The sequence below is a fragment of the Pseudomonas orientalis genome (assembly GCF_001439815.1).
GTDB lineage: Bacteria > Pseudomonadota > Gammaproteobacteria > Pseudomonadales > Pseudomonadaceae > Aquipseudomonas > Aquipseudomonas orientalis.
Window position 1 is genome coordinate 339,591 of sequence record NZ_JYLM01000004.1, and the last position, 115,343, is coordinate 454,933.

Annotated in this window: 101 protein-coding genes, 1 pseudogene and 1 riboswitch (2 of these 103 cut by a window edge); of the genes and pseudogenes, 48 read left to right on the forward strand and 54 right to left on the reverse strand. The window is 61.6% G+C overall.

Annotated elements, in window-relative coordinates:
• The 5 genes from rhlE2 to ahcY all read right to left on the reverse strand — a co-directional run.
• Nucleotides 1–623: the beginning of an RNA helicase RhlE2 gene (rhlE2, locus tag TU82_RS12820; protein WP_057723548.1), read on the reverse strand. 1,252 nt of this gene lie to the left of the window's left edge; 623 of the gene's 1,875 nt are visible here — the first part of the coding sequence; it begins with the start codon at nt 621–623; the stop codon falls past the left edge of the window.
• Nucleotides 624–845: 222 nt separating this feature from the next.
• Nucleotides 846–1,649 carry a substrate-binding periplasmic protein gene (locus tag TU82_RS12825; RefSeq protein WP_057723549.1) on the reverse strand — a complete coding sequence of 268 codons (804 nt, stop codon included), beginning with the start codon at nt 1,647–1,649 and terminating at the stop codon, nt 846–848.
• Nucleotides 1,650–1,712: 63 nt separating this feature from the next.
• Complete coding sequence (locus TU82_RS12830; RefSeq protein ID WP_057723550.1) at nt 1,713–2,795, reverse strand: hypothetical protein; 1,083 nt, start codon at nt 2,793–2,795, stop codon at nt 1,713–1,715.
• A gap of 75 nt (nt 2,796–2,870) precedes the next feature.
• A complete protein-coding gene (gene metF / locus TU82_RS12835; protein ID WP_057723551.1) occupies nt 2,871–3,716 on the reverse strand; it encodes a methylenetetrahydrofolate reductase [NAD(P)H] in 846 nt (281 codons plus the stop codon).
• Between the two features lie 180 nt (nt 3,717–3,896).
• Complete coding sequence (gene ahcY, locus TU82_RS12840) at nt 3,897–5,306, reverse strand: adenosylhomocysteinase (protein WP_057723552.1); 1,410 nt, start codon at nt 5,304–5,306, stop codon at nt 3,897–3,899.
• A gap of 21 nt (nt 5,307–5,327) precedes the next feature.
• Nucleotides 5,328–5,433: riboswitch (S-adenosyl-L-homocysteine riboswitch) on the reverse strand.
• 197 nt (nt 5,434–5,630) lie between these two features.
• On the opposite strand from ahcY, the gene TU82_RS12845 reads away from it, so the two are divergent.
• The 3 genes from TU82_RS12845 (at nt 5,631) to TU82_RS12855 (ending at nt 9,026) form a co-directional block, all read left to right on the forward strand.
• Nucleotides 5,631–6,035: an acyl-CoA thioesterase gene (locus tag TU82_RS12845; protein ID WP_057702153.1), complete on the forward strand. Its 405-nt coding sequence runs from the start codon at nt 5,631–5,633 to the stop codon at nt 6,033–6,035.
• A 100-nt stretch (nt 6,036–6,135) separates the two neighbouring features.
• Nucleotides 6,136–8,067, forward strand: a complete 1,932-nt coding sequence (locus TU82_RS12850) for a patatin-like phospholipase family protein (protein ID WP_057723553.1) — start codon at nt 6,136–6,138, stop codon at nt 8,065–8,067.
• A gap of 71 nt (nt 8,068–8,138) precedes the next feature.
• Nucleotides 8,139–9,026, forward strand: a complete 888-nt coding sequence (locus TU82_RS12855) for a formate/nitrite transporter family protein (protein WP_057723554.1) — start codon at nt 8,139–8,141, stop codon at nt 9,024–9,026.
• On the opposite strand, the gene TU82_RS12860 is transcribed toward TU82_RS12855, so the two are convergent.
• A complete protein-coding gene (locus tag TU82_RS12860; protein ID WP_057723555.1) occupies nt 9,020–10,282 on the reverse strand; it encodes a cation:proton antiporter in 1,263 nt (420 codons plus the stop codon). The genes TU82_RS12855 and TU82_RS12860 overlap by 7 nt on opposite strands.
• 186 nt (nt 10,283–10,468) lie before the next feature.
• Here TU82_RS12860 and TU82_RS12865 point away from each other — a divergent pair, with 186 nt between their 5' ends.
• Nucleotides 10,469–10,855 (forward strand): MAPEG family protein, encoded by a 387-nt coding sequence (locus TU82_RS12865; protein WP_057723556.1) that lies wholly within the window; start codon nt 10,469–10,471, stop codon nt 10,853–10,855.
• A 125-nt stretch (nt 10,856–10,980) separates the two neighbouring features.
• Here the strand turns inward: TU82_RS12865 and mltA are convergent, their stop codons facing one another.
• Nucleotides 10,981–12,174 carry a murein transglycosylase A gene (mltA, locus tag TU82_RS12870; protein WP_057723557.1) on the reverse strand — a complete coding sequence of 398 codons (1,194 nt, stop codon included), beginning with the start codon at nt 12,172–12,174 and terminating at the stop codon, nt 10,981–10,983.
• A 127-nt stretch (nt 12,175–12,301) separates the two neighbouring features.
• Here mltA and TU82_RS12875 point away from each other — a divergent pair, with 127 nt between their 5' ends.
• Complete coding sequence (locus TU82_RS12875; protein ID WP_057723558.1) at nt 12,302–12,751, forward strand: c-type cytochrome; 450 nt, start codon at nt 12,302–12,304, stop codon at nt 12,749–12,751.
• 6 nt (nt 12,752–12,757) lie between these two features.
• Here the strand turns inward: TU82_RS12875 and TU82_RS12880 are convergent, their stop codons facing one another.
• From TU82_RS12880 to TU82_RS12895, 4 genes are all read right to left on the reverse strand, one after another.
• Entirely contained in the window at nt 12,758–13,153 is a 396-nt protein-coding gene (locus TU82_RS12880) for a DUF1090 domain-containing protein (protein ID WP_057723559.1), read from the reverse strand.
• A gap of 39 nt (nt 13,154–13,192) precedes the next feature.
• A complete protein-coding gene (gene ligB / locus TU82_RS12885; protein ID WP_057723560.1) occupies nt 13,193–14,854 on the reverse strand; it encodes an NAD-dependent DNA ligase LigB in 1,662 nt (553 codons plus the stop codon).
• A 273-nt stretch (nt 14,855–15,127) separates the two neighbouring features.
• Nucleotides 15,128–16,318 (reverse strand): methionine adenosyltransferase, encoded by a 1,191-nt coding sequence (metK, locus tag TU82_RS12890; RefSeq protein WP_057723561.1) that lies wholly within the window; start codon nt 16,316–16,318, stop codon nt 15,128–15,130.
• An 18-nt stretch (nt 16,319–16,336) separates the two neighbouring features.
• Entirely contained in the window at nt 16,337–17,332 is a 996-nt protein-coding gene (locus TU82_RS12895) for an ArsR/SmtB family transcription factor (protein ID WP_057723562.1), read from the reverse strand.
• Nucleotides 17,333–17,591: 259 nt separating this feature from the next.
• Between TU82_RS12895 and tkt the strand changes: the two genes are divergently transcribed.
• The 6 genes from tkt to fba all read left to right on the forward strand — a co-directional run bounded on the left by tkt (nt 17,592) and on the right by fba (nt 23,982).
• Nucleotides 17,592–19,589, forward strand: a complete 1,998-nt coding sequence (gene tkt, locus TU82_RS12900; RefSeq protein WP_057723563.1) for a transketolase — start codon at nt 17,592–17,594, stop codon at nt 19,587–19,589.
• A 169-nt stretch (nt 19,590–19,758) separates the two neighbouring features.
• Nucleotides 19,759–20,814 carry an erythrose-4-phosphate dehydrogenase gene (gene epd, locus TU82_RS12905; RefSeq protein ID WP_057723564.1) on the forward strand — a complete coding sequence of 352 codons (1,056 nt, stop codon included), beginning with the start codon at nt 19,759–19,761 and terminating at the stop codon, nt 20,812–20,814.
• A 17-nt stretch (nt 20,815–20,831) separates the two neighbouring features.
• The gene (locus TU82_RS12910; protein ID WP_057723565.1) at nt 20,832–21,995 is read left to right on the forward strand and encodes a phosphoglycerate kinase; all 1,164 of its coding nucleotides are present in this window, start codon (nt 20,832–20,834) and stop codon (nt 21,993–21,995) included.
• Nucleotides 21,996–22,026: 31 nt separating this feature from the next.
• Entirely contained in the window at nt 22,027–22,254 is a 228-nt protein-coding gene (locus tag TU82_RS12915) for a hypothetical protein (protein ID WP_057723566.1), read from the forward strand.
• A gap of 60 nt (nt 22,255–22,314) precedes the next feature.
• Complete coding sequence (locus tag TU82_RS12920) at nt 22,315–22,647, forward strand: MliC family protein (protein WP_057723567.1); 333 nt, start codon at nt 22,315–22,317, stop codon at nt 22,645–22,647.
• Between the two features lie 270 nt (nt 22,648–22,917).
• Complete coding sequence (gene fba / locus TU82_RS12925; RefSeq protein WP_003177554.1) at nt 22,918–23,982, forward strand: class II fructose-bisphosphate aldolase; 1,065 nt, start codon at nt 22,918–22,920, stop codon at nt 23,980–23,982.
• A gap of 59 nt (nt 23,983–24,041) precedes the next feature.
• Here the strand turns inward: fba and TU82_RS12930 are convergent, their stop codons facing one another.
• Entirely contained in the window at nt 24,042–24,335 is a 294-nt protein-coding gene (locus tag TU82_RS12930; protein WP_057723568.1) for a hypothetical protein, read from the reverse strand.
• 597 nt (nt 24,336–24,932) lie between these two features.
• On the opposite strand from TU82_RS12930, the gene TU82_RS12935 reads away from it, so the two are divergent.
• Complete coding sequence (locus tag TU82_RS12935; RefSeq protein WP_056782961.1) at nt 24,933–25,184, forward strand: helix-turn-helix transcriptional regulator; 252 nt, start codon at nt 24,933–24,935, stop codon at nt 25,182–25,184.
• Nucleotides 25,177–26,448 (forward strand): type II toxin-antitoxin system HipA family toxin, encoded by a 1,272-nt coding sequence (locus tag TU82_RS12940; protein WP_057723569.1) that lies wholly within the window; start codon nt 25,177–25,179, stop codon nt 26,446–26,448. The genes TU82_RS12935 and TU82_RS12940 overlap by 8 nt, the downstream gene beginning before the upstream one ends.
• 253 nt (nt 26,449–26,701) lie before the next feature.
• Here TU82_RS12940 and TU82_RS12945 read toward each other — a convergent pair whose 3' ends face one another.
• The gene (locus tag TU82_RS12945) at nt 26,702–27,367 is read right to left on the reverse strand and encodes a polysaccharide lyase family 7 protein (RefSeq protein WP_057723570.1); all 666 of its coding nucleotides are present in this window, start codon (nt 27,365–27,367) and stop codon (nt 26,702–26,704) included.
• Between the two features lie 313 nt (nt 27,368–27,680).
• Here TU82_RS12945 and TU82_RS12950 point away from each other — a divergent pair, with 313 nt between their 5' ends.
• Genes TU82_RS12950 through TU82_RS12960 form a run of 3 tightly spaced genes read left to right on the forward strand, consistent with a single transcriptional unit; the run spans nt 27,681 to nt 30,643 of the window.
• Nucleotides 27,681–29,786 carry a putative bifunctional diguanylate cyclase/phosphodiesterase gene (locus tag TU82_RS12950; protein ID WP_057723571.1) on the forward strand — a complete coding sequence of 702 codons (2,106 nt, stop codon included), beginning with the start codon at nt 27,681–27,683 and terminating at the stop codon, nt 29,784–29,786.
• Between the two features lie 42 nt (nt 29,787–29,828).
• The gene (locus TU82_RS12955; RefSeq protein ID WP_057723572.1) at nt 29,829–30,344 is read left to right on the forward strand and encodes a M48 metallopeptidase family protein; all 516 of its coding nucleotides are present in this window, start codon (nt 29,829–29,831) and stop codon (nt 30,342–30,344) included.
• Nucleotides 30,345–30,346: 2 nt separating this feature from the next.
• A complete protein-coding gene (locus TU82_RS12960; protein ID WP_057723573.1) occupies nt 30,347–30,643 on the forward strand; it encodes a winged helix-turn-helix domain-containing protein in 297 nt (98 codons plus the stop codon).
• Nucleotides 30,644–30,750: 107 nt separating this feature from the next.
• Here TU82_RS12960 and TU82_RS12965 read toward each other — a convergent pair whose 3' ends face one another.
• Nucleotides 30,751–31,203, reverse strand: coding sequence for a GNAT family N-acetyltransferase (locus TU82_RS12965; RefSeq protein WP_057723574.1), 453 nt, complete (start codon nt 31,201–31,203; stop codon nt 30,751–30,753).
• 199 nt (nt 31,204–31,402) lie between these two features.
• On the opposite strand from TU82_RS12965, the gene TU82_RS12970 reads away from it, so the two are divergent.
• On the forward strand, nt 31,403–32,140 hold the full coding sequence (locus tag TU82_RS12970; RefSeq protein ID WP_057723575.1) for a substrate-binding periplasmic protein: 738 nt from the start codon (nt 31,403–31,405) through the stop codon (nt 32,138–32,140).
• A 111-nt stretch (nt 32,141–32,251) separates the two neighbouring features.
• Here the strand turns inward: TU82_RS12970 and yccS are convergent, their stop codons facing one another.
• The 10 genes from yccS to betI all read right to left on the reverse strand — a co-directional run bounded on the left by yccS (nt 32,252) and on the right by betI (nt 47,007).
• The gene (gene yccS, locus TU82_RS12975) at nt 32,252–34,435 is read right to left on the reverse strand and encodes a YccS family putative transporter (protein ID WP_057723576.1); all 2,184 of its coding nucleotides are present in this window, start codon (nt 34,433–34,435) and stop codon (nt 32,252–32,254) included.
• 222 nt (nt 34,436–34,657) lie between these two features.
• Nucleotides 34,658–35,836, reverse strand: coding sequence for a BaiN/RdsA family NAD(P)/FAD-dependent oxidoreductase (locus TU82_RS12980; RefSeq protein WP_057723709.1), 1,179 nt, complete (start codon nt 35,834–35,836; stop codon nt 34,658–34,660).
• A gap of 159 nt (nt 35,837–35,995) precedes the next feature.
• Complete coding sequence (gene dbpA / locus TU82_RS12985; protein WP_231982804.1) at nt 35,996–37,333, reverse strand: ATP-dependent RNA helicase DbpA; 1,338 nt, start codon at nt 37,331–37,333, stop codon at nt 35,996–35,998.
• 130 nt (nt 37,334–37,463) lie between these two features.
• Nucleotides 37,464–38,891, reverse strand: a complete 1,428-nt coding sequence (gene mdtD / locus TU82_RS12990; RefSeq protein ID WP_057723577.1) for a multidrug transporter subunit MdtD — start codon at nt 38,889–38,891, stop codon at nt 37,464–37,466.
• 36 nt (nt 38,892–38,927) lie between these two features.
• Nucleotides 38,928–39,818 carry an alpha/beta fold hydrolase gene (locus TU82_RS12995; protein ID WP_057723578.1) on the reverse strand — a complete coding sequence of 297 codons (891 nt, stop codon included), beginning with the start codon at nt 39,816–39,818 and terminating at the stop codon, nt 38,928–38,930.
• A 255-nt stretch (nt 39,819–40,073) separates the two neighbouring features.
• A complete protein-coding gene (locus TU82_RS13000; RefSeq protein WP_057723579.1) occupies nt 40,074–41,390 on the reverse strand; it encodes a TldD/PmbA family protein in 1,317 nt (438 codons plus the stop codon).
• Nucleotides 41,390–42,832, reverse strand: a complete 1,443-nt coding sequence (locus TU82_RS13005) for a TldD/PmbA family protein (RefSeq protein WP_057723580.1) — start codon at nt 42,830–42,832, stop codon at nt 41,390–41,392. The genes TU82_RS13000 and TU82_RS13005 overlap by 1 nt, the downstream gene beginning before the upstream one ends.
• 195 nt (nt 42,833–43,027) lie before the next feature.
• A complete protein-coding gene (betA, locus tag TU82_RS13010) occupies nt 43,028–44,722 on the reverse strand; it encodes a choline dehydrogenase (protein WP_057723581.1) in 1,695 nt (564 codons plus the stop codon).
• 159 nt (nt 44,723–44,881) lie between these two features.
• Entirely contained in the window at nt 44,882–46,354 is a 1,473-nt protein-coding gene (betB, locus tag TU82_RS13015; protein WP_057723582.1) for a betaine-aldehyde dehydrogenase, read from the reverse strand.
• Between the two features lie 50 nt (nt 46,355–46,404).
• Nucleotides 46,405–47,007, reverse strand: coding sequence for a transcriptional regulator BetI (gene betI, locus TU82_RS13020; RefSeq protein ID WP_057723583.1), 603 nt, complete (start codon nt 47,005–47,007; stop codon nt 46,405–46,407).
• A gap of 390 nt (nt 47,008–47,397) precedes the next feature.
• Between betI and TU82_RS13025 the strand changes: the two genes are divergently transcribed.
• The gene (locus TU82_RS13025) at nt 47,398–49,332 is read left to right on the forward strand and encodes a BCCT family transporter (RefSeq protein WP_231982802.1); all 1,935 of its coding nucleotides are present in this window, start codon (nt 47,398–47,400) and stop codon (nt 49,330–49,332) included.
• A 178-nt stretch (nt 49,333–49,510) separates the two neighbouring features.
• Here the strand turns inward: TU82_RS13025 and choV are convergent, their stop codons facing one another.
• The 3 genes from choV to TU82_RS13040 form a co-directional block, all read right to left on the reverse strand.
• Nucleotides 49,511–50,689 carry a choline ABC transporter ATP-binding protein gene (choV, locus tag TU82_RS13030; RefSeq protein ID WP_057723585.1) on the reverse strand — a complete coding sequence of 393 codons (1,179 nt, stop codon included), beginning with the start codon at nt 50,687–50,689 and terminating at the stop codon, nt 49,511–49,513.
• Entirely contained in the window at nt 50,686–51,531 is an 846-nt protein-coding gene (gene choW, locus TU82_RS13035; protein ID WP_057723586.1) for a choline ABC transporter permease subunit, read from the reverse strand. The genes choV and choW overlap by 4 nt, the downstream gene beginning before the upstream one ends.
• Nucleotides 51,532–51,600: 69 nt before the next feature.
• Entirely contained in the window at nt 51,601–52,548 is a 948-nt protein-coding gene (locus TU82_RS13040; RefSeq protein WP_057723587.1) for a choline ABC transporter substrate-binding protein, read from the reverse strand.
• Nucleotides 52,549–52,964: 416 nt separating this feature from the next.
• Between TU82_RS13040 and TU82_RS13045 the strand changes: the two genes are divergently transcribed.
• Both TU82_RS13045 and gbdR read left to right on the forward strand, forming a co-directional pair.
• Nucleotides 52,965–54,341 (forward strand): L-serine ammonia-lyase, encoded by a 1,377-nt coding sequence (locus TU82_RS13045; RefSeq protein ID WP_057723588.1) that lies wholly within the window; start codon nt 52,965–52,967, stop codon nt 54,339–54,341.
• Nucleotides 54,342–54,832: 491 nt separating this feature from the next.
• A complete protein-coding gene (gene gbdR, locus TU82_RS13050; RefSeq protein WP_057723589.1) occupies nt 54,833–55,936 on the forward strand; it encodes a choline metabolism transcriptional regulator GbdR in 1,104 nt (367 codons plus the stop codon).
• 126 nt (nt 55,937–56,062) lie between these two features.
• Here the strand turns inward: gbdR and TU82_RS13055 are convergent, their stop codons facing one another.
• The 5 genes from TU82_RS13055 to TU82_RS13075 form a co-directional block, all read right to left on the reverse strand.
• Nucleotides 56,063–56,326, reverse strand: a complete 264-nt coding sequence (locus TU82_RS13055; RefSeq protein ID WP_057723590.1) for a hypothetical protein — start codon at nt 56,324–56,326, stop codon at nt 56,063–56,065.
• A gap of 225 nt (nt 56,327–56,551) precedes the next feature.
• Nucleotides 56,552–57,043 carry a thioesterase family protein gene (locus TU82_RS13060; protein ID WP_057723591.1) on the reverse strand — a complete coding sequence of 164 codons (492 nt, stop codon included), beginning with the start codon at nt 57,041–57,043 and terminating at the stop codon, nt 56,552–56,554.
• A 140-nt stretch (nt 57,044–57,183) separates the two neighbouring features.
• Nucleotides 57,184–58,149 carry an L-carnitine dehydrogenase gene (locus tag TU82_RS13065; protein ID WP_057723592.1) on the reverse strand — a complete coding sequence of 322 codons (966 nt, stop codon included), beginning with the start codon at nt 58,147–58,149 and terminating at the stop codon, nt 57,184–57,186.
• A gap of 124 nt (nt 58,150–58,273) precedes the next feature.
• Nucleotides 58,274–59,161, reverse strand: a complete 888-nt coding sequence (gene cdhC, locus TU82_RS13070; RefSeq protein ID WP_057723593.1) for a 3-dehydrocarnitine:acetyl-CoA trimethylamine transferase CdhC — start codon at nt 59,159–59,161, stop codon at nt 58,274–58,276.
• A 73-nt stretch (nt 59,162–59,234) separates the two neighbouring features.
• A complete protein-coding gene (locus tag TU82_RS13075; RefSeq protein ID WP_057723594.1) occupies nt 59,235–60,179 on the reverse strand; it encodes a choline ABC transporter substrate-binding protein in 945 nt (314 codons plus the stop codon).
• 193 nt (nt 60,180–60,372) lie between these two features.
• On the opposite strand from TU82_RS13075, the gene TU82_RS13080 reads away from it, so the two are divergent.
• Nucleotides 60,373–61,317, forward strand: coding sequence for a GlxA family transcriptional regulator (locus tag TU82_RS13080; RefSeq protein WP_057723710.1), 945 nt, complete (start codon nt 60,373–60,375; stop codon nt 61,315–61,317).
• Between the two features lie 191 nt (nt 61,318–61,508).
• Here TU82_RS13080 and TU82_RS13085 read toward each other — a convergent pair whose 3' ends face one another.
• Nucleotides 61,509–61,925 (reverse strand): DUF3010 family protein, encoded by a 417-nt coding sequence (locus TU82_RS13085; protein ID WP_057723595.1) that lies wholly within the window; start codon nt 61,923–61,925, stop codon nt 61,509–61,511.
• 190 nt (nt 61,926–62,115) lie between these two features.
• On the opposite strand from TU82_RS13085, the gene TU82_RS13090 reads away from it, so the two are divergent.
• A complete protein-coding gene (locus TU82_RS13090) occupies nt 62,116–63,078 on the forward strand; it encodes a tyrosinase family protein (protein WP_057723596.1) in 963 nt (320 codons plus the stop codon).
• A 39-nt stretch (nt 63,079–63,117) separates the two neighbouring features.
• Here TU82_RS13090 and TU82_RS13095 read toward each other — a convergent pair whose 3' ends face one another.
• Nucleotides 63,118–63,519, reverse strand: a complete 402-nt coding sequence (locus TU82_RS13095) for a lysozyme inhibitor LprI family protein (RefSeq protein WP_057723597.1) — start codon at nt 63,517–63,519, stop codon at nt 63,118–63,120.
• A gap of 218 nt (nt 63,520–63,737) precedes the next feature.
• Between TU82_RS13095 and TU82_RS13100 the strand changes: the two genes are divergently transcribed.
• The 6 genes from TU82_RS13100 (at nt 63,738) to etfB (ending at nt 71,476) form a co-directional block, all read left to right on the forward strand.
• Nucleotides 63,738–64,715 carry a dipeptidase gene (locus tag TU82_RS13100; protein ID WP_015886257.1) on the forward strand — a complete coding sequence of 326 codons (978 nt, stop codon included), beginning with the start codon at nt 63,738–63,740 and terminating at the stop codon, nt 64,713–64,715.
• Between the two features lie 52 nt (nt 64,716–64,767).
• A complete protein-coding gene (locus TU82_RS13105) occupies nt 64,768–65,298 on the forward strand; it encodes a DUF5943 domain-containing protein (RefSeq protein ID WP_005792152.1) in 531 nt (176 codons plus the stop codon).
• Nucleotides 65,299–65,313: 15 nt separating this feature from the next.
• Entirely contained in the window at nt 65,314–67,374 is a 2,061-nt protein-coding gene (gene dgcA / locus TU82_RS13110; protein ID WP_057723598.1) for a dimethylglycine demethylation protein DgcA, read from the forward strand.
• Nucleotides 67,375–67,531: 157 nt separating this feature from the next.
• Entirely contained in the window at nt 67,532–69,478 is a 1,947-nt protein-coding gene (gene dgcB, locus TU82_RS13115) for a dimethylglycine demethylation protein DgcB (protein WP_057723599.1), read from the forward strand.
• Nucleotides 69,475–70,695 (forward strand): electron transfer flavoprotein subunit alpha, encoded by a 1,221-nt coding sequence (etfA, locus tag TU82_RS13120; RefSeq protein WP_057723600.1) that lies wholly within the window; start codon nt 69,475–69,477, stop codon nt 70,693–70,695. Before dgcB ends, etfA begins: the two co-directional genes overlap by 4 nt.
• A 10-nt stretch (nt 70,696–70,705) precedes the next feature.
• On the forward strand, nt 70,706–71,476 hold the full coding sequence (gene etfB, locus TU82_RS13125) for an electron transfer flavoprotein subunit beta (protein WP_057723601.1): 771 nt from the start codon (nt 70,706–70,708) through the stop codon (nt 71,474–71,476).
• 839 nt (nt 71,477–72,315) lie between these two features.
• Here etfB and gbcA read toward each other — a convergent pair.
• Nucleotides 72,316–73,611, reverse strand: a complete 1,296-nt coding sequence (gene gbcA, locus TU82_RS13130; RefSeq protein WP_053130970.1) for a glycine-betaine demethylase subunit GbcA — start codon at nt 73,609–73,611, stop codon at nt 72,316–72,318.
• A 282-nt stretch (nt 73,612–73,893) separates the two neighbouring features.
• Between gbcA and gbcB the strand changes: the two genes are divergently transcribed.
• Entirely contained in the window at nt 73,894–74,994 is a 1,101-nt protein-coding gene (gene gbcB / locus TU82_RS13135; protein WP_057723602.1) for a glycine-betaine demethylase subunit GbcB, read from the forward strand.
• A 45-nt stretch (nt 74,995–75,039) separates the two neighbouring features.
• Here gbcB and TU82_RS13140 read toward each other — a convergent pair whose 3' ends face one another.
• Nucleotides 75,040–75,243: a hypothetical protein gene (locus tag TU82_RS13140; RefSeq protein ID WP_057723603.1), complete on the reverse strand. Its 204-nt coding sequence runs from the start codon at nt 75,241–75,243 to the stop codon at nt 75,040–75,042.
• A gap of 187 nt (nt 75,244–75,430) precedes the next feature.
• Nucleotides 75,431–76,471: a threonine aldolase family protein gene (locus TU82_RS13145; RefSeq protein WP_057723604.1), complete on the reverse strand. Its 1,041-nt coding sequence runs from the start codon at nt 76,469–76,471 to the stop codon at nt 75,431–75,433.
• A gap of 90 nt (nt 76,472–76,561) precedes the next feature.
• Between TU82_RS13145 and TU82_RS13150 the strand changes: the two genes are divergently transcribed.
• The 8 genes from TU82_RS13150 (at nt 76,562) to fdhA (ending at nt 86,546) form a co-directional block, all read left to right on the forward strand.
• Nucleotides 76,562–77,290 (forward strand): TraX family protein, encoded by a 729-nt coding sequence (locus TU82_RS13150; RefSeq protein WP_057723605.1) that lies wholly within the window; start codon nt 76,562–76,564, stop codon nt 77,288–77,290.
• A 236-nt stretch (nt 77,291–77,526) separates the two neighbouring features.
• A complete protein-coding gene (glyA, locus tag TU82_RS13155) occupies nt 77,527–78,780 on the forward strand; it encodes a serine hydroxymethyltransferase (protein ID WP_057723606.1) in 1,254 nt (417 codons plus the stop codon).
• Nucleotides 78,781–78,802: 22 nt separating this feature from the next.
• Nucleotides 78,803–80,053, forward strand: coding sequence for a sarcosine oxidase subunit beta (locus TU82_RS13160; RefSeq protein WP_057723607.1), 1,251 nt, complete (start codon nt 78,803–78,805; stop codon nt 80,051–80,053).
• Between the two features lie 15 nt (nt 80,054–80,068).
• Entirely contained in the window at nt 80,069–80,371 is a 303-nt protein-coding gene (locus TU82_RS13165) for a sarcosine oxidase subunit delta (protein WP_057723608.1), read from the forward strand.
• The gene (locus tag TU82_RS13170; protein WP_057723609.1) at nt 80,368–83,385 is read left to right on the forward strand and encodes a sarcosine oxidase subunit alpha; all 3,018 of its coding nucleotides are present in this window, start codon (nt 80,368–80,370) and stop codon (nt 83,383–83,385) included. The genes TU82_RS13165 and TU82_RS13170 overlap by 4 nt, the downstream gene beginning before the upstream one ends.
• Nucleotides 83,386–83,509: 124 nt before the next feature.
• Entirely contained in the window at nt 83,510–84,142 is a 633-nt protein-coding gene (locus TU82_RS13175; protein WP_057723610.1) for a sarcosine oxidase subunit gamma, read from the forward strand.
• Nucleotides 84,143–84,300: 158 nt separating this feature from the next.
• Nucleotides 84,301–85,158 (forward strand): formyltetrahydrofolate deformylase, encoded by an 858-nt coding sequence (purU, locus tag TU82_RS13180; protein WP_005792124.1) that lies wholly within the window; start codon nt 84,301–84,303, stop codon nt 85,156–85,158.
• A gap of 188 nt (nt 85,159–85,346) precedes the next feature.
• Nucleotides 85,347–86,546, forward strand: a complete 1,200-nt coding sequence (fdhA, locus tag TU82_RS13185) for a formaldehyde dehydrogenase, glutathione-independent (protein ID WP_057723611.1) — start codon at nt 85,347–85,349, stop codon at nt 86,544–86,546.
• 158 nt (nt 86,547–86,704) lie between these two features.
• Here the strand turns inward: fdhA and TU82_RS13190 are convergent, their stop codons facing one another.
• A complete protein-coding gene (locus TU82_RS13190; protein ID WP_057723612.1) occupies nt 86,705–87,163 on the reverse strand; it encodes an anti-sigma factor domain-containing protein in 459 nt (152 codons plus the stop codon).
• A 124-nt stretch (nt 87,164–87,287) separates the two neighbouring features.
• Here TU82_RS13190 and TU82_RS13195 point away from each other — a divergent pair, with 124 nt between their 5' ends.
• Nucleotides 87,288–87,860 (forward strand): DUF2780 domain-containing protein, encoded by a 573-nt coding sequence (locus TU82_RS13195; RefSeq protein WP_057723613.1) that lies wholly within the window; start codon nt 87,288–87,290, stop codon nt 87,858–87,860.
• Here TU82_RS13195 and TU82_RS13200 read toward each other — a convergent pair.
• Complete coding sequence (locus TU82_RS13200) at nt 87,857–88,744, reverse strand: 1-acylglycerol-3-phosphate O-acyltransferase, YihG family (protein ID WP_057723614.1); 888 nt, start codon at nt 88,742–88,744, stop codon at nt 87,857–87,859. The two genes, TU82_RS13195 and TU82_RS13200, sit on opposite strands and share 4 nt — an antisense overlap.
• Before the next feature lie 171 nt (nt 88,745–88,915).
• On the opposite strand from TU82_RS13200, the gene rloA2 reads away from it, so the two are divergent.
• Genes rloA2 through creD form a run of 4 tightly spaced genes read left to right on the forward strand, consistent with a single transcriptional unit; the run spans nt 88,916 to nt 92,949 of the window.
• Complete coding sequence (gene rloA2, locus TU82_RS13205; RefSeq protein WP_082632012.1) at nt 88,916–89,431, forward strand: retropepsin-like aspartic peptidase RloA2; 516 nt, start codon at nt 88,916–88,918, stop codon at nt 89,429–89,431.
• 9 nt (nt 89,432–89,440) lie between these two features.
• The gene (gene creB, locus TU82_RS13210; RefSeq protein WP_057723616.1) at nt 89,441–90,109 is read left to right on the forward strand and encodes a two-component system response regulator CreB; all 669 of its coding nucleotides are present in this window, start codon (nt 89,441–89,443) and stop codon (nt 90,107–90,109) included.
• A complete protein-coding gene (gene creC, locus TU82_RS13215) occupies nt 90,109–91,548 on the forward strand; it encodes a two-component system sensor histidine kinase CreC (RefSeq protein ID WP_057723617.1) in 1,440 nt (479 codons plus the stop codon). The genes creB and creC overlap by 1 nt, the downstream gene beginning before the upstream one ends.
• A gap of 51 nt (nt 91,549–91,599) precedes the next feature.
• Nucleotides 91,600–92,949 (forward strand): cell envelope integrity protein CreD, encoded by a 1,350-nt coding sequence (gene creD, locus TU82_RS13220; RefSeq protein ID WP_057723618.1) that lies wholly within the window; start codon nt 91,600–91,602, stop codon nt 92,947–92,949.
• A 65-nt stretch (nt 92,950–93,014) separates the two neighbouring features.
• Here the strand turns inward: creD and TU82_RS29190 are convergent.
• The 9 genes and pseudogenes from TU82_RS29190 to TU82_RS13260 form a co-directional block, all read right to left on the reverse strand.
• Nucleotides 93,015–93,104 (reverse strand): annotated as a pseudogene (locus TU82_RS29190) (outer membrane lipoprotein carrier protein LolA); the annotation flags it as partial.
• 22 nt (nt 93,105–93,126) lie between these two features.
• The gene (locus TU82_RS13230) at nt 93,127–93,756 is read right to left on the reverse strand and encodes a glutathione S-transferase family protein (RefSeq protein ID WP_057723620.1); all 630 of its coding nucleotides are present in this window, start codon (nt 93,754–93,756) and stop codon (nt 93,127–93,129) included.
• 106 nt (nt 93,757–93,862) lie between these two features.
• Nucleotides 93,863–94,033 (reverse strand): hypothetical protein, encoded by a 171-nt coding sequence (locus tag TU82_RS28910; RefSeq protein ID WP_169794962.1) that lies wholly within the window; start codon nt 94,031–94,033, stop codon nt 93,863–93,865.
• Entirely contained in the window at nt 94,030–95,133 is a 1,104-nt protein-coding gene (locus TU82_RS13235; RefSeq protein ID WP_057723621.1) for a PepSY-associated TM helix domain-containing protein, read from the reverse strand. Before TU82_RS13235 ends, TU82_RS28910 begins: the two co-directional genes overlap by 4 nt.
• Nucleotides 95,134–95,195: 62 nt before the next feature.
• Nucleotides 95,196–97,625, reverse strand: coding sequence for a TonB-dependent siderophore receptor (locus TU82_RS13240; RefSeq protein WP_057723622.1), 2,430 nt, complete (start codon nt 97,623–97,625; stop codon nt 95,196–95,198).
• Nucleotides 97,626–97,832: 207 nt separating this feature from the next.
• On the reverse strand, nt 97,833–98,801 hold the full coding sequence (locus TU82_RS13245; RefSeq protein ID WP_057723623.1) for a FecR domain-containing protein: 969 nt from the start codon (nt 98,799–98,801) through the stop codon (nt 97,833–97,835).
• Nucleotides 98,798–99,316, reverse strand: a complete 519-nt coding sequence (locus tag TU82_RS13250; RefSeq protein WP_057723624.1) for an RNA polymerase sigma factor — start codon at nt 99,314–99,316, stop codon at nt 98,798–98,800. Before TU82_RS13250 ends, TU82_RS13245 begins: the two co-directional genes overlap by 4 nt.
• Before the next feature lie 94 nt (nt 99,317–99,410).
• The gene (locus TU82_RS13255; RefSeq protein WP_057723625.1) at nt 99,411–100,118 is read right to left on the reverse strand and encodes a 3'-5' exonuclease; all 708 of its coding nucleotides are present in this window, start codon (nt 100,116–100,118) and stop codon (nt 99,411–99,413) included.
• A complete protein-coding gene (locus tag TU82_RS13260; RefSeq protein WP_173667481.1) occupies nt 100,115–102,037 on the reverse strand; it encodes a putative nucleotidyltransferase substrate binding domain-containing protein in 1,923 nt (640 codons plus the stop codon). The genes TU82_RS13255 and TU82_RS13260 overlap by 4 nt, the downstream gene beginning before the upstream one ends.
• Before the next feature lie 244 nt (nt 102,038–102,281).
• Here TU82_RS13260 and TU82_RS13265 point away from each other — a divergent pair, with 244 nt between their 5' ends.
• Entirely contained in the window at nt 102,282–102,728 is a 447-nt protein-coding gene (locus tag TU82_RS13265; protein ID WP_057723627.1) for a response regulator, read from the forward strand.
• 177 nt (nt 102,729–102,905) lie between these two features.
• Here TU82_RS13265 and TU82_RS13270 read toward each other — a convergent pair whose 3' ends face one another.
• Nucleotides 102,906–105,083, reverse strand: a complete 2,178-nt coding sequence (locus TU82_RS13270; protein WP_057723628.1) for a malate synthase G — start codon at nt 105,081–105,083, stop codon at nt 102,906–102,908.
• 363 nt (nt 105,084–105,446) lie between these two features.
• Between TU82_RS13270 and TU82_RS13275 the strand changes: the two genes are divergently transcribed.
• On the forward strand, nt 105,447–105,959 hold the full coding sequence (locus tag TU82_RS13275; protein ID WP_057723629.1) for a glycine cleavage system transcriptional repressor: 513 nt from the start codon (nt 105,447–105,449) through the stop codon (nt 105,957–105,959).
• 222 nt (nt 105,960–106,181) lie between these two features.
• On the opposite strand, the gene rarD is transcribed toward TU82_RS13275, so the two are convergent.
• From rarD to TU82_RS13300, 5 genes are all read right to left on the reverse strand, one after another.
• Nucleotides 106,182–107,066: an EamA family transporter RarD gene (rarD, locus tag TU82_RS13280; protein WP_057723630.1), complete on the reverse strand. Its 885-nt coding sequence runs from the start codon at nt 107,064–107,066 to the stop codon at nt 106,182–106,184.
• A gap of 184 nt (nt 107,067–107,250) precedes the next feature.
• A complete protein-coding gene (locus tag TU82_RS13285; protein WP_057723631.1) occupies nt 107,251–108,225 on the reverse strand; it encodes a serine/threonine protein kinase in 975 nt (324 codons plus the stop codon).
• A gap of 183 nt (nt 108,226–108,408) precedes the next feature.
• A complete protein-coding gene (locus tag TU82_RS13290; RefSeq protein WP_057723632.1) occupies nt 108,409–110,307 on the reverse strand; it encodes a PhoX family protein in 1,899 nt (632 codons plus the stop codon).
• A 79-nt stretch (nt 110,308–110,386) separates the two neighbouring features.
• Nucleotides 110,387–111,151 carry a TOBE domain-containing protein gene (locus tag TU82_RS13295; protein WP_057723633.1) on the reverse strand — a complete coding sequence of 255 codons (765 nt, stop codon included), beginning with the start codon at nt 111,149–111,151 and terminating at the stop codon, nt 110,387–110,389.
• 57 nt (nt 111,152–111,208) lie between these two features.
• Entirely contained in the window at nt 111,209–111,946 is a 738-nt protein-coding gene (locus TU82_RS13300) for a ComFC family protein (RefSeq protein WP_057723634.1), read from the reverse strand.
• 92 nt (nt 111,947–112,038) lie between these two features.
• Here TU82_RS13300 and bioB point away from each other — a divergent pair, with 92 nt between their 5' ends.
• The 4 genes from bioB to bioC form a co-directional block, all read left to right on the forward strand.
• Nucleotides 112,039–113,094, forward strand: coding sequence for a biotin synthase BioB (gene bioB, locus TU82_RS13305; protein ID WP_057723635.1), 1,056 nt, complete (start codon nt 112,039–112,041; stop codon nt 113,092–113,094).
• Nucleotides 113,095–113,238: 144 nt separating this feature from the next.
• On the forward strand, nt 113,239–114,420 hold the full coding sequence (gene bioF / locus TU82_RS13310; RefSeq protein ID WP_057723636.1) for an 8-amino-7-oxononanoate synthase: 1,182 nt from the start codon (nt 113,239–113,241) through the stop codon (nt 114,418–114,420).
• Entirely contained in the window at nt 114,413–115,144 is a 732-nt protein-coding gene (locus TU82_RS13315; RefSeq protein WP_057723637.1) for an alpha/beta fold hydrolase, read from the forward strand. The genes bioF and TU82_RS13315 overlap by 8 nt, the downstream gene beginning before the upstream one ends.
• Nucleotides 115,137–115,343, forward strand: the start of a protein-coding gene (gene bioC, locus TU82_RS13320; protein WP_057723638.1) for a malonyl-ACP O-methyltransferase BioC. It continues 606 nt past the right edge of the window; 207 of the gene's 813 nt are visible here — the first part of the coding sequence; it begins with the start codon at nt 115,137–115,139; its stop codon lies beyond the right edge, outside the window. The genes TU82_RS13315 and bioC overlap by 8 nt, the downstream gene beginning before the upstream one ends.

Consider the following 115,343-nt stretch of genomic DNA (forward strand, 5'->3'; position numbering starts at 1 on the left):
TTGTGCAGCAACTTGCCGGCCAGGGCCGTGATGTCCTGGGAGAACGTTGCCGAGAACAGCAGGTTCTGACGCTTGGCCGGCAGGCGCGCGAGCACCTTTTTCACGTCATGGACAAAACCCATGTCGAGCATGCGGTCGGCTTCGTCCAGCACGAGGATTTCCACGTGGGACAAATCGACGCTGCCTTGGCCGCACAGGTCGAGCAAACGACCCGGGCACGCCACCAGCACATCGACACCACGGGACATGGCCTGAACCTGGGGGTTCATGCCGACGCCGCCGAAGATGCAGGCACTGACGAACTTCAGGTCGCGGGCATACAGCTTGAAGCTGTCGTGCACTTGCGCGGCGAGTTCGCGGGTGGGGGTCAGGACCAGTACGCGCGGTTGGCGCGGGCCGTGACGCTGGGATTTGTCCGGGTGACCGTTGGGGAACAACCGCTCCAGAATCGGGAGGGCGAAGCCACCGGTTTTACCGGTACCTGTCTGCGCCGCAACCATCAGGTCGCGACCTTGCAACACGGCGGGAATGGCCCGCTGTTGCACCGGAGTAGGCTCGGTATAGCCCGCTGCCTCGATGGCGCGGACTAAAGCCTCGGAGAGACCGAGGGAAGCAAAGGACATGAGTAATCCTGTTTTAGTTAGGGCTTGGCCCAAAGGGATAATCTTGCCGGGCGTGAATGGCGCTTAGGGGAGCGTAATCCCGTCCGGTCCTGCTGTGTCTGGCGGGCACTCCACCGGCTCGCGCGGGCTGCAAAGCTGCGCTGTAGCGGGGTTGGGTGCCTTTTTCAAGACCCGAGCGGCCGGGCGTAAGCCTGGCGGAAAGGCCGGAGTATAACAGAGCAATCACTGCGCGCTGCTTTCCTGCTGCTCAACGGTGTAATCGAACGCGTTGATCGGGGTCGTTTGTGCCTGGATACCGCCGTATTTGGCGCTCAACGCGGCGTAGGCCGGCTCTTGCTTGAAACGCCTGAGCTCGGCGGCAAAGCGCTGGACCAGCAGGTCCATGCCTGCGCCACGGCGTACGGCGAGAAACTGCGGCTGGCGGCTGACCACCACCGGCGCCTGGCTGACCTTGTCTTCCAGACCCAACGCCTTGATCACATGCTGGCCCACGCGTCGGTCAGTGACCACCATGTCGATGCGCCCCAGCATGAGCTTGCCGAAGTTGGCTTCATGGCTGGGGGCGGGTTCACGGGCGAAGGCATCGGACGCACTGAATGCTTCGCCATAGAGGTAGCCGGGCGAGACGCCCACGGTCAGGCCGCGCAGGTCGTCGAGGGTGTCGGCGGGGTGAGGACGTTCGTTGGCGTAGAACAGCACGAACTCGACTTGCGACAAGGGTTCGCTGGGGTAGAGCAGCAAGGTGTCGCGCTCGTGGCTGTGGAAAATATCCAGCGCGCCGTCGGCGTGGCCTTGGTCAAGCATGGCCAGGCAGCGCTTCCAGGGCAGGAACTGCCATTGCACATCCACACCGAGGCGCTGGAACACGATCACCGTGGTTTCATAGTCCAGGCCACGCATGTTGCCGTTGTCGTCGTAGACGTAGGGCGCCCATGGCTCGGTGACAATGCGCAGTTTCTCGCCCTGAGCGGCCAGGCTCAGGCAAGTCAATAGCGCAGCAATCAGCAACTTCAAAATGACAGGCATTGCCTGAGATTACGTCGCTCCCGGCATAAAGAGAAGCTCTGGCACGCGCTTTGGCGGGCGGCCTTATTTCGCTGGCGCGTCCATCAGGTGGGCGTGGATCGCGGCGCGCCGCTCGCCGAGAATCAGGCGCACCACCGGGTTGGCGAACCAGTGTTCGAGCTGGTGCGCGTCAATCGGACGCTTCTGGCGCTCCTCCTGGTTTTGTCGCGCCTTGTCCCACCAAACCGGGCCACAGGCCTGGTCGAACTCGTTTTCGTGTTCGTAGCAACCGTAGAGGATTTCGCGAATGAACTGCTGCTGGTGCCTGGGCAGCAGCAGGGTAATCAGCTTGTACAGCATGCGCTGCAAGCGCGGCGGGCGCGGCAGGTGGGCGGAAACCTGGCGCGTGTCGGCCAGGGCCAGCGCGCTGGTGGGCGCCGCGGCGTGCTTGGCGATCCAGGCCTTGACCTTGGCCCGGAACAGCTGCTTGCGACTCCAGTAATGGTGGATCAGGTCCGGGCACTCGCGCACGTTGACGGTGCGATAGGCCGCAATGGACAGGCAGAACTCTTCCAGGGTGTAGGCCCCCTGGGCGTGGGGAAACAGTTCATCCATCAACTCGATGGAGCGGTCGAGGATGTGCGCGTCCTGCTGGGTCAAGCCCATTACGCCGGAGTTGAGGGTCATCATGTCATCGTCGGCCACGCCCATGTCGAGCAGGCGCTGGTAAAGCGCGGTGTAGAGAATGCTTTCGTGGTTGTCGCCGTACTTGGTGTAGAAGGCGTTGCACAGCAGGGTGCCGGGCTGAACGCGCTCGAACAGGGCCGTGGGCGAATGCTGGAAGAACGTGTCGGTGTCGATCAGCAACGCCACCTCGGATTCTTCCAGTACCTGGCGCAGCACCACGTGTTTGGTGCGGAAATGATAACCGTGGGGTTCGCTCCAGCGTTTGCGGGTGGCCTCGTCCAGCGGGCGCACACGTACCGGCAGCAGGCGATAGGGTTCGGGATTGTCGCTGAATACCTGGATGTCCACGGCCGCATCGGGGTCGTCCTGCAGGAAGGCCAACGCGCTGGCGATGCTGAATACCGCTTCCTGGTGATAGGTCTCGGCGCCGAAGACCAGGTAGACCAACTGCGGACGGGAAGTGGAGGACACTGTATTCATGGCGTGCGGGATTCCGTGGGTCACGTAAAACGACAAAGGCCCTCGTCTGAGGGCCTTGGCACAACCGGGCAAGCCTTAGCGTGGCAGCTTGAGGTTGTTCCAGACGGCAAGGCTGGGTTCGGTCTGGTTCAGGGTATAGAAGTGCAACCCTGGCGCGCCACCTTGCAACAATTGTTCACACATCTCGGTGATGACCTGCTCGCCGAAGGCCTGGATGCTCTTGACGTCGTCGCCATAGGCTTCCAGTTGCTTGCGCACCCAGCGTGGGATCTCGGCACCGCAGGCATCGGAGAAACGCGCCAGCTTGCTGTAGTTGGTGATGGGCATGATGCCCGGCACGATCGGGATATTCACACCCATGGCCTGTACACGCTCGACGAAGTAGAAGTAGCTGTCGGCGTTGAAGAAGTACTGGGTGATCGCACTGTTGGCGCCGGCGTTGGCCTTGCGTACGAAATTCTTGAGATCGTCTTCAAAATTGCGTGCCTGGGGGTGCATCTCCGGATAAGCCGCCACTTCGATATGGAAGTGATCGCCGCTTTCTTCGCGGATGAAGCTCACCAGGTCGTTGGCGTAGCGCAGCTCACCGCTGGCCATGCCCATGCCGGACGGCAGGTCGCCACGCAGCGCCACGATGCGCTTGATGCCGGCGGCCTTGTATTGGGTCAGCAGGCCGCGCAGGTCGGCTTTGCTGTCGCCCACGCACGACAAGTGCGGAGCGGCGGGAACGTTGACTTCACTTTCCAGCTGCAGCACGGTGTTGATCGTGCGGTCACGGGTCGAACCGCCGGCGCCATAGGTGCAGGAGAAGAAGTCAGGGTTGTAGCTGGCCAGCACCTTGGCGGTGGCCATCAGTTTTTCATGCCCAGCATCGGTCTTGGTCGGGAAGAACTCGAAGCTGTAGCGACGGTCTTGGGACATGGTCATACCCTTTGAAACTCGGAATTGCGGAGTGTGTACACCGTCGATGTGGGAGGGGGCTTGCCCCCGATGGCGGAGTGTCAGTTAGCAAATATATCAACTGACCCACCGCCATCGGGGGCAAGCCCCCTCCCACATTTAAAGCCCGCTCCCCACAGGGGGGAGCAGGCAGCAGGTGTATCAGTAGCGGTAAGCGTGCGGCTTGAACGGACCTTCAACGGTCACGCCGATGTAGTCGGCCTGAGTCTTGGTCAGTTGGGTCACCACGCCGCCGAAGCCGCGGACCATTTCCAGGGCCACTTCTTCGTCGAGTTTCTTCGGCAGTACTTCCACGGTCAGGCGCTCGGCTTTCTGGGCGGGCGACAGGTCGGCGTACTTCTGCTGGAACAGGAAGATCTGCGCCAGCACCTGGTTGGCGAACGAGCCGTCCATGATGCGGCTTGGGTGGCCGGTCGCGTTACCCAGGTTAACCAGGCGGCCTTCGGCCAGCAGGATCAGGTAGTCGTCGTTCTGTGGATCGAACGCGCCGCTGCCGGTACGGTGAACCTTGTGTACCTGTGGTTTCACTTCTTCCCATGCCCAGTTCTTGCGCATGAACGCGGTGTCGATCTCGTTATCGAAGTGACCGATGTTGCAGACCACGGCGCGTTTCTTCAGGGCCTTGAGCATGTTCGCATCGCACACATTCACGTTACCGGTGGTGGTCACGATCAGGTCAATCTTGCCCAGCAGGGCCTTGTCGATGCTTGCTTCGGTGCCGTCGTTGATACCGTCGATGAACGGCGAAACCACTTCGAAACCGTCCATGCAGGCTTGCATCGCGCAGATCGGGTCAACTTCGGAAACCTTGACAATCATGCCTTCCTGGCGCAGGGACTGGGACGAACCCTTGCCCACGTCGCCGTAGCCGATCACCAGGGCTTGCTTGCCCGACAGCAGGTGGTCGGTGCCGCGCTTGATGGCATCGTTCAGGCTGTGACGGCAGCCGTACTTGTTGTCGTTCTTGCTCTTGGTCACCGAGTCGTTGACGTTGATGGCCGGGATTTTCAGCTCGCCCTTGGCCAGCATGTCCAGCAGGCGGTGCACGCCGGTGGTGGTTTCTTCGGTCACGCCGTGGACGCGGTCGAGGATCTGCGGGTATTTCTTGTGCAGCAGCTCGGTCAGGTCGCCGCCGTCGTCGAGGATCATGTTGGCATCCCATGGCGCGCCATCCTTGAGGATGGTTTGCTCCAGGCACCACTCGTACTCTTCTTCGGTTTCGCCTTTCCAGGCAAATACCGGGATACCGGCGGCTGCGATGGCGGCGGCGGCCTGGTCCTGAGTCGAGAAAATGTTGCACGACGACCAACGCACTTCGGCACCCAGGGCAACCAGGGTTTCGATCAGTACGGCGGTCTGGATGGTCATGTGGATGCAGCCGAGAATCTTCGCGCCCTTGAGCGGCTGCTCAGCGGCGTATTTGCGACGCAGGCCCATCAGGGCTGGCATTTCGGATTCGGCGATAAAGGTTTCGCGACGGCCCCAGGCAGCGAGGGACATATCGGCGACTTTGTAGTCGGTGAAATCTGCAGGCGTAATTACAGCGCTCATGAAGAGCCTCCATTCGTAGTGTGCGAATGGGCGCCGTTGTGCGTTTAGTATCCAGCTGCAAAACCAGGCCGGACAACGCCCCATCCGAGCCTGACAGGACTGGCCTGCTGCAGCGCCCCTCGGACAGGTGGCGGGAGAACGGTATCAACTGAAGATGACCGTTTTGAAACGGGGCGATTATAGCCGTGTATGCGGCACTTCCCAAGCCTTTCTGTCGGCGGCATGAAGATCGCTCATGGAGGTGATAGTCAACGGCTCATAGAGCTTGGCCCTGGGCTCTGCCATGATGTTGCCCATCATTTCGCAAGACGCTCTGGAGTGACCATGAATTTCCACACCCGCAAATGGGTAAAACCCGAAGACCTCAACCCCAACGGCACCCTGTTCGGCGGCAGCCTGCTGCGCTGGATCGACGAAGAAGCGGCTATTTACGCGATCGTGCAGTTGGGCAATCAGCGCGTGGTGACCAAGTACATTTCCGAAATCAACTTCGTCAGCGCCTCGCGTCAGGGCGACATCATCGAGCTGGGCATCACTGCCACCGAGTTCGGCCGTACCTCCATCACCCTGACCTGTGAAGTGCGCAACAAGATCACTCGCAAGAGCATCCTGACCGTAGAGAAAATGGTCTTCGTCAACCTCGGCGAAGATGGCCTGCCGGCGCCCCACGGCCGCACCGAAATCAAATACGTTAAGGATCAGTTCCAGGACGACAGTCTCAGCGAGTGACAACGTAGCGATGTGATTTGCTTTACCAAATCATTCCGTACGGATCATCGCGAGGCGCTTTCATCACTACTCAGGCTCACACCTTATGAAGAGCCTGTGTATGAAAGTGTTCAGTTCAAGTGTCCGGATTCCGCACTCATTGGATAAAGAGGGTCAGCCTGCGGCCACGTCCAGCGCGAAGATGCCTCTGTTGGAGGGGGGAGGCGAGCGCAACGTGGCGCTTCTGCGCGATGAGCTGGGGCGAGTGGAAGTGATTTTATCGGCTCCTCCCGCCACGAGCCTGGTGCTCAGTGGCGGCGGAGCCAAGGGCATCGCTTTTTCGGGAGTGGTGCAGGCCCTTGAGCAGGCCGGAAAGCTGCAAGGTATCCAATTGACCTGCGGCTCATCCGCCGGCGCGATTTCGGCGGCGTTGATCGCCAGTGGCATGGGGGCGGCAGCATTTGACAGGTTGTCCGATAGCATTGATCTGCCGAGCCTGCTCAATAGCAAGGATGCCGTGACGGCCTGGATGCAGGACGCCAGTACGACAGTTGGCAAACTCATCGGCCACTTGCCCGGCCCGGTGGGCAATGTTTCTCAGCTGTTGTTGACCTTGTTGTCACGCCTGCAAACTGAAGCCTTTCCTCTTGAAGAACTGATCCGCAACGAGTCGCGCCAGTCGCTGCTTGCGCATATCGCGCAAAGCCCCCGGGAAACCCGGCCCGCCGAGGTGATGAAGATTGCCGACACGTTGAGTGCCGGCGGCGCACCGACGTTTCGTGATCTTGAGGTGTTGAACCGGCACATTCCCGCGATCAAGCAACTGAGCATCACCGGCACCGGTATGTTTGCCGGCCGACCTCAGTTGGTGATGTTCAATGCCAGTTTGACCCCGCAGATGGACATCGCGCGGGCGGCGCATATTTCCGGTTCCTTGCCGGTGGTGTTCAAAAGCCCCGAGGAGCGAGGTCATGGCTTTCAGGTGTCGGGTGAAATCACCGCGTTCAAGGACGGTGGCTTGTTGCTCAATACCCCGGCGCTGGGTGTGGTGCAGAGATCATATCCTGATAGCCCCTTGAACAAGCCTGAAGCGTTGATCGTCAAGTTTGAGCCCAGCGCCAGCGAGATACCGGCGCGAAGTGGCAGCTTTCTCAGCAGCGTGGCTGATCGCATTACCGGTGTTGCGCATTCGGCCGCTGAAGCTTTCCAGGAGAGAAAGCTCGAAGCGTTTGCCGATCAAATCGTCACCTTGCCCCTCAAGACCGAACAAGGTGATTTTCGCGGCCTGATCAAAGGTACAGTCAACTTCACGATGCAGGACGGGCAAAAACAAGACTTGCAGGCCAGGGCGCGTCAGGCGGTGGAAGCGCATTTGGAGCGTCGCGCCACAGCACTTGAGCACCATGCGTTCCAGTCACTGCATGAGGCCGTGCTCGCCATGGATGATCGACTGCTTGCCAGCGTACAACCGGAGCTGCAAAACGATCCGGCCGCTGCGGATGTGCTTACGTTTAGAAACAACGCGCAGCAGGCGTTGCATGCCCTGGATGAGGCAATCACCGAAGCGAATAAGTCACAGGCCACACTGGCATTCACGCCCAGTATTTTTTCGGCCCTGCGTAACCTGGACGTCTTGGCCCAACGGCCTGAACAGATCGACTGGTTGGCGCGGCGCTTTAACGTCGCAAGCCAGCGCAATTTTCAGCAATTGTTGCAAGTGGTGGCCAGACAGATGGCCAGCGGTTCACCGCCGGTGTCCAAGGTCATCGGCAGCGCGGTCGTCGAGATGGGTGTGCGCGATATTGCGATGAAAGCGGATAACTTCACCCGGGAGGTGATCTACCCTTCATTGTTTCGGCCTGGTCAACCCGAGGCGAATGTCGAACTGCTCCATCGTACGGCGCAAGACTTGGCGTGGGCCGCCACGCCCACCGAGTTCAATCGTGTGCTCGATACCCTCGCTGACAATTACAAAGCACGTAATAAACCCTGGGATAAAGCGTCCAGTTCGACCACGGTGCAAATGACCAGGGCCTGGAGGATTCCGGTTTAGTTGCCTGGCCACTGAACAGCCACGATGGCCGCGTGTCGTAGCTACACGCCCCCCTTGGACTCCGGATAATCATGGCCACCGAAGAAGCAGGCAAAACCCCCAACCTGTCGCAGGAAGAACAGCAGGACGTAGACAAAAACCAGCCGCCCCGCGCGGCGGTGCTGCATGAAATCATTCGTACCCAGGGCGACCAGGAGCTGGAGCGCAGCGCCGCCGCGTTGTGGTGGTCTGCGCTGGCTGCCGGGCTGACCATGGGCTTGTCGCTGATGGCCATGGGACTGCTCAACTCGCGCCTGCCGGACGGCGAAGCGTTCAAGGTCATTGCCAGCTTTGGCTATTGCGCCGGTTTCCTCGCGGTAATCCTCGCGCGCCAGCAACTGTTCACCGAAAACACCCTTACCGCCGTGCTGCCGGTGATGAGCAAGCCGACCCTGGGCAATGCCGGTCGCCTGCTGCGACTGTGGACGGTGGTGCTGGTGGGCAACCTGTGTGGCACCCTGCTGGTGGCCTACGTGATGCTGCATCTGCCGATATTCGACAGCAAGACCGACATGGCCTTCCTCGAGATCGGGCGCAAGATCATGGAAAACGACGCCGGCCAGATGTTCGCCAAAGGCATTGTTTCCGGCTGGATGATCGCCACCATGGTGTGGATGATCCCGTCGATGGAAAGCGCCAAGATGTGGATCATCATCCTGATCACCTACCTGATGGCACTGGGCGATTTCACCCACATCGTGGTGGGCTCGGCGGAAGTCTCGTACCTGGTGTTTGCCGGCGAACTGTCGTGGCATGACTTCTGGCTGGTGTTTGCCGGCCCGACCCTGGCCGGCAATATCATCGGCGGCAGCTTTATCTTTGCGTTGATCAGCCATGCGCAGATTCGCAGCGAGGGCAGTTTGCCGGGCAAGAAGGCTGCGGATCCGAGGCATCCGCAGCAGGTCAGCAAAGATCAGTGACGTTCTTCGGCCGTGGCCTGGGGTTCACCCTGGGTCACGCGCTTGACCAGTTTGCCAATGCTCAGGCCCTGGAGCAGGATCGATGACAGCACCACGATATAGGTGATGCTCAGCAACAGGTCGCGTTCCGGGCCCAGTGGCAATGCCAGCGCCAGTGCCACCGAGACGCCGCCGCGCAACCCGCCCCAGGTGAGGATGCGGATAGTGCCGCGCGGTACCGTGCGCCAGCGCCGCAGCAGCAGGATCGCCGGGGCCACGGTCAGCAGGCGTGACAGCAGGATCGCCACCGCCAGCAAGCTGGCCGCCAATACGTGCAGCCAGTTGAACGGCAACAGCAGCAGTTCCATGCCGATCAATGCAAACAGCAGGGCGTTGAGCATGTCGTCGAGCAATTCCCAGAAACCGTCCAGATAGCGCCGGGTCATGTCGTTCATCGCCAGCTTGCGCCCCAGGTTACCGATGATCAGCCCGGCCACCACCATCGCAATCGGCGCGGAGACGTGCAGTTCGGTGGCCATCGCCGAGCCGCCGATCACCAGCGCAAGGGTCAGCATGACTTCGATCTGGTGCTGCTCGATGCTCTTGATCATCAGGTACACCAGGTAACCGATCAGCGCGCCGAACACCACGCCGCCAATCGCCTCATGGGCGAACAGCATTGCAGTGGCGCCAACGGTCGGTGTTTCACCCAACTGCGCGATACCCAGCAGGACGGTAAACACCACCACCGCCGTGCCGTCGTTGAACAGCGATTCGCCGACGATAGTGGTTTTCAGCGGTTTCGAAGCGTTGGCGGTACGCAGCACGCCCAATACCGCAATCGGATCGGTGGGCGAGATCAGCGCGCCAAACAGCAGGCAATACAGGAAGCTCACGTGCCAGCCGAACAGGGCGAAGATGTAGTACGCCAGGCTGCCGATCACCACGGTGGCAATCAGTACGCCAAACGTCGCCAACAGACCGATGGGCCAGCGGTAGCTGCGCAGGTCGCTCAAGTTGACGTGCAATGCGCCGGCGAACAGCAGGAACGAGAGCATCCAGTTCATCAGCAGATCGCCGAAGTCGATCTGGCCGATCAGTTGCTGGATGCGTTCTTCCAGGCCGGGATAGCCGATAAAACTGAGGCCTTGCAGGATCAGCGAGAACAGCAGCGCAGTGACCATCACGCCGATGGTCGGTGGCAGGCCGATAAAACGGAAGTTCACGTAGGTGAGCAGGGTGGTGAGGCAGATAAAGGCGGCAACAAGTTCAAGCATCCGGGGTCCTTGGGGCGGTAAATCAGAGGTGCACAGCGTGCGTCGAGACGTTGTTTAGTATAAACAGGTGCAATTACCTGAAAGAACCTTTCGGCCGGCCACGGCTCATACCTTGTGGTTGAGGGCTGATCGGCATGGGGTGATGAGGCTCTGACTGCCTTGATAAATCTAAAAAGGGAATGACTGATGACAGTGGCTTTCTGGTGTGTGTTGATCGCAATTTTTCTGCCGTACCTGTGTACCGGTGTGGCCAAGTTCAGTGGAGGCAAGTTCGGGCCGCGACATAACCACGACCCGCGCGCGTTTCTGGACACGGTCGAAGGCGTTGCCAAGCGTGCCCACAATGCGCAGCTCAACAGCTTTGAAGTCACCCCGGCCTTCGCGGCGGCGGTGATTATCGCCCACCTGGCCGGTACGGCCGAGCTGGTGACGATCAATGTGCTGGCGGTGCTGTTTATCACCAGCCGCCTGCTGTACATCATTTGCTACTTGGCGGACTGGGCGATGTTGCGCTCGCTCGTGTGGGTTGTGGGGATGGCGCTGATCGCGAGTTTCTTCTTCGTCTCGATCTGAAGCCTGACGCAGATCCCCTGTGGGAGGGGGCTTGCTCCCGATGACGGAGTGTCAGTCAACACTTAGGTGACTGGTCCACCGCTATCGGGGGCAAGCCCCCTCCCACATTTGGTCTTCAGTGTCTGTCAGGTTCCACTGGGTGCATCCGGTACCTGAGGAAGCGCAACACCCTTGGGCCACAGCATCCAGATCTGTCCCTGCTGCTTCATGTTCCCGGCCAACTCGCCTGCTGCTTCGCCCGTGCCCCAGAACAAATCTGCGCGCACTTCTCCGGTGATGGCGCCGCCGGTGTCCTGAGCTGCAACGGGCCGTGCAATCGGTGAGCCGTCGGGTTTTGTGGTCGACAGCCACAACAAACTCCCCAGTGGAATCACCTTGCGGTCCACCGCCACGCTGTATCCCGCCGTCAGCGGCACGTTCAGCGAGCCGCGCGGCCCTTCATTGCTGTCGGGGCGGGCGCTGAAGAACACATAGCTGGGGTTGCTCGCCAGCAGCTCGGGAATGCGCTGCGGGTGTGCCTTGGCCCAGGCGCTGATGGCGCCCATGCTCACGTCTTCTTTTTTCAGCTCGCCTTGCTCGATCAGCCAGCGACCGATAGGGCGATAGGGATAACCGTTCTGGTCGCCATAACCCACACGCAGTTGACGCCCGCCGGCCAGTTGAATACGCCCGGAGCCTTGGATCTGCAGGAACTGCAGGTCCATCGGATCGGTCAGCCAGGCTATCGGCTTGGCGGTCGAGCCCTGGTTGTTGATGGTGCTGGCATCGTCATACGGCTTGAGCACGCGACCCTCCAGGCGACCACGCAGGCGTTTGCCCTTGAGTTCCGGATAAATGCTTTCCAGATTGACGATAATCAGGTCATCCGGCACGCCGTACACCGGCACATGGGCGGTGGCGGTTTCGCTCAGGCTGCCGGGGTAGACGGGCTCGTAGTAGCCGGTGATCAGGCCGTTCGGTGTGTCGTCGGCCGAACGCAGGCCGAATACGTCCAGGCGCTCCTTGAGAAACCCGCGAACCGCCACGGCGTCGCCCGGTACGCCGGCTGCCGCCGCGCAGGTCGCTCCCCAGACCGGATCGGCCTTGAGGCGCTGGCAGGCGCTGCGCCAGGATTCGAAACCCGCCAGCAGGTCGCTGTCGGAAACGGACGGCAGTGCTTCCCACGGAGCGCTCACGTAAGTCGCGACAGCATGGGGTTTGGCAGCTTCTTCTTTGGCGGGCGCTTTGCCCGCATCCTGGCCCACGTCGCAGCCGGCCAGCAGCGCGATCATCGGCAGAGCCCACGCCAGGCGGCTCCAGGGTTTCAAATTGACATTCATGCACGTAATTCCTGAGGCGATTGCCCGGGCTTTATCGCGTCGGGCAACCCTTATTATTAATAGGGCTATTGGTCTTTGCGGACGAGGCGGGGATACTGGCTGCCGTTTTCCGTGACCCTGAGCCACCATGACTTTTAAACAGATGACGGTTGCAGTGCTGGCCTGCCTGGCCTTGTCCGCCTGCGGCGGTGTTGATCCCAGCTCGCCCTTGGGCCAGCGCAAGGCGATTTTCAAGCAGATGCTCAAGACCAGCGAAGACCTGGGCGGCATGTTGCGCGGGCGTGTCGCTTTCGACGGCGCCCGGTTCGCCGACGGCGCGGTCAAGCTGGACGCGTTGTCCCATCAACCCTGGCAGCACTTCCCGCAGGTGCGTGAAGCCGACCACACCAGTGCCAGGGACGAAGTGTGGCAAAAGCAGGCGCAATTCCAGCAACTGGCCCGCGACCTTGAGGCGGCCACCGGTGAATTGGTGACCGCAAGCCAAGTCCAGCCCTATAAGGCCGGTCGCCTTCAACCTGCGGTGCAGAAAGTCGAAGATGCCTGCAGCGCTTGCCATAAGCAGTTCCGGGACCACTGACCGGTTTTACTGGTCGAGTTCTTCCACCGCATCCTGCAACTCCTTGCGCGATTCGGCGAGCTTGTCCTTGCGCTTGTTGATCTTGTCCGCATCGCCTTTTTTCATGGCCTTGTCGAGGTCGGCCTGACGGCGGCTGACTTCGTGCTTGGCATCGAGCACCTTGTTTTCGCGCTCTTTCTTCAGCGATGCGTCAGTGCAGTTGGCGGTGACCTCGCTCAGGGCTTTTTCCAGGCCGGCTTGTTGGGCGCTGTTGCCATGGGCCTTGGCCTGTTCGATCTGGGTGCTGATGGCTTGGCGCTTGGCGGCGCAGCCGGTCAGTTGGGGGGCTTCGTCGGCGGCCAGCAGCGGCGTGGCCATGAAGCTTGCGGCTGTCAGCAACGCGAGAGGGGCAAGAAATTTCATATAAGGGCTCCAAGGTAGCAATCAGAGGGGCGGGCCGGTTCAAAAACCGTCTATGCCGGCGCCATGTAATGTTTCAGCCAGGGCCTGTACCTGCGGGTCGCGGAAAAAGGCGCTCAGTTGCGCTGCGCGCCTCGGGCCGATGCCGTCGGAGGCCAGCCAGGCTTGGGTGTCTTTGGCGACCAGCGTATGCCAGTCGCCCTCCAGATTGTTGCGCGCCGCGGGCGGCACCCCCAATGCCTTGAGCCATTGTGCAAAAGGCCGCTTGCGGGCGCTGTGAATACTGTCGAGCACCCGCGCACGGGTGCGTTCGCCGAAACCATCAATGTTAGCAAGCTCTGCCGCATCCAGGGTCAACCAATCGAGAAAGCCTGCGATTAGACCGGCTTGGATCAATACGTTCCAGGTTTCACGGCCCATATGTGGCAAGGCCAGGCCCTGGTTGCTGCTCAGCCAGGTGAGGCGCGAGAGCAGTTGTTCCTCGCAGCCGGGGTCCAGTTGCCAACAGCTCAAGGCATGAAAGTCTTGCGTATCGGGTACCGGCACTTCAACGCGGGTCTTGTTGCGCAGGACCACCTCATCGAGCCGGGGAATGACCTGGCCGGCCAGGCTGATGGACACCTGATCGCCGGGACGGATGTCCAGGTCCTGCCAGTTTTTCAGCGAGCCTGCGCTGACCCGCCTGATTTGCCGGTCATCCAGCCACACGGGGTCCAGTTCGAGAATCGGTGTGATACGCCCGGTACGCCCGATCCTGAATTGCACCTTGCGCACCAGCGCCAACGCCTTGGTCACCGGATACTTCCAGGCCACGGCCCAGTAGGGCGCGCTGGCTTTCCAACGTTTGGCGGGAGCGTGCGCCGCCTGGTGCAACACCACGCCATCGCTGGCGAAGGGCAACGGATGGTTGTACCAATGGGTACGCCAGCGCGAGGCATCGCTGATGCTTTCGATGGACTGGCTATACCGCTGGCTGTCGGTAAACCCCCACCGCGCCAGCGTGGCCAGACGCTCGGTGAAGCTCGCCGGACCCTCGGGCCAGGCCCACACGAACAGCCCGATTCCACCCGCCTGCGTGTCGCTCAATTGCCGCCGGTTCATCAGGCCGGCCACTTTGCTGCGTGCGTTGAGCCCGCCGTGTGCAGACTGTACGTGGTCGTCGAGGCGCCAGTAGAGCTCGCCTTGCAGTACGGCATCGACGGGCTCCGGCAGTTGCTGGACGATACCCGGGATTCTGCGTGCGCTAGCGGACCAATCGTGACCGAGCAGGCCGTCGCCGCGGCTGATGAGCTGGTGCAACTGGCCTTTGCGATACACCAGGGTCACGGCGACTCCGTCGACCTTGGGTTGAATCCAGACATCTTGCCGAGTGCCGAGCCAGTCCCCCACATCGGATGCGTCCAGCAGCTTGTCCAGGCCGGTATGCGCGACCGGATGGCGCACTGTGCCACGTGAGCTTGCCAGCGGGTTTTCAGCCTTGGGTGTGGGTTGCCGCGCACATTTGCGCCACTGGGCCAGGCGACTTCGAGCCTGGTCGTACAGTTCATCGCTGATGGGGGATTGCCCCTGTCGGTGATAGACGTCATCCCACTGGCTGACCTGCCTGGCCAACGTGTCGATTTGTGATCGGGCGTCATCGGGGCAGGCTTCGGCCCAGGCCCGGTACGGTAGTAAGCTGACCAGAAGAATCATCAACATGCGCATCGTGAGCATCCTTGCCCGAAAAGGGTGTTCAGCCTAAGTGATCCGTACGGACACAAAAAAGCCCCGACCGGGCGGGGCTTTTTACCGGGTGTTTCTGCTTGCTTGAACAGGTCGTCCAACCCATCCAGTACGTCGTTGTTATCAGCCTGGGCCGCCCGATTTTACTGGCCGGCGTCGACTTCGGCCTGGGTTTCAACGATATTGTTGCAATCTTTGAAAATCAAAAAAAGCCCCGCCGGGCAAACCGGGCGGGGCTTTGGCAGTCGCGAGCTGTTACAGACCGGCAGCGGTCCGCAGGTCGTCGGCGCGGTCGGTTTTTTCCCAGGTGAAGGTGGTGAAGGTGTCGTCGCCGACCGTCTTCTGCGCAGGGGTACGACCGAAGTGGCCGTAGGCTGCGGTTTCCTGGTACATCGGGTGCAGCAGGTCGAGCATGGTGGTGATCGCGTAAGGGCGCAGGTCGAAGATCTCACGCACCAGCTTGACGATCTTGTCATCGCTGATCTTGCCGGTACCGAAGGTGTTCAGCGAAATCGATGTAGGCTGGGCCACGCCAATGGCGTAGGACACCTGGATCTCGCAACGTTCGGCCAGGCCGGCAGCGACGATGTTCTTGGCCACGTAACGACCGGCGTAGGCGGCGGAACGGTCCACCTTGGACGGGTCTTTGCCGGAGAACGCGCCACCACCATGACGGGCCATGCCGCCGTAGCTGTCGACGATGATCTTGCGACCGGTCAGGCCGCAGTCGCCCACCGGGCCACCGATGATGAACTGGCCGGTCGGATTGATATGGAACTGGGTGTCTTTAGTGAGCAGTTCGGCCGGCAGCACATGCTTGACGATCAGCTCCATCACGCCTTCGCGCAGGTCGGCGTAGGACACGTCCGGGTTGTGCTGGGTCGACAGCACGACGGCGTCGATACCCACTACTTTGCCGCCTTCGTAGCGGCAGGTCACCTGGGACTTGGCGTCCGGACGCAGCCACGGCAGCAGACCGGATTTGCGCGCTTCGGCCTGGCGCTGGACCAACTGGTGAGAGAAGGTGATCGGCGCGGGCATCAGCACGTCGGTTTCGTTGCTGGCGTAGCCGAACATCAGGCCCTGGTCGCCGGCACCCTGATCTTCGGGCTTGGCGCGGTCGACGCCCTGGTTGATGTCGGGGGACTGCTTGCCGATGATGTTCATCACGCCGCAGGTCGCGCCGTCGAAGCCGACATCGGAGCTGTTGTAGCCAATGTCGGTGATCACGTCACGCACGATCTGTTCCAGATCGACCCAGGCCGTGGTGGTGACTTCGCCAGCGATGATCGCCACGCCCGTTTTCACCAGAGTCTCGCACGCCACACGGGCGAACTTGTCTTCAGCAATGATGGCGTCCAGCACCGCGTCGGAAATCTGGTCGGCGATTTTGTCCGGATGCCCTTCAGACACGGACTCGGAGGTGAAAAGGGAGTATTCGCTCATCTCGATGTTTTCCTGATTTTACCGATGGTGAGTGTCGCCAGCCGGCCGCTGAAAATGGCGGACCTGGATCTGGAAACCATTACGTAAACCTACATAGAGGCTTTCCCCGGGAACGAGTCCCGCAGCTGTGGCCCAACGGGCCAGATCATCCTGTTCAAAACCCAGCCAGAGATCACCGCAGGCCTCCTTGGCCCAATTCTGGTTGTGGCTGCATAAATCCGTCACCAGCAGGCTACCGCCGGGGTGCAGCAGCCCGGCCATTTGCCTGAGGGCGTCGGCGGGGGCGGCGAAATGGTGCAAGACCATGTTCAGCACCACGCAGTCGGCCTTGATCGTGGTGCTGTCCAACGCATCGGCCAACTGCAGGCTGACATTGCCCAGCGACTCACGTTCACAGAGCTGGCGCGCCAGTTCGAGCATCGCCGGGCTGTTGTCCAGCGCAGTGACCTGATGGAAGCGCCGCGCCAGTTCCGGCAGAAATCCGCCATCGCCAGGACCGACTTCCAGTGCCGTCGCCTCATCACTGAAGCTCAGCTTGTCCAGCAGCGCCAGTACGCTGTCGCGGTATTGGGCAAGCCCGGCGATCAGGTCTTGCTGGGCGCGAAATTTCTCGGCAACCCGTGCGAAAAAGTCTTGGCTGGCCGCTGCGCGCTGGCCGTGAACCTGGCCGATGCGCGCTTGTACCTCGCCCGGAAGGCTCAAGCCGTCCACTTCTTCGAGCAGGGCGGCGTGCAGCTTGCCGCCGAGCAGGTCGGTGTGAGGCAGGGCGCGACGATAGAAAATCGCATTGCCTTCACGGCGCGTGGCCACCAGGTCGGCCTGGGCCAACACCTTCAAGTGGTGACTCATGCCGGACTGGCCGATGGCGAAGATCTGCGCCAGCTCCAGTACACCGAAGGAATCGTTCGTCAGTGCGCGCAGTACGTTCAGACGCAGCGGGTCGCCGGCGGCCTTGCACAAGGCTGCCAGTTCATCGCCGTCGTCGGGGCGCAGTGAGGGCATGGGTAGATTCATAAGGCCAGCAGTCTAGTGACGGGTGGATATCCCTGCAAGGTCAATATCAAAAAGTTTTGATATTGATCGATAAGTGGCGGTTATAAGCCGCCGCCTTAACCGATAGACGAACCGGCCGCCGCTTTCTGCAAGGGATTGGCGCCCAAAGCACAGGAAAAACGCCCACAAGTGACTATCTGTCATTGCCCGCAGGCGGTGGCTGAGGGAAAATGCCGGTCCTTTTTTCCGTTTCTTTTTAGCAAACTCCAGGAGATCAGCGATGCCCAGCCGTCGTGAGCGTGCCAACGCCATTCGTGCCCTCAGCATGGATGCCGTGCAAAAAGCCAACAGCGGCCATCCCGGTGCCCCCATGGGCATGGCGGATATCGCCGAGGTACTTTGGCGTGACTACCTGAAACACAACCCGAGCAACCCATCGTTTGCCGACCGTGACCGCTTCGTGCTGTCCAACGGCCACGGCTCGATGTTGATCTACTCGCTGCTGCACCTGACCGGCTACGACGTCACCATCGACGACCTGAAAAGCTTCCGTCAGCTGCACAGCCGCACCCCCGGCCACCCGGAATTCGGCTACACCCCAGGCGTCGAGACCACTACCGGTCCCCTGGGCCAGGGCCTGGCCAACGCTGTCGGCTTCGCGCTGGCTGAGAAAGTCCTGGGTGCGCAGTTCAATCGCCCTGGCCACGACATCGTCGACCACCACACCTACGTATTCCTGGGTGATGGCTGCATGATGGAAGGCATTTCCCACGAAGTCGCCTCCCTGGCCGGTACCCTGGGTCTGGGCAAGCTGATCGCCTTCTACGATGACAACGGCATCTCCATCGACGGCGAAGTCGAAGGCTGGTTCACCGATGACACCCCCAAGCGTTTCGAAGCCTACAACTGGCAGGTGATCCGCAACGTCGACGGCCACGATCCGGAAGAGATCAAGATCGCCATCGACACCGCGCGCAAGAGCGCGCAGCCGACCCTGATCTGCTGCAAGACCACCATCGGCTTCGGCTCGCCGAACAAACAAGGCAAGGAAGACTGCCACGGCGCCCCGCTGGGTGACGCGGAAATCGCCCTGACCCGTGAAGCGCTTAAGTGGAACCACGGCCCGTTCGACATCCCGGCCGACATCTACGCCGAGTGGGATGCCAAGGAAAAAGGCCTGGCCGCCGAAGCCGAATGGGACCAGCGTTTCGCTGCCTACTCCGCCGAATTCCCTGAATTGGCCAATGAGCTGGTGCGTCGCCTGGCCGGTGACCTGCCTGCCGACTTCTCGGAGAAAGCCTCGGCCTACATCGCCGAAGTCGCGGCCAAGGGCGAGACCATCGCCAGCCGTAAAGCCAGCCAGAACACCCTGAACGCCTTTGGTCCGCTGCTGCCTGAGTTCCTCGGCGGTTCGGCCGACCTGGCCGGTTCCAACCTGACCCTGTGGAAAGGTTGCAAAGGCGTGACCGCTGAAGACGCCAGCGGCAACTACATGTATTACGGCGTGCGTGAGTTCGGCATGAGCGCCATCATGAACGGTGTGTCCCTGCACGGCGGCCTGGTGCCTTACGGCGCGACCTTCCTGATGTTCATGGAATACGCGCGTAACGCCGTGCGCATGGCCGCGCTGATGAAAAAACGTGTGATCCACGTGTACACCCACGACTCCATCGGCCTGGGCGAAGACGGCCCGACGCACCAGCCGGTCGAGCAACTGACCAGCCTGCGCACCACGCCGAACCTGGATTGCTGGCGTCCCGCCGACGCAGTGGAATCCGCCGTGGCCTGGAAGCACGCCATCGAGCGCAAGGACGGCCCTTCGGCGCTGATCTTCTCGCGTCAGAACCTGCAGCACCAGGTGCGTACCGACGCGCAGATCGCCGACATCAGCCGTGGCGGCTACGTGCTCAAGGACTGCATCGGCGAGCCTGAGCTGATCCTGATCTCCACCGGTTCCGAAGTGGGCCTGACCGTCCAGGCGTACGACAAGCTGACCGCCCAAGGCCGCAACGTTCGCGTTGTGTCCATGCCGTGCACCAGCGTGTTCGAAGCCCAGGACGCCGGCTACAAGCAATCGGTATTGCCGTTGCAGGTCAGCGCGCGTATCGCTATCGAAGCGGCGCACGCCGACTACTGGTACAAGTACGTAGGCCTGGAAGGCCGCGTGATTGGCATGACCACCTACGGTGAGTCGGCGCCGGCGCCAGCCTTGTTCGAAGAGTTCGGTTTCACCCTGGAGAACATTCTGGGTCAGGCTGAAGAGCTGCTGGAAGACTAAGGCGCTAACGCGGTGGCCCACTGGCCAGCGCCTCTACTGTAGGAGCGAGCTTGCTCGCGAAGATCGTCAACGATAACGCAGCGTTTCTGGTTTAACGCGGCGCTCTCAGGTTCTTCGCGAGCAAGCTCGCTCCTACAGTGGTTTGTATCGCCCACAATGCGAGAACCCCATGCCCCAACCGCGTCCCTACAAAGTTGCACTCAACGGCTACGGCCGCATTGGTCGTTGCGTCTTGCGTGCGCTGTTCGAGCGAGGGGCGGCGGCCGGGTTTGAAATTGTCGCGATCAACGATCTGGCCGACATGGCCAGCATCGAATACCTGACACGCTTCGACTCTACCCACGGCCGCTTCCCCGGAGAAGTGCGGGTCGAGGGCGATTGTCTGCACATTAATGGCAACTGCGTGCAGGTCTTGCGCAGTGCCACCCCCGAAGGCATCGACTGGAAAGCACTGGGCGTCGACCTGGTGCTGGAGTGTTCCGGTGTCTATAACACCCGTGCCGATGGCCAGCGTTTTCTCGACGCCGGCGCGCCGCGTGTGCTGTTTTCCCAGCCGATGGCCAGCGAGGCTGATGTCGACGCCACCATCGTCTACGGTATCAATCAGGATTGCCTGACCGGTGCTGAGCTGCTGGTGTCCAACGCTTCGTGCACCACCAACTGCAGCGTGCCGTTGTTGCGCCTGCTGGACCAGGCGATCGGCATCGATTACGTGTCGATCACCACCATCCACTCGGCGATGAACGACCAGCCGGTGATTGACGCCTATCATCATGAAGACCTGCGCCGTACGCGCTCGGCGTTCCAGTCGGTGATTCCGGTGTCCACGGGTTTGGCTCGCGGCATCGAGCGTCTATTGCCGGAACTTGCCGGACGAATCCAGGCCAAAGCCGTACGGGTGCCGACGGTGAATGTGTCTTGCCTGGATATCACCCTGCAAACCGTCAGTGACACCGATGCGACGCAGGTCAACCGGATCCTGCGCGACGCCGCCACCCGTGGCCCGCTCAAAGGCTTGCTGGCCTACACCGAGTTGCCCCACGCCAGTTGTGATTTCAATCACGACCCGCATTCGGCGATTGTCGATGCCAGCCAGACCCGCGTTTCCGGCCCCAGGCTGGTGAACATCCTGGCCTGGTTCGACAACGAGTGGGGTTTTGCCAATCGAATGCTCGACGTTGCGCAACATTATCTGCATATCGCATCCAAACAACCTCAACAGTAATTCAGGAACTGCCACCCATGACCGTGTTGAAGATGACCGACCTCGATCTGCAAGGTAAGCGCGTACTGATTCGCGAAGACCTCAACGTCCCAGTCAAGGACGGTGTGGTGACCAGCGATGCGCGAATCCTGGCCTCGCTGCCGACCATCAAGCTGGCCCTGGAAAAAGGCGCGGCCGTGATGGTCTGCTCCCACCTGGGCCGCCCGACCGAAGGTGAGTTTTCCGCTGAAAACAGCCTCAAGCCGGTGGCCGAGTACCTGAGCAAGGCCCTGGGCCGTGACGTGCCGCTGGTCGCAGATTACCTGGGCGGCGTGGACGTGAAAGCCGGCGGCATCGTGCTATTCGAAAACGTGCGCTTCAACAAGGGCGAGAAAAAGAACAGCGATGAACTGGCTCAGCAATACGCTGCGCTGTGCGACGTGTTCGTAATGGACGCCTTTGGCACCGCCCACCGCGCCGAAGGTTCGACCCACGGCGTGGCCAAGTTCGCCAAGGTCGCGGCGGCCGGCCCACTGCTGGCCGCTGAGCTGGATGCACTGGGCAAGGCTCTGGGCGCTCCGGCGCAACCGATGGCGGCCATCGTTGCCGGATCCAAGGTGTCTACCAAGCTGGACGTACTCAACAGCCTCAGCCAGATCTGCAACCAGTTGATCGTCGGCGGCGGCATTGCCAACACCTTCCTGGCTGCAGCCGGTCACCCGGTGGGCAAGTCCTTGTATGAGCCGGACCTGCTCGACACCGCCCGTGCCATCGCCGCCAAAGTCAGCGTGCCGTTGCCGGTGGACGTGGTGGTTGCCAAGGAATTTGCCGAAAGCGCCGAAGCTACCGTCAAGCTCATCGCCGATGTGGCCGACGACGACATGATCCTGGATATCGGCCCGCAAACTGCGGCCAACTTCGCTGAACTGCTGAAGGCCTCCCAGACCATCCTGTGGAATGGCCCGGTCGGCGTATTCGAGTTCGATCAGTTTGGTAACGGTACCAAGGTGCTGGCTAAAGCGATCGCTGAAAGCTCCGCATTTTCCATCGCCGGCGGCGGCGATACCCTGGCGGCCATCGATAAATATGGCGTTGCTGAGCAGATCTCCTACATTTCTACCGGTGGCGGCGCCTTCCTTGAGTTTGTCGAGGGCAAGGTACTGCCGGCCGTGGAAGTGCTGGAAACCCGGGCCAAGGGTTAAGGCGCGCGTGATCAGGAAAAGGAGCGTTCCCATGATCAAGTCGTTGGCGCTGGTGATCGCGGCGGGCCTGCTGGCCGGCTGCGGCAGCACGCCGAGTGCGGCGCCCGAGGCGGACAAGGCCCCGGCACCGCTTAGAAAAAGCTGCTACCAGGCTGACTGGCAAGCCGAGACCATGCCGGTGATCAACAAGCGCATCGGCAACGAGCGCCTGGAGAAATACGACTCCGCGCCCAACGGTCAGGAACAGGGTTGCCCATAACGGGTCTGATCCACTAACCCACAGCAACGGCGGCCCCAGGTCGTCCTGCGAGGATTGGCAATGAAAGGCGTTTTCGCCCTGGCAGCCCTGGTCGTGTTGGCCGGTTGCAGCAGCATGAACCTGTTCGACAAGGTCGAACCGGCTGACAAGTGGACTACCTGGACCTGCGACAGCAAGGCCGAGGTCAACTGGCGCTTTGCGAATGCGGCCCGCTCCGAAGTGGATGTACGCCTCGGCGGTTCGGATCAGGTCTACCGTCTCAAGCAGGACGTGGCGGCATCCGGCGTGCTGTACAGCGACGGCAAACTGGCGTTTCACACCAAGGGTGAGGAAGGTCTGGTGTATTGGGTGGCTACGGATGATCTGATTGGGCGCGGCTGCAAGGCCCAATAAGATTTCAAATTTGATGAGATCCAAATGTGGGAGGGGGCTTGCCCCCGATAGCGGTCACCCTGACACCCCTGTGCAGGCTGACACACTGCAATCGGGGGCAAGCCCCCTCCCACATTGATTCGCTTTCAACTTGAAATTTGAGTCGGCTCCATCAGCAATAACGATTCAGCAGCACAAGGCTCAACCCCTTGATCTGCAATAACTTGAATAGCAGCCGCCGCTACGGCAGGCTTGCACGATTAACGACCCTCGACCGGGAGAGACAACACAATGGCACTTATCAGCATGCGTCAAATGCTGGACCACGCAGCCGAGTTCGGCTACGGCGTCCCAGCCTTTAACGTCAACAACCTTGAGCAGATGCGCGCCATCATGGAAGCCGCTGACAAGACCGACTCCCCCGTGATCGTCCAGGCTTCGGCCGGTGCGCGCAAATACGCCGGTGCGCCGTTCCTGCGTCACCTGATCCTGGCGGCCATCGAAGAATTCCCGCACATCCCGGTGTGCATGCACCAGGACCACGGCACCAGCCCTGACGTGTGCCAGCGCTCCATCCAGCTGGGCTTCAGCTCGGTGATGATGGACGGCTCCCTGGGCGAAGACGGCAAGACCCCGACCGATTACGAGTACAACGTGCGCGTGACCCAGCAAACCGTGGCCATGGCTCACGCCTGCGGCGTGTCGGTCGAAGGCGAGCTGGGCTGCCTGGGTTCGCTTGAAACCGGCATGGCCGGCGAAGAAGACGGCATCGGCGCTGAAGGCGTGCTGGATCACAGCCAGATGCTGACCGACCCGGAAGAAGCCGCCGACTTCGTCAAGAAGACCCAAGTGGACGCCCTGGCCATCGCCATCGGCACCAGCCACGGCGCTTACAAGTTCACCAAGCCGCCTACCGGCGACGTGCTGGCCATCGACCGCATCAAGGAAATCCACAAACGCATCCCCAACACCCACCTGGTGATGCACGGCTCTTCCTCGGTACCGCAAGAGTGGCTGGCGATCATCAACCAGTACGGCGGCGACATCAAGGAAACCTACGGCGTACCGGTTGAAGAAATCGTCGAAGGCATCAAGTACGGCGTGCGCAAGGTCAACATCGACACCGACCTGCGCCTGGCCTCCACCGGTGCGATGCGTCGCCTGATGGCGACCAACCCGAGCGAATTCGACCCGCGTAAGTTCTTCGGTGCGACCGTGACCGCAATGCGCGACGTATGCATCGCGCGTTACGAAGCGTTCGGTACTGCCGGTAATGCTTCGAAGATCAAGCCGATCTCGCTGGAAGCAATGTACCAGCGGTATTTGAAAGGTGAGTTGAACGCCAAGGTGAACTGAGCCTTGGGCGTTTAAAGGAAGCCCGCAGCGATGCGGGCTTCTTTTTGCCTCGGATTTGATCAGGCGGCGAGGGGCGTATCGAAACCACGGTGTTCGATCACGCGGAACACATCACTGACATCCTGAACCAGAATGCGCGCGGTATTGGCCACATGGTTCAGGTCGCACTCGGCGAAATCCGGCAGGCTGGAGCAGGCCATCAGGTTTAGGTGTTCCAGAGCCGCGTTGAGACGTTCGCGCAGGCAGGCGTGGAGGTCCAGCAGTGGGGCGTTGCTGTCGATCAAAAGCACGGGCGAATCGGTCGCGGACTCAGTGCAGGGATAAAAACGGCGGGGCGGAAGTTGGTTGTTCATGGCAAATCCTTAACTCAAAAGAAGAATGGCCACCGTTTGCTGCGAAACAAATTGGGTGGCAGCTGTACGCGGGTTCGCAGACCGAGGAGTTAAGACCCGGCAGACCCGAAGGTCTCCCACGCACAGCCGCCATAACAAAGACGGCCATCGGCAAGAATACCGGAGCTGTTTTGACGGGTGCGGTTTTAACTCTGTAGGGCTGCGAAACCCTATCGCCGATCAATGTGGCGACGGGGCGAACTATAAGCGGCCATCTTGCTGGCCGCAACGGCGCTGTAGGACGAACGCCGGCCTCTCAGGCCAAGCAGGACAACTGTGGGAGGGGGCTTGCCCCCGATTGCGGTGTGTCAGCATACACAGTCGGCGGCTGGCCCACCGCTATCGGGGGCAAGCCCCCTCCCACAGTGGATTCAAGCGTCTGGACCTATCGGGAATGATCCTCGCGCTCATCGGACATGGCCTACTCGCATTGAGGCCAATCCGTTACTCGTGAGCAGACGCCCGTCGACCATTGCATCAGACGTATGGTGATTGAAATGTCCGTTATAACGGACATAATCAGATTAATTTCATCAAAAGTTCTCTATAGGTGACATTGTGCTCATCACGACTCCCCCGGCTTTTGGCGAGCGGCTCAGGCAACTGCGCAGGGCGAAGCACTACAGTCAGCAGCAACTCGCGGAAAAAGCGCGGTGCAGCCGTAAGACCATCATCGACCTCGAAGCCGGGGAAAACGTAGCCATGTACACCGCCTTCAGGGTGATCACGGCGTTGGGAATGGCATTGGAAGTGGTTGATCGGCGGATCGATCTCAAATCCCTTGCCGAACTGGTAGAGCACGATGAGTAAAATCAAGCGGCTTAACATTGCCACACCTCAAGGCAATGCGGGTGAACTGTCCAAGGGGTCGCAGTTTTCCTTCGCGTACGGGTCGGCTGAGGCGTCTCGTGAGGTGTCATTGGTCATGCCTTACGACCCGACGCCTACGGTCAGTAATGTTCTGCATCCAATTTTCGATATGAATGTGCCCGAAGGCTTTCTGGCTGATCAGATCAAGCGCCGCATGGCCAAGCATATGCAGGTGGACGAAATGCGCCTGCTGTCGATCATCGGTGGCAATCAGATTGGTCGGCTGAGTTATGAAAACCCCATAGAGGCTTCCACGCCTGTAAAGGCACAGGTCGGGTTACAGGAGATTCTGTCTGCAGATACCTCCCAAGGTGTATTCGATTTTCTGGTCGACACCTACTTCGAGTCCGGGATTTCAGGGGTGCAGCCGAAAGTATTGGTACCTGATCTGGACAAGTTGACGGGCAGCCGCAAAACCATGCTCAGCTCCGATCTGATTGTAAAGTCCGGTGCTGATGAATATGCCCATTTGGCTCAGAACGAATTCCTTTGTTTGGAAGCAGCTCGTCTCGCCGGCTTGGAAACCCCGCGTTTCTGGCTGTCCGATCGTGGCGACCTGTTTGTCATGGAGCGCTTCGATCTGACGCTGGCAGGCAGGTTGGGGTTTGAGGACATGGCGGTGTTGCTGGGCCTGAACAAAGACCCCCACGACAACTACAAGTATTCCCAAAGTTACGAGACGCTTGCGGCAGTGATCCGGGAGGTGTGTCAGCAGGGTGATGTGCTGCGTGAACTCGAGCGTTTTTTCTCGTCTGTCTGCTTGTCGGTCATGGTGCGCAATGGCGATGCTCACCTGAAAAACTTCGGTGTGCTCTACACCCATCCGGGAGCCCCTGAAACCGTGCAGTTGGCGCCTGTATTCGATGTCACGACCACCACCGCCTATGAACACTACAATCCAAAATCCGGCCAGGCATTGGTTGACCGTACTTTGGCGATCAAGATGAATAAAGTGAAGGCGTACCCTGACCGTCAGCAACTGATCGAGTTTGGTCGCAAGCACTGTGGTGTAGCCGCCCCTGGTTTGATCATCGAGCGTATTGCCGAAGCGATGTCCGAGGCGCTTAGCGCCCATCAGGCGCGAGTTGATGTTGAGCTTTTTTCCACAATGCGCAAGGAGTGGGACGCGGGTCGTGCGATGGCGTTGCACGACTCGTTGGTGCCGGGTATGCGGCGCAAGCCGGTGGTAAAGCCTTTGCATTAAGCGGGTTTTGGTCACCGGTTCAGGCGGCGGCAGGTATATCAGAGCCAGGCTGTTCAATCACTCGGAATACGAGCAGGACAAAATGTGGGAGGGGGCTTGCCCCCGATTGCGGTGTATCAGCAAACACCGTTGGCGGCTGGCCCGCCGCCATCGGGGGCAAGCCCCCTCCCACAGGTTGACCGCGGTGGGTTTAAGGCTTGGGAATGGTCCTTGGGTTTATCGGACCTTGCCTACGCAAGGTAGGCCGGTCCGTCTATTCGTGATCAATATCCAACTTCGCAAACGTCACCCGTGCCCCTTCCTTGCTGTCCCCGCTGTTGTCCTGCACATACACTCCCGCCTTGAAGTACAGCGGCTTGTCGCCCCAGGCCGCGCCGATGCGATCATTCCACTCGCTGTCGGCCGCGTACACGCTGAGCAGCCCGGCTTTGTTGAGGTTGATCACATAGGTGAAGGTCTTTTCCAGCGGCACATTGGAGGCGACGAGGATCACTCGGCTTTCGGATTCATCCGGGCGCATGCGCACTTTGGCGACGATGTTGCCGGTCTGGGTTTTTTCCTTGAACTGGTACTCCAGCTTGATCAGGGGTTTCTGGCTGTCATAGGCATGGATCTGGCCGATCACGATCTTGCCGCTGGACGGCACCTGGTTGACGGTGAGCGTGGCGCGCAGGAAGTTGTCGGCCTCGGGGTAGGTCCAGTTGCGCAGGCGCCCGTCGGCGTAGGTTTCGCGCAGTTCGCTGCGTGGGTAGATGGCGTTTTCGGTGCGGGTGCCGGTGACAGGGGTCCAGAATTGCACATCGCTGCCTTCGGCCTGGAAATACTGGTCATTGAAGCCGCTGAGCAGCTTCGGAGTTTCGATGGTCGTGGGCGGGGAGCCGACCGGAATGCTCAGGTTCCAGGTGGAAAGGTCGATCATGGTGTTGGCCTTTTTGACGAGGGGTGAACGCTTTAGCCCGAGGGCTGCACAGGTTCTTTATAGGTGGTGTTAACCAAGTTGTTAAACACTGGCTGGCAATTTATTGGCGTCAGAGGAATGCCAAAAAGCCATGTTGCCCATGGTACGCGGGCTGCAGGGCCTTACCGTTAGTCGGCTTCCCTGGCTTTGGTGCGATGATGGCATCGAGGTGACTTCTGCTTTTTTATAACCGGGGCTAGAGTGAGGCCTCATTATTTGTCCGGTTTTAAGTACCCGAAGTGACCGGTGCAGTTCCTTAAGGAAGAGACGTAGCATGGATTGCGCTCCAAACCTCGGCGACGGTCATTCAGTTCTCCTGGTGGTCGATGACTACCCGGAAAATCTTGTCAGCCTGTGTGCCGTGTTGCAGCGCGAAGACTGGCAAGTGATTACCGCGACTTCCGGTCTGCAAGCCCTGGAATTGCTGCTGGTGCATGACGTCGATCTGGTGTTGCTGGACGTGCGGATGCCCGGTATGGATGGCTTCGAGGTGGCGCGCCTGATGCGCGGCAGCCAGCGCACGAGCATGACGCCGATTATCTTTCTGACCGCCGATGCCCAATCGCCCGATGCGGTGCTCCAAGGCTATGCCAGCGGTGCGATCGACTACCTGTTCAAGCCCTTCGACCCGCATATCCTCAAGCCCAAGGTGCAGGCGCTGTTGGAGCATCAGCGCAATCGCCGTGCCCTGCAGCGCTTGAGCCATGACCTGGAGGCCGCCCGCGCCTTCAATGCCTCGGTATTGGACAACGCCGCCGAAGGGATTCTGGTGGTGGGCGAGGGCAGTGTGATCCAGTACGCCAACCCGGCTATCTCGAGATTGCTCAACGCCACGATGGCCGAATTGCAGGGCGAGAGTTTCCTGAGCTTCCTGCAAAAGCCCCATGTGCCGGCCTGGTTGGGGTTCCCGATGTACGAGGCCTATTGCAAAGGCCAAACATGGCGCTTGCATGACGCCATCTTGCGCACCGGTCGCGGTCAACAGGTGCCGGTGGCGTTGTCCTGCGCACCCTTGCCCGCCGAGCAGAAGGCAATGGTGGTGACGGTGCTGGACATGTCCGAGGTGCGGCACCTGCACCAGCAGCTGGAGTTCCAGGCGGTGACTGACCCGTTGACCGGGCTGCTCAACCGTCGGGGCTTCCACCAGACGGTGGAGACCATGTTGTCGCGCAGCGAGCGCAATGAGCAGTCGCTGGTGCTGCTGTATCTGGACTTGGATGGCTTCAAGCGGGTCAACGACACCCTGGGCCATGACGCCGGCGATCGGGTGCTGCGCTGGGTGTCCGAGCAGATGCAGGCGTGTTTGCGCTCCTACGACATTCTTGGGCGCATGGGCGGGGATGAGTTCACGGCCCTGCTGGAGCTGGAATTCCCGGAGCAGGCGGCGAAGATTGCGGAAAAACTGATCGAGCGCGTGTCGGTGTGCCAGCAGGTCGACGGGCTGGAGGTGATGCTGGGCGTCAGCATCGGTATCGCGACCTTCCCCGACTGTGGCTCGGACCTGAGCGGCCTGCTGCGCGCGGCGGACATCGCCATGTACGAAGCCAAGCGCGCTGGCCGTCAGCAATATCGCTATTACGATCAGGAAATGAACGGCCGAGCCCGCTCACGCCTGATGCTCGAAGACAGTGTGCGCACCGCAATTCAAAACAAGGATTTCATCCTGGTGTACCAGCCCCAGGTGTCGCTGATGGATGGGCGTTTGCGCGGTGTCGAGGCGCTGCTGCGCTGGCAGCACCCGAGCGTCGGTGACGTGCCGCCGGGATTGTTTCTGCCGTTGCTGGAAGAGGCGCGGCTGATCAGCCAGTTGAGCAGCTGGATTTACCAGCAGGTCGCCGCCCAGCGCCAGTCCTGGCAAGCGTCTTTCGATGATGAGTTGGTGTTGAGCGTGAGCCTGAGCAGCAGCCAGTTCAATACGCCCAACCTGGTCGGCCAGTTGCGGCAGGTCCTCGAACGCCACGGTTTACAGGGGCGGCAACTGGAGGTGGAAATCAGTGAAGACTGCCTGATGAGCAACCTTGAGGAGTCGACCAAGCAACTCAAGCTGTTGCGTGAGCTCGGGGTGCGTATCGCCCTGGATGACTTCGGTGCCGGTCGCTGTTCCCTGGCCCATCTGCGTGACCTGGCGTTCGACACCCTCAAGCTTGACGCGCAATTGGTGGCTCGTCTGCCAGGCTCCGCGCGCGACGCTGCAATGGCGCGCAGCATCATCGAGCTGTGCGCGCATTTTGATGTGCTGGTGATCGCCGAAGGTGTGGAAACCCGCGAACAGGCGCAGTGGCTCAAGGCCAATGGTTGTGCATTCATCCAGGGCACCTGGGCGGCGGCACCGCTGATGGCCGAGGACGTGGTCGGTTGGTCACACCCTCACGCGCTGTGAATTCGCTACACTGGCGCCCGTCCGAACCAGATTGCAGCTCCCATGACCGTGTTGAAATACCTTCAGGCCTATCCCGCCGCCCTTCAGGAACAAGTGCGCCAATTGATCGCCAAGGACCAGTTGGGCGCCTACCTGGAGCAGCGTTACCCCGAGCGCCACGTCGTGCAGAGCGACAAGGCCCTGTACGGCTACGCCCTGGCCTTGAAGCAGGAACACCTGCGCAATGCACCGTCGATCGACAAGGTGCTGTTCGATAACCGCCTGGACCTGACCCACCGCGCCCTGGGCTTGCACACCACGATTTCCCGGGTGCAGGGCGGCAATCTCAAGTCCAAGAAAGAGATCCGCATCGCGTCGCTGTTCAAGGAAGCGGCCCCGGAGTTTCTGCGCATGATCGTGGTTCACGAACTGGCGCACTTCAAGGAATCGGACCACAACAAGGCGTTCTATAAACTCTGTGAACACATGATGCCGGGCTACCATCAGGTGGAATTCGACCTGCGGGTGTACCTCACCTGGCGCGATTTGCAGGGCAAGCCCCAATTACAAGGCGATTGACCATGGATGTGAGCAAAACCAAGAGCAGTTTCTACCGTCGCCTGTATGTCGCGTATCTGATCGACAGCGGGCTGGCCAGCAGCGTCCCGGCGCTGACTGAAGTGACCGGTATGCCTCGGCGCACGGCGCAGGACACGATTGCGGCGTTGGCCGACCTGGATATTGTGTGTGAGTTCGAGCAGGAAGACGGTGCGCGCAATCATGCCGGGCGGTATCGGATTCGTGAGTGGGGCGCGATTGATCGGGGGTGGATTGAAAGGAATCTTGCGTCGATCAGGCAGGTGTTGGGTTATCCCTGAGTGATGTCGCGTCTGGGCTGACGCCATCGGGGGCAAGCCCCCTCCCACATTTTGACTGTGTTCACAAATCAAAAAGGGTGGGAGGGGGCTTGCCCCCGATGAGGCCCTCAAGCCCGCCGCATGCCAATATGTGGAATACCGTCCTCGAGGTACTCCTCACCCGCCGCCCCAAACCCATACCGCCCGTAATACCCCTGCAAATGCGCCTGGGCCGACAGGAAGATCGGTGTCTCGGGCCAGATCTCCTCGATCTGCCTGAGGGTCTCTTCCATCATCAAATGCCCCAGCCCGCTGCCCCGCGCCGACGGCGCGACGATCACCCGGCCGATCACCACGTCGCCGCCCTGTGACTCCGGGTCCAGCAGCCGCAGATAGGCCACCAGCTCATCATCCTTCCAGGCCATCAGGTGGTGGGTATCGCCGGACAGGTCCTGTCCGTCAATGTCCTGGTAAACACACTGCTGCTCAACCACGAACACCTCGCCGCGCAGGCGCAGGATGGCGTACAGCTGTTCCTTGCCCAGATCGTCGTGATGTTTGCAGACCCAATCGACCGTCATGATGTGCGCTCTTCTCAAAGGCTTGGCAGGGATAGTAAGCGCGACGGGCGCTGCTGTCTAAACCCGGCCTTTTTGTGAATGGCGTCAATTTGCCATCATTCAGGGCATGCACGGCTGACTTCTTTGTGTAATAAGCAATGCAAGCTCATTGATGAGCTACTGTTATCAGGCCATCGCCTGCCCGCCAAGGATTTTAAGCATGCCGCGATTGTCTCGTGCCGTTGCTTTGATTGCAGTGTTGTTGCTGGCTCAACCGGTATTGGCGCAGCGTCTGCGCCTGGTGGCGGACGGTTGGCCTCCGTTTACCGATGTCACCCTGGTCAACGGCGGGCTGGCTACGGATATTGTCAGCACCGCATTGGCTCGGGCCGGGTATGCGAGTGATTTCGAACAGGTGCCGTGGGCGCGCGCGCTCAAGGGTGTAGGCGATGGGCGCTACGACGTGCTGATCAACGCCTGGTACGACGATGCCCGCACGCAGTTGGGCGAGTTTTCCGCGCAATACCTGGTCAACCGCGTGCGCTTTATCAAGCGTCGCGACGACCCTGTCGATTATCAGGATCTGCAACAGTTGCACGGCGAAAGCATCGCCGTGGTGCGCGGTTATGCCTATTCGGCGGCGTTCGACCAGGATGCGCTGTTACAGAAAGTGCCGGTGCATGACTTTGCCATGGCCGTGCGGATGCTGGCGGCGAAACGCGTGCGCCTGACCCTGGAAGATGAGTTCGTGGCGCGTTACTACCTGGCGCGCGAATCACCCAGGGTGCGCAGCGCCGTTGAGTTCGTGGGCGAGCCGCTGAGCGAGAACAGCCTGCATATCCTGGTCAGCCTGAAGAACCCCGAGCATGCGCAGATCGTTGCCGGCTTTGATCGGGAAATCGCCAGGATGAAGGCGGATGGCAGTTATGCCAAGTTGATGAAGGCGCATGGGATGTAGTGGTCTTGCGGGCCTCATCGGGGGCAAGCCCCCTCCCACATTTGACTGTATTCACACATCTGAATCTGTGAACACAGTCAGTGTGGGAGGGGGCTTGCCCCCGATGGCGACCTAAGCCGCGCGGGTATCCTTGATCAGATGCGCGGCCAGCGTGCGCAACGGCCCCAACTGCCGACAAATCAACGCCAACTGCGTCTGCACCAGCCGTTGCCCCTCATCGATCTCATCCGGCATGTGTTCCAGCTCTGCCGCTAACGCTTCCTCGTCATCACTCTGAATCGCAATCGGCTGTTTGTTCGCCAACCCCGTGGCGATCTCATCGATGCTCGCCGCCAGGCTGTTGCCCGCGCCTTCGATCAACTGCTCGCGCATCTCTGCCGGCAGTTGGGTATCGCGGTGCGCGCCAAGGCCCGACAGATAGCTGAGCAGGGTGTGCGACAGCACCAGGAAACGGAAGCCCACGTCGGCCTCCTTACGAAAGTGCCCCGGCTCCATCAGCATATTCGCCAGGGTGGTGGACAGCGCCGCATCGGCGTTGTGCGCGTTGCGACGGGCCAGGCGGTAAGCCAGGTCGTCACTCTTGCCGGCGGCGTACTGCTGCATGATCTGGCGCAGGTAGATGCTGTTGCAGGTCAGGGTGTTGGCCAGCACTTTGTTCAGGCGCCGGCCTTGCCAGTCGGGCAGGAACAGGAACACCGCCAGCCCCGCGATCAGGCTGCCCAGCAAGGTATCGAACAGGCGTGGCAGGAACAGTCCGTAGCCATCGCCCACCTGGTTGAAGCAGAACAGCACCATCAGGGTGATCGCCGCCGTGGCCAGGGTGTAGCGCGTGGTGCGGTTGATAAAGAACACCAGGCCGGCGGCGATGGCGAACATCGACTGCACCACCGGGCTCGGGAACAGGTCGAACAGCGCCCAGGCCACGGTCAGGCCGATGGCGGTGCCGATGATCCGCTGGCCGAGCTTGCGGCGCGTCGCCCCGTAGTTCGGTTGGCAAACAAACAGCGTGGTGAGGATGATCCAGTAGCCCTGGGAGGCGTGGATGGCATGCAGGGTGGCGTAGCCGACGGTCAATGCCAGGGACAGGCGCAAGGCGTGGCGAAACAGCAGCGAGGTCGGCGTGAGCTGGGTGCGCAGGCGCGTCCACATTTCCTTGAGGTTGCGCGGGGCACGGTCCAGCAGGTTGCTGTCGGTGGCGTCGGCCAGGGCGTCGGGGTTGCTCGCGTCGCCGAGCAGGCGGTCGAGGGTGGACAGGTTGGCGGCCAGGGCGCGCAACGAGCGCAGCAGGCCGCGCCAGGCCGGGTTGCTCTGGATGCGCAGGTGTTCCAGGGAGGCGTTCAAGTCGCCCAGGGCTTCGGCAAAGCTGGCGTCATAAATGAACGGCTGGCGCAATTGGATCGACTCGGCCAGTGCCTGGCAGGCCTTGCCTTGCTGACGCAGCAGGCGTTGGCAGCGAAACAGCACGTCGCTGTGAAAGAAGGCCTCGGCCAGGGCGTTATAGGGGTAGTGGGAGGAACTGGCGCGCTCGTGAATGTCCTGGGCCAGGAAGTACAGCTTCAGGTAGCGGCTGACCTTCGAGCCCGGCCGGCCGTTGCCGACGCGGTGCAGGATGATTTCCTTGGCCGCATTCAATGCCGCGACCACCCGGCCGTTCTGCTGGGCCAGTTCCAGGCGGCGTGCCTCCACATCCAGTTGGCGGATCGGCTCGAACAATGAAGATTTTAGCTTGAGATAGCGTCCCAGCTCGCGGAACAACCGCGCCAGGCTCTGCTGCACCGGCTGGTTGGAAAACAGCGCCTGCCACAGCACCGACAGCACGCCGTACCAGGCCGCGCCCGCCACCAGCAGCAACGGCTCGTGCCAGAAATCACTGACGGCACCGCCGCGCTGGTCCACACCGATCATGGTGTAGACCGACAGGATCAACGTGGCCGAGGCAATCGCGCCATAGCGTTCGCCGAGCGCGCCGAGCATGGTCAGGCCGAACGTGGCCAGGGCCAGGGAGATCGCGAAAATCCAGGGGTAGGGGAACAGCAGCTCCACCGACAGCGCGGCAATGCTGAAACACACCAGCGTCACCGCCAGGGCATTGAGACGGCCTTGCCAACTGTCATCGGTCTCGGCCAGGGCGCTGGCGATAATCCCCAGGAACAGCGGGATCAACAACGTCATTTCATCCTGATACCAGCACAGCGCCATGCTGCCGGTCAGGGCGATGAAGACCCGAATGCTGTAGCTGAATTTATCCAGTGCCCACAGGCGTCGCAGGGACTGCTTGAACGAGGTCGATGACATGAAGTCTGGAGTCTTCCGGGACGTTGTCGCTAAATTGAGCTATCAAGGACGCCACGGCAAGGGTGGTGATCACATCGATGTGCAAATACTTCCCTGACACCCTGCAAAACAAAATGTGGGAGGGGGCTTGCCCCCGATAGCAGTGTGTCAGCCACTGCATGTGCAAACTGACACACCGCCATCGGGAGCAAGCCCCCTCCCACATTTGACCGAGTACATCCTTCAGACATATTGCGCGGCAGCGTAGCCCGAAGCCCACGCCCACTGGAAGTTGAACCCGCCCAGGTGACCGGTCACATCCAGCACTTCGCCAATAAAGTACAACCCTGGGCTTTTCAGCGATTCCAGGGTCTTGGACGACACTTCCCGCGTATCCACCCCGCCCAGCGTCACTTCGGCCGTGCGATAGCCCTCCGTGCCCGCGGGCACCAGTTGCCAATTGCCGAGTTTCTCGGCGATGTCGGCGATTTCGGCATGGGTGTACTGCTTCATCGGCTTGGACGCGAACCAGGTGTCCGCCAGCAGGTTGGCCATCTTTTTGGTGAAGATCTCACCGAGCAGGGTTTTGAGCTCGCTGTTGGGGCGCTCGGCCTGCTGCTGTTGCAGCCAGGTGTGGGCGTCGTGGTCGGGCAGCAGGTTGATCTCTACGGTGTCGCCGGTTTCCCAGTAGGAGGAAATCTGCAGGATCGCCGGCCCGCTCAAGCCACGATGGGTAAACAGGATGTTCTCGCGAAAGCTTTGGCCGTTGCAGCTGACCAGGCAATCCACCGAGGTGCCGGACAGTTCGCCGCACAGCTCCTTGAGCTGATCGGTGATGGTGAACGGCACCAGACCCGCACGGGTCGGCAGCAGTTGATGGCCGAATTGCCTGGCCACTTGATAGCCAAAACCGGTGGCGCCGAGGGTTGGAATCGACAAACCGCCGGTGGCGATCACCAGGGATTCGCACCGCAACTCACCCAGGGTGGTCTGCAACTGGTAACCGCTGTCGAGCCTGGCGATTTCCTGGATGGACGTGTCCAGGTGCAGGCTAACGCCGGTCTGGATGCATTCATCGAGCAGCATGCCGAGGATGTCGCTGGACTTGTTATCGCAGAACAGCTGGCCGAGTTTCTTTTCGTGGTACGGCACGCCGTGCTTGGCCACCAATCCGATGAAATCCCACTGGGTATAGCGCGCCAGGGCCGACTTGCAGAAGTGCGCATTGTGCGAGAGGAAGTTGGCGGGCTCTGTGTACAGATTGGTGAAATTGCAGCGGCCGCCGCCGGACATCAGAATCTTTTTGCCGGCCTTGTTCGCATGGTCGATCAGCATCACCTGGCGCCCGCGTCCGGCGGCGGTCAGTGCGCACATCAAGCCTGCGGCGCCGGCGCCAATGATCACAACTTCGGTCGAGCGCACAGCCATGTCCTCATACAAATTCTGATTTGAAATACAGTTAAATGTGGGAGGGGGCTTGCCCCCGATGGCGGTGTGTCAGTCAGTACATCTATCACTGATACACCGCTATCGGGGGCAAGCCCCCTCCCACATTGGATCTTCATTGGATCAAGGGTCGTGTTACAGGATGCGCACGCGCAACGAACGGCCCTTGATCTTGCCGTCGTTCAAACGCTGCAGCGCCTGCTTGGCGATGCCGCGTTCCACGGCCACGAAGGCCTGGAAGTCGAAAATCGCGATCTTGCCGACCTGGGCGCCCGGGATGCCGGCGTCACCCGTCAATGCGCCGAGGATGTCGCCCGGGCGCACTTTGTCCTTGCGGCCGGCGGCGATGCACAACGTGCTCATCACCGGCAGCAGCGGGCCACCGCTCTGCGGCTTGAGGTTGTCCAACTGGTCCCAGTTCAATGGCGACTTCTGCAGTTGCTCGATGGCCTGGGCGCGGTGCGCTTCGGACGGCGCTACCAGGCTGATGGCGATGCCGGTCTCACCCGCGCGACCGGTACGGCCGACGCGGTGAATGTGAATTTCCGAATCGCGGGCCAGCTCGACGTTGATCACCATGTCCAGCGAGTCGATGTCCAGGCCGCGGGCGGCCACGTCGGTGGCGACCAGCACCGAGGTGCTGCGGTTGGCGAACATCGCCAGCACCTGGTCACGGTCGCGCTGTTCCAGGTCGCCATGCAGGCCGACGGCGGAAATGCCTTTGGACGTCAGGTGATCAACGGTTTCCTGCACTTGCTGCTTGGTAAAGCAGAACGCCACGCATGACGCCGGGCGGAAGTGCGCCAGTACCTTGGTCACGGCGTCCATGCGTTCTTCCGGGGAAATCTCGTAGAAGCGCTGTTCGATCTGGTCGTCGGAGTGGAACGCTTCGGCTTTCACCTGTTGCGGCGCGCGCATGAACTTGGAGGCCAACTGCTTGATGCTCACCGGGTAGGTGGCCGAGAACAGCAGGGTCTGGCGGCGTGGCGGGGTCTTGCTGATGATGTCTTCGATGGCGTCGTAGAAGCCCATGTCGAGCATGCGATCGGCTTCGTCGAGGATCAGCGTGTTCAGGCCGTCGAGTACCAGCGAACCCTTGCGCAGGTGCTGCTGGATACGACCCGGCGTGCCCACGATCACATGGGCGCCGTGTTCCAGCGAGGCGATCTGCGGGCCGAGGGACACGCCGCCGCACAGGGTCAGCACCTTGATGTTGTCTTCGGCGCGGGCCAGGCGACGGATTTCCTTGGCCACCTGGTCGGCCAGCTCGCGTGTCGGGCACATCACCAGGGCCTGGCAACCGAAATAGCGCGGGTTGATCGGGTTGAGCAGGCCGATACCGAAGGCGGCGGTCTTGCCGCTGCCGGTCTTGGCCTGGGCGATCAGGTCCAGCCCCTTGAGGATCACCGGCAAGCTCTGCGCCTGGATCTGCGTCATCTCGACATAACCCAGCGAGTCGAGGTTAGCCAGCATGGCGGCGGACAGGGGCAAAGTATTAAAAGCGGTGGCGATGGTGGTCACGGGACTGGCTCTGCAAAACAAAATGTCGCGCAGTGTACCAGCCTCGTGGGAATTTCCCCGCAAGTTCTAGACGAGACGCCGCTCAGTGCTCGATATCATGCTCGCGGCTGACTACGCGTTTGCCGTCTTTTGGCGACAATTGCAGGAAGATCGCCGCCGCCAGCATGGCCATGATGCCCACGGTGAGAAACGTCAGCTGGAACGCGCCGAGCACCGTGTTCACCCCATCGTTGCCAGCTTCGGCAGTGAAGCCGCCGAGCAGGGCACCGGCGCAGGCCACGCCCAGGCTCAGGGACAGTTGCGCCACCACCGACAGCAGACTGTTGCCGCTGCTGGCCTGGGCGTCGTCGAGGTCGATCAGGGTGACGGTGTTCATCGCCGTGAATTGCAGGGAGTTGATGGCACCGAGCACCGCCAGCATCCCCAACAGCAGCGGATACGGGGTTTGCTCGCTGACCAGGCCCATGCTCGCCAGCATGGCGCCCAGCGCCAGGGTGTTGCCGGTGAGCACCACGCGATAACCCAGGCGCTCGATCAGCGGCCGGGCGATGGACTTGGCGAACATCGCCGCCGCCGCCAGCGGCAGCATGCTCATGCCGGCCTGGGACGGCGAATAACCCAGCGCCACTTGCAACAGCAGCGGTACCAGGAACGGCAGGGCGCCGCTGCCCAGGCGCGCGAACAGGTTGCCGAGAATGCCCACGGCAAAGGTACGGGTCTTGAACAGCACCGGCGAGAACAGCGCGTTGTCGATATGCCCGGCGCGCAGCCAATACGCCGCCAGGCACGCCAGCCCGCCGAACAGCAGCAACATCACCCGCAGGTGCGGCAGGTGCAGTTCGCCCAGGCCCTCCATGGCAATAGTGATCAGCACCATGGCCGCGCCGAACAGCAGAAAGCCCAGGCCATCGAAGCGCGTGCGCTCGCTGCCGCGCAGGTCGGGGATGAACTTCCACACGGCGTAGCAGCCGAGCATGCCCACCGGCAGGTTGAGCAGGAAGATCCAGTGCCAGGTCAGGTATTGCACCATCCAGCCGCCCAGGGTCGGGCCGAGCAACGGGCCGAGCAGGCCGGGGATGGTAATGAAGCCCATGATCCGCACCAGCTCGGAACGGGGATAGGCGCGCAGGACCACCAGGCGCCCGACCGGCAGCATCAGCGCCCCGCCCAGGCCCTGGATCACCCGCGCACCCACCAGCATGCTCAAGCTGCTGGACAGGGCGCACAACAATGACCCGATGCTGAACAGCAGGATCGCGCCAAAGAAGATTTTCCTGGTGCCGAAGCGGTCGGCGATCCAGCCCGAGGCGGGGATCAGCAAGGCGACGGTGAGCATGTAGGCGATCACCACGCCCTGCATGCGCAGCGGATTTTCCGCGAGGTCCCGGGCCATGGCCGGCAGTGCCGTGTTGAGGATCGTTCCGTCCAGCGACTGCATGAAGAAGGCAATCGCGACCACCCAGGGGAGCCAGCGGGCGGTCTTGGCGTCGAGAGGGGCACGATTCGGCATGGGAACCCTTTTTGTTAGCAGGCTATGTGTCGGCGATTATGCGCCATTCGTCGCTGTTTTTCCCATTGGCGGTTCGTCTAACTCCGACAACGCGGCGTGCTCGCCCACCAGAAAATCCAGCAAGGCGCGATGCACACTCAGCGCCGCCTCGCGTGATTCCAGGTCGAGCAGATGGCCGGTGTGTTCGGCCACGGCAAAACTGCTGCGCGCCACGTAATCGCCGAACAGTCGGGCTTCGGCGGCGGGGGTGTATTCGTCCAGCGTACCGTTGAGGAAGTGCACCGGCGTTGCAATTTGGCGCAGCGCCGGCAAGTAGTTGCCATCGCCCAGCGCCAGGACCTGATGGATATGAAACCGCGCCTGGCGATACTCGGTGGTGGCCATGTTCGACAGATGGCGGTGGTTGTTGCGCTTGAGGCGCGGCGACAGGTATTTGCCGACCGTCTCGTTGAGCAGATGGCCGACGGCGGATTTGTCATCGGCCTCGATCAGCACGCGTACGCGCTCCACATACTCGAGCATCGCCTGGTTGAGGTTGGGCGCCAGGGCCATCACCACCGAGCTTTCGATGGACGGCGGGTTATGGGCCAGGGTCAGCAATGTGGAAATGCCACCCCATGAGGCCGAGACCAGATGGTTGACGGCAAAACGCTCCACCAGCGCGCGCAACATCTGTACTTCGTCGTCCTTGGTGACCAGGTCGAGGTCGGTGTTGTATTCGCGGGAATAGCCGGAGAAAGGCAGGTCGAACAGCAGCACATTGAAATGCTCGGCCAGGCATTTGCTGGTGCGGGCAAAGGAGCGCGTCGTGGACAGCGCGCCGTTGACCATCAGCACGGTTTTTCTGTGCGGGTCGTTGCCCAGCTGCTCTACGTGGACGTTGTAGTGCTTGTACAGCTTCTCTATGACAAAACTTCCCTGGGTCATCGCTGCACTCCCTGTGGTGTGGCGGTATGCCATTAACCCTTATAACGAGGTTTTTTGCGGGCGACAACAGGGCTGCCCGCGATGACCGGGAAGAAGGGAATTGACCGTAGGAAGAGATGACAAGGCGATGTCTGAGAGAGCAGCAATCCAATGTGGGAGGGGGCTTGCCCCCGATAGCGGTGTATCAGTTTCTGATGCGCTGACTGAGACACTGCCATCGGGGGCAAGCCCCCTCCCACATTGGTTGTGTGGTGCTTAGAGGGTGAGAGTCAGGCGTTTGACCAAGGCGCCTGGCAGCAAATTCGACGCGGTGTTGCGCTGGCTGTACGTACTGGCCGACAACAGCAGCTCTCGCTCGACCGTCAACGCTTCCAACTGCGAGCCCAGCAGGCTGTACACGCTGTCATCAAAGCGCATGGTGCTGACCGGTGCCTTGATCTCGCCGTCTTCCACCCAGAACGTGGCGAAGCGGGTCATGCCGGTCAGGCGCGCCGCCGGCAGGTCGGAGTAGTTCAGGTACCACAGGTTGCTGATGTACAACCCGGTGCCCAATTGCTTGAGGATATCGGCCTGGGCCAGGTTGCCGGCGGCCATCTGCAGGGCGCTGGGGGACTCGTCGCTGCCGGCGCCGTTGGCACTCAGGCCATATTCGGCGGCGCTGCGCGAGTTGACCAGTTGGCCGTCGGCTCGGCCCGCATTGATCAACCTGACATCGCTGCGCGGGTAGCCTTCGCTGGAAAAGGCCTGGCTCAGTGAACCGCTGATCTGCTCGGTCACCGTCACCAGCGGGCTCAGCTGTTGTTCGCCGGCATACAGGCGTTGCAACGAGCTGCCTTTGCTGGCGATGGCCTGCGCGGAAAAACCACCCCAGGTAATAATGCTGATGAGCTCTTCGAGTGCCGCCGGCGCGAGGTAGGCGCGGTACTGTCCGGGCGCCAGCGGGTACAGCGGTCGGCCCAGGAAGTGGAGCTGATCGCGGGCCTGTTGGACGCGCCGGGCGAACTCGGCGCTGTCCCAGGTGTGCCCGGCATAGCTGGCCTTGACCGCTTCGCCATTGGCGTGGAACAGGCTGAAGTCAAAGTTGAAGCTATTGGCCTGGTGCCAGCCGAACGCGCCGTTGGAGCTGGCAAAGCCACGGCTGATGGGGCCGGCGGCATAGAAACCGACCAGGTCCACGCCTTCGGCGGCCTGGCTGATGTCTTGCAGCACCTGGGCCAGCTCCGGCAGGGGCCGCAGTTGTTCATTGTGGCTTTCCCAGGCGCTGTGATTCAGCAACAGGTATGGGTCCGGCGGCAGCAACGGCAAGGTTTCACGCAGCTGTTGCAGGCCATCGGCCAGACGCTGGCGATCCAGATCCGGCTCGCCGGACAGGGTGATGCCCAGGTCAGCGTGGCGGCCCTCGTTGATCAGCTTGAGGTTCAGGCTGGCCTGTTGCACCTGGCCGGCCTGGCGCACCTGCGCGTGGTTGAAACGCACGAATTCTGACGCTTCATCCGCATAACCCAGGTGAAATTGTTCCTTGTCGGTGATGGCCTGCTTGAGCCAGTCCACCAGTGCCTTGAAATTGTTCATCAGGCGTCCCCCCCGAATACATCGACGTTACTGAACACACAGGCCGGCGACGCATGGCCGACGCGGATCACCTGGTTGGGTTCGCCCTTGCCGCAGTTCGGCGTGCCCAACACCTTGAAGGTGCTGGCATCGCCGACCGCGCTGAGGTTGCGCCAGAACTGTGCGGAAATGGCGCGATAGTTGGGGTTCTTCACCACACCCTTGAGTTCGCCGTTTTCGATCAACCGGCCCCACTCACACCCGAACTGGAACTTGTTGCGCGCATCGTCGATGGACCACGAGCGGTTGGTCGACATCAGGATGCCGTGTTCAATACCGCCCACCAATTGCGCGAAGTTTTTATCGCCGGGCTCGATATTCAGGTTGGCCATGCGATCGATGGGCGGGCGGTTCCAGCCGCTGGAACGGCTGTTGGCGACGCCTGGCAGGTTGGCGCGAAATTGCGACAACGCACCGCCCAACGGCTTGAGCAGCAGCCCTTCGCGGATCAGGAATTGCTTGCTGGCGCGGGTGCCGTCATCGTCATGGCTGTAGCTGGCGAGCTGCTCGGGGATGTCCGGGTCGAACGTCACGTTGAGCAGTTTGGAGCCATATTGCAGGTGACCGAAGTCGCTGGCCTTCACGAAGCTGGTGCCGGCGTAGTTGCGCTCGTCGCCAAGGATGCGGTCCAGCTCCAGCGGATGGCCGATGGACTCGTGGATCTGCAGGATCATCTGGTCGGGCATCAGCAGCAGATCACGTGGACCCTGGGGCGTGTTCGGTGCCAGCAGCAATTGCAACGCTTCGTCGGCCACGCGCGGCGCGGCGCCGATCAGGCCGAAGCGGCTGATCACGTCAAACCCGCCTTGCTGGCCGAAGTTGCTGCCGCCCAGGGTGCGGGTCTGGCTGTCGTTGCCATCGAAGGCTGTGACGTTGACGCCGGGAAATACAAAGCGCTGAGCCTGGCGCAGTTCGGCGCCAGCCGTATTGAGGTAGATCTGTTCGACGGTAGTCTGGCCCAGACTCACGTCCCAGCTCACCAGGCGCTCGTCCCTGGGCACGGCGGCCGACTCATCGCCGAGCAGTTGATAACAGTCGCTCAGGGACGGGAAGGGCTGGTCGAAATCGGGCGACAGATAATCGGCAATGTCGCTGGACACCGCTTGCTCACGCAGGTCGAGCAGGGCATGGGGCAGGATCTGCCGGGCTTGCTGCTCGGCGCGCTCGAGGGCGGCTTGCAGGCCGGCCAGGGAAATGTCGTTGGTCGCGGCGTAGGCTTCCACGCCGTTGAGGCGCACGGTGAGCATGGCGCCTTCGTCATGGCTCAGGTGGGGCGGTTCGGCGACGTTCTTGCGCACCGACAGGTAGCGGCCGGATTCGCGGACATAGCGCAGGGAGAAGAATTGGGCGTTGGTGCGCAGGGCACTGAAGTGTTTCTTGAGCGTAGCGTGGTGTTCGAACATGGGGCCTTCCTTGTGGGCGGCTCAGCGCGGGCAGACCAACAGAGTAGGCCGGGGCAGGGAGCTGATCAAGGGAGGTGGTTGTGTGGTGTTTGTTCGGGCCTCATCGGGGGCAAGCCCCCTCCCACATTTGAAGGTGTTCACAAATCAAAGTGTGGGAGGGGGCTTGTCCCCGATGGGAGCGCCGCAGTCTTTCAGTTACTGCGCAATTTCACGCATCGGCTTGCCACGCACCGGCGCATCGCCTGCGACGTAGTAGTCGGCGGTGCTGCGCGGCAGCGGCTGGCGGCCACGAATCTTGTCGGCGATTTTCTCGGCGATCATGATCGTCGGTGCGTTCAGGTTGCCGGTGGTGATGATCGGCATGATCGACGCATCGACCACGCGCAAACCCTGCATGCCGTGCACGCGGCCTTCGCCATCGACCACCGCCATCTCGTCGGTGCCCATCTTGCACGAGCAGGACGGGTGGAACGCGGTTTCGGCGTGCTCGCGGATGAACTTGTCCAGTTGCTCATCGGTTTGCACTTCAATACCTGGGCTGATTTCGCGGCCGCGATACGGGTCCAGCGCCGGCTGTTGCATGATTTCGCGGGTCAGGCGGATGCCATCGCGAAATTCCTGCCAGTCCTGCTCGGTGGCCATGTAGTTGAAGAGGATGCTCGGGTAGTCCCGTGGGTTCTTCGACTTCAGTTGCACGCGACCACGGCTCGGCGAACGCATGGAGCCCATGTGTGCCTGGAAACCGTGCTCTTTCACACCATTGCTGCCGTTGTAGTTAATCGCGACCGGCAGAAAGTGGTACTGAATGTTCGGCCATTCGAAATCCGGACGCGAACGGATAAAGCCGCCGGCCTCGAACTGGTTGCTGGCGCCGATGCCGGTGCCGTTGAACAGCCATTCGGCACCAATGGCCGGCTGGTTGTACCAGAGCAGCGAGGGGTACAGCGACACCGGCTGGGTGCAGGCGTATTGCAGGTACAGCTCAAGGTGATCCTGCAGGTTTTCGCCGACGCCCGGCAGGTCATGGACCACCGGGATGTCGAGGCTTTCCAGCAATTTGGCCGGGCCGACGCCGGAGCGTTGCAGCAGTTGCGGCGAGGCGATTGCACCGCTGCACACCAGCACTTCCTTGCGCGCACGGGCTTCGACGCGCTCTTCGGCGGCGCCGATCAGGTAACGCACGCCAACGGCACGTTTGCCTTCGAACAACACTTTGTCGGTGAGGGCGTGGGTAACGATGGTCAGGGTCGAACGCTTTTTGGCGGTGTCCAGGTAACCGCGTGCGGTGCTGGCGCGACGGCCATTGGGCGTGACGGTACGGTCCATCGGGCCGAAGCCTTCCTGCTGGTAGCCGTTCAAGTCTTCGGTACGTGGGTAACCGGCCTGTACGCCGGCTTCGACCATGGCGTGGAACAGCGGGTTATTGCCCGCTTTCGGCGTGGTCACGCTGACCGGGCCGTCGCCGCCGTGGTAGTCGTTGGGGCCGATGTCGCGCGTCTCGGCCTTGCGGAAATACGGCAGGCAGTCCAGGTAGGTCCAGTCTTCCAGGCCCGGCAGCTTCGACCAGTTGTCGTAGTCCATGGCGTTGCCGCGGATGTAGCACATGCCGTTGATCAGCGAAGAGCCGCCCAGGCCCTTGCCGCGACCGCACTCCATGCGGCGGCCGTCCATGTGTGGCTCCGGATCGGTTTCGTAGGCCCAGTTGTAGCGGCGGCCCTGCAGCGGGAAGGCCAGGGCGGCCGGCATCTGGGTACGGAAGTCGAGGCGGTAGTCGGGGCCACCGGCTTCGAGCAGCAGAACGGTGACGCCTTCGTCTTCGGTCAGACGGGTCGCCAGGGTGTTACCGGCGGAGCCGGCACCCACAATGATGTAGTCGTATTCTTGGGACATTGAATGCACCCTCTTGATGTGTGGTCAGGTCGGGCCTCATCGGGGGCAAGCCCCCTCCCACACTGACTGTGTTCGCAAGTTCAGATGTGTAAACACAGTCAAATGTGGGAGGGGGCTTGCCCCCGATGGCGGCCTCAAAGGCAATACAAATCCCAGGTGTCAGAACACCGAGGCGTAATCACCCAATTCAACCTGTACCGATTTGATGCGCGTGAAGTTGTTCAGCGAGCTGATCCCGTTCTCACGGCCCACACCCGATTGCTTGTAGCCCCCGACCGGCATCTTCGCGTCGGACTCGCCCCAGGCGTTGATCCAGCAGATACCCGCTTCCAGCTGATGAATCACGCGGTGGGCGCGGTTCAGGTCGCGGGTTACAAGGCCGGCGGCCAGGCCGAAGTCGGTGTCGTTGGCGCGGCGGATCACTTCTTCTTCGGTTTCGTAGGTGAGGATGCTCATCACCGGGCCGAAGATTTCTTCACGCACGATCACCATGTCGTCTGTGCAGTCGGTGAACACCGTCGGCGCCACGAACGCGCCTTTGGCCAGGTCGCCGTCGGTCAGGCGGTCGCCGCCGCACAGCAGGCGCGCGCCTTGCTCTTTGCCTTTGGCGATGTAGCCCAGCACGCTTTCCATGTGGGCGAAGCTGACCAGCGGGCCGAAGTTGGTGGTGTCGTCCTGCGGGTCGCCCACACGGATGCGCGCAACGCGTTCAAGAATCTTGGCTTCGAACGCCGCTTGCAGGTGCTTGGGCACGAACACGCGGGTGCCGTTGGTGCAGACCTGGCCGGAGCTGTAGAAGTTGGCCATCATCGCGATATCCGCGGCACGGTCCAGGTCGGCGTCTTCGAACACGATCAGCGGCGACTTGCCGCCCAGTTCCATGGTCACTTCCTTGAGCGACGAGCTGGACGCGCTGGCCATGACTTTCTTGCCGGTGTCGGTGCCGCCGGTGAACGAGACTTTCTCGATGCGCGGGTGCTCGGTCAGCCAGGTGCCGACTTCACGGCCGCTGCCGGTCAGGACGTTGAACACGCCGGCCGGCACACCGGCTTCGGTGTAGATCTCGGCCAGTTTCAGGGTGGTCAGCGAGGTGACTTCGCTGGGCTTGAAGATCATCGCGTTACCGGCGGCCAGGGCCGGAGCGGATTTCCACAGGGCGATCTGGATCGGGTAGTTCCACGCGCCGATACCGGCGACCACGCCCAGCGGCTCGCGGCGGGTGTAGACGAAGGAGGTGTCGCGCAGTGGAATCTGCTCGCCTTCGATGGCCGGCACCAGGCCCGCGTAGTATTCCAGCACGTCGGCGCCGGTGACGATGTCGACGTATTTGGTTTCGGAGAACGCCTTGCCGGTGTCCAGGGTTTCCAGGGCGGCCAGCTCATCGTTGCGCTCGCGCAGGATGTCGACGGCGCGACGCAGGATGCGCGAACGCTCCATGGCGGTCATGGCGGCCCAGATTTTCTGGCCTTTTTCGGCGCTGACCACGGCGCGCTCAACGTCTTCCTTCGTTGCGCGTTGCACTTGGGCGAGAACTTCACCGTTAGCCGGGTTGATGGCTTCGAAGGTGGCATCGCTGCCAGCGTCGCTGTAGCCGCCGTCAATGTAGAGTTTTTGCAGTTCGAAACGGGCCATAAAGTCCTCGCAAGTGCATAAGTGGTTGGCGCGGTTCGGGAGTTGAGCGGTTATGTGCTCTGACTCACCTGCTTGGCCAATTGAAAATCCATGTATTCGTGCGCAATGCGTTGCGCCTGCTCCGTGTCGAAAGCGTCTCCCGACAGGGCACCGCGCAACCACAAACCGTCGATCAGGGCCGCCAGGCCTCGGGCTGCGCTGCGTGCTTCGGGCAATGGCAGCGCACGGCGGAACTGGCAGCACAGGTTGGAATACAGACGTTGATCGTTGATCCGCTGCAACCGGTGCAAAGACGGGTGGTGCATGCTGGAGGCCCAGAAGGCCAGCCAGGTTTTCATTGCCGGGCCGTTGACCTGGCTGGCGTCGAAGTTGCCGGCGACGATCACCTGGAGGTGGGCGCGCGGGCTGTCATCCTTCAACGCTTGGCGACGAGCGTGGATGTTTTCCATCAGCACGCTCATCAAGTACTGCATCGTCGCCGCGATCAGGCCGTTCTTGTCCCGAAAGTAGTGACTGATGATGCCGTTCGAGACGCCTGCCAAACGGGCGATCAGCGCAATGCTGGCATCTCCCATTCCGACTTGATCGATGGCCGTCATCGTGGCTTCGATCAACTGCTGGCGGCGTATGGGTTGCATACCGACCTTGGGCATGTAGCACCTCTCCTTTGGCCTGCCGACAGGCGATCCACGTCCGTCGGCTTGAGGGCCAGTCTATTTTGTTTTGATTGAACGTTCAATCAACAAAGAATAAGCTCTGCGACAAATGGTCGCTGCCTACAGATGTTTCCTACCTGAGAGCCGCGACCGCTGACACCTGCGAAAACCCCTGAAACAGGCCGTATCAGGGCCTGAGCACCGCTTCGGCGAGGTTCAGGATTTTCGGGATGTCTTTATAACACCCGTCCGTCGACTGCCGAAAAATCGATGTCCCGGGATAACCGTTGCCTTGTGTTTCTCTCTCGCACTGCCCGGAGCATCTGCGCCATGAGTTCTGCCTCTCTTATAAAGACCCCGCCGGAAAAGGTTCGGGTCAACGGTTGGGTGTTCTACACCTCCACCGCCTTGATTCTGTTGTTGACCGCCATTCTGATCATCGCCCCGCAGGAGGCCGGGCGCATGCTCGGCGTCGCCCAGGCCTGGCTGTCGAAAAGTTTCGGCTGGTACTACATGGTGGTCATCGCCGCCTACCTCGTCTTCGTGGTCGGCCTGGCGTTTTCGTCCTATGGCAAATTGAAACTGGGCAGTAAGGACGACACCCCGGACTTCAGCTACGGCGCCTGGGCCGGCATGTTGTTCTCGTCGGGCATCGGTATTTCGCTGCTGTACTTCGGCGCCTCCGAGCCCCTGGACCACTACTTCAACCCGCCCGAAGGCGCAGCCGCCAGCAATAGCGCCGCACGCCAGGCGCTGCAGTTGACCTTCCTGCATTGGGGCCTGCACGGCTGGGCGATCTATGCCCTGGTCGGCCTGGCCGTGGCGTACTTTGCGTACCGCCATAACCAGCCGCTGGCCTTGCGCTCGGCGCTGTACCCGCTGGTGGGCGAGCGTTGGGTGAAAGGCGCGGCCGGCCATGCGGTGGACGGTTTCGGCATGTTCGTGACCTTGCTCGGCCTGGTGACCAACTTGGGGATCGGCTCGATGCAGGTCTCGTCCGGGCTGGAAAACCTGTTCGGCATGCAGCACAGCAATACCAACCTGCTGATCGTGATCATCGTGATGAGCACGGTGGCGACCATCGCCGCCGTGTCGGGTGTGGAGAACGGCATTCGCCGTCTGTCCAACCTCAATATCGTGCTGTTCAGCGGTTTGCTGATCTTCGTGCTGCTGTTCGGCCCGACCCTGCATCTGCTCAATGGCCTGGTGCAGAACACCGGCGATTACCTCAACGGTATCGTGCTGAAAACCTTCGACCTGTATGTGTATGAAGGCGACGGTGCCAAGACCGAGCGCTGGATGGGCCTGTGGACCCTGTTCTACTGGGCCTGGTGGATTTCCTGGGCGCCCTTCGTGGGCATGTTCATCGCGCGTATTTCCCGTGGGCGGACCGTGCGCGAACTGGTGGCGGGCGTGTTGCTGATCCCGCTGGGCTTTACCCTGGCGTGGTTGTCGATCTTCGGCAACTCGGCCCTGGACCTGGTGTTGAACCACGGTGCGGTGGAGTTGGGCAAGACCGCCCTGGAACAGCCGTCCATGGCTATCTACCAACTGCTGGAACATTACCCGGCGTCGAAAGTCGTCATTGGTGTGTCGATCTTCGTGGGCTTCGTGCTGTTCCTGACCCCGGCGGATTCCGGCGCGGTGATGATGGCCAACCTGTCGTGCACTGGCGGCAACGTGGACGAAGACGCGCCGCACTGGCTGCGGATCTTCTGGTCGGCGGTGATCACCTTGGTGACCATCGGCCTGCTGTTCGCCGGCAACTTCGAAGCCATGCAGACCATGGTGGTGCTGGCGGGACTGCCGTTCTCGGTGGTGCTGGTGCTGTTTATGTTCGGTTTGCACAAGGCGATGCGCCAGGACATGGCGATCGAACAGGAGCAGGCGCAATTGGCTGAGCGCGGCCGTCGTGGTTTCAGCGAGCGCTTGACCGCGCTGGACCTGCAGCCGAGCCAGGGCACCGTGCAGCGTTTCATGGACAAGCACGTTACGCCGGCGCTGGAAGAAGCCGCGTCTGCGTTGCGTGAGCAGGGCTTGCACGTGCAGACCTTGCTCGGCAAATCCAAGCGCTGCATCGGTGTACGGATCGAGAGGGAGGAGGGCAACCCGTTTGTCTACGAAGTCAGCCTGGATGCCTATTCGTCGGCGCCGAGCGACCTGCCTGAGGAAGAACGTACGCGCTACTACCGTGCCGAGGTCTACCTGCACAACGGTGCTCAGGAATACGACCTGATGGGCTTCACTCAGGAGCAGATCACCCGGGATGTGCTCGATCAGTTTGAAAGCCATCGGCAGCTCCTTGGCCGGGTCTACAGCTGATGCTTGAAGGCCGGTGGCGTTGTCCTGACGCCCCGGCTCCCTGTAGGAGCGAGCTTGCTCGCGAAAGACGTGAACGATAACGCAGCGCTAATCTGGTAGCCCGTGTCGCTCGCTCGTTTTTCGCGAGCAAGCTCGCTCCTACAGGGGGCTATTGATGGCTCCAACGATCAATAAGGTTCTAGCCCAGGTTCTTGCCCAGCAGGGCATGGTAGAGCTCGCTGTCGCCGAGGATCCCCACCACTTTGTTGTTGTCATGCAACACCAGCTTGTTGCCTGTCTGATAGCGAATCTGCAACGCATCGCGCATGCCGATATTGGAGTCCACCAGGGTCGGCACCCGGCCCAGCCCTTCCACCGCTTGCCCCGGCGCCCAGTTCTGCAGGTTCATCGCCATGCCATTCTGACGCGCGCCCTGGATGGTGTTGCCTTCGGCCAGGTCCAGCCACGAGTCGCCGCCCGGGTCCAGGCATACCGAACCGTTCACCCGCGTGCAGTTGTCCAGGGTGCGCATCAGGCTGCGGCCGCACAGTACGTTCAGCGGATTGGTATGGGCGACGAAGGTGCGCACATAGTCGTCCGCCGGGTTCAGCACGATCTCTTCCGGCACGCTGTACTGGATGATCTTGCCGTCTTTCATGATCGCGATGCGGCTGCCGAGTTTCAGCGCCTCGTCGAGGTCGTGGCTGACGAACACGATGGTCTTGCTCAGCTTGCGTTGCAGCTCCAGCAGTTCATCCTGCAGACCTTGGCGGATCAGCGGGTCGAGGGCGGAGAAGGGCTCGTCCATCAGCAGGATGTCAGCGTCCATCGCCAACGCGCGTGCCAGGCCGACGCGTTGCTGCATGCCGCCGGACAGCTCGTCCGGCTTCTTGTTGCGCCATTGGGTCAGGCCCACCAGTTCGAGTTTTTCGTCGACCAGCGCGCGCCGTTCCTTTTCCGGGCGACCCTGCATTTCCAGGCCAAAGCTGATGTTTTCGCGCACCGTCAGCCAGGGCATCAGGGCGAACTTCTGGAACACCATGGCGATGCGTTTGGTGCGCATCATTTTCAGCTCGGCCGGCGTGCAGGACGCGATGTCGATCTGGCGACCTTCATGCTCCACGAACAGTTGGCCACGGCTGACGGTGTTGAGGCCGTTGATGCAGCGCAGCAGGCTGGATTTGCCGGAGCCCGACAGGCCCATCAGCACGCAGATCTCGCCTTTCTCGACATCCAGGCTGGCTTTTTCCACGCCGACGATCTGGCCGGTCTTTTTCAGGATTTCATTGCGGCTCATGCCCTGGTCCAGCAGCTTGAGCGCTTCGCGTGGGTCTTTGGAGAAGATCACGTCGACATTGTCGAATCGGATAATGCTCATGCATCACCCCCTACTTTGGCGTCGGGTTGTTTGCAGATACGGTCGAGCATGATGGCCAGCAGCACGATCGCAAGGCCGGCTTCGAAGCCCAGGGCGATGTCGGCGGTGTTGAGTGCGTTGACCACCGGCTTGCCGAGGCCATCGGCGCCGACCAGCGCGGCGATCACCACCATCGACAACGACAGCATGATGCATTGGGTAATGCCGGCGGCAATGCTCGGCATGGCGTGAGGCAGTTCGATGCGCGAGAGCAGCTGACGGCGCGAGCAGCCAAAGGCCTTGCCGGCGTCCATCAACTCCTGCGGGACATCACGGATACCCAGGTAGGTCAGGCGGATCGGCGCGGCAATCGCGAACACCACCGTGGAAATCAGCCCAGGCACCACACCCAGCCCGAAGAGGGTCAGGGTAGGGATGAGGTAGACGAAGGTCGGTACGGTCTGCATCAGATCGAGTACCGGTCGCATCATGGTGTAGAACATCGGTTTGTGCGCGGCAACAATGCCCAGCGGCACGCCGATGACCACGCAGACCAGGGTGGCGAAGAGCACCTGGGCGAGGGTTTCCATGGTTTCCTGCCAGTACCCGAGGTTAAGGATCAGCAGGAAGGAGGCAATGACAAAAATAGTCAGTCCCCATTTACGTTGGATAAAGTGAGCCAGCAGCGCAATCAGACCGATCAATGCCAGCGGATTGAACCAGGTCAGCGCAAACGTCACGCCGTGGATCATCGTTTCCAGTGTCGATGCGATTGCGTCGAAGTAGTTGGCACCGTGTTGGGTCAACCAGTCGACGAAGGCAGCGATGTACTGGCCTAGTGGGATTTTCTGTTCAGTCAGCATGGTAGTGAATGTCCACATGCGAAGGGGAATACATCCCGGGGCAGCGCACCGCCCCGGGGTCAGCGGGGGTTACTGGGCGAGGTAAGCCTTGACGGCGTCGAGTCCGGGTTTGCCATCGACGGTGGTGACACCGGCGAGCCAGGTGTCGAGCACTTGCGGGTTTTTCTTCAGCCAGGCCTTGGCGGCGGCGTCGGCCTTCATCTTGTCGTCCAGGACGTTACCCATCAGGGTGCTTTCCATGTCCAGGGTGAACACCAGGTTTTTCAGTAACTGACCAACGTTGCTGCATTCCTGGGTGTAGCCCTTGCGGGTGTTGGTGTAGATGGTGGCCTGGCCGTAGTTGGGGCCGAACGAATCGTCACCGCCGGTCAGGTACTTCATCTTGAAGCGGGTGTTCATCGGGTGCGGTTCCCAGCCGAGGAACACAATGGCCTGGTTGCGCTTGGCGGCGCGTTCGACCTGGGAGAGCATCCCGGCTTCGCTGGATTCGACCACCTTGAAGCCGGCGGTCTTGAGGCCGAAAGCGTCTTTGTCGATCAGCGTCTGAATGGTGCGGTTGCCGTCGTTGCCCGGCTCGATACCGTAGATCTTGCCGCCCAGCTCATCCTTGAATTTGGCGATATCGGCGAAGTCTTTCAGGCCCTTGTCATACAGCGCTTCGGGCACCGCCAGGGTGTACTTGGCGTTCTCCAGGTTGGCGCGTACGGTTTCCACGGTGCCGGCTTCGCGGTACTGCTTGATGTCGTTTTCCATGGTCGGCATCCAGTTGCCGAGGAAGATGTCCATGTTCTTGCCGTCAGCCAGGGACTTGTAGGTCACCGGGACCGAAATCATCGTGGTGCGTGGCTTGTAGCCCAGGCCCTTGAGAATTTCGCTGGTGGTCGCGGTGGTGACGGTGATGTCGGTCCAGCCGACATCGGAGAAGTTGACGGTCTTGCACTGTTCCGGTTCTGCGGCGTGCGCCATGACCGGCAGACTCAGCATGGCGGCCAACAACAACGAGGGTGAACCTTTCATCGGGGTAGACTCCTGTGTTTTTTCTGGCGGCATTCGCCGCGCTTTATAAGTGCTGCTATTGGAGTGTGCGTCGGACAGCTCTGGCACGGTGCCTTGCAAACGAGTCGAGACTGATCATGTACCAGTGAAAATCTGACGCCTACAGGGGGCGTCGTATCCAGTACAGGGAGGGTCGCATCCAGTGTCGGTGACGTCGCTTACAGGTTTTTACCACGGTGAAACGGCTGATTTCATGTATCTGCACCGTTAAAAACGGCCAAAACAGGCGACTGCACGTAAGCGACGCTGGTGAGCATGGGTGCGTCGGTGTGAGACGCCGTGACGGCGGGGAAAAGCCGGATGATGCCGCCATCTGGGCGATCTGAGCGTAGCACCTCGTTCAAGCCTGGCCGTGCTTATCGAGGAGTTCTACCGCAATGGCTATCAGTGTTTTCGACCTGTTCAAGATCGGCATCGGGCCTTCGAGTTCTCACACCGTCGGCCCCATGCGCGCCGCGGCGTTGTTCGTTCAAGCATTGCGTGAACGCGACCTGTTGGAGCAGGTCAGGCGCGTCGAAGTTCAGCTGTACGGCTCGTTGTCCGCCACCGGCATCGGCCACGGCAGCGATACCGCCACCATCATGGGCCTGATGGGCGAATGGCCGGACGCGATCGATCCGTCGCAGATCGGCGTGCGCATTCACGCGCTGCGCGAAACCGACACCTTGTTGCTCGACGGCCGTTTGCCGGTGCCGTTCGTGTGGTCACGGGACATGCGCCTGCTCGACGAAAACCTGCCGTTCCACCCCAATGCCATGACCCTGGTGGTGTGGGGCGATGACGGCGAGTTGCACCGCGACACCTACTACTCGGTGGGCGGTGGTTTTGTGGTGGATGAAGCCCAGGCGCAAAGCGGCGTGGCGGATATGGACGGCACCGTACTGCCCTACGATTTTTCCAGCGCCGCAGAGCTGTTGCAACTGTGCAAGACCCACAACCTGCGCGTCGCCGAACTGATGCTGGCCAATGAAAAAACCTGGCGCTCCGAAGAAGAGATCCGCAGCGGCCTGATGAAACTCTGGCGCGCCATGCAGGACTGTGTGGAGCAGGGCCTCAAGCACGAAGGCATCCTGCCCGGCGGTCTCAACGTACGCCGTCGCGCGGCCAAGCTGCACCGCAGCCTGCAGGAGTTGGGCAAGCCGAATGTAATTGGCTCGACCTTGAGCGCCATGGAGTGGGTCAACCTGTTCGCCCTGGCGGTCAACGAAGAAAACGCCGCCGGTGGGCGCATGGTCACCGCACCCACCAATGGCGCGGCGGGGATCATTCCGGCCGTGCTGCACTACTTCATGAAATTCAGTGAACAAGTGACGGAGGCCAACGTGGTCGACTACCTGCTCGGCGCGGCGGCGGTGGGCATTCTGTGCAAGAAGAACGCCTCGATCTCCGGTGCCGAAGTCGGTTGCCAGGGCGAAGTCGGTTCCGCCTGCGCCATGGCCGCCGCAGGCCTGGCCGAAATTCTCGGCGCCACGCCGGAGCAACTGTGCAACGCCGCGGAAATCGGCCTGGAACATAACCTGGGCCTGACCTGCGACCCGGTGGGCGGCCTGGTGCAAGTGCCGTGTATCGAGCGCAATGCGATTGCGGCGGTGAAGGCGATCAACGCGGCGCAGATGGCCCTGCGCGGCGACGGCCAGCACTTCATCTCCCTGGACCGGGTGATCCGCACCATGCGCGATACCGGGGCGGATATGCACGACAAGTACAAAGAGACGTCGCGGGGTGGGTTGGCGGTCAGTGCTGTCGAGTGCTGAGGCCGCGTCGCCTGCATCGGGGGCAAGCCCCCTCCCACAGGGGAACGCATTTCAAATGTGGGAGGGGGCTTGCCCCCGATAGCGGTAGTCCGCTCAATACTGCTCATAAATTGCACACCCCAACCAAAACCGCCACCTTTTAGCGCGTCGCAAATAGATAAGTAGCCTACGAACGATTTACCCCGCTGCCACCCGTCCCCCGCGCTTTGGGTGACAGACTTCTCCTACACCCGCAAAGCGCCTTCCCACAAGTGCTACCGTTCTGCTCACAGCCCTTGACCAGCCATCCCCGTGCGTTATATCCCGCGTTCAATGCGCGGGCTTATATAGACGCATCGACAGGTCGTTTTCAGGATTTGTTGAATGGCCATTCAATTTCAGGCATGGCATTTGCTCTATCAATTCAAAGCCTCTCTCCCTCGCAGGGGATGAGCGCAATAACAAGAGCCTCGCCTGAGGCCATCACCCGCTTTGTGTGAGGAGATACTGTGATGACGTCGTCCAACGCCGGGGCCCAACCCCAGAACCGTGCGCCTCAATCCATCGGCTTTTTGCTGCTGGACAATTTCACGCTGATTTCCCTGGCGTCGGCCGTGGAACCCCTGCGCATGGCCAACCAGCTGTCCGGCCGCGAGTTGTATCGCTGGACCACCCTGAGCGTCGACGGCAACCAGGTATGGGCCAGCGACGGCCTGCAGATCACCCCCGATGCCGCCATGCACAAGGCCCCGGTCCTGGACACCGTGATTGTCTGCGGTGGCGTGGGCATCCAGCGCACCGTCACCCGCGAACATGTGTCGTGGCTGCAAAGCCAGGCGCGCCAGTCCCGTCGCCTCGGTGCGGTGTGCACCGGCAGTTGGGCCCTGGCCTGCGCGGGCCTGCTCGATGGGTTCGATTGCAGCGTGCACTGGGAATGCCTGGCGTCGATGCAGGAAGCGTTTCCCCGCGTGGCCATGAGCACCCGCTTGTTCACCCTCGACCGCAACCGCTTTACCAGCTCCGGCGGCACCGCGCCGTTGGACATGATGCTGCACCTGATCAGCCGCGACCACGGCCGTGAACTGTCGGCCGCCATCTCCGAGATGTTTGTGTACGAACGCATCCGCAACGAACAGGATCACCAGCGCGTGCCGCTCAAGCACATGCTCGGCACCAACCAGCCCAAGCTGCAGGAAATCGTTGCGCTGATGGAGGCTAACCTGGAAGAGCCCATCGACCTGGACGAGCTGGCGGTCTACGTCGCTGTGTCGCGTCGCCAGCTGGAGCGGTTGTTTCAGAAGTACCTGCACTGTTCGCCGTCGCGCTATTACCTCAAGCTGCGCTTGATCCGTGCGCGGCAGTTGCTCAAGCAGACGCCGATGTCGATCATCGAAGTGGCGTCGGTGTGCGGGTTCGTGTCCACGCCGCATTTTTCCAAGTGCTACCGCGAATACTTCGGCATTCCGCCACGGGATGAGCGCGTAGGTTCCAACACCACCCAGCAAGTGGCGATGATGCCGATTCCGCAGGCACTGGTGTTGTCACCGCTGTCGGGGCCGATGTCGGCGTTGAGCCAGGCGCGCAATGAGTCGACTTTCGCCAGCGTACGGCTCTGACACTGGCCGCTTTAAATTGTAGGAGCGAGCTTGCTCGCGAAAAACTCAAGATCGCGGTGGGGCGTCTGAGGCCCCGCGTCATCGTTGACGATCTTCGCGAGCAAGCTCGCTCCTACAGGGTCTGTCTCAGGCGCCGGAGTTCTGCTTGAACTGCATCAAAGCCGGCAGCAACTGCTTATCGATCGCCTGGCGCACCGCCGGCAAAATCGTCGCGCTGCCGCTGTACATTTTTTCCACCATGCCCTTGAGCGCCTTGGCCCGCGCGGCGCTCAAACCGCGTACCGCGCACTCGCAAGCCTGCTCGGCAGTGGCGCCGCTGGACACTTCAAAACCCAGCGAGCGCAGTTGGCCCAGCAGGTCATCCTGGTCAATCAAATCCGCGTGCATCATGACGTTTATCCTGGTGTAGGGAGCGGGGATTGAGCTGGATTCTGGTAGGCCCCCGGGCGGTGGGCAAGCGCAGAATCGAGCAATGGCTCGGATGGCTATGAACAGGTCGTTTTCGGGTCACTCGGGCCTGCCAGTAATAGGCACACTGACCCCAGGCACGCAGCTTGACGGTTTGGTCACCCTCGGGATGCACGGCTCACACAAGGCACCTCCGCCCCGATCCGGTCACAGCTGGCTCGGGGCTTTTTTTGCCGGCAAACCGATGACCCGGCCGAGCAGAGCGGGCCTTGGCAGCTCGGCTTGTTCAGCGCTGATCGCGGCAAGCCTTGCCAGCGTAGCCTCACTGAACGGTGTCGCCTGCGGCCCGGCGAGGTCGACATGCAGCAGCATCTGTTCGTTGCCGGCCAGCGCCTTGTCATCACCCACCCGGTGCAGGCTGTGATAGAGATGCAGGCGCTTGGCATCAAAGGCGATCAGTTGGGTGTGCACCTCGACCTCGGCCCCCAGCTTCACCTCGTGCAGGTAATTCAAATGCAGCTCCAGGGTGAACAGCGAGTGGCCGCTGGCTTCGCGGTTGCTGCTGTCCAGGCCAAGGGTGTTCATCAGCGCGTCGGTGGCGTAGCTGAAAATCAGCAGGTAGAACGCGTCGCGCAGATGGCCGTTGTAGTCCACCCAGTCGGGCTGGATTTTGGTGGTGTAGGTGGTCAGTGCGGGCATGGTAGGAATCCAATTCGGTATGCGGTCAAATGCTTTTTGTAGGAGCGAGCTTGCTCGCGAAAAACTCAAGATCGCCGTGGGGTACCTGATGCCCCGCGTTATCGTTGGCGATCTTCGCAAGCAAGCTCGCTCCTACAGGGTTATTCGGCGAAGGTCATGCCGTGTTTGGCCTTGGTGGTTTTTACCGCCTCCAGCACCGCCAGCAGGCAATCATCACGATAGCGCTCCAGCGCTGAAATGCTATGGCTACCCAGTTGGTCGCTGGTGCCGGCGACCACATCGTCAATCAACTTTTCGGTCAATTCAGGCGCTGGCAGATAAGTCCACGGCAACTGCAACGCCGGACCGAACTGCGCCATGAAGTGGCGCATGCCCGCGTCGCCTCCCGCCAGTGTGTAGGTGAGGAAAGTGCCCATGAACGACCAGCGCAGGCCGGCGCCAAAACGAATCGCATCGTCGATTTCACCGGTGGTTGCCACGCCATCGTTGACCAGATGCAGCGCCTCGCGCCACAGCGCTTCCAGCAGTCGGTCGGCAATAAACCCAGGCACTTCCTTGCGCACGTGCAGAGGGCGCATGCCGAGGGACTTATACACCTTGATCGCGGCCTGGATCGCCTCCGGCGCGGTGCGCTTGCCGCCCACCACTTCCACCAGGGGCAACAGGTAGACCGGGTTGAACGGGTGGCCGACCACGCAGCGTTCGGGGTGGGTAGCGCTCTCATAAAACTCGCTGGGTAACAGGCCGGAGGTACTCGACCCAATCAACGCATTCGGCTTGGCTGCCGCACTGATCTGGCTGTGCAATTGCAGCTTCAGCTCCAGGCGTTCCGGGGCGCTTTCCTGGATGAAGTCGGCGTCTTTGACGCACTCCTCGATGGTGCTGACAAAGCGCAGGCGATCTTGGGATGCGTCCGTGGCCAGGCCTTGTTTCTCCAGCGCGCCCCAGGCATTGGCGACACGCTTGCGCAGCGCCGCCTCGGCACCGGGCGCCGGGTCCCAGGCCACGACATCCAGGCCGTGGGCGAGGGCGCGGGCTACCCAGCCGCTGCCGATGACACCGCTGCCGAGGGCGGCGAAGGTTTTGATTTCTGTGATAAAGCGCATGGGTGCATTCCTAAAGAGTTTGGTGATCCCCTGTGGGAGGGGGCTTGCCCCCGATGGCGGACTGTCAGTCGATGCATTCGGTACTGAGCCACCGCTATCGGGGGCAAGCCCCCTCCCACATTTTTTATCCGCGCTTGGTCAGGCCCATCCTGATGCGGCCTTCCGCCGGGGTCATGACTCGTGCGCCCAGGCGGCTGAGGATTTCACTGGCGCGTTCCACCAGTTGCCCATTGGTGGCGAGCACGCCCTTGTCCAGCCACAGGTTGTCTTCCAGGCCGACCCGCACGTTGCCGCCCAGCAACACCGCCTGCGCAGCCATGGGCATCTGCATGCGGCCGATACCGAAGCCGGCCCACACCGCGTCGGCGGGCAGGTTGTCGACCATGGCTTTCATGGTGGTGGTGTCGGCCGGCGCGCCCCACGGGATGCCCAGGCACAGTTGAAACAGCGGGTTGTCGAGCAAGCCTTCCTTGATCATCTGCTTGGCGAACCACAGGTGGCCGGTGTCGAAGATTTCCAGCTCGGCCTTCACGCCCAGCTCCTGTATGCGTTTGGCGCCGGCGCGCAGTTGCGCGGGGGTGGACACGTAAATGGTGTCGCCATCGCCGAAGTTCAGGGTGCCGCAATCCAGGGTGCAGATTTCCGGCAGCAGTTCCTCCACATGTGCCAGGCGCGTCAGCGGGCCGACCAGGTCGGTGTTGGGGCCGAAGTCCATCGGTTTCTCGCCGCCACCGATCTCCAGATCGCCGCCCATGCCGGCGGTGAGGTTGACGATGATGTCGATGTCCGCCTCGCGGATGCGCTCCATCACTTCGCGGTACAGCGCCACATCGCGGCTGAACTTGCCGGTGTGCGGATCACGCACATGGCAGTGCACCACGGTGGCGCCGGCCTTGGCGGCTTCCACGGCGGCGGCCGCGATTTGTTTGGGGGTGACCGGTACATGCGGACTTCTGGCGCTCGTGTCGCCAGCACCGGTGAGTGCGCAGGTGATGATGACGTCGTGGTTCATGAGGCGGTTCCTTACAGGCGTAGTGGTCCCTTTCGCGGTCGGAGATGACCGCGAAACGGTGGTTCAAAAAGGCTTATTTGCTGGTCAGTTGCAGGTTGGCCGCCGCCGGTTTGCCATCGAAGGTGGTCACGCCTTCGAGCCAGCGCGCCTGGTCTTGCGGATGATCCCTGAGCCACTGTTTGGCGGACTCAATAGGGTCTTTATGATCCAGCAAGGGCTGCATCATCCGGCTCTCGTCGGCGGCGGTGAAGGTCAGGTTGGTCAGCAGCTTGTGCACGTTGGGGCATTGCTGTGCGTAGGCCGGCGCGGTAACGGTCCACACGGTGGCCATGCCTTCGTTCGGGCCCAGGGCGTCTTCGCTGCCGGTGAGGTAGGTCATGGCGATGTTCACGTTCATCGGGTGCGGCGCCCAGCCGAAGAACACCACGGCTTCCTTGCGGCGTACCGCCCGGTCGACGGCCGAAAGCATGGCCGCTTCACTGGATTCAACCAGCTGGAATTTACCCAGGCCGAACTGGTTCTTGGCGATCATCGCCTTGATCTGGGTATTGGCACCTGAACCCGGCTCGATGCCGTAGATCTTGCCGCCCAGCTCTTTTTCGAACTGGGGGATATCGGCGAAGGTTTTCAGGCCCTTGTCCGCCAGGTAAGTAGGTACGGCGAGGGTAGCGCGGGCGTCTTCCAGGCTGGGTTTATCGAGCACCTTGACTTGCCTGGCGTCGACGAAGGGCGTGATGGTCTGGGTCATCAGCGGGTTCCAGTAGCCCAGGAACAGATCCAGGCGCTGGTCGCGGATGCCGGCAAAGATGATCTGCTGGGAGGCGCTGGTCTGTTTGGTCTTGTAGCCGAGGCCGTCGAGCAGCACCTGGGCCATGGTGCTGGTGGCGATCACATCGGTCCAGTTCACCACGCCCAGGCGCACGTTCTGGCATGAAGCGGCATCCGCTGCCATGACGTGGGTGCTCAAAATAGCGCTGACGCTGAATGCAAGCACGCTGCGGCTGGTCAGTCGGTTCATGGTGGAGCCCTCGGCAGGTCGTTATTGTGGGGTCCGGCGTCTTTGTGCGCCGTGCAGCCACGTTACGGACCTTCGGCAGTGCCGAAACGCACAGCGGCGACCGGCTCTTGCACTGCAGCGACCTGCACGCTTGAATCCACCCGTGAACGGGAGTATCACAGTGCCACGCTGGTCGTCCTACGAGAGCGCCATCATGTCCCAGGATTTCTATTTTTTGCTGATGCCGGGGTTCTCGGCCATTGGCTTTATCTCTGCCCTTGAGCCGTTGCGGGTCGCCAACCGCTTTCGTGGCGAGTTGTACCGCTGGCACATATTAAGCGCCGACGGCGGTGCGGTGCTGGCGAGCAACGGCATGTCGGTCAACGCCGACGCCGCGCTGGAACCGTTGAAAAAAGGTGCAACATTATTGGTGGTGGCCGGTTTCGAGCCGCTGCAGTTCGCCACGCCCGCGCTGGAACACTGGCTGCGCCGTCTTGACCATGAAGGCGTAACCCTCGGCGCGATCGACACCGGCGCCTGTGTGCTGGCCGAAGCGGGCCTGCTCGACGGCCATCGCCTGACCCTGCATTGGGAAGCCATCGATGCGTTCAAGGAGTCTTACCCACAGCTCACGGTGACCCAGGAGTTGTTCGAGATCGACCGCCGCCGCATCACTTGCGCAGGTGGCACCGCCTCCATCGACTTGATGCTCGACCTGATCGCCCAGGGCCACGGCCCCGAGTTGGCGATCCAGGTCTCGGAACAATTCGTGCTGGGCCGCATCCGCCCGCGCAAGGATCATCAGCGCATGCAGATTGCCACGCGCTACGGCATCAACAACAAAAAGTTGGTCCACGTGATCGGCGAGATGGAGCAGCACACCGAGCCGCCCTTGAGCACCTTGGCCCTGGCCGACGCGATCAAAGTCACCCGACGCCAGTTGGAACGGCTATTCCGCCTGCACCTGAACGACACGCCAAGCAACTTCTACCTCGGCCTGCGCCTGGAAAAAGCCCGGCAGCTCTTGCGTCAAAGCGACATGAGCGTGTTGGAGGTGAGCATTGCCTGCGGGTTTGAGTCACCGTCGTACTTCACTCGCAGCTATCGGGCAAGGTTTGCCAAATGCCCGAGGGAGGATCGGCGACGGGAGGTGGTTTGATCGTTTTTTAGTCAATTATAGGCGCGACTATAATTTATAGTCGTTTCCATAATCAGGTATAAAAGCGGCCGGCACCGCGGATTAAATGTGGGAGGGGGCTTGCCCCCGATAGCGGTGGGTCAGCAGCACATAAGTGACTGACACACCGCCATCGAGGGCAAGCCCCCTCCCACAGTAGATTTTGGTGTGGCCTATTTTTTCAGCAGGGCCGAACACGCCGCCTTGTAAGCTTCATGCTGATACTTGTTCAGTGTCGCGGGCAGATCAAAGGTGTGCTTCTTGTTCTGCGCATTGATGGTCTGCGGCGACAGCAGCGTCACCTCCACCCCGTCCAGCAATTGAAACACTCCTTCAATCTTGAATGTCGTCGGGCCACCGGCGAATTCGCCTTTCTTGCTGCGCTTCTTGATCGCGATACGGGTGATGGCGTTTGCCTGCACGAACGCTTTCACCTGGGCGGCGAAGGCCTTGACGTTGGCGGCTTCATCGTCGTCTTCCAAGGCGATTTTCTTGGTGGCCAGGGCGACGTGAGTCAGCGCCTGGTTGTCCAGCGAGGCGACGGCGATGATGGCTTCGCTGCCTTTGATTTCAATGCCGCACAGTGTCATAGGGTGGCCTTGCAGAAAGTGAAGAGGCAGGGATGGTATCAGCAGTGAGCCCTCAAGCGTCGTTGACCTTCCGTCCGGAACTGCCTCGGACCTGTTGGTTATGACAGTAGACCGCCGTCCCACGCCACCTTAGATTTTACGCAAGAACCTATTGTGGTTCCCCAAGGTTTGCCGGCGAGGGAGTGAACACATGAATATCCGCAAGGAAGTCCGCGCACTGAGTGCGACGGAACAATTGGAATTTATCAACACGCTACTGAGCATGAAAAGCAGCGGGGTCTACGACAAATACGTTCATTGGCACCACGAAGTGATGGTCCCTACGGTTCATCCCGACGAGCCGCAAGATCCCACCTACCGCAACGGTGCCCACCGTGGGCCCGCTTTCCTGCCGTGGCACCGTGAAATGCTGATGCAGTTTGAAGCGGACCTTCAGGCAATCAAACCGGGCATTACCTTGCCTTATTGGAACTGGACGCTGGATGCGGCGGCCCCTGAGCGCTCTCCGCTATGGGACCAGGGTTTCCTCGGTGGAAATGGCGACCCCACGGATCAATTTCGCGTGCAGGACGGCGTGTTTGCCCACAAATACGGCAAATGGCCTGTGCCGTCTTATCCGAAGGAGGACTTGCCGGGCCCTGGGCTAAAGCGTCAGTTCGGACAGTTTGTCAGCTCATTGCCCAGCGTGGAGGATCTGCAAATGGCGATGAATGAAGCCTTGTATGATGAGCCCAACTACAACGCGAGCCCTTTCACCCGGGGGTTAAGAAATCGGCTGGAAGGCTGGATCACCCAACGAGGTGATCCCAACGTCAAGACACCCGGCTCACAGTTGCACAATCGCGTGCACTTGTGGATCGGCGGCAACATGTTGCCCATGACTTCACCTGATGATCCGGCGTTTTTCCTGCATCACTGCTTTGTCGACAAAGTGTGGGCGGATTGGCAAGCACAGAAGCGCGTGGACGAGCCCGACCTGGCTGCGCATTATTGCCCCATGGAAGACGGCCCGCCGGGGCACAATTATGAAGATGTACTCAAGCCCTGGACTCGCCGCATCCGGGATGTCATGGATATTTCCACCCTGGGCTACAGCTATGCACCAAGCCAGCCGCTGATCAAGCGCCCGTTCAAGTCGCCTTTCATGGAATGACGCGGTGCCGCTGCACCCGCTGCAGGACGGCGGGTGCGCTTATTCCTGCCCAACCGACTCCAAAAACTCCGACCGCTCGTCACTCATGCGCGCCAGGCAGTCGTTGTGCGCGATCGCATACGCCTTGGTCCCGGTCACCGCCGGGAAGGTATCCACCGCGCAATCGGCATCGCGCAGTTTTTCCCATTTCTGCTGGGCGTCCTTCAGACGGGCGGTAATGTCCGCCAGCTTGGTCTTGTCGCTGCCGTAGGTCGAAGCCATACGCTCCAGCAGCCCCTGATAGTTGTCCTTGAGCAATTGCTCGGCGGTGGTTTTGTTGTAGGTGGCGCATTCGAGGGTTTGCTGGTCGTTCTCGATGCCGTCACACGGCGTGCTGTCGGTGTCTTCGGCCGCGTGGACGCCGGTTGCGATGAGTGCCAAAGCCAGGAAAATCGATTTCATTGCGCCGTCTCATATCAGGTGATGTGGAATTCTGGCTCAAGCGTCAGACAAAGAACAGTCGCCAGTCAGACCTCTCTTAACAGCCTTTGTCGTGGATTGACGCTTTCGGCAATTCCCCTGTCGTTTTTGCACCCGGCTCAGGTTGCCCCTGGGCATATGCTGGCCCCAAAGCGCCGGCACACGATTCGGCGCATGAATCGCCAATAAGGGGACGCCTGATGAGCCCAGCCGAGTTGCACGCCGACAGCATCGTTATCGACGGTCTGATTATTGCCAAGTGGAACCGCGACCTGTTCGAAGACATGCGCAAAGGTGGCCTGACGGCCGCCAACTGCACGGTGTCGGTGTGGGAAGGCTTCCAGGCCACGATCAATAACATCGTCGCCAGCCAGACCCTGATCCGCGAAAACAGCGATCTGGTGATCCCGGTGAAAACCACCGCCGACATTCGCAAGGCCAAGGAGCAGGGCAAGACCGGCATCATCTTCGGCTTCCAGAATGCCCATGCCTTCGAAGACCAGCTCGGCTACGTCGAGATCTTCAAGCAGCTCGGCGTCGGGGTGGTGCAGATGTGCTACAACACCCAGAACCTGGTGGGTACCGGCTGCTACGAGCGCGACGGCGGCCTGTCGGGGTTCGGACGCGAGGTCGTCGGCGAGATGAACCGCGTCGGCATCATGTGCGACCTGTCCCACGTCGGGTCCAAGACCAGCGAAGAAGTCATCCTCGAATCGAAAAAGCCGGTGTGCTACTCCCACTGCCTGCCATCGGGCCTTAAAGAGCACCCGCGCAACAAGTCCGATGAAGAACTCAAGTTCATCGCCGACCACGGCGGTTTTGTCGGCGTGACCATGTTCGCGCCGTTTCTGGCCAAGGGCATCGATTCGACCATCGACGACTACGCCGAGGCCATCGAATACACCATGAACATCGTCGGCGAAGACGCCATCGGCATCGGCACCGACTTCACCCAGGGCCATGGCCAGGATTTCTTTGAAATGCTGACCCATGACAAGGGTTACGCGCGCCGCCTGACCAGCTTCGGCAAGATCATCAACCCGCTGGGCATCCGCACCGTGGGCGAGTTTCCCAACCTCACCGAAACCCTGCTCAAGCGCGGCCACCCCGAGCGTGTGGTGCGCAAGATCATGGGCGAAAACTGGGTCAACGTCTTGAAGGACGTCTGGGGCGAATAAGCCAGACACCTACCGGCAACACCACCACGAATTTTTCTGGAGTTAAGTTTCCATGGCCAAGATCGCCCCGCAATTGCCAATCGAAGTCGACAGCGAAACCGGTGTCTGGACCTCCGACGCCCTGCCGATGCTGTACGTGCCACGCCATTTCTTCGTCAACAACCACATGGGTATCGAAGAAGTGCTGGGCGCCGACGCCTACGCCGAGATTCTCTACAAGGCCGGCTACAAATCCGCCTGGCACTGGTGTGAAAAAGAAGCCGAGTGCCACGGCCTGGAAGGCGTCGCGGTGTTCGAGCACTACATGAAGCGCCTGTCGCAACGCGGCTGGGGTCTGTTCAAGATCCAGGACATCGACCTCGACAAAGGTACTGCCAGCGTCAAGCTCGAGCACTCGGCGTTCGTCTATGTGTACGGCAAGGTCGGGCGCAAGGTCGACTATATGTTCACCGGCTGGTTTGCCGGTGCCATGGACCAGATCCTTGAAGCGCGTGGCAGCAAGATCCGCACTGTGGCCGAACAAGTCTACGGAGGCTCCGAAGAGGGCCACGATGATGGCCTGTTCACCGTCAAGCCGTTGTAAGCCGAGGACCGTGCCATGGCTTTCGAAGCAATGTTTGCGCCGATCCAGATCGGCAAACTGACCATTCGCAACCGCGTGCTCAGTACTGCCCACGCCGAGGTGTATGCCACCGACGGCGGCATGACCACCGACCGCTATGTGAAGTACTACGAAGAGAAAGCCAAGGGCGGTATCGGCCTGGCGATCTGCGGCGGTTCCTCCGTGGTGGCCATCGACAGCCCCCAGGAATGGTGGAGCTCGGTGAACCTGTCCACCGACCGCATCATCCCGCACTTTCAGAACCTGGCCGACGCCATGCACAAGCATGGCGCCAAGATCATGATCCAGATTACCCACATGGGCCGTCGTTCGCGTTGGGATGGCTTCAACTGGCCGACCTTGATGTCGCCGTCCGGCGTGCGTGAGCCGGTGCACCGCGCCACCTGCAAGACCATCGAGCCGGAAGAAATCTGGCGCGTGATCGGCAACTACGCCAGCGCCGCCAAGCGCGCCAAGGCCGGAGGGCTGGACGGTGTGGAATTATCCGCCGTGCACCAGCACATGATCGACCAGTTCTGGAGCCCACGGGTCAACAAGCGTACCGACGAGTGGGGCGGTACCTTCGAAGGCCGCATGAAATTCGGTCTGGAAGTGCTCAAGGCCGTGCGCGCCGAAGTGGGTGACGACTTCTGCGTGGGCATGCGCCTGTGCGGTGACGAGTTCCACCCGGACGGCTTGTCCCACGAAGACATGAAGCAGATCGCCAAGTATTACGACGACACCGGCATGCTCGACTTCATTGGCGTGGTGGGCTCGGGTTGCGATACGCACAACACCCTGGCCAACGTGATCCCGAACATGAGTTACCCGCCGGAACCGTTCCTGCACCTGGCCGCCGGGATCAAGGAGGTAGTCAAGGTTCCGGTGCTGCACGCGCAGAACATCAAGGACCCGAACCAGGCCACGCGCATTCTGGAAGGCGGCTATGTGGACATGGTCGGCATGACCCGTGCGCACATCGCCGACCCGCACCTGATCGCCAAGATCAAGATGGGCCAGATCGACCAGATCAAACAGTGCGTCGGCGCCAACTACTGCATCGACCGCCAGTATCAGGGCCTGGATGTGCTGTGCATCCAGAACGCCGCGACGTCCCGTGAATACATGGGGGTGCCGCATATCATCGAGAAGTCCACCGGGCCCAGGCGCAAAGTGGTCGTGGTGGGGGCAGGTCCCGCCGGTATGGAGGCGGCGCGTGTCGCCGCCGAACGCGGCCACGATGTGACGCTGTTGGAGAAGAAAGAATTTATCGGCGGGCAGATCACCACGGCATCGAAGGCGCCGCAACGCGACCAGATCGCCGGCATCACGCGCTGGTTCCAGCTGGAACTGGCGCGCTTGAAAGTCGACCTGCGCCTGGGCGTTGCGGCCGACGCCGAGACCATCCTCGACCTGCGCCCGGACGTGGTGGTGCTGGCGGTAGGTGGGCATCCATTTATCGAGCAGAACGAGCACTGGGGCGCTGCCGAAGGCCTGGTGGTGAGCAGTTGGGATGTACTCGACGGCAAGGTTGCGCCGGGCAAGAACGTGCTGGTGTACGACACCATCTGCGAATTCACCGGCATGTCGGTGGCGGATTTCCTGGCCGACAAAGGTTGCCAGGTGGAAATCGTCACCGACGACATCAAGCCGGGCGTGGCCATCGGCGGTACGTCGTTCCCGACGTACTACCGCAGCATGTACCCCAAGGAAGTGATCATGACCGGCGACATGATGCTGGAAAAGGTCTATCGCGAGGGCGACAAGCTGGTGGCGGTGCTGGAGAACGAATACACCGGCGCCAAGGAGGAGCGGGTGGTGGACCAGGTGGTGGTGGAGAATGGCGTGCGCCCGGACGAAGCCATTTACTACGGGCTCAAGGAAGGCTCACGCAACAAGGGCCAGATTGACGTCGAAGCCTTGTTTGCGATCAAGCCGCAGCCGTGCCTGAGCGAAGCGGGTGAAGGGTACTTGCTGTTCCGCATCGGTGACTGTGTGGCCCAGCGCAACACCCACGCCGCCATCTACGACGCCCTGCGCCTGTGCAAAGACTTTTGATGAGGTGAACGCGGTCAAATGTGGGAGGGGGCTTGCCCCCGATAGCGGTGGTTCAGCGACAGCTGTATCAACTGACACTCCGCCATCGGGGGCAAGCCCCCTCCCACATTCAAGGCCAGTTTCACAGTAGACCTGTGTGGTCTTTGGGAGCTTCACCATGTTGAACACCTTGCTGCCTATTCTCCTGTTTGCCGCCCTGGGCCTCGCGGTCCTCGGCGCCCTGCGCCGGGCAAACATGTGGCGCCGTGGCCGCGCGTCCAAAGTCGACCTGCTCGGCGGTCTTTTGGCCATGCCCAAGCGCTACATGGTCGACCTGCACCACGTGGTCGCCCGCGACAAATACATCGCCAACACCCACGTCGCCACGGCGCTGGGCTTTGTGCTGTCGGCGTTGCTGGCAATCCTGGTGCATGGGTTCGGCCTGCAGAACCGTATCCTCGGTTACGCCTTGCTGCTGGCCTCGACCTTGATGTTTGTCGGCGCCATCTTCATGTACCTGCGCCGCCGCAACCCGCCTGCTCGCCTGTCCAAAGGCCCGTGGATGCGCCTGCCGAAAAGCCTGATGGCGTTTTCGGTGAGCTTTTTCCTGGTGACCCTGCCGGTGGCCGGCATTCTGCCCGCTGACTTTGGCGGCTGGCTGCTGGCCGCGTTATTGAGCGTGGGCGTGCTGTGGGGCGTGTCCGAAATGTTCTTCGGCATGACCTGGGGCGGCCCGATGAAGCACGCCTTTGCCGGCGCCCTGCACCTGGCTTGGCACCGCCGCGCCGAACGTTTTGGTGGCGGCCGTTCCACGGGTTTGAAACCGCTGGATCTGAGTGACAAGAGCGCGCCACTGGGTGTGGAGAAACCCAAGGATTTCACCTGGAACCAACTGCTCGGTTTCGACGCGTGTGTGCAGTGCGGCAAGTGTGAAGCCGCGTGCCCGGCGTTCGCTGCCGGTCAGCCGTTGAACCCGAAAAAACTCATTCAGGACATGGTGGTCGGCCTGGCCGGTGGCACCGATGCCAAGTTCGCCGGCAGTCCTTACCCAGGCAAACCGGTGGGTGAACACGGCGGCAACCCGCACCAGCCGATCGTCAACGGCCTGGTGGACGCCGAGACACTGTGGTCGTGCACCACCTGCCGCGCCTGCGTCGAAGAGTGCCCGATGATGATCGAGCACGTCGACGCCATCGTCGACATGCGTCGCCATCTCACCCTGGAAAAAGGCGCCACCCCGAACAAGGGGGCCGAAGTCCTGGAAAACCTGATCGCTACCGACAACCCCGGCGGCTTCGCACCGGGTGGTCGCCTGAACTGGGCGGCGGATTTGAACCTGCCGCTGCTCAGCGACAAGGGCAGCTGCGAGGTGCTGTTCTGGGTTGGCGACGGTGCCTTCGACATGCGCAACCAACGCACCCTGCGCGCGTTCGTCAAGGTGCTCAAAGCGGCAGGTGTGGACTTTGCGGTACTTGGCCTTGAAGAGCGCGACAGCGGCGACGTGGCCCGGCGTCTGGGTGATGAAGCGACGTTCCAGCTGCTCGCCTCGCGCAATATCCAGACCCTGGCCAGGTACAGCTTCAAACGCATCGTCACCTGCGACCCGCACAGCTTCCATGTGCTGAAAAACGAGTACGGCGCCTTCAACGGCAACTACGTCGTGCAGCACCACAGCACCTTCATGGCCGAGCTGATCGGCGACGGCGCGCTGAACCTGGGCCAGCACAAAGGCAGCAGCGTGACCTACCACGACCCGTGCTACCTGGGCCGCTACAACGGCGAATACGAGGCGCCGCGCCAAGTGCTGCGCGCGCTGGGCATCGAGGTCAAGGAGATGCAACGCTCGGGCTTTCGCTCACGCTGCTGCGGCGGTGGCGGCGGGGCGCCGATTACCGACATTCCCGGCAAGCAACGTATTCCGGACATGCGCATGGACGACATCCGCGAAACCGGCGCCGAGCTGGTGGCCGTGGGCTGCCCGCAGTGCACGGCGATGCTCGAAGGCGTGGTCGAGCCGCGTCCCTTGATCAAGGACATTGCCGAGCTGGTCGCCGACGCGTTGCTGGAAGATGCCGCACCGGCCAAAGCCCCAACCAAACGTGAACCTGCGCAGGTGCATATATGAGCGACATTATCCGCCGCGACCCACGGGCCGAATGGATCGCCCGCAACCGCCTGCACCCGTTGCACGCGGCGATGCAGCCGGTGCAACAGAGTTGGATGGGCCCCAACGGCATCATCCGCAAGAATGTGCATGGCGTGGGTTTTATCGGCCCCAACGGCATCAAGCGTATCGACCGCAGCGGCGCGCAACAGGGCGGTGCGGCCAAGCGTACGGCGGCGGTGCAAGTGCAACTGCCGCTGCATCAGGTCCCGGCTCCGGCGTTCTACATCAACGTGGTGCCGGACATGGTTGGCGGTCGCTTGAGCAGCCACGACCGCGATGTGCTCGGCCTGGCCCGGCAATTGGCCGGCAGTGACGGCGCGGTACTGGCGGTGGTGTTTGGTGAACACAAGGAAAATGCATTTGCCACAGCCGGCGTCGACCGCCTGCTGGTGCTGGAGGGTCATGAGTTCGACGGTTATTCACCGGAGCAACGCGTCCAGGGCCTGCGGGCTGTGGATAACCAGTTCAACCCGCGTCACTGGTTGCTGCCCGACAGCCGCAGCGGTGGCGGTGAACTGGGCCGACGGTTTGCCGCCAGCCTCAGGGAACGCCCGGCCACGCGGGTCTGGCAGATCAAGGGCGAGTCGTGTATTGGTCGCGCCGGGGCGGGCCAGGAGGATCTGGCGCGGCCGCTGCCGCGCCTGATTCTCGCCGCCGCCGAATGCGCCGATCCGGTCAGCGAGACGCGCCATGAAGTGTTGCCTGTGGAGTTATCCACACGCCTGGCGCGCAGCCTGCCGCGTATCGAAGACCTTGGCGCGGTGGCGGTGGACCCGGCGGCGATTCCGATGGCCGAAGCCGAATTCATCTTCTCCGGCGGTAACGGCGTGAAGGACTGGGCGCTTTTCCACCAGGCCGCCGCCGCCTTGGGCGCCACCGAAGGCGCCTCGCGGGTCGCCGTGGACGATGGCTTCATGGCACGTGATCGCCAAGTCGGCGCCAGCGGCACCTGGGTCACGGCGCGGGTGTACGTGGCCGTGGGCATTTCCGGGGCGATCCAGCACCTGCAGGGCATCGGTGCCTGCGACAAAGTGGTGGCGATCAACCTGGACCCTGGCTGCGACATGATCAAGCGTGCCGACCTGTCGGTGATCGGCGAAAGCGCCGCGATACTGCAAGCCTTGATCGACGCGGTCGAGGCCTACCGCAACGGCGCCAAGCGCGATGCGGCCTAAGGAGTTGGTCATGACGACAAATGTAATCAGCCTGGTGTCCATCGGCGCCCACCCCACCTCAGGGCGCCCGCGCCGTGCGGAGCAGGATGCGCGTGCGGTGGAGCTGGGCCTGCAATTGGCTGGGGATAAGTTGCAGGTGCTGCACGCCGGCAACATCGCCGAGCCGACCCTGCGCAGCTACTTGGGCATGGGCTTGCCACAGTTGCACGTGTTGGAACAACCGGCGGGCAGCGATGCATTGCCGGTGCTCAGCGAGTACCTGCGCGACGCCGGCGCCCAAGTGGTGCTTGCCGGCAGCCAGGCCGAAACCGGTGAAGGTTCGGGCATGTTGCCGTTTCTGCTGGCCGAGCAATTGGGCTGGCCGCTGATTGTCGGGCTGGCGCAGGTAGAGTCCATCGACGGCGGCGTGGCTCATGTGCTGCAAGCGTTGCCACGCGGCCAGCGACGGCGCTTGAAGGTGCGCCTGCCGTTTCTGGCGACGGTGGACAACGCCGCGCCCAAGCCGCGCCAGAGTGCGTACGGCCCGGCGCAACGTGGCGAGCTTGCCGCCCACGAGGTCGAGATTGAACAGGACGAGTTATTCACAGGCGCGCTGCTGCAACCGGCCAAGCCGCGGCCCAAGCGCCTCAAGGTGATCAAGGCCAAGAGCGGCGCTGATCGCATGAAGGCTGCGACGGCCAAGGCCAGCGGGGGCGGTGGGCAAGTGCTCAAGGGCGTAAGTGCTGAAGAGGGCGCGCAAGCCATACTCAAATTGCTCATAGAAGAAGGCGTCGTACGCTGATCCCCTGTAGGAGCGAGCTTGCTCGCGAAACGTTAACGATAACGCAGCGTGTCCGGTTTTAACGCGGCGCTCTCTGGTTCTTCGCGAGCAAGCTCGCTCCTACAAGGGTTTACCCACAATCACTGTTGATCCGCCTGTGGATAACCTGTTCGCGGTTGTCTGCACCCCCTGTATATCAAGCCCTGCAGCCCGCTGTACGAAAAATAACCAGCCTAACTGGCGGTTTTTCCTCGAGTTTTTCCCGGGCTGAGACACAAACTTGCCCCCAAAGTCTGTTGGCGCTTCTGTGGATAAGATGTTCGCTGTCGGCTGGGGGCCTAATAGATAAAGGCTTTGCTCAATACGATCAAAATATGATCAATTGTCGTATTCACCTCGCTAAACACCCCTGAATCCCCCGAGATATGTAGCTTTGAGGCGGTTTTCCACAGCGCGGGCAAAGTTGCCCCCAAAGTCTGTTGGTGTTTCTGTGGATAAGGTGTTCGCGTTCCGCTGCAGGGCACGTAATATGAGGCTTTCAGCAAGTTGATCAAAAAACGATCAGTCACTTGTCAGATCCAGGGTTCTGAATAAGTCACGGATTTTCTTGGTTTAATTTTGGCGGTAGCCGGCAGTTGCCCACAATTGCTGTGGGTGGATCTGTGGATAAGTTGTTGGATAACCGTTAAAGCGCCCAGCGGCGGAGGGTTTCACTATTGCTGGTCAAATTTTGAACAGTTCAGATTTCAATGTGGGAGGGGGCTTGCCCCCGATAGCGGTGCATCAGCCAATAAAGTTGCTGGCAGAACCACTGCAATCGCGGGCAAGCCCCCTCCCACATTTGATCCCCGGTGTGTCAGTTATTCGTGCGCAGCCACGCCCTTGAGGTAAGGCGCTGGCGCCGCGCCGAGGTTATTGAGCATGCGCTCGCTGTACCAGTCCACAAAATTCACCACGCCGAACTCATAGGTCTTGGAGTACGGCCCCGGCTGGTAAGCGGTGGAGTTGATGCCACGCTGGTTCTCTTCGGCCAGGCGCCGGTCCTGGTCGTTGGTGGCGTCCCACACCTGGCGCATGCGCTCCACGTCGTAGTCCACGCCTTCCACGGCGTCCTTGTGCACGATCCACTTGGTGGTGACCATGGTTTCCTGGGCGCTGATCGGCCACACGGTGAACACGATGATGTGGTCGCCCATGCAGTGGTTCCACGAGTGCGGCAGGTGCAGGATGCGCATCGAGCCCAGGTCCGGGTTCTTGATCCGGCCCATCAACTTGGCGCAGCCCTGCTTGCCGTCCAGGGTCATCGACACGGTGCCCTTGAGCAGCGGCATGCGCACGATGCGGTTACGCAGGCCGAAGCTGGCGTGGGCGTAAGGAATCTTTTCGGCATCCCAGGCGGCGGCCGAGGCGGCGACGTGGTCCTTGAACGCCTGGTCGGCGCGCGGGTCGGTGACGTCGTCCCACTCCAGCAGGGTTTTCAGCAGTTCCGGGTGCGACGCGTTGCAGTGGTAGCACTCGCGGTTGTTTTCCAGCACCAGCTTCCAGTTGGCTTTCTCGAACAAGGTGGTCTGGATCGCCACCTTGGTGTTCTCCATGTCGTAGGGTTCCATGTAGTGGTTGAGCGTCGACAGGAAGTCGTCGATGGCCGGCGGATTCTCGGCCAGGCTGATGAAAATGTAGCCGCCGGCGGTCTTCACGTTCACTGGTTTGAGGCCGTACTGCTTCATGTCGAAGTCGGCGCCCATCTCGGTGCCGGCGAACAATAGGCGACCGTCCAGCTCGTAGGTCCACTGGTGGTAGTGGCAAACGAGCTTGGCAACCTTGCCCTTGTCGCTGGTGCACAAGCGCGAGCCGCGGTGGCGGCACACGTTGTGAAACGCATGAACCACGCCTTCGGCGCCACGGATCACGATGATCGGGTTCTTGCCCACTTGCAGGGTCAGGTAGTTGCCCTTGGTGGGGATCTCGCAGGTCATGCCGGCGATCAACCACTCTTTCTGGAAGATCTCCTGCATGTCGATATCGAACAGCCGCTCATCAGAGTAGAACGGCTGTGGCAGCGAGAAAGTGCGCTCGCGCTCTTGCAGCATCTGCGCGGTGGCCTTGCGTGCGGGTTCCAGCGGATCGCCCAAGCTTAAGGTTGCGGTGACGTCCATCGTGTGTGTCCTCATGGCCATTCTGTGTGGCCGGCGAATAGTGGCTGATCAGGTTTGCAGCAAGGCGTAAAGAACGCGTCTTTGTTGGGAGCGAGTGTGGGCCCGGCGTTGGGTCGAACCTTATCCATGGGCGACATGGCCCAATCTGATCCCGACGCGCAAGCCCCTGTCGTTGGGGGCTGGTCGCGGTAAGTATGTGAATGTCGCAGGTAGGTAAATGGGCGATTCGCGCGTTACGCAGAATCGCCACCATAAGGCCGAGCCTCGGCGGTGGAGAACAACATGTCCAACAGCTTCCTGAACCCGGTAACCACCCAGACCTGGGCCAATGGTCGGCACATCGTCCGTTGCGTCAAAGTCATCCAGGAAACCTGGGACGTGCGCACCTTCTGTTTCATGGCCGACCAGCCGATCCTGTTCTTTTTCAAGCCCGGGCAGTTCGTCACACTGGAGCTGGAGATCGAAGGCCAGCCGATCATGCGCTCGTACACCATTTCCAGTTCGCCGTCGGTGCCCTACAGCTTTTCGGTGACCATCAAGCGCGTGCCGGGCGGGCGTGTTTCCAACTGGCTGCATGACACGTTGCACGAAGGCCAGGAGCTGGCGGTGCACGGGCCGGTCGGGCTGTTCAATGCCATCGACTTCCCAAGCCCCAAAGTGCTGTACCTGAGCGGCGGCGTCGGCATTACGCCGGTCATGTCCATGGCGCGCTGGTTCTATGACACCAACGCCAATGTCGACATGACGTTCGTTCACAGTGCCCGTTCACCCAAAGACATCATCTACCACCGCGAGCTGGAGCACATGGCGTCGCGGATCGACAACTTCAGCCTGCACCTGATCTGCGAGAAGCACGGATTGGGTGAGCCATGGGCCGGGTATCGCGGTTACCTGAATCACAAGATGCTGGAACTGATGGTGCCGGACTTCCTCGAGCGCGAAGTGTTCTGCTGCGGCCCGACACCTTACATGAGCGCGGTGAAGCGCCTGCTGGAAGCCGCCGGTTTCGATATGGCGCGCTATCACGAAGAATCCTTTGGCGCGACGCCACCGGAAGCCCGGGCCGACGCGGTAGAGCAGGCCGAACAGGCGGCGGATGCGCCGGAAGTCGACCTGGCCGATCTGCACCAAGTGGAATTCATCGCCTCCGGCAAAAGCATTCGCGTGGCGCCGGGTGAAACGGTGCATGCGGCGGCGGCCAAGCTTGGCCTGTTGATTCCGAAAGCCTGCGGCATGGGCATCTGCGGCACGTGCAAGGTGATGAAGCTGGGCGGGGAGGTCGAGATGGAGCACAACGGTGGGATCACCGAAGAGGACGAAGCCGAGGGTTATATCCTGTCGTGCTGCAGCGTGCCGAAGGGCGATGTGCGCATCGAATTCTGACAGCCGATCGTTCCCACTTCGCGTGGGAACGATCAGAGTGAAGGGTTACTGGGCGTAGATATGAACGACGAAGTGCTGACCGGAGGCTGTCAGTTCATAGACTTTGTCGTAGATCCTCAGCGTCCTTGATGGCTCGCGGATGGTGTCGCCGACCTTTGCGTACTTCCTGAACTCATCCCAGTCGATAATGGTGGTGCTGGCGCTGTTGTCGCCTTGCACCAGGGTATTGACATTACTTTGATATTCCATGATTTAGCTCTCCATTGGGTGTGCAGCCGACTATTCGGCAGGCAATAAACCCGGAAGGTGGCAGATATCGCTGCGTTTTCCTTCCGGGTTCCAAGAGGCTAGACAATGAAATTCGAGTGCGCTGCTGTCAGAAATATCAAAAAACAGACTCGGCAATCGGCCAGCACCGGTCTGTCTGATTTCTACTTCAAGCGTTCATCACTTCCCTGATGTCGGCGGCCAATTCTCTTACGCGCTCTTCTTCGGTATCCCACGCACACATGAAGCGCGCGCCGCCTTTGCCGATGAAGGTATAGAAACGCCAGCCCTTGGCCGTGAGGGCTGCGATAGCCGGTTCCGAGAGTTGCAGGAACACGCCGTTGGCCTGCACCGGGAACATCAGTTCCACGCCGGGAATGTCCGCCACCAGGCTGCTGAGCAGTTGCGCGCAGTGGTTGGCGTGGCGTGCATGCTTGAGCCAGGCGTCGTTTTCCAGCAAGCCCACCCACGGCGCGGACAGGAAGCGCATCTTCGACGCGAGCTGGCCGGCCTGTTTGCAGCGGTAATCGAAGTCTTCGGCCAGCTTGTGGTTGAAGAACAGGATCGCTTCGCCCACCGCCATGCCGTTCTTGGTGCCGCCAAAGCACAGCACATCCACGCCGGCTTTCCAGGTCAGGTCGGCCGGCGAACAGCCGAGAAACGCACAGGCGTTGGAGAAGCGCGCGCCGTCCATATGCAGGTTCAGGCCCAGCTCTTTGCAGGTGGCGCTGATGGCACGGATTTCTTCCGGGGTGTAGACGCTGCCGACTTCGGTGGCCTGGGTGAGGGTGACCACGCGTGGTTTGGGGTAGTGAATGTCCTGGCGCTTGAGGGCGATCTCGCGGATCGACTCAGGGGTCAGCTTACCGTTTTCGGTGCGCGCAGTGAGCAGTTTGGAGCCGTTGGAGAAAAACTCCGGCGCGCCGCATTCGTCAGTTTCGACGTGGGCGGTTTCCGAGCAAATCACGCTATGGTAGCTCTGGCACAGCGAGGACAATGCCAGGGAGTTGGCGGCGGTACCGTTGAAGGCGAAGAACACTTCACAGTCGGTTTCGAACAGATTGCGGAAACCGTCGGCGGCGCGGTGGGTCCACTCATCATCGCCGTAGGCGCGCTGATGGCCCTGGTTGGCTTGTTCCATGGCGGCCCAGGCTTCCGGACAGATGCCGGAATAGTTGTCGCTGGCGAATTGTTGGCTCTTGTCAGTCATGGCCCATTCCTGTGGTCGATGTTGGTGCGCACTTTAACCAAGATTGGGAGGGGGGCGCACGCACTGTAAATGCAAAGTCGGTGGGGAATTATGCACGGTACTGACACCTTGCCTGTCGGACGTGTCCGAGATGGCGCTTTGGACCTGCTCAAGTGGCTGGCGCTGCTGAGCATGGTGCTCGATCACCTGCGCTACGTGGGCTTGAGCCTTGATGGCTTGTATGTGCCGGGGCGCCTGGCGTTCCCATGGTTTTGCCTGGCGATTGCGGCGAATCTGCACCGGGCTCGAAATGCCCCGGTGACCGGCCACCGGCGCTACTTGGGTTGGTTGCTGTTGTTCAGCGTGATCAGTGAAGTGCCGTATCGGATGTTCATCGAAGACGTCGACACCTTGAACGTGTTGCCGACCTTGGCGCTGGGTTTGCTGGTTGCCCGAGGATGGCAGCAGAACACGTTGGTTGATCGAGGATTGGCGCTGATCGCTGTCACAATAGCGGCCGTGTTTTCAACGCAGCTGATGTTCGGTTTCTTTGGTGTAGTGCTGCCGCTGGCGATGCTGCTGGTGTTTCGCCGGCCCTGGTATTTCAGCGTGCTGCCGGGTCTGGTCTGCGTCGCTGCCAATCAATGGCAGATTCTGCTCAACAGCGGCAGCCTGGTGGCGATGCTTGGGTTGGCGACGTGTCTGGTTGCGCCGTTGGCAGGGTTGGTCTTATTGCGACATGCCAAAAATGTTTCGCCACCGGCCATGCGCCGTTGGGCCTATGCCCTTTATCCAATGCACTTCCTCCTGCTGCTCCTCGTCCGCAAGATCATCGCCTAACCCCTGTGGGAGGGGGCTTGCCCCCGATTGCGGAGTGTCAGTCACCGCATGTACGAGATGATCCACCGCCATCGGGGGCAAGCCCCCTCCCACATTTGTTCTGTGTCTCTGAAGGAATGTCGTAAACGCACCTTTGCGTGGCGTGCGCAGGCATTTGGCCCGCACGCGCCAGCCCTACCATCGCATCAAAGGGCCCTGCGAGGGCCTCAACAATACGAAAGGCTGGGAGAGACGCGATGTTCAGCAAACAAGACCAGATTCAGGGATATGACGACGCACTGCTGGCGGCGATGAATGCCGAAGAGCAGCGTCAGGAAGATCATATTGAGCTGATCGCGTCGGAGAACTACACCAGCAAACGTGTAATGCAAGCGCAAGGCAGCGGCCTCACCAACAAATACGCCGAAGGCTACCCGGGCAAGCGCTACTACGGCGGCTGCGAGCATGTGGACAAGGTCGAAGCCCTGGCTATCGAGCGCGCCAAGCAGCTGTTCGGCGCCGATTACGCCAACGTGCAGCCGCACTCCGGTTCGTCCGCCAACAGCGCGGTGTACCTGGCGCTGATCAATGCCGGCGATACCATCCTGGGCATGAGCCTGGCTCACGGCGGTCACTTGACCCACGGCGCCAAAGTGTCGTCCTCGGGCAAGCTGTACAACGCGGTGCAGTACGGCATCAACACCGACACCGGCCTGATCGACTACGACGAAGTCGAGCGCCTGGCCGTCGAGTGCCAGCCGAAAATGATCGTGGCCGGTTTCTCTGCCTACTCCAAGACCCTGGATTTCCCGCGTTTCCGTGCCATTGCTGACAAAGTCGGCGCGCTGCTGTTCGTCGACATGGCCCACGTCGCCGGCCTGGTCGCCGCCGGCCTGTATCCGAACCCGCTGCCCTACGCCGACGTGGTCACCACCACTACCCACAAGACCCTACGCGGTCCGCGTGGCGGCCTGATCCTGGCCAAGGCCAACGAAGCCATCGAGAAAAAACTCAACGCCGCCGTATTCCCCGGTGCCCAGGGCGGCCCGCTGATGCATGTGATCGCCGGCAAGGCCGTCTGCTTCAAGGAAGCGCTAGAGCCAGGCTTCAAGGCCTACCAGCAACAGGTGATCGACAACGCCCAGGCGATGGCCGAGGTGTTCATCAAGCGCGGCTACGACGTGGTCTCCGGCGGCACCGATAACCACTTGTTTCTGGTCAGCCTGATCCGCCAGGGCCTCACCGGCAAAGACGCGGACGCCGCCCTCGGTCGCGCCCACATCACCGTCAACAAGAACGCCGTACCGAATGACCCGCAGTCGCCGTTCGTGACCTCGGGCCTGCGCATCGGCACCCCGGCGGTGACCACGCGTGGTTTCAAAGTGCCGCAGTGCGTTGAGTTGGCCGGCTGGATCTGCGACATCCTCGACAACCTCGGCGACGCCGACGTCGAGGCCAACGTGGCCAAGCACGTGTCTGCCCTGTGCGCTGATTTCCCGGTTTATCGCTGAGCGCGGTTTTGGAGTAATGACTATGCAACGCTACTCAGGCTTCGGCCTCTTCAAGCACTCCCTCAGCCATCACGAAAACTGGCAGAAGATGTGGCGCACGCCGACCCCGAAAAAGGTCTACGACGTGGTCATCGTCGGCGGCGGCGGGCATGGTCTGGCGACTGCCTACTACCTGGCTAAAGAGCACGGCATCACCAACGTGGCCGTGGTCGAGAAAGGCTGGCTGGGCGGCGGTAACACCGCGCGCAACACTACCATTGTGCGTTCCAACTACCTGTGGGACGAGTCGGCGCACCTGTATGAACACGCGATGAAACTCTGGGAAGGCCTGTCCCAGGACCTGAACTACAACGTGATGTTCTCCCAGCGTGGCGTGTACAACCTGTGCCACACCCTGCAGGACATCCGTGATTCCGAGCGTCGCGTCAGCGCCAACCGCCTCAACGGCGTGGACGGCGAACTGCTCGATGCCAAGCAGGTGGCCGACGAGATCCCGTACCTGGACTGCTCGAAAAACACCCGCTACCCGGTCCTCGGCGCCACCGTGCAACGTCGCGGCGGCGTGGCCCGTCACGATGCTGTGGCGTGGGGCTTTGCCCGCGCCGCTGACGCACTCGGCGTGGACCTGATCCAGCAGACCGAAGTGATCGGTTTCCGCAAGGAAAACGGCGTGTGCATCGGCGTGGAAACCAATAAAGGCTTTATCGGCGCCAAGCGCGTCGGCGTGGTGACCGCCGGTAACTCGGGGCACATGGCTTCGCTGGCGGGCTTTCGCCTGCCGATCGAGTCCCATCCGCTGCAAGCGTTGGTGTCGGAGCCGATCAAGCCGATTATCGACAGCGTGATCATGTCCAACGCCGTGCACGGCTACATCAGCCAGTCCGACAAGGGCGACCTGGTGATCGGCGCCGGTATCGACGGCTACAACGGCTACGGCCAGCGCGGCTCGTACCCGGTGATCGAACACACCATCCAGGCCATCGTCGAGATGTTCCCGGTGCTGTCCCGCGTGCGCATGAACCGCCAGTGGGGCGGCATCGTCGACACCACGCCGGACGCGTGCCCGATCATTTCCAAGACCCCGGTACCGAACATGTTCTTCAACTGCGGGTGGGGCACCGGTGGCTTCAAGGCCACCCCAGGCTCGGGCAACGTGTTTGCCGCGAGCCTGGCCAAGGGTGAAATGCACCCGCTGGCCGCACCTTTCTCCATCGACCGTTTCCACAACGGTGCGTTGATCGACGAACACGGCGCTGCGGCCGTCGCCCACTAACAGGAGAAATTTCCTATGTTGCATATCTTCTGTCCTCACTGTGGCGAACTGCGCTCCGAAGAGGAATTCCACGCGTCCGGCCAAGCGCACATCCCGCGCCCGCTGGACCCGAATGCCTGCACCGACGCGCAGTGGGGCGACTACATGTTCTTTCGCGACAACCCTCGTGGCCTGCATCACGAACTGTGGATTCACGCCGCCGGTTGCCGTCAGTACTTCAACGCCACCCGTGACACCGTCACCTACGAAATTCTTGAAACCTACAAGATCGGTGAGAAGCCTCAGTTCACCGCCAAGGCCTCTGGAGAGAAGGTATGAGCCAGATCAATCGCCTGTCCAACGGTGGCCGGATCGACCGCAATAAAGTCCTGACCTTCACGTTCAACGGCCAGAGCTACAAAGGCTTTGAAGGCGACACCCTGGCCGCCGCCCTGCTGGCCAACGGTGTCGACATCATCGGCCGCAGCTTCAAGTACTCGCGCCCGCGCGGCATCTTTGCTGCGGGCGCCGAAGAGCCGAACGCGGTGCTGCAGATCGGCGCCACCGAAGCCACCCAGATTCCCAACGTGCGCGCCACGCAACAGGCGTTGTATCAGGGGTTGGTCGCCACCAGCACCAACGGCTGGCCGAGCGTGAACAACGACATGATGGGCATTCTCGGCAAGGTCGGCGGCAAGCTGATGCCGCCGGGTTTCTACTACAAAACCTTCATGTACCCGCAATCGTTCTGGATGACCTACGAGAAGTACATCCGCAAGGCGGCGGGCCTTGGCCGCTCGCCGACCGAGAACGACCCGGACACCTACGACAACTTCAACCGTCATTGCGACGTGCTCGTTGTCGGCGCAGGCCCTGCCGGCCTGGCCGCGGCACTGGCGGCGGCACGCAGCGGTGCGCGGGTGATCATCGCCGATGAGCAGGAAGAGTTCGGCGGCTCGCTGCTCGATTCGCGTGAAAGCCTCGACGGCAAGCCGGCTACCGAATGGGTTGCCAGTGTGATCGCTGAATTGAAAGCCCTGCCGGACGTGGTGCTGTTGCCCCGCGCCACCGTCAACGGCTACCACGACCATAACTTCCTGACCATTCACGAGCGCCTCACCGACCACCTCGGTGACCGTGCGCCGATTGGCGTGGTGCGCCAGCGTATCCACCGTGTGCGCGCCAAGCGTGTGGTACTGGCCACCGGTGCGTGCGAGCGCCCGCTGGTGTACGGCAACAACGACGTGCCGGGCAATATGCTGGCTGGTGCGGTCTCTACTTACGTGCGCCGCTACGGCGTGGCACCGGGCAAGAAACTGGTGTTGTCGACCAACAACGACCACGCCTACCGCGTTGCGCTGGACTGGCTCGACGCCGGCCTGCAAGTGGTCGCCGTGGCCGATGTACGCCACAACCCACGTGGCGCGCTGGTTGAAGAAGCCCGCGCCAAAGGCATTCGTATCCTCACCGGCAGCGCCGTGATCGAGGCCCGTGGCACCAAGCGCGTGAGCGCCGCCCGCGTGGCTGCGATCGATGTGAAGGCACACAAAGTCACCAGCCCCGGCGAGTGGCTGGACTGCGACCTGGTGGCCAGCTCCGGCGGCTACAGCCCGGTGGTGCACCTGGCCTCGCACCTGGGCGGCAAGCCGACCTGGCGTGAAGACATCCTCGGTTTTGTGCCGGGTGAAGCACCGCAGAAACGCGTGTGCGTCGGTGGCATCAACGGCGTCTACGGCCTTGGCGATTCCCTCGCCGATGGGTTCGAAGGTGGCGTGCGCGCTGCCAGTGAAGCCGGTTTTGCGCCGGTGGAAGGTGTGCTGCCCAAAGCCCTGAGCCGCCTGGAAGAACCGACCCTGGCGCTGTTCCAGGTGCCTCACGAAAAAGCCACTGCTCGGGCGCCGAAGCAATTTGTCGACCTGCAGAACGACGTGACCGCCGCCGCTATCGAACTGGCGACCCGCGAAGGCTTCGAGTCGGTGGAGCACGTCAAACGCTACACCGCACTGGGCTTCGGCACTGACCAGGGCAAGCTGGGTAACGTCAACGGCCTGGCCATCGCCGCCCGTTCGCTGAACGTGACCATCCCGCAGATGGGCACCACCATGTTCCGCCCCAACTACACACCGGTGACTTTTGGTGCGATAGCCGGGCGTCACTGTGGGCACATCTTCGAACCGGTACGCTACACCGCGCTGCAAGCCTGGCACGTGAAGAATGGCGCCGAGTTTGAAGACGTCGGCCAGTGGAAACGCCCCTGGTATTTCCCGCGCAACGGGGAAGACCTGCATGCCGCAGTGAAACGTGAATGCCTGGCGGTGCGTGACAGTGTCGGCCTCTTGGATGCGTCGACACTCGGCAAGATCGATATCCAGGGCCCGGATGCGCGTGAGTTTCTTAACCGCATCTACAGCAACGCCTGGACCAAGCTCGACGTGGGCAAGGCGCGCTACGGCCTGATGTGCAAGGAAGACGGCATGGTCTTCGACGACGGCGTTACCGCCTGTCTGGCCGACAACCACTTCCTGATGACCACCACCACCGGCGGCGCCGCCCGCGTATTGCAGTGGCTGGAAATCTACCAGCAAACCGAATGGCCGGACCTCAAGGTGTACTTCACTTCGGTCACCGATCACTGGGCCACCATGACCCTGTCCGGTCCCAACAGTCGCAAGCTGCTGGCGGAAGTCACCGACATCGACCTGGACAAGGACGGCTTCCCGTTCATGACCTGGAAGGAAGGTTTGGTGGGCGGCGTGCCGGCGCGGGTGTTCCGTATTTCGTTTACCGGTGAGCTGTCGTACGAAGTCAACGTGCAGGCCGATTACGCCATGGGCGTGCTGGAACAGATCGTCGAAGCCGGCAAAAAGTACAACCTGACCCCGTACGGCACCGAAACCATGCACGTATTGCGGGCCGAGAAGGGCTTCATCATCGTCGGCCAGGACACCGACGGCTCGATGACCCCGGACGACCTGAACATGGGCTGGTGCGTGGGCCGTACCAAGCCGTTCTCGTGGATCGGCTGGCGCGGGATGAACCGTGAAGATTGCGTACGTGAAGAGCGCAAGCAACTGGTGGGGCTCAAACCGATTGATCCGAACGTGTGGCTGCCGGAAGGCGCGCAGTTGGTGTTCGATCCGAAGCAGACGATTCCGATGAAGATGGTCGGCCATGTCACCTCCAGCTATGCGCACAACTCCCTGGGTTATTCGTTTGCCATGGGTGTGGTGAAGGGCGGCTTGAAGCGTATCGGTGAGCGGGTGTTTTCACCGCAGGCCGATGGCAGCGTGATCGAGGCTGAGATTGTGTCTTCAGTGTTCTTTGACCCGAAAGGCGAGCGGCAGAACATCTGATAGACCGCGGCGCGCCCATCGGGGGCAAGCCCCCTCCCACAGGGGAATGCATTTCAAAATGTGGGAGGGGGCTTGCCCCCGATGAGGCCGGAACAGTCACCACAGAATTCAGAACAGGTGCTTTATGACAGCAGCCAATGTGTACCAACAACGCCCCACCACCGGCGCCAAGGCCGAGTCGTCGCTGCACCATGCCGACCTCGCCAGCCTGGTCGGCAAGGGTCGCAAGAACGCCGGCGTGACCGTGCGTGAAAAGAAACTCCTCGGCCACCTGACCATTCGTGGCGACGGCCACGATGCCGCCTTCGCCGCCGGTGTGCACAAAGCCCTGGGCATCGAACTGCCTGGCGCCCTGAGCGTGATCATCAATGGTGAAACCAGCCTGCAATGGCTTGGCCCGGACGAATGGCTGCTGATCGTGCCGAGCGGCGAAGAGTTCGCCGCCGAACAAAACCTGCGCGCGGCCCTGGGCGATCTGCATATCCAGATCGTCAACGTCAGTGGCGGCCAGCAGATCCTCGAACTCAGCGGCCCTAACGTGCGCGATGTGCTGATGAAGTCCACCAGCTACGACGTGCACCCGGACAACTTCCCGGTGGGCAAGGCGGTGGGCACGGTGTTCGCCAAGTCGCAACTGGTGATCCGCCATACCGCTGAAGACACCTGGGAACTGCTGATTCGTCGCAGCTTCTCGGATTATTGGTGGCTGTGGCTGCAGGATGCCTCGGCCGAGTTCGGCCTGAGCGTTCAAGCCTGACATGGCGCTCGCGCTGTCTCACCCCACTGTAGGAGCGAGCTTGCTCGCGAAAAACTCAAAGACGCCGCGTTCATTCAGCATGCACGCATCATCGTTGGCGTTCTTCGCGAGCAAGCTCGCTCCTACAGTAGATAGCGTTGTTTGAGGAGTTACCCGCTATGAGCCGCGCCCCTGATACATGGATTTTGACCGCCGACTGCCCCAGCGTGCTCGGCACGGTGGACGCGGTCACCCGCTATCTGTTCGAGCAGGGCTGCTACGTCACCGAACACCATTCGTTCGATGACCGCCTTTCGGGCCGGTTTTTCATTCGGGTGGAATTCCGCCAGCCCGATGGCTTTGACGAGCAAGCGTTTCGCGACGGCCTGGCCACACGCGGCGAAGCCTTTGGGATGATCTTCGAGCTGACCGCGCCGAACTACCGGCCAAAAGTGGTGATCATGGTCTCCAAGGCCGATCACTGCCTGAACGATCTGTTGTACCGCCAGCGCATCGGTCAACTGTCGATGGACGTGGTCGCCGTGGTGTCCAACCACCCCGATCTGAAACCTTTGGCCGACTGGCACCAGATTCCCTACTACCATTTCCCCCTGGACCCCAACGACAAACCGTCCCAGGAACGTCAGGTGTGGCAAGTGGTGGAAGACACCGGCGCCGAGCTGGTGATTCTTGCGCGCTACATGCAAGTGCTATCGCCGGAGCTGTGCCGCAAGCTGGACGGCAAGGCCATCAATATTCATCACTCGTTGCTGCCGGGGTTCAAGGGCGCCAAGCCGTATCACCAGGCGTACAACAAGGGCGTGAAACTGGTCGGCGCCACGGCGCATTACATCAACAACGATCTGGATGAAGGACCGATTATCGCCCAGGGTGTGGAGGTGGTGGACCACAGCCATTATCCCGAGGATCTGATTGCCAAGGGGCGGGATATTGAAGGGCTGACACTGGCGCGGGCGGTGGGGTATCACATTGAGCGGCGGGTGTTTTTGAACGCCAATCGGACGGTGGTGCTCTGACTGGCGCCAATCGGGGGCAAGCCCCCTCCCACATTTTGACCTGTGAACCCAATCAAGTGTGGGAGGGGGCTTGCCCCCGATGAGGCCCTCACCAGCAACACAAGAAACAGCATCTGTACCCGAGCACTTAACGCGCTGCCCATCCAAGCGGCAACGCAGTTCCATAAAAACAACAGCGAGGTGAAAGCATGTCTGGTAATCGTGGTGTCGTGTATCTCGGCAACGGCAAGGTCGAAGTACAGAAAATCGACTATCCCAAAATGCAGGACCCGCGTGGCAGGAAGATCGAGCATGGCGTCATCCTGCGCGTGGTTTCCACCAACATCTGTGGCTCTGACCAACACATGGTGCGCGGCCGCACCACCGCCCAGACCGGCCTGGTGCTGGGGCATGAAATTACCGGCGAAGTGATCGAGAAGGGCAGCGACGTCGAAAACCTGAAGATCGGCGATCTGGTGTCGGTGCCCTTCAACGTGGCGTGCGGCCGTTGCCGCTCCTGCAAGGAAATGCACACCGGCGTGTGCTTGAGTGTCAATCCGGCGCGCCCGGGCGGTGCCTACGGTTATGTCGACATGGGCGACTGGACCGGCGGCCAGGCTGAATATGCGCTGGTGCCTTACGCCGACTTCAACCTGCTGAAACTGCCGGACCGCGACAAGGCCATGGAGAAAATCCGTGACCTGACCTGCCTCTCCGACATCCTGCCCACCGGCTACCACGGTGCCGTCACGGCCGGCGTTGGCCCTGGCAGCACGGTCTACATCGCCGGTGCCGGCCCGGTCGGCCTCGCCGCTGCCGCGTCAGCGCGTCTATTGGGCGCTGCGGTGGTGATTATCGGCGACGTCAACCCGATCCGCCTGGCCCACGCCAAGGCCCAGGGTTTCGAGATCGCCGACCTGTCCACCGACACGCCATTGCACGAACAGATCGCCGCGCTGCTCGGCGAGCCGGAAGTGGACTGCGCCGTTGACGCCGTCGGCTTTGAAGCACGCGGCCACGGCCACGATGGCGTCAAGGCCGAAGCCCCGGCCACCGTGCTCAACTCGCTGATGGGCGTGGTGCGCGTAGCGGGCAAGATCGGTATTCCGGGCCTGTACGTTACCGAAGACCCAGGTGCCGTCGATGCCGCCGCAAAAATGGGCAGCCTGAGCATTCGCTTTGGTCTGGGCTGGGCCAAATCCCACAGCTTCCACACCGGGCAAACGCCGGTGATGAAGTACAACCGCCAGCTGATGCAGGCGATCATGTGGGACCGGATCAACATTGCCGAAATCGTCGGTGTGCAGGTGATCAGCCTGGATGACGCGCCGCGCGGGTACGGCGAGTTCGATGCGGGTGTGCCGAAGAAGTTTGTGATTGATCCGCACAAGATGTTCAGTGCGGCGTAAAGCGTTGGGCAAATGAAAAGGGCGACCCATGGGTCGCCCTTTTCAATGTGGGAGGGGGCTTGCTTCCGATGGCGGTGGCTCAGTCAGTAAAGTTGTGACTGAACTACAGCTATCGGGGGCAAGCCCCCTCCCACATTGGGTTTGTGGTGTCTGGGAGATCAGCGGGTGGCCAGTGCGCCCTGGTAGACGGTCGGGCCAGTGGGTTGTTTGCTGATGGAGCCACCCTTGGTCTCCGAACTCACCATCAACTCAACAGGCTTGCTGATGGTTTCCTGCTGGCGCGGGTTCAGGCCGATGATGCCCTTGCCGTCTTCCGGCAACAGGCCCAGGGACACGGGCGTGCCGTCCTTGGGGATCGCCCACAGCTCCAGGCTCTGGTCCGGCGCCGGTGCGGTGGCGGCAATCGGCTGCACTTCCAGGTAATCCTTATGCGCCATGATTTGCGCGGCCGGCTGCTGGGTCGTGGTCACCAACGTCGCCGCGGACTTGACGCTGTCGTGGGTGTAGAGCGCGCCACCGATACCGGCAACCACCACGGCGCAGGCGCCGATGAACAGGCGAGGGCGGCTCCAGAACGCAGGCTTGTGCTCAATCGCTTGGGGGTGGATCGCAGTCATAAGTCTCTTCCTGACAAATTTTGTAGTCAGTTCATGGACCCGCGTATCCCCAATGGGTTCCGGAACAACCGACGGGATACCCAGTCCAACGCCTGCTTTGCACCTATCTCCTGAGGTTGTCTTGATGAAGATTTCACGCGGTTTTGCCCTTTCCTGCCTGTTGAGCCTGGCCGCCGGCCCGGTGTTCGCCGCGGGTTTCAGCCTTGGCGATGCAGCCAATGCCATTTCCGGCATGCAGGGTGGCAACAACAAAGCCGCCGCCGCCGCGCCCACCTCGGAAACGGCCGACCTGCTGACGGCCCTGACCTCACAACTCAATATCACCCCCGAGCAAGCCGTCGGCGGCACTGGCGCCATGCTGGGCCTGGCAAAGAACAAACTGAGCGGCGAGGACTTTTCGCAGCTGGGCAATAGCGTGCCAGGCCTGGATAAACTGTCGGGCAATAACGCATTGAGCAGCCTTGGCGCCCTGAGCGGGATGCTTGGCCAGAACGGCGGCAGCAAGACCAGCGGCCTGGACGGCCTGCTGGGTAACGTGAAAAACACCAATGACTTGAACACCGCGTTCAGTGCCCTGGGCATGGACAGCGGCATGATCGGCCAGTTTGCCCCGGTGATCCTGCAATACCTGGGCGGGCAGGGCGCCGACGGTTCAGTACTGAGCAAGCTGGCCCAGGCCTGGGGCACCGGCAGCTAAGACGGCTGCGCGCCCAAGTGTTCAATGCGCGCATCTTTCTCCTTCCAGAGCTGGTTGACCCAGTTCTGGACGGTCTGGCGAAACGCCGGATCGTTCTCGTAATCCCCCTGCCACAACGCCGGGTCCAATTCACGGGTGCGGATATCCACGATCACTTTCGGCACCGCGCCGCTGATTAAATCCCAGAAGCCTGGAATCCTGTGTTGCGGGTAGACCACGGTCACGTCGAGGATGGCGTCCAACTGCTCGCCCATCGCCGCCAACACAAAGGCCACGCCACCTGCTTTCGGTTTAAGCAGCCGGTTGAACGGTGAACCTTGCTGTGTACGTTTGGCCTCGCTGAACCGCGTGCCTTCCAGGTAATTGACCACCGTCACCGGCTGGCGCTTGAACAGCTCGCAGGCCTCTTTGGTGATCTTCAGGTCCTGCCCGGCCAGCTCCGGGTGTTTGGCCAGAAACGCTTTGGTGTAGCGCTTCATGAACGGGTAATCCAGCGCCCACCAGGCCAGGCCGAGGAACGGCACCCAGATCAACTCTTTTTTCAGGAAGAATTTGAAGAATGGCGTACGCCGGTTCAGCGCCTGGATCAATGCGGGGATATCCACCCAGGACTGGTGGTTGCTGATGACCAGGTAAGAGGTGTCACCGCGCAGGTCCTCACCGCCGCGAATATCCCATTGAGTTGGAATACACACGGAAAAAATCAGCTTGTCGATCTCGGCCCAGGTCTCGGCGATCCACATCACCGCCCAGGACGCATAGTCACGCGAGCGGCCCGGTGCGACCAGCTTGAGCAGGGCGAACACCATCAAGGGACCGATCAGGATCAGCGTGTTGAGTAACAGCAGCAGTGTGACCAGACAGCCGGTGAGCAGGCGGCGCATAAATAACTCTTGGAATCTTGTGGGCGGGCCATCATAAGCAAGCTGAGTCCAGAGGCCAAATCGCAGGTTGCCGTACGAATGTTTCACAATGTGCCAGTTATGCTCGCTCGTCCAACTAAGTACGGTGTATGCGGTCTAGAATCCGTCCACTTCTTTCGAGGAAATCATGCCGTGAAATTGCTCCTTGCTGCGTTCGCCCTAGTTCTTCCCGTTGTGGCCGCTGTGCCTGCCATGGCTGCCGAACCGACCCTCTACGGCCGCTACGAATACATCCAGTTGCCGGAAATCGGCCAGACCTTCAAGGCCAAGATGGACACCGGCGCGCTGACCGCCTCGCTGTCGGCCCGTGACATCGAGACTTTCACCCGTGACGGCGACGACTGGGTGCGCTTTCGTCTGGGCGGCAAGGACGCCGACAACAAAGTCTACGAACACAAGGTGTCACGCATCAGCAAGATCAAGAGCCGCGCCGACGAAGATGACGACAAGGACGAAGCCAGCGTGGCCAAGCGCCCGGTGATCGATCTGGAGATGTGCCTGGGCGATGTCAAGCGTACCGTGGAGGTCAACCTCACCGACCGCAGCAGCTTCAACTACCCGCTGCTGATCGGCGCCAAAGCCCTGCGTGAATTCGGTGCAGCGGTAAACCCGGCGCGTCGCTACACTGCCGACAAACCGGACTGCTGACAGACCCCCATGGCGCATATCCTGATTGTCGAAGACGAAGCGGCAATAGCCGACACGCTGATATTCGCCCTGCAAGGCGAGGGCTTTACCACCACCTGGCTGACGCTCGGCCAGGCGGCGCTGGAGCATCAGCGCCAGACCCCGGCCGACCTGATCATCCTCGACATCGGCCTGCCCGATATCAGCGGCTTTGAAACCTGCAAGCAATTGCGCCGGTTCAGCGAAGTGCCGGTGATGTTCCTCAGTGCTCGCAATGGCGAGATCGACCGCGTGGTAGGGCTGGAAATCGGCGCCGACGATTATGTGGTCAAGCCGTTCAGCCCGCGTGAAGTGGCGGCCAGGGTGCGGGCGATTCTCAAGCGTGTCGGGCCGGGTGCGGCGCCTGCTGTGTTCCAGGTGGACCTGGAGCGCATGCTGATCCACTATCGCGGCCAGCCGCTCTGCCTGACGCGTCACGAATTGCGCCTGCTGCAAAGCCTGCTGGAGCAACCCGAACGGGTGTTCAGCCGCGAGCAATTGCTGGACGCGGTGGGCGTACCGGCCGACGCCGGTTACGCGCGCAATATCGACAGCCATATCAAAAGCCTGCGCAGCAAACTGCGTAGCGTGAAGGCGGACGCCGAGCCGATCCAGACCCATCGCGGCCTCGGCTACAGCTACAGCCCGAGCCACAGCTGATGCGCCTGGGGCTGCGGATTTTCCTGGTGTACGCGTTGTTCATCGGCCTGACCGGCTACTTCGTGCTCAACACGGTGATGAAGGAAATTCGCCCTGGCGTGCGCCAGTCCACCGAAGAAACCCTGGTGGACACCGCCAACCTGCTCGCCGAAATCCTGCGCAATGATGTGAAGCACGGCACCCTCGGCCAGAGCCATTGGCCACAGCTGCTCAAGGCTTACGGCAATCGCCAGCCCGGCGCGGTGATCTGGGGCCTGCCGAAAAACCAGGTCAACCACCGCATCTATGTGACCGACGCCAACGGCACGGTTCTGCTCGACTCCAGCGGTGAAGCGGTGGGCCAGGACTATTCGAAATGGAACGACGTGTACCTTACCCTGCGCGGCGAGTACGGCGCGCGCTCCAGCCGCAGCGCGCCGGATGACCCCGCTTCGTCGGTGATGCACGTGGGCGCGCCGATTCGTGACGAGGGCCGGATTATCGGCGTGGTCACCGTGGCCAAGCCCAACAGCTCGTTGCAGCCCTACGTCGACCGCACCGAGCGCCGCCTGCTGTGGTATGGCGCCGGCCTGGTGATTCTCGGCCTGTTGCTCGGCGCATTGTTGTCGTGGTGGCTGAGCAATGCGCTGCGGCGGTTGACGGCCTATGCCGAGGCCGTCAGCGAAGGCCGTCGCGCCGAGTTGCCCCATTACCGGGGCGGCGAGCTCAAGCAGTTGTCCACCGCTGTCGAGCACATGCGCACACAGTTGGAGGGCAAGGCCTATGTCGAACATTACGTGCACACCCTGACCCACGAATTGAAAAGCCCGTTGGCGGCGATTCGTGGCGCGGCGGAGTTGTTGCAGGGCGATATGAGCCGTGAGCAGCAGCAGCGCTTTGTCGGCAATATCGACAGCGAAAGCGCGCGCCTTCAGCAGTTGATCGAGCGGTTGCTGAACCTGGCGCAGGTGGAGCAACGCCAGGGCCTGCAAGCGCAGTCGAGCATACCGTTGGCGGCCTTGGTCGAGGATGTTCTCAGTGCCCAGTGTGCCCGGATCGAAGGCGTCGGTTTGCAGGTCGAGCAGGCGATTGCCGCCGATGTGCAGGTGTTTGGCGAGCCGTTCCTGCTGCGCCAGGCCTTGGGCAACCTGCTGGACAATGCCCTGGATTTCACCCCGCCCGGAGGTGCGCTGCGGTTCAGCGCGCTGGTGCGGCACAACGACGTTCACGTCAGCCTGTTCAACCAGGCCGAGCCGATCCCCGACTACGCCTTGCCGCGCCTGAGCGAGCGTTTCTATTCGCTGCCACGCCCGGCGAGCGGGCGCAAAAGCACCGGTCTGGGCCTGAACTTTGTCGAAGAGGTGATGAAATTGCACGGCGGCGCGTTGCAGGTCGGCAACGTAGCCGGTGGCGTGCAAGCGGTGCTGCATCTCCACACAGTCTCCACATTGCCCACATAAAACCCCCACACAGGCTGCCCAGACTCTCCCCATCAAAACAGGGAGAGACCCATGAACCGCAGCCTGCTTTTCAAACTTGGCGCGATTGCGCTGCTGATCCTGCTGTTGCTGATTCCATTGCTGATGATCAACGGCGTCATCAGTGACCGTCAGCAACTGCGCGACGGCGTACTGATGGACATTGCCCGCAGTTCCAGCTTCGCCCAGCGCCTCACCGGGCCGGTGCTGGTGGTGCCTTATCGCAAAACGGTGCGCGAGTGGAAGCTCAATGAAAAGCTCAACAAACGCTACGAAGAGACCCGTGAAGAGCGCGGCCGCCTGTATTTTCTGCCGGAGCGTTTTGAACTCGACGGCCAGGTGCAAACCGAACTGCGCGCTCGGGGCATTTACCAGGCGCGACTGTTCCATGCCGACAACCGCATCAGCGGGCGTTTCGAGTTGCCCGCGCAACTGGGCATCACGGAAAACTTCGCCGATTACCGCTTCGAGCCGGCATTTCTGGCGGTGGGTATCAGCGATATTCGCGGCATCGAAAACGCGCTGAAGCTGGAGCTGGGCGAACAACGCCTGGAATTTTCGCCGGGCTCTCAAGTTGATTGGTTGGGGGAAGGCGTGCATGTGCTGCTGCCGGAGCAGGACAGCAAAAAGCCTGCTGCCGTGGATTTCGCCTTCGACCTGCGCCTGCAGGGCACTGAACAACTGCAGGTGGTGCCGGTGGGCAAGACCAGCCAGGTGTCCCTAGCCTCCAACTGGCCGCACCCGAGTTTTATCGGCAACTTCCTGCCGACACAGCGGGCGGTCAGCGACAGGGGGTTCACTGCCAAGTGGCAGACCTCGTTTTTTGCCACCAACCTCGAACAGGCCCTGCAAACCTGCCTGGACCGTCAAGGCTGTGAGGATTTCAACAACCGCAGCTTCGGTGTGAACTTCATCGACCCGGTGGACCAGTACCTCAAGAGCGACCGCGCGATCAAATACGCGCTGCTGTTCATCGCCCTGACCTTTGCCGGCTTCTTCCTGTTCGAAGTGCTCAAGAGCCTGGCGGTGCACCCGATTCAGTACGCATTGGTGGGTGTTGCACTGGCGTTCTTCTACCTGCTGCTGCTGTCGTTGTCCGAGCATTTGGGGTTTGCCCTGGCTTACCTGATATCGGCCAGTGCCTGCGTGGTGCTGATTGGTTTCTACGTGTGCCATGTGCTGCGCAGCGTGGCCCACGGCCTGGGCTTTTCGGCGGGGCTGGCGGCGTTGTATGGCTTGTTGTACGGGTTGCTGAGTGCCGAGGACTACGCGTTGCTGATGGGCTCGCTGTTGCTGTTCGGCCTGCTGGGCACGGTGATGGTGCTGACGCGCAAGCTGGATTGGTATGGGGTGGGCAAGCGCAAGGTGGAGGAGGGGCAATGATCGGGCTGCGCGAAGACCAGCAAATGAAGGTCAGGATGGTCACCTTCCTCATCAACGCCACCGTCCACTGTAGGAGCGAGCTTGCTCGCGAAAAATGCAAGGACGCCGCGTTTAAGCAAGTGCCCCGCGTTATCGTTGACGATTTTCGCGAGCAAGCTCGCTCCTACAGGGGGGTCGTTAAATCGGCGGCTGGGTCTGCTGCATCGAAGGCCGCTGGCTGACCTCGGCGTACCAGGCGGCAAGCTCGGGATTGTCGATGCGCCATGGCAGGTCCGGGTGGCGAAAGTCGAGGTAGCCCAGGGCGCAGGCCACGCTGATGGCGGCGATGTCGAAGTGGCTGGTCAGTTCGGCGATGGCGTGCTGTTCCAGCTCGGCCAGTGCACGGCGCATCTTGTTGCGCTGCTCGTCCAGCCACTGGTCCCAGTGTTTCTCCACCGGGCGCATGGCGGTTTCGTAGCGCACCAGCACGGCGGCGTCCATGATGCCGTCGGCCATCGAAGCCAGGGTCAGGCGGCGCCAGCGGGCCGAGCCGTCGCGGGGGATCAGCGGGTTGCCGACGTGCTGGTGGTCGAAGTAATCGAGGATCACCCGGCTGTCGTGCAGCACCGAACCGTCGGCCAGGCGCAGGGCCGGGATCTTGCCGACCGGGTTGCCTTGCACCACCTCGGCGTCCGGGTTGACCGGGGTGGGCATGCACGCGTGCAGGGCCACACGGTCCTGCTGGCCGGTCTCGATCAACAGCACGCGGACTTTGCGTACGAAGGGCGAAGCGGGGTTGTGGAACAAGGTCATGCTGGGGGCGGACATGGGCATTCCTCTGTAGGAGCGAGCTTGCTCGCGAATGACGCCAACGATAACGCAGCTCACCTGGTTTAACGCGGTGCTCTCAGGTTTTTCGCGAGCAAGCTCGCTCCTACAGTAGTTTGTAGACGGCGATGGCCGCCGGTAGGCCCAACCCCACCCAACTCAACGAATCCCACCACCCATCCCCCAGCAACGCCGCAAACAACCCGGCGGCGCTGAGCAGGCCGATCCCCAGCGGAATGCCGAACACCTTCCAGAAACTCGACTGCCGCGGCTTCATGCCTTGCCCGCCTTGCGCCGCACGATCCACAAGTAAATTCCGCTGACCAGTACGACGATGGTCAGCACATCCAGCACCGCCCACAGGATCTTCATCGGCATGCCGCCGTAGTCACCGAAGTGCAGCGGCTGGGACATGCCCATGGCGTCCATGTACCACGGCCGTTCGGCGATGGCGGTGACGGCCAGGGTGCCGGCGTCGATCAATACCGGTGTGAGCAGATGGGACGTGAGGTGGGTACTGCCTTTCATGAACACGGCATAGTGATGCTCGCTGGAGAAGCGTGTGCCGGGGAAGGCGATAAAGTCCGGTTGCATGCCGGGCGCGACGCTGGCGGCGATGCTCAGCAAATCGCTTGCCGGCGCGCGCTGGGTCAGCGGCGGGGCATTTTTGTAGGGTTCGATCAGGGCGCTGAGGCTGTCCTGGCGCCAGGCGGCAATGATCAGGTCGGCACAGGCGCTGATCACACCGGTCACGCCCACCACCAGTGCCCAGGTCAGGGTGACCACGCCGATCAGGTTGTGCAGGTCGAGCCAGCGCAGGCGGGTGGATTTGTCCTGGCGCACGGTGGCGAACGTCAAGCGGCGCATGAACGGCAGGTACAGCACCGTGCCCGAGACAAGCGCCAGCACGAACAGCACGCCCATGAACGCGAGCAACAGCTTGCCGGGCAGTCCGGCGAACATGTCCACATGCAGGCGCAACAGGAACAGGGTAAGCCCGCCGTTGGCTGACGGCATCTCCACGGTTTCGCCGGTACGCGCATCGAGCATGAAGGTATGCGACGCATTCGGCTCGGTACCGGCCGTGGCGGCCATGATCGCGATCACACCGTTCTTGTCGTCCTCATCCCAGGCCAGGTACTGCATGGCCTCGCCGGGGCGATGGGCCTGCGCTTTGGCCACCAGCTGCTCCAGGTTGAGCTGCGGCGTATCGGCGGGCATCTGCGTGAGCTCGGGTTCGTTGCCCAGCAGATGATCGATCTCATGGTGGAACACCAGCGGCAGGCCGGTGAGGGCGAGCAGCAGTAGAAATACGGTGCAGATCAGGCTGGTCCAGGTGTGGATGAAGGACCAGCGGCGGATGGTTTTGCTTTTCATTTTCTCGCCTTCAGACACACCCAAGCCGTCCTTGTGGACGGCCCGGTTGTTAACTCAGCCGATTACCACTGGTAGGTGGCGCTGGCGACGACGCTGCGTTGGTCACCGAAGTAGCAGTAGGAACCGTCACAGGTGGAAATGTAGTCCTTGTTGAACAGGTTGGTCGCGTTCACTTTCACCGACGCGCCCTTGAGGCTGTTGTCCAGGCGGCCGAGGTCGTAGTGCACGGCGCCGTCGAATACGGTGTAGGCGTTGGCTTTGCCGGACCAGGTATTGGCCTGGTCGCCGTAGGTATTGCCGGTGTAGCGGGCGCCAAAGCCGATGCCGAAGCCGTCGAGAGCGCCGGTGTGCCAGGTGTAGTCCGTCCACAGGGAGGCTTGCTGGTTAGGCATCAGTTGCAGGCGGTTGCCTTTGAAGTCGCCTTTTTGCACTTCGGATTTGGCCAGGGTATACGCCGCGATCACCTTGAGGTTTTCGGTGACGTCAGAGATAGCTTCCAGCTCCAGGCCCTTGACCTTCACTTCGCCGGTCTGGTCGGTGAGTGACACTCCACCGGACTGGAAGCTGGTGACCAGCACGTTTTTCTGGGTGAGGTCATACACCGCCGCGCTCAGTAGCGTGTTCGAGCCCGGCGGCTGGTACTTGATCCCCATCTCCCACTGCTTGCCCTCGGTGGGTTTATACGACTCGGTCGGGGAGACGCTGGCGTTGCTCGCCGGTTGGAACGATTCGGCGTAGGAGATATAGGGCACGAAGCCTGAGTCGAATACATAACTCAGCGCCGCGTTGCCACTGAAGTTCTTGCTGCGATCGGTATTGGTCGCATCATTTTTGTTGAAGTACGTGGTGCCCTGGTGCACCCAGTCTTCACGACCGCCCAGGGTCAGGCGCCAGTTGTCCAGCGCCATCTGGTCCTGCACGTAGAGGCCGGTCTGGATGGTTTTCTGGTTGTAGTCATAGAACGCGGTGGAACGCGCCGGCCGCACGACCGGCTGGGTATTGACCGGGTTGAAGATATTGATCGTTCCAGCACCGCCGAAGATCGACAGGTATGAAGTGTCGGTGCGCTGATGGTCCAGGCCCAGCAGCAGCGTATGGGTGATATCGCCGGTGCTGAAATCTGCCTGGAAATTGTTATCCACCGCGAACTGGCTGATGTCCTCGTCCACGTTGGTCGAGGAGCGGCTGATATTGCCGGCCGCGTCTGCTGGCGAGAAGGCGAACGAACCCACGGTCAGTTGCTGGAAAGCCAGTTCCGACTTGGTGTAGCGCAGGTTCTGCCTGAACTGCCAGGTGTCGTTGAAACGGTGTTCGAAGGCATAGCCCAGTGCGTAATAAGTGCGGTCGTAATACTCGTAATCCGGATCGCCGAGGTTCTTGTGATGCGAGATGTCCCCCAGAGGCGATTTGATCTTGGTGCCCTGGATCGGCAGGAACTGGCTGGTGGCGCCGGTATCGTCCCGGGTGAATTGCGACAGGAACGTCAGCTTGGTATCGGTATCGATATTCCAGGTCAGGCTTGGCGCGATGTTGTAGCGCTTGTTGTCGATGTGATCGACCTGGGTGCCGGCATCGCGCACCACGCCGCTGAGGCCATACAGGAACTGGCCTTCATCATCGATCTTGCCGGTGCTGGCGAAGTTGATCTGACGGTAATTGTCGCTGCCGTATTGCACTTGGACGGCGCTGCTCTGTTCGGCGCTGGGACGGCGGCTGACCATGTCCAGCAGGCCGCCCGGCGGGGTCTGGCCGTAAACCGAGGAGGCCGGGCCACGCAGCAGGGCGAGGCGGTCGAGGTTCCAGGTTTCGGCTTTCGGGTTGGCGTACACGCCACGCGGCAGGGGCAGGCCGTCGAGGAATTGGGTGGGTTCGAAGCCACGCACACGCATCCAGTCGTAGCGGGTGTCGCTGCCGTAGCTGGCGGACACGATACCGGGCATGTATTTGACCGCGTCGTCGAGGTTCTGCACGTTGCGATCCTGCATTTGCTCGCGGGTCGCCACCGAGATGGAGCGCGGCGCCTCGACCAGGGCCGTGTCGGTCTTGGTGCCGGCGGCAGTGCGCTTGGCCAGGTAACCCTCCACCGGCCCCCAGGCGCTCTCGTAATTGCCTTGACCAATAATGCTGGTCTGCGGCAACGCCACGACACCGTCCGCAATCGCCACCAAAGTAAAAGTCCCGGCGCTGCTCTGCTCCAGCTGCAGCCCGGTCCCGCGCAAGGCTTCGCGCAATGCGCCCTGGGCATCGAACTGGCCCTTGACCGGTGCCGAGGTCTTGCCGGCGGCGAGCGTCGGATTGAGGGTCAGCGCGAGGCCGGACTGGCTGGCGATCTGGTTCAGGGTGGCGGCCAGTGGCGCGGCCGGCAGGTTGTAGGCGCGCACGCTGGTGGACTGTTCGGCGGCGATCAGCGTGGGGCTGATCAGCGGGGCGCCGAGGGCGATGGCCACGGCTAACAGGCTGGGGCGCAACAGAGTGTCTAGCGTGCGGGACATGGGCGGCTCCTGAATGGAAATATTTCTCAATTGCCTAGGTGCCGGACGAGAATCGGAAAGTGATAGGGCGGGGTGAAAATATTTTTTTGGGTGGTGTTTTAGAGGGCCTCATCGGGGGCAAGCCCCCTCGCACATTTGACTGTGTTCACAAATCAAAGTGTGGGAGGGGGCTTGCCCCCGATGGCGATCGTCCGGACGCCGCAGAACCTAAGGCTTACCCTTGACGGTCACCCACCACGGCGTGTGCTGCTCGATCTGCACCGGCAAGGTCGGCAACAGCGCATTGAGCGCCAGGGTGGTGTCGTGCAGCGGGAAGCTGCCGGTGATGCGCAGGTCGGCCACGCTGTCATCCACGCCCAGATAACCGCTGCGATAACGGCCCAGTTCAGCCACCACATCGCCCAGGCGGGCGTTGTCGACCACCAGCATGCCGCGGGTCCAGGCGTCGCTGCCCGGTGAGACGGCAAGCGCAGGACCAAGGCCGTCACTGCGCATCAGCACTTGCTGGCCTGCCTTGAAAATCCGTTCCTGAGACAGTGCCTCAGGCTGGGCGGCCACCGCCGATTGCAGCACGCTCAGACGCGTGGCGTCGTCTTCGCGCCTCACGATGAACCGCGTGCCCAGCGCCCGCAGGTTGCCGTCGCTGGTCTGTACAGAGAACGGGCGCGCATCGTTGTGGCCGGTTTCGACGAGGATTTCGCCCGCCTGCAACACAATCAAGCGGCGTTTATCGTCGAAGCGCACGTCGATGGCGCTGTGGGTATTGAGACTGATCCGGGTACCGTCAGCCAGCTCAAGGGTGCGCAGCTCGCCGGTGGCGGTGCGTTGATCGGCCAGCCAATAGTGGATGGGCACATAGCGCTCACCGGCAAACAATGCCAGGCCGCAGACCAGCGCGATGCTCGCCAGGCCACGGCCCAGTTTGCGCATGCGCTGGCGCACGCCTTCGCGAGACTGCAACAACGCCGCCCGCGCGGGACCGGAGGCTGCACTGAAACGCTGGTCGAGCATGCCCAACTGGCGCCAGGCGCGGGCGTGTTCTTCATCGCTGGCCAGCCACTTGGCGAATTCCTCCTGTTCCACCACGCTACCATCGCCCGAGTCGAGGGACAGTTGCCAGGCAATCGCGGCGTCCAGCACACGGGCCGACACCGGCTTGGCGCTGATCATACTCATGACGGCTCGCCATACAACGCGATGTAGCATTGGCGAATGCCCTGGGCCAGGTACTGGCGCACGCGCGGCACCGACACACCCAGGCGCTGGGCGATGTCTGCATGGCCCAGGCCGTCGAGGCGGTTATAGAGGAAGGCGGCGCGGGCTTTGCTCGAGAGTTTGCCGAGCAGACGGTCGATGGCCTTGAGGTCTTCGAGGATCAGTTGCTGCGCCTCGGGTGATGGATGCTCGCTTTCCGGAATCAGCATCAATTCGGTGAGGTAGGCCTGTTCCAGGGCGGCGCGGCGGAAGTAGTCGAACAGCAAGCCCTTGGCAATCGCTACCAGAAACGCACGCGGCTCGCGGGGTTCGCGCAGGCCGTCACGGCCCAGCAGGCGCATGAAGGTGTCCTGGCTCAGGTCTTCGGCGCGGCTCGGGCAGGCCACGTTGCGCCGCAGCCAGGCCAGCAGCCAGCCACGATGGTCGCGATACAACGCGCCAACAAGCTCACTGTGTGGGGTCTGGGCCGACGACAAGGCATCACCGAATAAAGTTTAAACTAACGAGAATTATTCGCGATTGTCTCAGAGGCGTGATGTGGGCGCAATTGGCGTCTGTCGGGCAACGCCACTAAAACGATGGCGCCTGTTTACGCCGCCGCCATTGGCTCAAGCGCTCTTGCAGCGCCTGCGGCGTGTCGATGTGTTGCTGGCGTGCACGGTTGAACAGGATCAGCATCAGCTCCGCCGTGGCCAGTGCATCGGCACTGGCGTGATGGCGCTCGCCCACCTGCAAGCCGAAATGGTTGATCCATTCATCCAGACCGGCCTCACGGATGTTCGCTTCGGGGCACAGCAGCGGGGCGATATCGGCCACATCGAGAAAGGGGTGGGCCAGGCGATAACCCAGGCTCTCCTTGAGCGCCCGGCACAGCATGTGTTGGTCGAACGGCGCATGGAAGGCCAGCAGCGGGCTGTCGCCGACGAACGCCATAAAATCCAGGAGTGCGTCCACCGGGTCGCTGCCGGCCGCGATGGCGCTGGGGCCGAGGCCGTGGATCAACACGCTGGGGCTGAGTTTGCCGGCAGTGCGTTGCAGGGTGCGTTCGAACATCTGCGAGAAATCCACCGCGCCGTCCTCGATCACCACGGCGCCGATGGACAGCACCTGGTCACGGTTGAGGTGCAGGCCGCTGGTTTCCAGGTCGACCACTACCCAGCGCTGGCTGCGCAAGGGCTCATTACCCAGTGGCGCAGGCGCGCGCAATTGGCCCAGGCGTTGCTGCTGCGCAGCATCAAGCCCTGGTTTTTTCGCGCGCAGCCAGCTGAACAGACTCACAGCTGATACCGCAAGGTCAGGCTGCTTTGCAGGCGCTGGGCCTGACGCAGGGATTCGCGCAGGATGCGCCGGTCCAAGTGATTGAGGCTGTCGGGATCAACGCGGTTGGAATACGGCAGGTTTTCCCGGGTCTGTACCTGATGCTGCTGCATGCGGGTTTGTTGGATGAAGTGGTAGGCCTCTTCATACGCCGCACCGTCCAACCGCTCAATCACGTGCCTGGCGACCAACTGGCGCAACCGCTCCAGGGTGTTGTTGGCATGGATGCCATGGGCCAGGGCCAGCAGGCGCGCGCCGTCCACGAACGGCGTAAGACCCTGTACCTTGAGGTCCAGGGTGGCCTTTTCGCCGCTTTTGCGCGTCAGCACAAACTCGCGAAAGCGCCCTACAGGCGGGCGTTGGCGCAAGGCGTTCTCGGCCAGCATGCGCTGGAACAGCCGGTTGTCCGCCACCTGATCCAGAATGCCCTGGCGCAGTTGCTCGCAACCCTGCTCGTCGCCCCACACCACGCGCAGGTCGAAATAGATGCTCGAACCCAACAGGTTTTCCGGCGTGGCCTCGCGAATGAACGCGGCAAACCGCCGGGCCCACTCGGCCCGCGACAGACACAGCTCCGGATTGCCGGCCATGATATTGCCCTTGCACAGGCTGAAGCCGCACAGCGCCAGGCTCTGGTTGATCTGCTGCGCGAGGGGCAGCAGGCGCTCGCGAATCTCGGCGGCTTCCACGGCGTCCCGGGCCTCGAACAGGATGCCGTTGTCCTGGTCGGTGTACAGCGTCTGCTCGCGGCGGCCTTCGCTGCCGAAGCACAGCCAACTGAAGGGCACGCCGGGGTCGCCTTTCTCCGCCAGGGTCAGCTCGATGACCCGGCACACGGTGTGATCGTTAAGCAGGGTAATGATGTGGGTGATCTGGGTGGACGACGCGCCGTGGGCCAGCATGCGTTCGACCAGTTGGCCGATCTCGCCGCGGATCGCCACCAGTTGTTCCACACGGGACGCGTTGCGGATGGTCCGCGCCAAGTGCACCAGGTCGACGCGCTGCAGGGAAAACAGGTCGCGCTCCGAGACCACGCCGCACAGGCGCTGGTCCTGCACCAGGCACACATGGGCGATATGTCGCTCGGTCATGGCGATCGCCGCGTCGAACGCGCTGTGGTCCGGGCTCAGGAAGAACGGCGCCTGGGTCATATGACCGGCGATGGCCTGACTGAAATCACCGGTGCCGTCGGCCACCACCTGGCGCAGGTCACGCAGGGTGAAGATGCCCTGCGGCGCCTTGTGTTCGTCGACAATCACAATGCTGCCGACTTGCTGCTCGTGCATCAGCGTCACCGCTTCGCGCAGCGCGGTGTCCGGGCCGCACGTGACCGGGTGGCGCATCGCCAGTTCACCCAGGCGAGTGTTCAACGAGTATTGGGTACCGAGGGTTTCCACGGCTTTTTGCTGCACCTGCTGGTTGACCTGGTCGAGCAGGCTGCTGACGCCGCGCAAGGCGAAATCACGAAACGGGCTGGAAAGGGCGAACAGCTTGATGAACGCCAGCTTGTTCAGTTGCAGGCAAAAGGTGTCTTCAGCCGCTTTGTGCTCGGTGCGGGTGGCACGTTCACCGAGCAAGGCGGCGAGGGGGAAGCATTCGCCGGTGGTGATTTCGAAGGTAGGGTCTGTCGCGTCCGGCCGCTCGCCGACCACGCGGCCCTGCTTGACGATATAAAAATGCTCGACCGGCCCGCCCGACGGCTTGAGGATACTGTCGCCGGGGCCGTAGAAACGCAGCTGGCACTGTTCCACCAGAAACGCCAGGTGCGCATTTTCCATCTGGTTGAACGGTGGGAAGCGCTGCAGGAATTGCAGGGTACCGTGGATGTTCTGCAACACGGCGGTTTTACCCGCCTGCGTGAAAGCATCAGCTTTACTCATAACAGTGACCGCAGTTTTTTTGTCGTTATCGTGCTGCATGGTCGACTTCTGCACGGCGGGTGCCCATTGGACGTAAGTCTAGGTCGGTGCCACTCGCGCAAACTAGGGAAAAACCTTACATGACTATCGTCCAAAGCCCGTAGAACGCCCACTAGGCAAACTTTCCGACGAAGTGCACATTGTTCGCCCTTCCGCAGATGTCTGACGAGTGCTGGGAGATTTGATAGGAATTGCTGAGAAACGTATGTCCGACCACGATATTTTGAGTGATGCCGAGCGCGAGGCGCTGAGCGCCGTGATGCTGGAGCCTGATTTACCGCCACAACGCGTGTTGATCGTGGACGACGACAAGGATGCGCGTGAACTGCTGGCGGAAATCCTCGGGCTGGACGGCATTCGCTGCATGACGGCTGACAGTGGGGAGAAGGCGTGGGAGTTGTTGAAGTCGCACAGCTCCATCGGTTTGCTGATCACCGATTTGCGCATGGCGCCGAGCAACGGTTTGCAGTTGATCCGCCAGGTGCGCGAATCCACCCGTGCGGCGCTGCCGATCATCATCATGTCGGGGGACGCCGAAGCGCCGGACGTGATCGATGCGATGCATTTGAGCGTGGTGGATTTTCTGCTCAAGCCGATTGATAGCGTGAAGTTGGCGAAGCTGGTGAAGCGGGAGTTGGGGATGGATTCCTGATTCTTTATTGAATGTTCCGGCCTCATCGGGGGCAAGTCGAATCGTCGCACCGCCCCTCCCACATTTGAATGTGTTCACAAATCAAAGTGTGGGAGGGGGCTTGCCCCGATAGCGCCTGTCCAGCCAGCACACACCCAAATAAAAAGCCCCGATCTCACGAATCAGGGCTTTTTTCATTTACAGACCGTTCTTAGCCTTGAACTCCCGACGCCGGCGGTGCAACACCGGCTCGGTATAACCGTTAGGCTGTCTGGTCCCTTCAATCACCAGCTCAACCGCCGCCTGGAATGCGATGTTGCTGTCGAAATCCGGCGCCAGCGGGCGGTACAGCGCATCCCCGGCATTTTGACGGTCCACCACCGGCGCCATGCGCTTGAGGCTTTCCATGACCTGGGCTTCATTGACGATGCCGTGGCGCAACCAGTTGGCGATGTGCTGGCTGGAGATGCGCAGGGTGGCGCGGTCTTCCATCAGGCCCACATCGTTGATGTCCGGCACTTTCGAACAACCGACGCCCTGGTCGATCCAGCGCACCACATAGCCAAGAATGCCTTGAGCATTGTTGTCCAGTTCGTTGCGGATTTCTTCCTCGGACCAATCGGTATTCTGCGCCAGGGGAATCGTCAGGATGTCATCCACCGAGGCGCGTTCACGCTGGGCCAACTCGGCCTGGCGGGCGAACACATCGACCTTGTGATAGTGCAAGGCGTGCAATGCAGCTGCCGTTGGCGACGGTACCCAGGCGGTGTTGGCACCGGCCAGTGGGTGGGCGATTTTCTGTTCGAGCATTGCGGCCATCAGGTCGGGCATCGCCCACATGCCTTTGCCGATTTGCGCACGCCCTTGCAGGCCGGTGCTCAAGCCGATATCGACGTTCCAGTTTTCGTAGGCGCCGATCCACTTCTCGGCTTTCATGGCGGCCTTGCGCACCATCGCGCCGGCTTCCATGGAGGTGTGGATTTCGTCGCCGGTACGGTCGAGGAAGCCGGTGTTGATAAACACCACACGTTCGCTGGCCGCCTGGATGCAGGCCTTGAGGTTGACCGTGGTGCGGCGCTCCTCGTCCATGATCCCGACTTTCAATGTGTTACGCGGCAGGTTCAACACGTCCTCGATACGGCCGAACAGCTCGTTGGTGAACGCCGCTTCTTCGGGGCCGTGCATCTTCGGTTTGACGATGTACACGGAGCCTGTGCGGCTGTTCTTGCGCGTGCTGTTGCCGTTGAGGCTGTGGATCGCCGCCAGGCTGGTGAGCAGGCCGTCGAGGATGCCTTCCGGCACTTCGTTGCCGTGTTTATCGAGGATCGCGTCGATGGTCATCAAATGGCCAACGTTGCGCACGAACAACAGCGAGCGGCCGTGCAGGGTGACGTCGTTGCCGTCGATGCCGGTGTAGACCCGATCAGGGTTCATGGTGCGGGTAAAGGTCTTGCCGCCCTTGGCCACTTCTTCGGCCAGGTCGCCCTTCATCAGGCCGAGCCAGTTGCGATAGATCACCACCTTGTCGTCGGCGTCCACGGCGGCGACGGAGTCTTCGCAGTCCATGATGGTGGTCAGCGCGGCTTCCATCAGCACGTCTTTGACGCCGGCGGCGTCGGTCTGGCCGACCGGGGTGCCGGCGTCGATCTGGAGCTCGAAGTGCAGGCCGTTATGCTTGAACAGGATCGCAATCGGCTCGGCCGCGGGGCCCTGGAAGCCGATCAACTGCGCGTCGTCACGCAGACCGCTGTTGCTGCCGCCCTTGAGGCTGACGATCAGCTTGCCGTCGACGATCTTGTAGCCGGTGGAATCGACGTGGCTGCCGGCGCTGAGCGGTGCGGCTTCGTCGAGGAAGGCGCGAGCGAAGGCGATGACCTTGTCGCCGCGCACTTTGTTGTAGCCCTTGCCCTTTTCCGCGCCGTCGGCTTCGCTGATGGCATCGGTGCCATACAGCGCGTCGTACAGCGAACCCCAGCGTGCATTGGAAGCGTTGAGGGCGAAGCGGGCGTTCATCACCGGCACCACCAGCTGAGGGCCGGCCATGCGCGCGATTTCGTCGTCGACGTTTTGGGTCGAGGCCTGGAAGTCTGCGGCTTCTGGCAGCAGGTATCCGATGTCTTGCAGGAAGGCTTTGTAGGCCACCGGGTCATGGGGCTGGCCGGCATGGGTGTGGTGCCAGGTATCGATGCGCGCCTGGAAATCGTCGCGTTTGGCGAGCAGGGCTTTGTTCTTCGGCGCCAGGTCATGAATGACCTTGTCGGCGCCGGCCCAGAACTGGTCGGCCGTGATGCCAGTACCGGGAATGGCTTCGTTGTTCACGAAGTCGAACAGGACTTTGGCGACCTGCAGGCCACCGACTTGAACGTGTTCAGTCATTGCTTGCCTCACTCTGCGGAGCTTATGCGCTGTTTCAGATTTTCATTATGTAGTGCACGGTTGGGCATACTACATGATGACTTGCGGTTGTGAAAATTAGACTAAATACGTCGTTTAGCGACCCACTTTGGTCGACCGGTCACAGCGGAGAACCGGATGTTCTCAAAAAACTATCGGATTGTTCCAGATAAATATAAAAATGGTACACGATTTGTTTTCGAGCCACCGCGCGTCCACCTTGTAGGAGCGAGCTTGCTCGCGAAAAACCTGAGAGCACCGCTGGTGTCAGTTTTTTCGCGTTATCGTTGACGACCTTCGCGAGCAAGCTCGCGCCTACAGGAATCGCACCCGAGGTATTTCGCCATGGACCATCTTGTACTCACAATTATCGCCGCCGACAAACCCGGCCTGGTTGAACGCATCGCGCACACCATCGCTGCCCACGGTGGCAACTGGCTGGAAAGCCGCATGGCTCATATGGCCGGGCAGTTTGCCGGAATCCTGCGCGTCAGCGTGCCTGCACAGAACCGTCAGGAACTGGTGGGGGCGCTGGAGGATTTATCCACACACGGCATTCGCGTTCTGGTGGGTGAGGGCAGCTCCGGCCAGGCATCCGCCTCCAAACCGATTGTGATGACCCTGGTGGGCAATGATCGCGCCGGCATCGTGCGTGAGATCACTGCGCTGTTGAGCGGGCAGGGCGTCAACCTGGAGCGCTTGAGCACCGATGTGCGCCCGGCCCCGATGAGCGGCGATCTGCTGTTCAGTGCCGAGGCCCTGTTGCAGGTGCCGTCAACCTTGTCTCTGGAGGCGTTGCAGGCGTCCCTGGAAACCCTGGCAGACGATCTGATGGTGGAACTGCGCAACGATGAATGACCACCCACGAGGTTATGCATGGAAATCTTGCATGGGCCTGTGGATAACCTGTAGAGACTCGACGCCAGGCCCCACGGGACGGGCTTCTTCGCCAACTGAGCAAAAAACGAGCAGTTTCAAGGGCTTGTGCACAAATGGCGGGGATCAGGTTGTGGATAACCTTGGGGTGGATGTCTGCAAGCCAGGCCGGGTATGGCTTGCAGGGCGTTGAGCGTTTTTTGATCAGCGTTTGCGCACGCTCAGCCAGATATCCACGCTGTACACCACCAGCCCCGCCCAGATAAAGGCGAAGGCGGTCAGCGTGCTGGGCGCCAGGTGTTCGCCGAACAGCAGCACGGCCTCCAGCAGCACCAGGGTGGGCGCTACGTACTGCAAAAAGCCCAGTGCCGTGTAAGGCAGATGCCGCGCGGCGGCGTTGAAACAGACCAGCGGGATCAGCGTCACCGGGCCTGCGGCCACCAGCCACCAGGCCTCGGAGGTTCCCCAGAATTCCAGCTGTGCGCTGTGAGCCGTCGGGTTGAACAGCAACCAGGCGATGGCGATCGGGACCAGCATCCAGGTTTCCACCACCAGCCCCGGCAGGGCTTTGACCGGCGCCTGTTTACGGATCAGCCCGTAGAAGCCAAAGGTCAGCGCCAGCACCAGCGATACCCAGGGCAAACTGCCGACCTGCCACACCTGCTGCGCCACGCCGACCGCCGCCAGAACCACGGCGACCCATTGCAGGCGGCGCAGGCGCTCACCGAGCAGCAGCATCCCCAGCAGTACGTTGACCAGCGGGTTGATGTAGTAACCCAGGCTCGCTTCCAGCATGCGCCCGGTGTTGACCGACCATACATACGTCAGCCAGTTGGCCGCGATCAACGAACCGCTGAGGGCCAGGATCGCCAGGCGCCTGGGATTGTCGCGCAGCTCGCGAAACCAGCCGGGGTGTTTCCACACCATCAACAGCAAGCCACCGAACAACGCCGACCACAGCACGCGATGCACGATGATCTCGGCGGCGGGGACACTGGCAATGGCTTTGAAATAGAGTGGGAAAAGACCCCAGATGACATAGGCGCTCAGGCCCAGGATGTAGCCCTTGCGGGGGTTGGCGGCGTGCATTGCAGAATCCTTGTTCAGGCAGCTTACAAAGCGCGATTGTAAGGATATTTGTCCATGCGTGGGGCCCCGCTTTGCTTTTATGTGGGAGGGGGCTTGCCCCCGATAGCGGAGTATCAGTCGCCCCTATGTATCAGCTGACAGGCCGCCTTCGGGGGCAAGCCCCCTCCCACATACAGCACAACAGTCAGAAGAGTTTCAGCGGTTCTTCGTTGAGGGCCGAAAGCTGCTCACGCAACGCCAGCACCTGATCACCCCAATAGCGCTCGCTGCCAAACCACGGGAAGCTGTGGGGAAATGCCGGGTCGTCCCAGCGCCGCGCCAGCCAGGCGCTGTAGTGCATCAGGCGCAGGGCGCGCAAGGGTTCGATCAGGGCCAGTTCCCGTGGGTCGAAGTCGTGGAATTCCTGGTAGCCGTCCATCAATTCCGACAGCTGGCCCAGGCATTCCTGGCGATCGCCTGCCAGCATCATCCACAGGTCCTGCACCGCCGGGCCCATGCGGCAGTCATCCAGGTCGACGATGTGGAACATCTCGTCGCGGCACATCATGTTGCCGGGGTGGCAGTCGCCATGCATGCGGATGTTCGTGTGCGGCGTGGCCTTGTAGACCTCTTCCACGCGCTTGAGCAGGTCGCGGGCCACAGACTCGTAGGCCGGCAACAGGCTTTTGGGAATGAAGTTGCCTTCGAGCAGGGTGGTCAGGGAATCGTGACCGAAGTTCTTTACGCCGAGGGCTTCGCGGTGTTCGAACGGGCGGGTGGAACCCACGGCGTGCAAACGGCCGAGCAGTTGCCCGAGGCGATAGAGCTGGTCGAGGTTGCCCGGCTCCGGCGCACGACCGCCACGGCGTGGAAACAGGGTGAAGCGGAAACCCTGGTGCTCGAACAGGCTTGCGCCGTTGTGGATCAGCGGGGCGACCACCGGCACCTCGCATTCAGCCAGTTCGAAGGTGAAACGGTGTTCTTCCAGGATCGCTTCGTTGGTCCAGCGCTGGGGCCGGTAGAACTTGGCGATCAGGGGTTCGGAATCTTCGATGCCCACCTGATACACGCGGTTTTCGTAGCTGTTGAGCGCCAAAATGCGCGCATCGCTGAGAAAACCGATGCTTTCGACGGCGTCGAGGACCAGGTCAGGGGTGAGTGTTTCAAACGGGTGGGCCATGCGAACTCCTGCGCGCAGCAGGTCGCCGCGTCCGGCCGGGTATGGTAACCCAGCGGGCTTGAGATAGGGGGCGACTGTGGGATCGCCATCGGGGGCAAGCCCCCTCCCACACTTGAATATATTCACAAGTCCAAAGGTGGGAGGGGCGGTGCGACGATTCGACTTGCCCCCGATGAGGCCCTGTCAGGCGCCGACAACCCCACCATCATCACGCCGAATCGCCATCACCGACGAACGCGGCTTGCCATTGGGCAGATGCTCCGGCCAGGTCGACCCACCGGTTTCCCCCGGATGCTGAATACCCACAAACAGGGTTTTCTGATCCGGCGAAAAGCTGATCCCAGTGACCTCACACGCCACCGGCCCGACCATGAAGCGGCGAATTTCACCGGTGCTCGGGTCGGCACACAGCATCTGGTTGTTGCCCATGCCGGCGAAGTCGCCTGCGTTGCTGTAGTCGCCGTCGGTGAGGATCCACAGGCGGCCGGCCTTGTCGAAACCCAGGCCGTCGGGGCTGTTGAACATGTTCTGCGGATTGATGTTGGACGAGCCGCCCTTCGGCAAGCCCGCGTGTACACCGGGGTTGCCGGCGACGACGAACAGGTCCCAGGTGAAGTCCGTGGCGCCGTGGTTATCGGCGTCGGCTTTCCAGCGCAGGATCTGGCCATAGACGTTCTTCTCACGCGGGTTGGGCCCGCCCACCGGCTGGCCGTCTTCGCCGCGCTTGGCGTTGTTGGTCAGGGTGCAATAGACCTGGCCGTCGGTAGGGCTGACCACGATCCATTCCGGGCGGTCCATGCGCGTGGCTTTCACTACGCTGGCGGCCAGGCGCGCATGGATCAGCACTTCGGCCTGGCTGGCAAAGCCTGTGCCGGCGTCGATGCCGTTTTTGCCGTGGGAGAGTTCGACCCATTGGCCCTTGCCCTTGGGATGATCGGCATCGCCATTGCCCGCGTCGAAGATGGCTACGTACAAGGTGCCGTGATCGAGCAGATCCTTGTTGGCCTTCGGGTTGTCGTGGTTGATCGGGTCGCGGCTGACGAACTTGTAGATGAATTCGCCGCGTTCATCATCGCCCATGTACACCACCGCGCGCCCGTCGCGGGTCTCGGCCAGGGCCGCGTTTTCGTGCTTGAAGCGGCCCAGGGCGGTGCGCTTGACCGGGGTGGAGTGCGGGTCGAACGGGTCGATTTCCACTACCCAGCCGTGACGGTTGAGTTCGTTGGCGTTCCTGGCCAGGTCGAAGCGCGGGTCGTGCGGGTGCCAGTTGATGTCTTTGCTGGCCGCGACCGCGCCGTAGCGTTTCTGCCCGGCATCGAAGACTTGCTGGGGGTTGCTGCTGCCGAAGCAGTCGGTGAAGTTCTCTTCGCAGGTCAGATAAGTGCCCCACGGCGTCTTGCCGTTGGCGCAGTTCTGGAACGTGCCGAGGACTTTCTTGCCGGTTTTGTCTGCGCTGGTTTTCAGCCAGTCGTGGCCGGCGGCGGGACCGCTCAGGCGGATCGGCGTGTTGCCGTGGATGCGCCGGTTGTAGCGTGAGTCCTGGACGAACTGCCAGTTGTCGCCCTTGCGTTGTATCTCGATCACTGACACGCCTTCGCTGGCCAGGGCCTTGCGCACGTCCTCGGCCGATTGCGGCGCGCCGCCGTGGGCGTAGAGGTAGCGGTAGTTGGTGTATTCGTTGTTGATGGCCATCAAGGCGCGGTTGTCGTCGCCGGGGAAGGGAAACAGGCTCATGCCGTCATTGTTGTCGCCGAACTGCTGTTCCTGGGCCTTGGCCGTGCCGTTGCCGGAGGGGTCGAAGGCCGGTGCCTGCTTGCTCAAGGGCTGGCCCCAGCTGATCAACACCGAGGCGCTGTAGCCGGGCGGCAGGGTGAGGGTGTCGCTGGTAGCGGCGGCGATGCCGGTAAAGCCGAGCAACGGGCTGGCGGACGCGGCGTTCACAGCCAGGGCGCTGCGGCTGAGCAGGTTGCCGCCCAGGAACATTGCCGCGCCGCACAGGGCGCCGGCACCGATAAAACTGCGACGGGTGAGGCCGACCATCTGTTCGAGGTCGGTGGCTTGGTTTTCTTCTAATAGGCTCATATCAGGCTCCCTACGGTTTTTGCAGACACCTTAAGGAGCGCGCGTGACGAAATTGTTGCAGTTTGATGGCGCGTGCCGGCTACACCGGGGTGCCAAGCAATACCTGGCCGGGGGCGAATTGCACCTGGATCGGCTGGCCCGGCGCGGCGTTGAGTGCGCTCAGCGCGGCGGGCTGCGCCAGGGCACACAGCACCTGACCGTTCGGCAGGCCGATACGGACTTCGCTGGGGCCGTCTTCAGCATCGAGAATCGTCTCGATCACACCACTCAGGCAATTGTGTCCAAGTGTTGCAGTCTCCCCGATGGTCAACAATTCCAACCAGCCGGCCTTGATCAGGGCAACCACTTCCACGCCGGGTTCCAGCTCCAGACGTTGCGTGCTGTCGTGCGTGATATAGGCATCCAGATACAGGCCGCCCGCCAGCTCCAGGCGCACCCGGTCATTGCGCCCCTGGCGCTCGATGATGCTGACCTGGCCGTGCAGCTGATTGCGCGCACTGGTGCGCAGCATCAGGCGGCCCAGCAAATTGAAGTCGCGGGCCGCTTCGTCGGTGGCGAGCACCTCGGCTTGCAAGGCTTGCAGACGCTGATAAAGGCGCAGCACGCGTTCACCTTCGCTCGTCAGCCTGGCGCCGCCACCGCCTTTACCGCCGACGCTGCGCTCCACCAGCGGCTTTTGCGCCAGATTGTTCAATTCATCGATGGCATCCCACGCGGCTTTGTAGCTCAACCCGGCACTTTTGGCGGCCCGGGTGATGGAACCCTGTTCGGCGATATGCCCCAGCAACGCAATACGCTGAGGGCGGCGGATGATGTGCTGGCTGAGGGGCGAGGGCAGGGACATGGGGATACGCCTGGCTGGAATGAGCGGACGTTGCCGCCCGAAGACACGGGAGTCAAGTCATGTGCCGGGTTTGGGCGTGCGGGCCAGGCAATACACATCGACCTGACGCGCGCCGGCCTTCATCAACAGCCGCGCCAGGCTGTGGGCGGTGGCACCGGTGGTCAGCACGTCGTCCACCAGCGCCAGATGCCGACCCTGCACCCGGGCGCCGGGTACCAGCGCGAAGGCATTGAGCAGGTTGTGCTTGCGCGTCTTGGCGTCGAGGTCTTGTTGCGCGACGGTTTCCCGGGGACGTAACAACAGGTGTTCATCGTAGGGAATGTTCAGGTCGGTGCTGAGCCAGCGCGCCAGCATCACGGCCTGGTTATAGCCACGCTGGCGCAGACGCTTGGGGGGCATCGGCACCGGCAGCAGGCAATCGGGGCGGGTGAGTTCGGCGTTCTCGAAGCGATGTTGCAGCAGTCGCCCGAGCAAGCGCCCCAGCAGATGCCCCAGCGGCCAGCGCGCCTGATGCTTGAAGCGGCTGATCAGGCTGTCTACGGGGAAGCTGTAGGTCCAGGGCGCAATCACTTGTTTATACGCAGGCGGTTGTTTCTGGCATTGGCCGCAGACCAATCCGTCCATGGGCAAGGGCAGGGCGCACACTTCACAGTGCTCCATCAGCCACGGCAGCTCGGTTTCGCAGGCGTTGCACACACAATCGGCGCTTTCGGCGCGCTCATCGCAGATCAAACAGGTGTGTACGCTTTTTAGCCAGATGTAAACCTGGTGGTTATAGCTTGGTTGACAGTGCATGGATCTTCCTTAAATATGCCGAGCATCCGTGTCGTGCCTGTGGGTATTGCCCTTCCCGCAGCGTTAGCCAAAGCATAATCAAGGAATCGCCCATGAGCGCCAGCACCTCTGCCACCTTGCGTCACGATTGGTCTTTGGCCGAAGTCAAAGCCCTGTTCGTGCAGCCGTTCAATGACCTGTTGTTTCAGGCGCAGACCGTGCACCGCGCGCATTTCGACGCCAACCGTGTGCAGGTGTCTACGCTGCTGTCGATCAAAACCGGCGCCTGCCCGGAAGATTGCAAATATTGTCCGCAGTCGGGTCACTACAACACCGGTCTGGAAAAAGAAAAGCTGATGGAAGTGCAGAAGGTCCTCGAAGAGGCCGCCCGCGCCAAGGCCATCGGCTCGACGCGTTTCTGCATGGGCGCCGCCTGGAAACATCCATCGGCCAAAGACATGCCCTACGTGCTGGAGATGGTCAAGGGTGTGAAGGCCATGGGCCTGGAAACCTGCATGACCCTGGGCCGTCTCGACCAGGACCAGACCGAAGCCTTGGCCCAGGCCGGCCTCGACTACTACAACCACAACCTCGATACCTCGCCGGAATTCTACGGTTCGATCATCACCACGCGCACCTACAGCGAGCGCCTGCAAACCCTGGCCTACGTGCGTGAGTCGGGGATGAAGATCTGCTCCGGCGGTATTCTCGGCATGGGCGAATCCCTGGATGACCGCGCCAACCTGCTGATCCAACTGGCCAACCTGCCGGAGCATCCGGAGTCGGTGCCGATCAACATGCTGGTCAAGGTGGCCGGTACGCCGTTGGAAAACGCCGAGGACATCGACCCGTTCGACTTTATCCGCATGCTGGCGGTGGCGCGCATCCTGATGCCGCAATCCCATGTGCGCCTGTCGGCCGGCCGTGAGGCCATGAACGAGCAGATGCAGGCCCTGGCGTTCTTTGCCGGCGCCAACTCGATCTTCTACGGCGACAAGCTGCTGACCACCGCCAATCCGCAGGCGGACAAGGATATGCAATTGTTCTCGCGCCTTGGGATCCTGCCGGAGGCGCGGGAAGAACACGCCGACGAAGTGCATCAGGCGGCGATCGAGCAAGCGTTGGTAGAACAGAAGAGCAGCGAACAGTTCTACAACGCCGCCGTTTAACCCAAATGCATTCCAAATGTGGGAGGGGGCTTGCCCCCGATGACGGTAGGTCAGCCAGCACTTGTGTTGACTGAGATACAGCCATCGGGGGCAAGCCCCCTCCCACCTTTCGAACCGCGTACACCCTGCTGAATCGAGGCCTGCATGTCTTTCGATCTCGCCGCGCGCCTCGCTGCCCGCCGTGCCGAACACCTTTACCGTCAACGCCCCTTGCTGGAGAGCCCCCAGGGCCCGGAAGTGGTGGTGGACGGCAAGCCGCTGCTGGCGTTTTGTAACAATGACTACCTCGGCCTGGCCAACCATCCGCAGGTGATCGAAGCCTGGCGCGCCGGTGCGTCCCGCTGGGGCGTGGGTGGCGGCGCGTCGCACCTGGTAGTGGGGCACGCCACGCCGCACCATGAACTGGAAGAAGCCCTTGCCTACCTGACCGGGCGCCCGCGTGCATTGCTGTTCACCACCGGCTACATGGCCAACCTCGGCGCGGTGACGGCGTTGGTGGGGCAGGGCGATACGGTGCTGGAAGATCGTCTCAACCATGCTTCGCTGCTGGATGCCGGCTTGTTGTCCGGGGCGCGTTTCAACCGTTACCTGCATAACGACGCCGCCAGCCTTGCCAAGCGCCTGGAGAAAGCCACCGGTAACGCGCTGGTGGTGACCGATGGCGTGTTCAGCATGGATGGCAACCTTGCCGATCTGCCCGCGCTGGCCCGTGAAGCCAGGGCCAGGGGCGCCTGGTTGATGGTGGACGACGCCCACGGCTTCGGCCCGCTGGGGGCCAACGGCGCGGGCATCGTCGAGCATTTTGGCCTGAGCCAGGACGACGTGCCGGTATTGGTCGGCACCCTCGGTAAAGCCTTTGGCACCGCCGGTGCCTTTGTGGCGGGCAGTGAAGAGCTGATCGAAAGCCTGATTCAATTCGCCCGGCCGTACATCTACACCACCAGCCAGCCGCCGGCGCTGGCGTGCGCCACTCTGAAAAGCCTGGAGCTGCTGCGCACCGAGCATTGGCGACGCGAGCACCTCAACGGGTTGATCCGCCAGTTCCGTCAGGGCGCCGAACAGATCGGCCTGAGGTTGATGGACAGCTTTACACCGATCCAGCCGATCCTGATGGGCGACAGCGCGCGCGCCTTGCGCCTGTCGCAGATGCTGCGCGAGCGCGGGTTGATGGTGACCGCGATCCGTCCCCCCACCGTGCCCGCCGGCGGCGCTCGTTTGCGCGTGACGTTGACGGCGGCCCACAGCGCGGCGCAGGTGCAGCTATTGTTAAACGCATTGGAAGCGTGTTTCCGGTTGTTGAACACCATGGAGCCCGAGCATGCGTGATCGACTGGTATTGCTGCCCGGCTGGGGCCTGGGTGTGTCGCCGCTGGAGCCGCTGGCTGCGGCGTTGCAGGGGTTGAATGAGCACCTGCACGTGCAGATCGAGCCGTTGCCGGCCCTGGACGCCGGCGACTTGTCCGAATGGCTGGACGAACTGGATGCCACGCTGCCGGACAATGTCTGGCTCGGCGGCTGGTCCCTGGGCGGCATGCTCGCTTCAGAGCTGGCGGCACGACGGTCCGAGCGTTGCTGCGGTTTGCTCACCCTGGCGAGCAATCCGTGCTTTGTCGCCCATGACGGTTGGCCGCACGCGATGCCTGCTGAAACATTCGACGCGTTCCTCGCCGGCTGTCATGCCGACTCCCAGGTCACCCTCAAGCGCTTTGGTTTGCTGTGTGCCAAGGGCGCGGCCGACCCGCGCGGGCTCTCGCGTCTGCTGGTCAGTGGAGCGCCGAACACTTCGCCCAGCGTGTTGATGCCCGGCCTGGAAGTGCTTGCCCAATTGGATACCCGCGCCGCCTTGCAGGCCTTTCGCGGGCCGCAACTGCACCTGTTTGCCGGCCAGGATGGGCTGGTGCCCGCCGAAGCCGCCAGTGACTTGCTGGCGCTGCTGCCCGATGTGGAAATCGGCCTGATCGAACAGGCCGGTCACGCTTTTCTTCTGGAGGACCCTCACGGTGTCGCGGGGGCCATCCAGGTTTTTTTGCATGAGTGCGTCGATGACTGATCTATCCCATCCTTACCTGCCCGGCGCCTTGCCCGACAAACGCCAGGTGGCCGCTTCGTTTTCCCGGGCTGCGGCCAGTTACGACAGCGTGGCCGAGCTGCAGCGGGCGGTGGGGCATGCCCTGCTCGCGCGGTTACCGCCAGGAATCGCACCACAACGCTGGCTCGACCTGGGCTGCGGCACGGGCTATTTCAGCCGT

Coding starts and splice junctions, on each gene's coding strand:
- choV (WP_057723585.1), bottom strand. CDS start 50,689: ATGAGCATTATCCGATTCGACAATGTCGACGTGATCTTCTCCAAAGAC.
- creC (WP_057723617.1), top strand. CDS start 90,109: ATGCGCCTGGGGCTGCGGATTTTCCTGGTGTACGCGTTGTTCATCGGC.
- TU82_RS13065 (WP_057723592.1), bottom strand. CDS start 58,149: ATGCGCTTTATCACAGAAATCAAAACCTTCGCCGCCCTCGGCAGCGGT.
- TU82_RS12825 (WP_057723549.1), bottom strand. CDS start 1,649: ATGCCTGTCATTTTGAAGTTGCTGATTGCTGCGCTATTGACTTGCCTG.
- rarD (WP_057723630.1), bottom strand. CDS start 107,066: ATGCACGCCGCCAACCCCCGCAAGGGCTACATCCTGGGCCTGAGCGCC.
- TU82_RS13245 (WP_057723623.1), bottom strand. CDS start 98,801: ATGAGTATGATCAGCGCCAAGCCGGTGTCGGCCCGTGTGCTGGACGCC.
- gbdR (WP_057723589.1), top strand. CDS start 54,833: ATGACGTCGTCCAACGCCGGGGCCCAACCCCAGAACCGTGCGCCTCAA.
- TU82_RS13260 (WP_173667481.1), bottom strand. CDS start 102,037: ATGAGTAAAGCTGATGCTTTCACGCAGGCGGGTAAAACCGCCGTGTTG.
- mdtD (WP_057723577.1), bottom strand. CDS start 38,891: ATGCCGAATCGTGCCCCTCTCGACGCCAAGACCGCCCGCTGGCTCCCC.
- fba (WP_003177554.1), top strand. CDS start 22,918: ATGGCACTTATCAGCATGCGTCAAATGCTGGACCACGCAGCCGAGTTC.
- TU82_RS12945 (WP_057723570.1), bottom strand. CDS start 27,367: ATGATCGACCTTTCCACCTGGAACCTGAGCATTCCGGTCGGCTCCCCG.
- TU82_RS13195 (WP_057723613.1), top strand. CDS start 87,288: ATGAAGATTTCACGCGGTTTTGCCCTTTCCTGCCTGTTGAGCCTGGCC.
- TU82_RS13060 (WP_057723591.1), bottom strand. CDS start 57,043: ATGCCCGCACTGACCACCTACACCACCAAAATCCAGCCCGACTGGGTG.
- TU82_RS13140 (WP_057723603.1), bottom strand. CDS start 75,243: ATGGAATATCAAAGTAATGTCAATACCCTGGTGCAAGGCGACAACAGC.
- TU82_RS13265 (WP_057723627.1), top strand. CDS start 102,282: ATGTCCGACCACGATATTTTGAGTGATGCCGAGCGCGAGGCGCTGAGC.
- TU82_RS13100 (WP_015886257.1), top strand. CDS start 63,738: ATGAGCCCAGCCGAGTTGCACGCCGACAGCATCGTTATCGACGGTCTG.
- betB (WP_057723582.1), bottom strand. CDS start 46,354: ATGGCCCGTTTCGAACTGCAAAAACTCTACATTGACGGCGGCTACAGC.
- TU82_RS13315 (WP_057723637.1), top strand. CDS start 114,413: ATGCGTGATCGACTGGTATTGCTGCCCGGCTGGGGCCTGGGTGTGTCG.
- purU (WP_005792124.1), top strand. CDS start 84,301: ATGAGCCGCGCCCCTGATACATGGATTTTGACCGCCGACTGCCCCAGC.
- TU82_RS12880 (WP_057723559.1), bottom strand. CDS start 13,153: ATGAAATTTCTTGCCCCTCTCGCGTTGCTGACAGCCGCAAGCTTCATG.
- TU82_RS13290 (WP_057723632.1), bottom strand. CDS start 110,307: ATGAGCCTATTAGAAGAAAACCAAGCCACCGACCTCGAACAGATGGTC.
- TU82_RS13080 (WP_057723710.1), top strand. CDS start 60,373: ATGTCCCAGGATTTCTATTTTTTGCTGATGCCGGGGTTCTCGGCCATT.
- gbcB (WP_057723602.1), top strand. CDS start 73,894: ATGTCCAACAGCTTCCTGAACCCGGTAACCACCCAGACCTGGGCCAAT.
- TU82_RS12940 (WP_057723569.1), top strand. CDS start 25,177: ATGAGTAAAATCAAGCGGCTTAACATTGCCACACCTCAAGGCAATGCG.
- gbcA (WP_053130970.1), bottom strand. CDS start 73,611: ATGGACGTCACCGCAACCTTAAGCTTGGGCGATCCGCTGGAACCCGCA.
- glyA (WP_057723606.1), top strand. CDS start 77,527: ATGTTCAGCAAACAAGACCAGATTCAGGGATATGACGACGCACTGCTG.
- TU82_RS12915 (WP_057723566.1), top strand. CDS start 22,027: ATGATCAAGTCGTTGGCGCTGGTGATCGCGGCGGGCCTGCTGGCCGGC.
- TU82_RS13275 (WP_057723629.1), top strand. CDS start 105,447: ATGGACCATCTTGTACTCACAATTATCGCCGCCGACAAACCCGGCCTG.
- TU82_RS12965 (WP_057723574.1), bottom strand. CDS start 31,203: ATGACGGTCGATTGGGTCTGCAAACATCACGACGATCTGGGCAAGGAA.
- dbpA (WP_231982804.1), bottom strand. CDS start 37,333: ATGCTGGCTAACCTCGACTCGCTGGGTTATGTCGAGATGACGCAGATC.
- betA (WP_057723581.1), bottom strand. CDS start 44,722: ATGTCCCAAGAATACGACTACATCATTGTGGGTGCCGGCTCCGCCGGT.
- TU82_RS13000 (WP_057723579.1), bottom strand. CDS start 41,390: ATGAACAATTTCAAGGCACTGGTGGACTGGCTCAAGCAGGCCATCACC.
- mltA (WP_057723557.1), bottom strand. CDS start 12,174: ATGAATGTCAATTTGAAACCCTGGAGCCGCCTGGCGTGGGCTCTGCCG.
- TU82_RS12910 (WP_057723565.1), top strand. CDS start 20,832: ATGACCGTGTTGAAGATGACCGACCTCGATCTGCAAGGTAAGCGCGTA.
- TU82_RS13055 (WP_057723590.1), bottom strand. CDS start 56,326: ATGATGCACGCGGATTTGATTGACCAGGATGACCTGCTGGGCCAACTG.
- TU82_RS13145 (WP_057723604.1), bottom strand. CDS start 76,471: ATGACTGACAAGAGCCAACAATTCGCCAGCGACAACTATTCCGGCATC.
- creB (WP_057723616.1), top strand. CDS start 89,441: ATGGCGCATATCCTGATTGTCGAAGACGAAGCGGCAATAGCCGACACG.
- TU82_RS12850 (WP_057723553.1), top strand. CDS start 6,136: ATGAAAGTGTTCAGTTCAAGTGTCCGGATTCCGCACTCATTGGATAAA.
- dgcA (WP_057723598.1), top strand. CDS start 65,314: ATGGCTTTCGAAGCAATGTTTGCGCCGATCCAGATCGGCAAACTGACC.
- TU82_RS12960 (WP_057723573.1), top strand. CDS start 30,347: ATGGATGTGAGCAAAACCAAGAGCAGTTTCTACCGTCGCCTGTATGTC.
- metF (WP_057723551.1), bottom strand. CDS start 3,716: ATGTCCCAAGACCGTCGCTACAGCTTCGAGTTCTTCCCGACCAAGACC.
- TU82_RS12860 (WP_057723555.1), bottom strand. CDS start 10,282: ATGCTTGAACTTGTTGCCGCCTTTATCTGCCTCACCACCCTGCTCACC.
- dgcB (WP_057723599.1), top strand. CDS start 67,532: ATGTTGAACACCTTGCTGCCTATTCTCCTGTTTGCCGCCCTGGGCCTC.
- TU82_RS13270 (WP_057723628.1), bottom strand. CDS start 105,083: ATGACTGAACACGTTCAAGTCGGTGGCCTGCAGGTCGCCAAAGTCCTG.
- TU82_RS13090 (WP_057723596.1), top strand. CDS start 62,116: ATGAATATCCGCAAGGAAGTCCGCGCACTGAGTGCGACGGAACAATTG.
- TU82_RS12955 (WP_057723572.1), top strand. CDS start 29,829: ATGACCGTGTTGAAATACCTTCAGGCCTATCCCGCCGCCCTTCAGGAA.
- TU82_RS12995 (WP_057723578.1), bottom strand. CDS start 39,818: ATGACCCAGGGAAGTTTTGTCATAGAGAAGCTGTACAAGCACTACAAC.
- TU82_RS13300 (WP_057723634.1), bottom strand. CDS start 111,946: ATGCACTGTCAACCAAGCTATAACCACCAGGTTTACATCTGGCTAAAA.
- TU82_RS28910 (WP_169794962.1), bottom strand. CDS start 94,033: ATGAAGCCGCGGCAGTCGAGTTTCTGGAAGGTGTTCGGCATTCCGCTG.
- TU82_RS13160 (WP_057723607.1), top strand. CDS start 78,803: ATGCAACGCTACTCAGGCTTCGGCCTCTTCAAGCACTCCCTCAGCCAT.
- TU82_RS13200 (WP_057723614.1), bottom strand. CDS start 88,744: ATGCGCCGCCTGCTCACCGGCTGTCTGGTCACACTGCTGCTGTTACTC.
- TU82_RS13230 (WP_057723620.1), bottom strand. CDS start 93,756: ATGTCCGCCCCCAGCATGACCTTGTTCCACAACCCCGCTTCGCCCTTC.
- tkt (WP_057723563.1), top strand. CDS start 17,592: ATGCCCAGCCGTCGTGAGCGTGCCAACGCCATTCGTGCCCTCAGCATG.
- TU82_RS12830 (WP_057723550.1), bottom strand. CDS start 2,795: ATGAATACAGTGTCCTCCACTTCCCGTCCGCAGTTGGTCTACCTGGTC.
- TU82_RS12845 (WP_057702153.1), top strand. CDS start 5,631: ATGAATTTCCACACCCGCAAATGGGTAAAACCCGAAGACCTCAACCCC.
- TU82_RS12875 (WP_057723558.1), top strand. CDS start 12,302: ATGACTTTTAAACAGATGACGGTTGCAGTGCTGGCCTGCCTGGCCTTG.
- TU82_RS13085 (WP_057723595.1), bottom strand. CDS start 61,925: ATGACACTGTGCGGCATTGAAATCAAAGGCAGCGAAGCCATCATCGCC.
- TU82_RS12970 (WP_057723575.1), top strand. CDS start 31,403: ATGCCGCGATTGTCTCGTGCCGTTGCTTTGATTGCAGTGTTGTTGCTG.
- yccS (WP_057723576.1), bottom strand. CDS start 34,435: ATGTCATCGACCTCGTTCAAGCAGTCCCTGCGACGCCTGTGGGCACTG.
- TU82_RS12920 (WP_057723567.1), top strand. CDS start 22,315: ATGAAAGGCGTTTTCGCCCTGGCAGCCCTGGTCGTGTTGGCCGGTTGC.
- ligB (WP_057723560.1), bottom strand. CDS start 14,854: ATGCGCATGTTGATGATTCTTCTGGTCAGCTTACTACCGTACCGGGCC.
- etfB (WP_057723601.1), top strand. CDS start 70,706: ATGACGACAAATGTAATCAGCCTGGTGTCCATCGGCGCCCACCCCACC.
- creD (WP_057723618.1), top strand. CDS start 91,600: ATGAACCGCAGCCTGCTTTTCAAACTTGGCGCGATTGCGCTGCTGATC.
- etfA (WP_057723600.1), top strand. CDS start 69,475: ATGAGCGACATTATCCGCCGCGACCCACGGGCCGAATGGATCGCCCGC.
- TU82_RS13295 (WP_057723633.1), bottom strand. CDS start 111,151: ATGTCCCTGCCCTCGCCCCTCAGCCAGCACATCATCCGCCGCCCTCAG.
- TU82_RS13175 (WP_057723610.1), top strand. CDS start 83,510: ATGACAGCAGCCAATGTGTACCAACAACGCCCCACCACCGGCGCCAAG.
- TU82_RS12950 (WP_057723571.1), top strand. CDS start 27,681: ATGGATTGCGCTCCAAACCTCGGCGACGGTCATTCAGTTCTCCTGGTG.
- TU82_RS12930 (WP_057723568.1), bottom strand. CDS start 24,335: ATGAACAACCAACTTCCGCCCCGCCGTTTTTATCCCTGCACTGAGTCC.
- TU82_RS13005 (WP_057723580.1), bottom strand. CDS start 42,832: ATGTTCGAACACCACGCTACGCTCAAGAAACACTTCAGTGCCCTGCGC.
- TU82_RS13170 (WP_057723609.1), top strand. CDS start 80,368: ATGAGCCAGATCAATCGCCTGTCCAACGGTGGCCGGATCGACCGCAAT.
- bioB (WP_057723635.1), top strand. CDS start 112,039: ATGAGCGCCAGCACCTCTGCCACCTTGCGTCACGATTGGTCTTTGGCC.
- fdhA (WP_057723611.1), top strand. CDS start 85,347: ATGTCTGGTAATCGTGGTGTCGTGTATCTCGGCAACGGCAAGGTCGAA.
- epd (WP_057723564.1), top strand. CDS start 19,759: ATGCCCCAACCGCGTCCCTACAAAGTTGCACTCAACGGCTACGGCCGC.
- TU82_RS12865 (WP_057723556.1), top strand. CDS start 10,469: ATGACAGTGGCTTTCTGGTGTGTGTTGATCGCAATTTTTCTGCCGTAC.
- TU82_RS13105 (WP_005792152.1), top strand. CDS start 64,768: ATGGCCAAGATCGCCCCGCAATTGCCAATCGAAGTCGACAGCGAAACC.
- TU82_RS13190 (WP_057723612.1), bottom strand. CDS start 87,163: ATGACTGCGATCCACCCCCAAGCGATTGAGCACAAGCCTGCGTTCTGG.
- TU82_RS13235 (WP_057723621.1), bottom strand. CDS start 95,133: ATGAAAAGCAAAACCATCCGCCGCTGGTCCTTCATCCACACCTGGACC.
- TU82_RS13075 (WP_057723594.1), bottom strand. CDS start 60,179: ATGAACCGACTGACCAGCCGCAGCGTGCTTGCATTCAGCGTCAGCGCT.
- TU82_RS12895 (WP_057723562.1), bottom strand. CDS start 17,332: ATGAATCTACCCATGCCCTCACTGCGCCCCGACGACGGCGATGAACTG.
- TU82_RS13045 (WP_057723588.1), top strand. CDS start 52,965: ATGGCTATCAGTGTTTTCGACCTGTTCAAGATCGGCATCGGGCCTTCG.
- TU82_RS13285 (WP_057723631.1), bottom strand. CDS start 108,225: ATGGCCCACCCGTTTGAAACACTCACCCCTGACCTGGTCCTCGACGCC.
- bioF (WP_057723636.1), top strand. CDS start 113,239: ATGTCTTTCGATCTCGCCGCGCGCCTCGCTGCCCGCCGTGCCGAACAC.
- betI (WP_057723583.1), bottom strand. CDS start 47,007: ATGCCCAAGGTCGGTATGCAACCCATACGCCGCCAGCAGTTGATCGAA.
- TU82_RS13040 (WP_057723587.1), bottom strand. CDS start 52,548: ATGAAAGGTTCACCCTCGTTGTTGTTGGCCGCCATGCTGAGTCTGCCG.
- TU82_RS13095 (WP_057723597.1), bottom strand. CDS start 63,519: ATGAAATCGATTTTCCTGGCTTTGGCACTCATCGCAACCGGCGTCCAC.
- cdhC (WP_057723593.1), bottom strand. CDS start 59,161: ATGAACCACGACGTCATCATCACCTGCGCACTCACCGGTGCTGGCGAC.
- ahcY (WP_057723552.1), bottom strand. CDS start 5,306: ATGAGCGCTGTAATTACGCCTGCAGATTTCACCGACTACAAAGTCGCC.
- TU82_RS12855 (WP_057723554.1), top strand. CDS start 8,139: ATGGCCACCGAAGAAGCAGGCAAAACCCCCAACCTGTCGCAGGAAGAA.
- metK (WP_057723561.1), bottom strand. CDS start 16,318: ATGAGCGAATACTCCCTTTTCACCTCCGAGTCCGTGTCTGAAGGGCAT.
- TU82_RS13240 (WP_057723622.1), bottom strand. CDS start 97,625: ATGTCCCGCACGCTAGACACTCTGTTGCGCCCCAGCCTGTTAGCCGTG.
- TU82_RS13165 (WP_057723608.1), top strand. CDS start 80,069: ATGTTGCATATCTTCTGTCCTCACTGTGGCGAACTGCGCTCCGAAGAG.
- TU82_RS13150 (WP_057723605.1), top strand. CDS start 76,562: ATGCACGGTACTGACACCTTGCCTGTCGGACGTGTCCGAGATGGCGCT.
- choW (WP_057723586.1), bottom strand. CDS start 51,531: ATGCTGACTGAACAGAAAATCCCACTAGGCCAGTACATCGCTGCCTTC.